The 113,187-nt window shown below is 64.9% G+C and carries 101 protein-coding genes, 6 tRNA genes and 4 pseudogenes (2 of these 111 cut by a window edge); 53 read left to right on the forward strand and 58 right to left on the reverse strand.

The window, feature by feature from the left end; genetic code table 11:
• From proB to RIU96_RS11100, 9 genes are all read right to left on the reverse strand, one after another.
• On the reverse strand, nucleotides 1-621 hold the 5' portion of the coding sequence (gene proB, locus RIU96_RS11060; RefSeq protein WP_258562781.1) for a glutamate 5-kinase. 555 nt of this gene lie to the left of the window's left edge; only the first 621 of its 1,176 coding nucleotides appear in the window; it begins with the start codon at nucleotides 619-621; the stop codon falls past the left edge of the window.
• Between the two features lie 23 nt (nucleotides 622-644).
• Nucleotides 645-2,147 (reverse strand): GTPase ObgE, encoded by a 1,503-nt coding sequence (gene obgE, locus RIU96_RS11065; protein WP_311204990.1) that lies wholly within the window; start codon nucleotides 2,145-2,147, stop codon nucleotides 645-647.
• A gap of 99 nt (nucleotides 2,148-2,246) precedes the next feature.
• Nucleotides 2,247-3,029 carry a hypothetical protein gene (locus tag RIU96_RS11070; protein ID WP_136652830.1) on the reverse strand — a complete coding sequence of 261 codons (783 nt, stop codon included), beginning with the start codon at nucleotides 3,027-3,029 and terminating at the stop codon, nucleotides 2,247-2,249.
• An 86-nt stretch (nucleotides 3,030-3,115) separates the two neighbouring features.
• Nucleotides 3,116-3,460: a 50S ribosomal protein L27 gene (rpmA, locus tag RIU96_RS11075; protein ID WP_136652831.1), complete on the reverse strand. Its 345-nt coding sequence runs from the start codon at nucleotides 3,458-3,460 to the stop codon at nucleotides 3,116-3,118.
• Nucleotides 3,461-3,485: 25 nt separating this feature from the next.
• Nucleotides 3,486-3,791 (reverse strand): 50S ribosomal protein L21, encoded by a 306-nt coding sequence (gene rplU, locus RIU96_RS11080; protein WP_136652832.1) that lies wholly within the window; start codon nucleotides 3,789-3,791, stop codon nucleotides 3,486-3,488.
• A 213-nt stretch (nucleotides 3,792-4,004) separates the two neighbouring features.
• A complete protein-coding gene (locus RIU96_RS11085) occupies nucleotides 4,005-6,755 on the reverse strand; it encodes a translation initiation factor IF-2 N-terminal domain-containing protein (RefSeq protein WP_311204991.1) in 2,751 nt (916 codons plus the stop codon).
• Nucleotides 6,756-6,940: 185 nt separating this feature from the next.
• Nucleotides 6,941-8,644, reverse strand: a complete 1,704-nt coding sequence (locus RIU96_RS11090) for an alkaline phosphatase D family protein (RefSeq protein ID WP_144317954.1) — start codon at nucleotides 8,642-8,644, stop codon at nucleotides 6,941-6,943.
• Between the two features lie 171 nt (nucleotides 8,645-8,815).
• Nucleotides 8,816-9,226 carry a nucleoside-diphosphate kinase gene (gene ndk / locus RIU96_RS11095; protein ID WP_144772769.1) on the reverse strand — a complete coding sequence of 137 codons (411 nt, stop codon included), beginning with the start codon at nucleotides 9,224-9,226 and terminating at the stop codon, nucleotides 8,816-8,818.
• A 24-nt stretch (nucleotides 9,227-9,250) separates the two neighbouring features.
• On the reverse strand, nucleotides 9,251-9,556 hold the full coding sequence (locus RIU96_RS11100; RefSeq protein ID WP_006839772.1) for a hypothetical protein: 306 nt from the start codon (nucleotides 9,554-9,556) through the stop codon (nucleotides 9,251-9,253).
• Nucleotides 9,557-9,692: 136 nt separating this feature from the next.
• On the opposite strand from RIU96_RS11100, the gene RIU96_RS11105 reads away from it, so the two are divergent.
• The 4 genes from RIU96_RS11105 to RIU96_RS11120 all read left to right on the forward strand — a co-directional run bounded on the left by RIU96_RS11105 (nucleotide 9,693) and on the right by RIU96_RS11120 (nucleotide 15,321).
• Nucleotides 9,693-11,210: an AMP-binding protein gene (locus tag RIU96_RS11105; protein WP_181730126.1), complete on the forward strand. Its 1,518-nt coding sequence runs from the start codon at nucleotides 9,693-9,695 to the stop codon at nucleotides 11,208-11,210.
• Between the two features lie 103 nt (nucleotides 11,211-11,313).
• Nucleotides 11,314-12,519: an acyl-CoA dehydrogenase family protein gene (locus tag RIU96_RS11110; protein ID WP_092149837.1), complete on the forward strand. Its 1,206-nt coding sequence runs from the start codon at nucleotides 11,314-11,316 to the stop codon at nucleotides 12,517-12,519.
• Between the two features lie 71 nt (nucleotides 12,520-12,590).
• Nucleotides 12,591-14,105, forward strand: coding sequence for an AMP-binding protein (locus RIU96_RS11115; protein WP_144741077.1), 1,515 nt, complete (start codon nucleotides 12,591-12,593; stop codon nucleotides 14,103-14,105).
• Between the two features lie 31 nt (nucleotides 14,106-14,136).
• Complete coding sequence (locus RIU96_RS11120) at nucleotides 14,137-15,321, forward strand: acyl-CoA dehydrogenase family protein (protein ID WP_092149841.1); 1,185 nt, start codon at nucleotides 14,137-14,139, stop codon at nucleotides 15,319-15,321.
• Nucleotides 15,322-15,418: 97 nt separating this feature from the next.
• On the opposite strand, the gene RIU96_RS11125 is transcribed toward RIU96_RS11120, so the two are convergent.
• The 6 genes from RIU96_RS11125 to RIU96_RS11150 form a co-directional block, all read right to left on the reverse strand.
• On the reverse strand, nucleotides 15,419-17,599 hold the full coding sequence (locus RIU96_RS11125; RefSeq protein ID WP_144741074.1) for a 3-hydroxyacyl-CoA dehydrogenase/enoyl-CoA hydratase family protein: 2,181 nt from the start codon (nucleotides 17,597-17,599) through the stop codon (nucleotides 15,419-15,421).
• 6 nt (nucleotides 17,600-17,605) lie between these two features.
• Nucleotides 17,606-18,757, reverse strand: a complete 1,152-nt coding sequence (locus RIU96_RS11130) for an acetyl-CoA C-acyltransferase (RefSeq protein WP_006839767.1) — start codon at nucleotides 18,755-18,757, stop codon at nucleotides 17,606-17,608.
• A gap of 98 nt (nucleotides 18,758-18,855) precedes the next feature.
• Nucleotides 18,856-19,302, reverse strand: coding sequence for a DUF4233 domain-containing protein (locus RIU96_RS11135; protein WP_006839766.1), 447 nt, complete (start codon nucleotides 19,300-19,302; stop codon nucleotides 18,856-18,858).
• Entirely contained in the window at nucleotides 19,303-20,805 is a 1,503-nt protein-coding gene (locus tag RIU96_RS11140) for a bifunctional tetrahydrofolate synthase/dihydrofolate synthase (RefSeq protein WP_144779265.1), read from the reverse strand.
• Nucleotides 20,806-23,529 carry a valine--tRNA ligase gene (locus RIU96_RS11145; protein WP_311204992.1) on the reverse strand — a complete coding sequence of 908 codons (2,724 nt, stop codon included), beginning with the start codon at nucleotides 23,527-23,529 and terminating at the stop codon, nucleotides 20,806-20,808.
• A gap of 31 nt (nucleotides 23,530-23,560) precedes the next feature.
• Complete coding sequence (locus RIU96_RS11150) at nucleotides 23,561-24,550, reverse strand: malate dehydrogenase (RefSeq protein ID WP_144741065.1); 990 nt, start codon at nucleotides 24,548-24,550, stop codon at nucleotides 23,561-23,563.
• A gap of 208 nt (nucleotides 24,551-24,758) precedes the next feature.
• Here RIU96_RS11150 and RIU96_RS11155 point away from each other — a divergent pair, with 208 nt between their 5' ends.
• On the forward strand, nucleotides 24,759-25,550 hold the full coding sequence (locus tag RIU96_RS11155) for a TetR/AcrR family transcriptional regulator (protein ID WP_144741063.1): 792 nt from the start codon (nucleotides 24,759-24,761) through the stop codon (nucleotides 25,548-25,550).
• Between the two features lie 3 nt (nucleotides 25,551-25,553).
• On the opposite strand, the gene clpX is transcribed toward RIU96_RS11155, so the two are convergent.
• From clpX to RIU96_RS11185, 6 genes are all read right to left on the reverse strand, one after another.
• A complete protein-coding gene (gene clpX, locus RIU96_RS11160) occupies nucleotides 25,554-26,840 on the reverse strand; it encodes an ATP-dependent Clp protease ATP-binding subunit ClpX (protein WP_311204993.1) in 1,287 nt (428 codons plus the stop codon).
• Between the two features lie 96 nt (nucleotides 26,841-26,936).
• On the reverse strand, nucleotides 26,937-28,049 hold the full coding sequence (locus RIU96_RS11165; RefSeq protein ID WP_181730128.1) for a ribonuclease HI: 1,113 nt from the start codon (nucleotides 28,047-28,049) through the stop codon (nucleotides 26,937-26,939).
• 29 nt (nucleotides 28,050-28,078) lie between these two features.
• Complete coding sequence (locus RIU96_RS11170; RefSeq protein WP_006839759.1) at nucleotides 28,079-28,699, reverse strand: ATP-dependent Clp protease proteolytic subunit; 621 nt, start codon at nucleotides 28,697-28,699, stop codon at nucleotides 28,079-28,081.
• A 22-nt stretch (nucleotides 28,700-28,721) separates the two neighbouring features.
• Nucleotides 28,722-29,315 carry an ATP-dependent Clp protease proteolytic subunit gene (locus RIU96_RS11175; RefSeq protein WP_040422464.1) on the reverse strand — a complete coding sequence of 198 codons (594 nt, stop codon included), beginning with the start codon at nucleotides 29,313-29,315 and terminating at the stop codon, nucleotides 28,722-28,724.
• Nucleotides 29,316-29,490: 175 nt separating this feature from the next.
• The gene (gene tig / locus RIU96_RS11180) at nucleotides 29,491-30,879 is read right to left on the reverse strand and encodes a trigger factor (protein WP_311204994.1); all 1,389 of its coding nucleotides are present in this window, start codon (nucleotides 30,877-30,879) and stop codon (nucleotides 29,491-29,493) included.
• Between the two features lie 89 nt (nucleotides 30,880-30,968).
• Nucleotides 30,969-31,042, reverse strand: a tRNA-Pro gene (locus RIU96_RS11185).
• Between the two features lie 441 nt (nucleotides 31,043-31,483).
• Here RIU96_RS11185 and RIU96_RS11190 point away from each other — a divergent pair.
• A complete protein-coding gene (locus RIU96_RS11190; protein WP_144741052.1) occupies nucleotides 31,484-33,550 on the forward strand; it encodes a neutral/alkaline non-lysosomal ceramidase N-terminal domain-containing protein in 2,067 nt (688 codons plus the stop codon).
• 40 nt (nucleotides 33,551-33,590) lie between these two features.
• On the opposite strand, the gene RIU96_RS11195 is transcribed toward RIU96_RS11190, so the two are convergent.
• Nucleotides 33,591-33,665 (reverse strand) — tRNA-Gly (locus tag RIU96_RS11195).
• A gap of 118 nt (nucleotides 33,666-33,783) precedes the next feature.
• Between RIU96_RS11195 and RIU96_RS11200 the strand changes: the two genes are divergently transcribed.
• From RIU96_RS11200 to RIU96_RS11215, 4 genes are all read left to right on the forward strand, one after another.
• On the forward strand, nucleotides 33,784-34,581 hold the full coding sequence (locus tag RIU96_RS11200) for a DUF1542 domain-containing protein (protein ID WP_144689975.1): 798 nt from the start codon (nucleotides 33,784-33,786) through the stop codon (nucleotides 34,579-34,581).
• A 127-nt stretch (nucleotides 34,582-34,708) separates the two neighbouring features.
• Nucleotides 34,709-35,500 (forward strand): electron transfer flavoprotein subunit beta/FixA family protein, encoded by a 792-nt coding sequence (locus tag RIU96_RS11205; protein ID WP_144689973.1) that lies wholly within the window; start codon nucleotides 34,709-34,711, stop codon nucleotides 35,498-35,500.
• Nucleotides 35,497-36,429 carry an electron transfer flavoprotein subunit alpha/FixB family protein gene (locus RIU96_RS11210; RefSeq protein WP_144689970.1) on the forward strand — a complete coding sequence of 311 codons (933 nt, stop codon included), beginning with the start codon at nucleotides 35,497-35,499 and terminating at the stop codon, nucleotides 36,427-36,429. Before RIU96_RS11205 ends, RIU96_RS11210 begins: the two co-directional genes overlap by 4 nt.
• 6 nt (nucleotides 36,430-36,435) lie before the next feature.
• Complete coding sequence (locus RIU96_RS11215) at nucleotides 36,436-37,677, forward strand: cytochrome b/b6 domain-containing protein (RefSeq protein WP_144689967.1); 1,242 nt, start codon at nucleotides 36,436-36,438, stop codon at nucleotides 37,675-37,677.
• Here RIU96_RS11215 and RIU96_RS11220 read toward each other — a convergent pair.
• The 3 genes from RIU96_RS11220 to RIU96_RS11230 are packed head-to-tail and all read right to left on the reverse strand — an operon-like array spanning nucleotide 37,674 to nucleotide 41,535.
• On the reverse strand, nucleotides 37,674-39,431 hold the full coding sequence (locus RIU96_RS11220; RefSeq protein WP_144317932.1) for a glycosyltransferase: 1,758 nt from the start codon (nucleotides 39,429-39,431) through the stop codon (nucleotides 37,674-37,676). The two genes, RIU96_RS11215 and RIU96_RS11220, sit on opposite strands and share 4 nt — an antisense overlap.
• Nucleotides 39,428-40,531 (reverse strand): glycosyltransferase, encoded by a 1,104-nt coding sequence (locus RIU96_RS11225; protein WP_311204995.1) that lies wholly within the window; start codon nucleotides 40,529-40,531, stop codon nucleotides 39,428-39,430. Before RIU96_RS11225 ends, RIU96_RS11220 begins: the two co-directional genes overlap by 4 nt.
• A complete protein-coding gene (locus RIU96_RS11230; RefSeq protein ID WP_311204996.1) occupies nucleotides 40,528-41,535 on the reverse strand; it encodes a glycosyltransferase family protein in 1,008 nt (335 codons plus the stop codon). Before RIU96_RS11230 ends, RIU96_RS11225 begins: the two co-directional genes overlap by 4 nt.
• An 88-nt stretch (nucleotides 41,536-41,623) precedes the next feature.
• On the opposite strand from RIU96_RS11230, the gene RIU96_RS11235 reads away from it, so the two are divergent.
• Genes RIU96_RS11235 through RIU96_RS11245 form a run of 3 tightly spaced genes read left to right on the forward strand, consistent with a single transcriptional unit; the run spans nucleotide 41,624 to nucleotide 44,495 of the window.
• Complete coding sequence (locus RIU96_RS11235) at nucleotides 41,624-42,469, forward strand: WcbI family polysaccharide biosynthesis putative acetyltransferase (RefSeq protein WP_144317929.1); 846 nt, start codon at nucleotides 41,624-41,626, stop codon at nucleotides 42,467-42,469.
• Nucleotides 42,466-43,377 (forward strand): glycosyltransferase family protein, encoded by a 912-nt coding sequence (locus tag RIU96_RS11240; protein ID WP_144317928.1) that lies wholly within the window; start codon nucleotides 42,466-42,468, stop codon nucleotides 43,375-43,377. Before RIU96_RS11235 ends, RIU96_RS11240 begins: the two co-directional genes overlap by 4 nt.
• On the forward strand, nucleotides 43,362-44,495 hold the full coding sequence (locus tag RIU96_RS11245) for a glycosyltransferase family 2 protein (RefSeq protein ID WP_144317927.1): 1,134 nt from the start codon (nucleotides 43,362-43,364) through the stop codon (nucleotides 44,493-44,495). Before RIU96_RS11240 ends, RIU96_RS11245 begins: the two co-directional genes overlap by 16 nt.
• A gap of 3 nt (nucleotides 44,496-44,498) precedes the next feature.
• Here RIU96_RS11245 and RIU96_RS11250 read toward each other — a convergent pair whose 3' ends face one another.
• From RIU96_RS11250 to RIU96_RS11260, 3 genes and pseudogenes are all read right to left on the reverse strand, one after another.
• Complete coding sequence (locus tag RIU96_RS11250) at nucleotides 44,499-44,972, reverse strand: ribose-5-phosphate isomerase (RefSeq protein ID WP_144689964.1); 474 nt, start codon at nucleotides 44,970-44,972, stop codon at nucleotides 44,499-44,501.
• A 10-nt stretch (nucleotides 44,973-44,982) separates the two neighbouring features.
• A pseudogene (locus RIU96_RS11255) lies at nucleotides 44,983-45,825 on the reverse strand (oxidoreductase).
• A gap of 23 nt (nucleotides 45,826-45,848) precedes the next feature.
• Nucleotides 45,849-46,463 carry a DsbA family protein gene (locus RIU96_RS11260; protein WP_144317925.1) on the reverse strand — a complete coding sequence of 205 codons (615 nt, stop codon included), beginning with the start codon at nucleotides 46,461-46,463 and terminating at the stop codon, nucleotides 45,849-45,851.
• Nucleotides 46,464-46,509: 46 nt separating this feature from the next.
• Here RIU96_RS11260 and pepN point away from each other — a divergent pair, with 46 nt between their 5' ends.
• Nucleotides 46,510-48,906, forward strand: a complete 2,397-nt coding sequence (gene pepN / locus RIU96_RS11265) for an aminopeptidase N (RefSeq protein ID WP_144317924.1) — start codon at nucleotides 46,510-46,512, stop codon at nucleotides 48,904-48,906.
• Here the strand turns inward: pepN and RIU96_RS11270 are convergent.
• The gene (locus RIU96_RS11270; protein ID WP_136652856.1) at nucleotides 48,903-49,598 is read right to left on the reverse strand and encodes a GntR family transcriptional regulator; all 696 of its coding nucleotides are present in this window, start codon (nucleotides 49,596-49,598) and stop codon (nucleotides 48,903-48,905) included. The genes pepN and RIU96_RS11270 overlap by 4 nt on opposite strands.
• 76 nt (nucleotides 49,599-49,674) lie before the next feature.
• A complete protein-coding gene (locus tag RIU96_RS11275; protein WP_144779275.1) occupies nucleotides 49,675-50,811 on the reverse strand; it encodes a cystathionine gamma-synthase in 1,137 nt (378 codons plus the stop codon).
• Nucleotides 50,812-50,919: 108 nt separating this feature from the next.
• On the opposite strand from RIU96_RS11275, the gene RIU96_RS11280 reads away from it, so the two are divergent.
• The 4 genes from RIU96_RS11280 to RIU96_RS11295 are packed head-to-tail and all read left to right on the forward strand — an operon-like array spanning nucleotide 50,920 to nucleotide 54,954.
• The gene (locus RIU96_RS11280; protein WP_136652858.1) at nucleotides 50,920-51,987 is read left to right on the forward strand and encodes a mechanosensitive ion channel family protein; all 1,068 of its coding nucleotides are present in this window, start codon (nucleotides 50,920-50,922) and stop codon (nucleotides 51,985-51,987) included.
• Nucleotides 51,953-52,357, forward strand: coding sequence for a globin (locus RIU96_RS11285; protein WP_311204997.1), 405 nt, complete (start codon nucleotides 51,953-51,955; stop codon nucleotides 52,355-52,357). The genes RIU96_RS11280 and RIU96_RS11285 overlap by 35 nt, the downstream gene beginning before the upstream one ends.
• Nucleotides 52,358-52,414: 57 nt before the next feature.
• Nucleotides 52,415-53,629, forward strand: coding sequence for an alanine racemase (locus tag RIU96_RS11290; RefSeq protein WP_144317921.1), 1,215 nt, complete (start codon nucleotides 52,415-52,417; stop codon nucleotides 53,627-53,629).
• The gene (locus RIU96_RS11295) at nucleotides 53,626-54,954 is read left to right on the forward strand and encodes an FAD-linked oxidoreductase, L-gulonolactone oxidase family (protein WP_246062634.1); all 1,329 of its coding nucleotides are present in this window, start codon (nucleotides 53,626-53,628) and stop codon (nucleotides 54,952-54,954) included. Before RIU96_RS11290 ends, RIU96_RS11295 begins: the two co-directional genes overlap by 4 nt.
• Here the strand turns inward: RIU96_RS11295 and RIU96_RS11300 are convergent.
• The 5 genes from RIU96_RS11300 to RIU96_RS11320 form a co-directional block, all read right to left on the reverse strand.
• Nucleotides 54,951-55,583, reverse strand: a complete 633-nt coding sequence (locus RIU96_RS11300; RefSeq protein WP_136652862.1) for a DUF8185 domain-containing protein — start codon at nucleotides 55,581-55,583, stop codon at nucleotides 54,951-54,953. The genes RIU96_RS11295 and RIU96_RS11300 overlap by 4 nt on opposite strands.
• On the reverse strand, nucleotides 55,580-56,008 hold the full coding sequence (locus tag RIU96_RS11305; protein WP_144317919.1) for an acyl-CoA thioesterase: 429 nt from the start codon (nucleotides 56,006-56,008) through the stop codon (nucleotides 55,580-55,582). The genes RIU96_RS11300 and RIU96_RS11305 overlap by 4 nt, the downstream gene beginning before the upstream one ends.
• Nucleotides 56,009-56,053: 45 nt before the next feature.
• Nucleotides 56,054-57,724: an energy-dependent translational throttle protein EttA gene (gene ettA / locus RIU96_RS11310; RefSeq protein WP_144317918.1), complete on the reverse strand. Its 1,671-nt coding sequence runs from the start codon at nucleotides 57,722-57,724 to the stop codon at nucleotides 56,054-56,056.
• Nucleotides 57,725-57,802: 78 nt separating this feature from the next.
• On the reverse strand, nucleotides 57,803-58,375 hold the full coding sequence (locus RIU96_RS11315) for a single-stranded DNA-binding protein (protein WP_246062895.1): 573 nt from the start codon (nucleotides 58,373-58,375) through the stop codon (nucleotides 57,803-57,805).
• Between the two features lie 173 nt (nucleotides 58,376-58,548).
• The gene (locus RIU96_RS11320) at nucleotides 58,549-60,561 is read right to left on the reverse strand and encodes a bifunctional copper resistance protein CopD/cytochrome c oxidase assembly protein (protein ID WP_136652866.1); all 2,013 of its coding nucleotides are present in this window, start codon (nucleotides 60,559-60,561) and stop codon (nucleotides 58,549-58,551) included.
• A gap of 113 nt (nucleotides 60,562-60,674) precedes the next feature.
• Between RIU96_RS11320 and RIU96_RS11325 the strand changes: the two genes are divergently transcribed.
• The 4 genes from RIU96_RS11325 to RIU96_RS11340 all read left to right on the forward strand — a co-directional run bounded on the left by RIU96_RS11325 (nucleotide 60,675) and on the right by RIU96_RS11340 (nucleotide 63,071).
• A tRNA-Arg gene (locus RIU96_RS11325) sits at nucleotides 60,675-60,748 on the forward strand.
• A gap of 186 nt (nucleotides 60,749-60,934) precedes the next feature.
• Nucleotides 60,935-62,305: an MFS transporter gene (locus RIU96_RS11330; RefSeq protein WP_375542961.1), complete on the forward strand. Its 1,371-nt coding sequence runs from the start codon at nucleotides 60,935-60,937 to the stop codon at nucleotides 62,303-62,305.
• Nucleotides 62,306-62,344: 39 nt separating this feature from the next.
• Nucleotides 62,345-62,773, forward strand: a complete 429-nt coding sequence (locus RIU96_RS11335; protein ID WP_136652867.1) for a hypothetical protein — start codon at nucleotides 62,345-62,347, stop codon at nucleotides 62,771-62,773.
• Nucleotides 62,763-63,071 carry a transcriptional regulator gene (locus RIU96_RS11340; protein WP_375543107.1) on the forward strand — a complete coding sequence of 103 codons (309 nt, stop codon included), beginning with the start codon at nucleotides 62,763-62,765 and terminating at the stop codon, nucleotides 63,069-63,071. The genes RIU96_RS11335 and RIU96_RS11340 overlap by 11 nt, the downstream gene beginning before the upstream one ends.
• Before the next feature lie 8 nt (nucleotides 63,072-63,079).
• Here RIU96_RS11340 and RIU96_RS11345 read toward each other — a convergent pair whose 3' ends face one another.
• A complete protein-coding gene (locus RIU96_RS11345) occupies nucleotides 63,080-63,835 on the reverse strand; it encodes an enoyl-CoA hydratase/isomerase family protein (protein ID WP_136652869.1) in 756 nt (251 codons plus the stop codon).
• 240 nt (nucleotides 63,836-64,075) lie between these two features.
• Between RIU96_RS11345 and RIU96_RS11350 the strand changes: the two are divergent.
• From RIU96_RS11350 to RIU96_RS11390, 9 genes and pseudogenes are all read left to right on the forward strand, one after another.
• Nucleotides 64,076-65,198: pseudogene (locus RIU96_RS11350) on the forward strand (IS256 family transposase); the annotation flags it as partial.
• A 237-nt stretch (nucleotides 65,199-65,435) separates the two neighbouring features.
• The gene (locus tag RIU96_RS11355; RefSeq protein ID WP_311204998.1) at nucleotides 65,436-67,469 is read left to right on the forward strand and encodes an oxidoreductase; all 2,034 of its coding nucleotides are present in this window, start codon (nucleotides 65,436-65,438) and stop codon (nucleotides 67,467-67,469) included.
• 170 nt (nucleotides 67,470-67,639) lie between these two features.
• A complete protein-coding gene (locus tag RIU96_RS11360) occupies nucleotides 67,640-67,876 on the forward strand; it encodes a hypothetical protein (protein WP_136652871.1) in 237 nt (78 codons plus the stop codon).
• A gap of 135 nt (nucleotides 67,877-68,011) precedes the next feature.
• On the forward strand, nucleotides 68,012-68,299 hold the full coding sequence (locus tag RIU96_RS11365) for a hypothetical protein (protein WP_311204999.1): 288 nt from the start codon (nucleotides 68,012-68,014) through the stop codon (nucleotides 68,297-68,299).
• A gap of 63 nt (nucleotides 68,300-68,362) precedes the next feature.
• On the forward strand, nucleotides 68,363-68,917 hold the full coding sequence (locus tag RIU96_RS11370; protein ID WP_136652872.1) for a hypothetical protein: 555 nt from the start codon (nucleotides 68,363-68,365) through the stop codon (nucleotides 68,915-68,917).
• The gene (locus RIU96_RS11375) at nucleotides 68,901-69,128 is read left to right on the forward strand and encodes a helix-turn-helix domain-containing protein (protein ID WP_136652873.1); all 228 of its coding nucleotides are present in this window, start codon (nucleotides 68,901-68,903) and stop codon (nucleotides 69,126-69,128) included. The genes RIU96_RS11370 and RIU96_RS11375 overlap by 17 nt, the downstream gene beginning before the upstream one ends.
• Before the next feature lie 13 nt (nucleotides 69,129-69,141).
• On the forward strand, nucleotides 69,142-69,948 hold the full coding sequence (gene cmrA, locus RIU96_RS11380) for a mycolate reductase (protein WP_136652874.1): 807 nt from the start codon (nucleotides 69,142-69,144) through the stop codon (nucleotides 69,946-69,948).
• Complete coding sequence (gene orn / locus RIU96_RS11385) at nucleotides 69,949-70,584, forward strand: oligoribonuclease (RefSeq protein ID WP_136652875.1); 636 nt, start codon at nucleotides 69,949-69,951, stop codon at nucleotides 70,582-70,584.
• A gap of 47 nt (nucleotides 70,585-70,631) precedes the next feature.
• Nucleotides 70,632-70,704, forward strand: a tRNA-His gene (locus RIU96_RS11390).
• A 173-nt stretch (nucleotides 70,705-70,877) separates the two neighbouring features.
• Here the strand turns inward: RIU96_RS11390 and RIU96_RS11395 are convergent.
• The 4 genes from RIU96_RS11395 to RIU96_RS11410 form a co-directional block, all read right to left on the reverse strand.
• Entirely contained in the window at nucleotides 70,878-72,116 is a 1,239-nt protein-coding gene (locus tag RIU96_RS11395) for a hypothetical protein (RefSeq protein WP_186366007.1), read from the reverse strand.
• On the reverse strand, nucleotides 72,109-73,500 hold the full coding sequence (locus tag RIU96_RS11400; RefSeq protein ID WP_186366006.1) for a DEAD/DEAH box helicase: 1,392 nt from the start codon (nucleotides 73,498-73,500) through the stop codon (nucleotides 72,109-72,111). Before RIU96_RS11400 ends, RIU96_RS11395 begins: the two co-directional genes overlap by 8 nt.
• Before the next feature lie 260 nt (nucleotides 73,501-73,760).
• The gene (locus RIU96_RS11405) at nucleotides 73,761-74,858 is read right to left on the reverse strand and encodes a recombinase family protein (RefSeq protein WP_144773349.1); all 1,098 of its coding nucleotides are present in this window, start codon (nucleotides 74,856-74,858) and stop codon (nucleotides 73,761-73,763) included.
• Between the two features lie 317 nt (nucleotides 74,859-75,175).
• Entirely contained in the window at nucleotides 75,176-75,844 is a 669-nt protein-coding gene (locus tag RIU96_RS11410) for an Abi family protein (RefSeq protein WP_011867703.1), read from the reverse strand.
• 73 nt (nucleotides 75,845-75,917) lie between these two features.
• Here RIU96_RS11410 and RIU96_RS11415 point away from each other — a divergent pair, with 73 nt between their 5' ends.
• A complete protein-coding gene (locus RIU96_RS11415; protein ID WP_259788123.1) occupies nucleotides 75,918-76,181 on the forward strand; it encodes a helix-turn-helix domain-containing protein in 264 nt (87 codons plus the stop codon).
• The gene (locus RIU96_RS11420) at nucleotides 76,118-76,729 is read left to right on the forward strand and encodes a class I SAM-dependent methyltransferase (protein ID WP_222422352.1); all 612 of its coding nucleotides are present in this window, start codon (nucleotides 76,118-76,120) and stop codon (nucleotides 76,727-76,729) included. Before RIU96_RS11415 ends, RIU96_RS11420 begins: the two co-directional genes overlap by 64 nt.
• A 422-nt stretch (nucleotides 76,730-77,151) precedes the next feature.
• Here the strand turns inward: RIU96_RS11420 and RIU96_RS11425 are convergent, their stop codons facing one another.
• The gene (locus RIU96_RS11425) at nucleotides 77,152-77,760 is read right to left on the reverse strand and encodes a YdhK family protein (protein ID WP_042622830.1); all 609 of its coding nucleotides are present in this window, start codon (nucleotides 77,758-77,760) and stop codon (nucleotides 77,152-77,154) included.
• A 370-nt stretch (nucleotides 77,761-78,130) separates the two neighbouring features.
• Here RIU96_RS11425 and RIU96_RS11430 point away from each other — a divergent pair, with 370 nt between their 5' ends.
• Nucleotides 78,131-78,541: a four-helix bundle copper-binding protein gene (locus RIU96_RS11430; RefSeq protein WP_040422633.1), complete on the forward strand. Its 411-nt coding sequence runs from the start codon at nucleotides 78,131-78,133 to the stop codon at nucleotides 78,539-78,541.
• Between the two features lie 99 nt (nucleotides 78,542-78,640).
• Nucleotides 78,641-78,874 (forward strand): annotated as a pseudogene (locus RIU96_RS11435) (class I fructose-bisphosphate aldolase); the annotation flags it as partial.
• Between the two features lie 111 nt (nucleotides 78,875-78,985).
• On the opposite strand, the gene RIU96_RS11440 reads toward RIU96_RS11435, so the two are convergent.
• The 6 genes from RIU96_RS11440 to RIU96_RS11465 all read right to left on the reverse strand — a co-directional run bounded on the left by RIU96_RS11440 (nucleotide 78,986) and on the right by RIU96_RS11465 (nucleotide 85,430).
• On the reverse strand, nucleotides 78,986-80,038 hold the full coding sequence (locus RIU96_RS11440) for a type II glyceraldehyde-3-phosphate dehydrogenase (protein WP_144773343.1): 1,053 nt from the start codon (nucleotides 80,036-80,038) through the stop codon (nucleotides 78,986-78,988).
• A gap of 87 nt (nucleotides 80,039-80,125) precedes the next feature.
• Nucleotides 80,126-80,797 carry a DUF305 domain-containing protein gene (locus RIU96_RS11445; protein WP_144773341.1) on the reverse strand — a complete coding sequence of 224 codons (672 nt, stop codon included), beginning with the start codon at nucleotides 80,795-80,797 and terminating at the stop codon, nucleotides 80,126-80,128.
• Nucleotides 80,798-80,849: 52 nt separating this feature from the next.
• Complete coding sequence (locus tag RIU96_RS11450) at nucleotides 80,850-83,069, reverse strand: copper-translocating P-type ATPase (protein WP_311205000.1); 2,220 nt, start codon at nucleotides 83,067-83,069, stop codon at nucleotides 80,850-80,852.
• Nucleotides 83,070-83,119: 50 nt separating this feature from the next.
• Entirely contained in the window at nucleotides 83,120-83,452 is a 333-nt protein-coding gene (locus tag RIU96_RS11455; protein ID WP_144773337.1) for a heavy-metal-associated domain-containing protein, read from the reverse strand.
• A 110-nt stretch (nucleotides 83,453-83,562) separates the two neighbouring features.
• Nucleotides 83,563-84,711: a two-component system sensor histidine kinase CopS gene (locus RIU96_RS11460; protein ID WP_311205001.1), complete on the reverse strand. Its 1,149-nt coding sequence runs from the start codon at nucleotides 84,709-84,711 to the stop codon at nucleotides 83,563-83,565.
• Nucleotides 84,708-85,430, reverse strand: coding sequence for a two-component system response regulator CopR (locus RIU96_RS11465; protein WP_311205002.1), 723 nt, complete (start codon nucleotides 85,428-85,430; stop codon nucleotides 84,708-84,710). Before RIU96_RS11465 ends, RIU96_RS11460 begins: the two co-directional genes overlap by 4 nt.
• Nucleotides 85,431-85,833: 403 nt before the next feature.
• On the opposite strand from RIU96_RS11465, the gene RIU96_RS11470 reads away from it, so the two are divergent.
• The 5 genes from RIU96_RS11470 (at nucleotide 85,834) to RIU96_RS11490 (ending at nucleotide 90,962) form a co-directional block, all read left to right on the forward strand.
• Nucleotides 85,834-86,406, forward strand: a complete 573-nt coding sequence (locus tag RIU96_RS11470; protein ID WP_136648814.1) for a CueP family metal-binding protein — start codon at nucleotides 85,834-85,836, stop codon at nucleotides 86,404-86,406.
• A gap of 71 nt (nucleotides 86,407-86,477) precedes the next feature.
• On the forward strand, nucleotides 86,478-88,010 hold the full coding sequence (locus RIU96_RS11475; RefSeq protein ID WP_311205003.1) for a multicopper oxidase family protein: 1,533 nt from the start codon (nucleotides 86,478-86,480) through the stop codon (nucleotides 88,008-88,010).
• A 149-nt stretch (nucleotides 88,011-88,159) separates the two neighbouring features.
• A complete protein-coding gene (locus tag RIU96_RS11480) occupies nucleotides 88,160-88,774 on the forward strand; it encodes a TlpA family protein disulfide reductase (RefSeq protein ID WP_075722088.1) in 615 nt (204 codons plus the stop codon).
• On the forward strand, nucleotides 88,771-89,586 hold the full coding sequence (locus RIU96_RS11485) for a cytochrome c biogenesis CcdA family protein (RefSeq protein WP_003848401.1): 816 nt from the start codon (nucleotides 88,771-88,773) through the stop codon (nucleotides 89,584-89,586). Before RIU96_RS11480 ends, RIU96_RS11485 begins: the two co-directional genes overlap by 4 nt.
• Nucleotides 89,587-89,754: 168 nt before the next feature.
• Nucleotides 89,755-90,962 (forward strand): IS3 family transposase gene (locus tag RIU96_RS11490; protein WP_375543994.1). Its coding sequence is split into 2 segments (ribosomal slippage): nucleotides 89,755-90,055 and nucleotides 90,055-90,962, totalling 1,209 coding nucleotides; the frame shifts between segments, so codons are not numbered across the junction.
• A gap of 60 nt (nucleotides 90,963-91,022) precedes the next feature.
• Here the strand turns inward: RIU96_RS11490 and RIU96_RS11495 are convergent.
• Complete coding sequence (locus tag RIU96_RS11495; RefSeq protein WP_075722091.1) at nucleotides 91,023-91,775, reverse strand: M23 family metallopeptidase; 753 nt, start codon at nucleotides 91,773-91,775, stop codon at nucleotides 91,023-91,025.
• 186 nt (nucleotides 91,776-91,961) lie between these two features.
• On the opposite strand from RIU96_RS11495, the pseudogene RIU96_RS11500 reads away from it, so the two are divergent.
• Nucleotides 91,962-92,669, forward strand: a pseudogene (locus tag RIU96_RS11500) (IS5 family transposase); the annotation flags it as partial.
• Between the two features lie 243 nt (nucleotides 92,670-92,912).
• Here RIU96_RS11500 and merA read toward each other — a convergent pair.
• A complete protein-coding gene (gene merA / locus RIU96_RS11505; RefSeq protein ID WP_144773853.1) occupies nucleotides 92,913-94,334 on the reverse strand; it encodes a mercury(II) reductase in 1,422 nt (473 codons plus the stop codon).
• 98 nt (nucleotides 94,335-94,432) lie between these two features.
• On the opposite strand from merA, the gene RIU96_RS11510 reads away from it, so the two are divergent.
• Nucleotides 94,433-94,822 carry a heavy metal-responsive transcriptional regulator gene (locus RIU96_RS11510; protein ID WP_003847964.1) on the forward strand — a complete coding sequence of 130 codons (390 nt, stop codon included), beginning with the start codon at nucleotides 94,433-94,435 and terminating at the stop codon, nucleotides 94,820-94,822.
• 104 nt (nucleotides 94,823-94,926) lie between these two features.
• On the opposite strand, the gene RIU96_RS11515 is transcribed toward RIU96_RS11510, so the two are convergent.
• Entirely contained in the window at nucleotides 94,927-95,484 is a 558-nt protein-coding gene (locus RIU96_RS11515) for a hypothetical protein (protein WP_258562804.1), read from the reverse strand.
• 946 nt (nucleotides 95,485-96,430) lie between these two features.
• Here RIU96_RS11515 and RIU96_RS11520 point away from each other — a divergent pair.
• The 3 genes from RIU96_RS11520 to RIU96_RS11530 all read left to right on the forward strand — a co-directional run bounded on the left by RIU96_RS11520 (nucleotide 96,431) and on the right by RIU96_RS11530 (nucleotide 98,487).
• Nucleotides 96,431-96,790 carry a Cd(II)/Pb(II)-sensing metalloregulatory transcriptional regulator CmtR gene (locus tag RIU96_RS11520; protein ID WP_023024707.1) on the forward strand — a complete coding sequence of 120 codons (360 nt, stop codon included), beginning with the start codon at nucleotides 96,431-96,433 and terminating at the stop codon, nucleotides 96,788-96,790.
• On the forward strand, nucleotides 96,791-97,387 hold the full coding sequence (locus tag RIU96_RS11525; RefSeq protein WP_144773843.1) for a cadmium resistance transporter: 597 nt from the start codon (nucleotides 96,791-96,793) through the stop codon (nucleotides 97,385-97,387).
• Between the two features lie 596 nt (nucleotides 97,388-97,983).
• Nucleotides 97,984-98,487: a hypothetical protein gene (locus RIU96_RS11530; RefSeq protein ID WP_258562594.1), complete on the forward strand. Its 504-nt coding sequence runs from the start codon at nucleotides 97,984-97,986 to the stop codon at nucleotides 98,485-98,487.
• 208 nt (nucleotides 98,488-98,695) lie between these two features.
• Here the strand turns inward: RIU96_RS11530 and RIU96_RS11535 are convergent, their stop codons facing one another.
• Together RIU96_RS11535 and RIU96_RS11540 are read right to left on the reverse strand one after the other, a co-directional pair.
• Nucleotides 98,696-100,120 carry a YPDG domain-containing protein gene (locus RIU96_RS11535; protein ID WP_186366028.1) on the reverse strand — a complete coding sequence of 475 codons (1,425 nt, stop codon included), beginning with the start codon at nucleotides 100,118-100,120 and terminating at the stop codon, nucleotides 98,696-98,698.
• A 511-nt stretch (nucleotides 100,121-100,631) separates the two neighbouring features.
• Complete coding sequence (locus tag RIU96_RS11540; protein ID WP_144773847.1) at nucleotides 100,632-101,195, reverse strand: hypothetical protein; 564 nt, start codon at nucleotides 101,193-101,195, stop codon at nucleotides 100,632-100,634.
• A gap of 259 nt (nucleotides 101,196-101,454) precedes the next feature.
• Between RIU96_RS11540 and RIU96_RS11545 the strand changes: the two genes are divergently transcribed.
• On the forward strand, nucleotides 101,455-102,927 hold the full coding sequence (locus RIU96_RS11545) for a hypothetical protein (RefSeq protein WP_186366029.1): 1,473 nt from the start codon (nucleotides 101,455-101,457) through the stop codon (nucleotides 102,925-102,927).
• On the opposite strand, the gene RIU96_RS11550 is transcribed toward RIU96_RS11545, so the two are convergent.
• Nucleotides 102,885-104,063, reverse strand: a complete 1,179-nt coding sequence (locus RIU96_RS11550) for a L,D-transpeptidase (RefSeq protein WP_311197000.1) — start codon at nucleotides 104,061-104,063, stop codon at nucleotides 102,885-102,887. The two genes, RIU96_RS11545 and RIU96_RS11550, sit on opposite strands and share 43 nt — an antisense overlap.
• A gap of 229 nt (nucleotides 104,064-104,292) precedes the next feature.
• On the opposite strand from RIU96_RS11550, the gene RIU96_RS11555 reads away from it, so the two are divergent.
• Nucleotides 104,293-104,365 (forward strand) — tRNA-Lys (locus RIU96_RS11555).
• A 65-nt stretch (nucleotides 104,366-104,430) separates the two neighbouring features.
• The gene (locus tag RIU96_RS11560) at nucleotides 104,431-104,991 is read left to right on the forward strand and encodes a nicotinamidase (RefSeq protein ID WP_136652877.1); all 561 of its coding nucleotides are present in this window, start codon (nucleotides 104,431-104,433) and stop codon (nucleotides 104,989-104,991) included.
• Between the two features lie 2 nt (nucleotides 104,992-104,993).
• On the opposite strand, the gene RIU96_RS11565 is transcribed toward RIU96_RS11560, so the two are convergent.
• Entirely contained in the window at nucleotides 104,994-105,269 is a 276-nt protein-coding gene (locus RIU96_RS11565; protein WP_006839710.1) for a DUF3618 domain-containing protein, read from the reverse strand.
• Between the two features lie 73 nt (nucleotides 105,270-105,342).
• On the opposite strand from RIU96_RS11565, the gene bcp reads away from it, so the two are divergent.
• Nucleotides 105,343-105,816, forward strand: coding sequence for a thioredoxin-dependent thiol peroxidase (bcp, locus tag RIU96_RS11570; protein WP_136652878.1), 474 nt, complete (start codon nucleotides 105,343-105,345; stop codon nucleotides 105,814-105,816).
• 96 nt (nucleotides 105,817-105,912) lie between these two features.
• Here bcp and RIU96_RS11575 read toward each other — a convergent pair whose 3' ends face one another.
• Nucleotides 105,913-106,053, reverse strand: coding sequence for a hypothetical protein (locus RIU96_RS11575; protein WP_153257537.1), 141 nt, complete (start codon nucleotides 106,051-106,053; stop codon nucleotides 105,913-105,915).
• 98 nt (nucleotides 106,054-106,151) lie between these two features.
• Between RIU96_RS11575 and RIU96_RS11580 the strand changes: the two genes are divergently transcribed.
• Genes RIU96_RS11580 through RIU96_RS11590 form a run of 3 tightly spaced genes read left to right on the forward strand, consistent with a single transcriptional unit; the run spans nucleotide 106,152 to nucleotide 108,578 of the window.
• Nucleotides 106,152-107,327 carry an alpha/beta hydrolase gene (locus RIU96_RS11580; protein ID WP_311205004.1) on the forward strand — a complete coding sequence of 392 codons (1,176 nt, stop codon included), beginning with the start codon at nucleotides 106,152-106,154 and terminating at the stop codon, nucleotides 107,325-107,327.
• 39 nt (nucleotides 107,328-107,366) lie between these two features.
• Complete coding sequence (locus RIU96_RS11585) at nucleotides 107,367-107,723, forward strand: hypothetical protein (RefSeq protein ID WP_136652880.1); 357 nt, start codon at nucleotides 107,367-107,369, stop codon at nucleotides 107,721-107,723.
• A gap of 3 nt (nucleotides 107,724-107,726) precedes the next feature.
• On the forward strand, nucleotides 107,727-108,578 hold the full coding sequence (locus tag RIU96_RS11590; protein ID WP_144317911.1) for a hypothetical protein: 852 nt from the start codon (nucleotides 107,727-107,729) through the stop codon (nucleotides 108,576-108,578).
• Here RIU96_RS11590 and RIU96_RS11595 read toward each other — a convergent pair.
• The 3 genes from RIU96_RS11595 to RIU96_RS11605 form a co-directional block, all read right to left on the reverse strand.
• Nucleotides 108,560-108,641: transfer RNA gene (locus RIU96_RS11595), tRNA-Leu, on the reverse strand. The two genes, RIU96_RS11590 and RIU96_RS11595, sit on opposite strands and share 19 nt — an antisense overlap.
• Before the next feature lie 28 nt (nucleotides 108,642-108,669).
• Nucleotides 108,670-110,463, reverse strand: a complete 1,794-nt coding sequence (locus RIU96_RS11600) for a S9 family peptidase (RefSeq protein ID WP_144317910.1) — start codon at nucleotides 110,461-110,463, stop codon at nucleotides 108,670-108,672.
• Nucleotides 110,463-113,042, reverse strand: coding sequence for a carboxylate--amine ligase/circularly permuted type 2 ATP-grasp protein (locus RIU96_RS11605; RefSeq protein ID WP_144317909.1), 2,580 nt, complete (start codon nucleotides 113,040-113,042; stop codon nucleotides 110,463-110,465). Before RIU96_RS11605 ends, RIU96_RS11600 begins: the two co-directional genes overlap by 1 nt.
• A 40-nt stretch (nucleotides 113,043-113,082) precedes the next feature.
• On the opposite strand from RIU96_RS11605, the gene RIU96_RS11610 reads away from it, so the two are divergent.
• Nucleotides 113,083-113,187: the beginning of a hypothetical protein gene (locus RIU96_RS11610; RefSeq protein WP_136652884.1), read on the forward strand. Its footprint extends 339 nt past the window's final position; only the first 105 of its 444 coding nucleotides appear in the window; it begins with the start codon at nucleotides 113,083-113,085; its stop codon lies off the right edge, out of view.

A 113,187-nucleotide genomic window follows, 5' to 3' on the forward strand; every position in this document is an offset into this window, starting at 1 on the left:
GGCAGGGTTGCGGTCGTAGAGGCCGTCGACGTCGGAAAGCAGGTACAAAGCGTCCGCCGAGACCAGCGTGGACACGATGGCGGAGAGCCTGTCGTTGTCGCCGAAGCGCATCTCGGAGGTGGCCACCGTGTCGTTTTCGTTGACGATGGGCACGGTGCCGAGCTGGCGGAGCTTGTCGATGGTGCGCTGCGCGTTGCGTGCGCGGTCGCGCCTGCCGGCGTCGGACTGGGTCAACAGGACCTGGCCGATGGTGCGGCCGTAGCGGGCGAAAGAGCGACCCCAGCTTTGCGCGAGGTGGACCTGGCCCACCGCCGCCGAGGCCTGCTTGGTGGCCAGGTCGCGTGGCCGGGTGCTCAAGCCCAGCGGCGCCATGCCTGCCGCGATCGCGCCCGAGGAGACGACGATGACGTCGCTGCCGGCCGCCATGCGGGCCTGCAGCGCGTCGACGATGCGGTCGATCTGCTCCTGGCTGATGGAGAAATCATCGTTCACAAGCGAACTGGTCCCGATCTTGACCACAACCCGCTTCGCAGTGGCGATGTGGTGGCGCAGCTCCTCCTCCGTTTTCAGCGTTTCTGCTGGGTGGACTGGGGCTGACGCGTGTTCGGTGTCGTTCGTCATGGATACCTAGCCTAGCGCCTGGCCTAGCCCTGCCAACGCTCGCGATCGGCCTCCTGGCCGTCGCCGTAGTCGTACTCGTCGATCAGGCCGCGGCGGGCCTGGGAGGCGCGCTTGCGCTCGGCCGCCGAGGCGCGCTCGGTGCCCGCGAGGCGGGCATCCTGGCCGCGGCCGGCAAGCGTCGGGTCGCCGCCGATGGAGGGCTCCCAGTCGAAGGAAATCTCGCCGATGGTCACGGTGTCGCCCTCGTTGGCCCCGAGCTTGCGCAGCTGGTCCTCCACCCCGGCCTTGTTCAGGCGGTCCGACAGGTAGCCGACCGCCTCGTCGTTCTCGAAGTCGGTTTGGCGGATCCAGCGCATCGCTTTTTCGCCCGTGACAACCCACGCGCCCTCGAACTCGGGATCGGGCTCGACCACGATGCCGTCGGCGGCGTCGACCGCGCGGGGTTTAAGCACCTGCAGGGACCCCGGCTCGGCCTTGACCTTCGGGCGCGACTTTCGCGCGGCGCGCACGATGTCCCACAGCGCCCACTTGAGCTCGTCCAAGCCCTCGCGCGTGGCCGTGGAGATCGTGAAAATCGGCCAGCCGAACCGCTCCTTCAAGTCCTCTTCGAGGAAGTCCGCGAGCTCGCGGGCGTCGGGAATGTCCATCTTGTTCAGCACGATCAGGCGGGGCCGATCACGCAGATCACCAAGGCCGGAATCGGTATCCAGCTCTTCAGCGTAAGAGGCCAGCTCGGCCTCGAGCGCGTCGATATCGGACAGCGGGTCGCGGCCCGGCTCCATAGTGGCGGTGTCGACGATGTGGGCGAGAACGGCGGTGCGCTCGATGTGGCGCAGAAAGTCCAGGCCCAAGCCCTTGCCCTGGCTCGCGCCCGGGATCAGGCCCGGGACATCCGCGATGGTGAACGTGTCGGTGCCCACGTCGACGACGCCCAGGTTCGGCTGCAGGGTGGTAAACGGGTAGTCGGCGATCTTCGGCTTCGCTGCCGAGAGCACCGAAATCAGAGAAGACTTGCCCGCGGAGGGGAAACCTACGAGTCCGACGTCGGCCATGGATTTCAGCTCGAGGACGAGTTCGTGGGCTTCGCCCGGTTCGCCCTTGAGCGCAAACCCGGGGGCCTTGCGCTTCGTGCTGGCCAGCGCCGCGTTGCCCAGGCCGCCGAAGCCTCCCTCGGCCGCGACGAAACGGGTGCCCGGCACCGTCAGGTCGGCGAGGATTTCGCCGTCGACGCTGCGCACGACAGTGCCGACGGGCACCTCCAGGACAAGGTCTTCCCCGCGCGCGCCGTTGCGGTGATCTCCGGCACCGTTGGCGCCGCGCTTTGCCTTCAGGTGGGGCCGGAACTGGAAGTCCAGCAGGGTGTGCACCTGCGAGGAGACCTCGACGATGATGTCGCCGCCGTGCCCGCCGTTGCCCCCGTCGGGCCCGCCGAGGGGCTTGAACTTCTCTCGGTGCACTGACACGCAGCCGTGCCCGCCGTCGCCTGCCTGCAGGTGCAGGTGGGCGCGGTCAACGAACTGAGCCATGGTGCCAGCCTTTCCGTGGTGAAACTTTCGTGTCCTCCCACCTTACGTTCTCCAGCAGGCACAATCCAAAGGCGGCGAGGGCTCGTATACCCTGTGCGGTTAGCTGCTCAGCGGAACCACGTTGCCGCCGGAGATCTTCCGGTAGATGTACACCGTTACCAGCGACGCGAGCGGGATGTAGGCCGCGAGGCCAAGGCCGAGGGTGACAATGGTGATGGCGTAGCCAATGAGCGTGAGCAGCAGCAGCGAGGCAAGAATTTTCCAGAATTCGCGCATCACGTCGCGCCGCGTCGCCGATAGCGCATCGCCCACGCCGTAACCGTCGATGATGTAGACCTGCACGAACGACAAAATAATGGCCACGGGGATGAACGCGATGAGCGCGAGGATTCCCACCAGCGCGATGAGCCAGGAAGAAACCAAAGAGGCCAGGAAGATCACCAGCGCAAAGATCGCGTAGACCACGAGCATGAACCCCAGCACCACGATGAAGGCAAGCAGGGCGCGGCCAATGGGTACGACTTTGAAGACGTTGCCCCACGTCTGCTCCTGGCCGTGCGTTTCGCGCAGCGCGGCCTTGTAGTACAGCGCCGTGAGGTAGATGCTTACGACGAAGAGAACCCCGTAGAAAACGACGAGCGCGGCGATCTGCCCGCCGGTCAGGGCGGACGGGTTATCCACGTCGAGCGGGACCGACAACGTGGTGATCATGGCCACGATCAGCGCGATCAGCGCGACGATGAAGATCAGCGACAGGCCAATCCACATGTGCCAGGTGCGCGAGAAGATGCGCTTGAACCCGTAGCTGATGGGGTCGGTAACGCCCCACGGGGCAGGCTGGTGGTCGTGCGGGTACGAGAGGTTTTCGGAGTTAGTAGTCACGCGTACAGCATGCGCCTGAAAAGGTGATACCGAGATTGGAAAAGCACCCCTGGCTGGTCTCAGCCGGGGGTGCTTCGCAGCGCGTCTTAGGCGGTCGCGGTGACCTCGTCGACGGTGCCTTCCTCGACAACGCCTGCTGCCTCAGCGGCCTCGAGGACCTCGGAGGCAACGCCCTGGCCGTCGGCCGGGACGATGTTGACGATGCGACGGTTGCGCTTGATGCCGAACTGGACTGCACCAGCGGCGAGAGCGAACAGCGTGTCGTCGCCGCCGCGGCCGACGTTGTCGCCCGGGTGGAACTTGGTGCCGCGCTGGCGGACGAGGATCTCGCCGGCCTTGACCTGCTGACCGCCGAAGCGCTTCACGCCGAGGCGCTTCGACTCAGAGTCACGACCGTTCGAGGAGCTGGATGCACCCTTCTTGTGTGCCATTGTTGTATCTCCTTTTTAAGAAGTTCTACTTGATGCCGGTGATCTTGACGGTGGTCTGCGGCTGACGGTGGCCCTGACGAACCTTGTAGCCGGTCTTATTCTTGTACTTGAGGATGTCGATCTTCTTGCCCTTACCGTGCTCGACGATCTCGGCCTCAACGTTTACCTTGGCAAGTGCATCCGGGCCGGAGGTGACGTCTGCTCCATCGACGAGAAGAACCGGGGTGAGTGCAACCTTGTCGCCTGCTTCACCCTCGAGCTTCTCGACCCGGACCAGGTCGCCCTCGGCAACCTTGTACTGCTTGCCGCCGGTCTTGACGATCGCGTACATAGAGGGTTACCCCTTATCTATAACTCGCACGGCTCCGGCATGCATCGGAACCGCTTGGAACAGTGATTTAAGTGCTTTGGGCCTGTTAACCAGGTGTGCCGTGCCTGCATGCGTAGACGGCCAGGCACATAAGCGCCTCTGAACCCAAAACACGGACTGCCAAAGCCTACTACGCCCTCGCCCGCTTCTCCAAACCGCTGGTGCGGCCGAGCGTTACTGCGAGCTGCGTCGCACGGCTCGGCGTCGGCCGCGCCCGCCCGTTGCCTTCTTAACGGGCTTTGGCTTATCGACGCCCTCACCACGCGCCTCCGCTGCCGGCTTCGCGCTCTCGGTGGCAGAGCCCGCGGCGCTGGATGTGCTGCGGCGCACCGCGCGGCGGCGCCCACGCGTGGCACCAGCCTTGCGCACCGGCTGCTCGGGCTTGGTGGGCTCTGCCTTGGCGGGCTCCTTCACAGGCTCCGGCTGCTCCGGCTCCTTCTCCTGGGTCTGCGAAGCTCCCCAGAAGTCGTCCGGGTTCGGCCGGTAGTCCGAGCGCGAGTTGCCGCGCGTGCGGCGCTTGCGGCGCGGGGAGCTCTCGAACTCCTCGACAGCTTGCTCGAAGGACTTTTCGGGCTCCTTGTCTGCTGTGTCCTGAACCGAGGAATCACTGCGCTCGGGGGAAGCGTCGGCCCGGCCGCGCCCGCGGCCTCCGCCGCGTCGGCCGCGGCGCTTGCCTTTCGAGCTCGGCGAGGAGGTTGCGTGAGCGTCGTCGGAATCAGTACCAGTATCTTCCTCATCCGCCCCGGAGATCACCGATGCGGCCAACCGGTCGAGCGCGTCTTCGTCGAGTGCGATCTCACCCGAGCCCTCGCGGGCGGGCTTGTCGTTGTCCGTGTCGTTGGCGCGTCCGCGGGGCGTCGTCACGCGCTCTGCGGATTCATCGACGGGGTCCTCGGTGAGGATGAGGCCGCGGCCCTCGCAGCACTCACACGGCGTGGAGAAGGTTTCCAGCAAGCCGGTGCCGAGTCGCTTGCGGGTCATCTGCACGAGCCCCAGCGAGGTGACCTCGGAGACCTGGTGGCGGGTGCGATCGCGTCCCAGCGCCTCCTTGAGGCGACGCAGGACCAGCTCCTGGTTTTCGGGCAGGATCATGTCAATGAAGTCGACGATGATCATGCCGCCGATGTCGCGCAGCCGCATCTGACGCACGATCTCCTCGGCGGCCTCGAGGTTGTTGCGCGTGACGGTTTCTTCGAGCGACCCGCCGGAGCCGGTGAACTTGCCGGTGTTGACGTCGATGACGGTCATCGCCTCGGTGCGCTCGATGATCAAGGTGCCGCCCGAGGGCAGCCACACCGTGCGCGACAAGGCCTTCTGGATCTGCTCGTCGATGCGGTAGTGCTCGAACGCGTCCTGGCCATCGTGCTCGCGGCGCTCGTAGCGCACGAGGCGGTCGGCGAGGTCGGGAGCGACGGAGTTGACGTAGGCGTGGACGGTGTTCCAGGGCCTGTGGCCGTCGACAACTAGCTCGGAGAAGTCCTCGTTAAACAGGTCGCGCACGACCTTGACCAGCAGGTTCGGCTCCTCGTAGAGGGTAACGGGCTTAGCGCCCTTGGAGGACTTTTCGCGCTGCGCCTGCTCCTGGATCGTCTCCCACTGGTTGTGCAGCCGCGTCACATCGGCGGCGATGGCCTCCTCGGGCACGCCCTCGGCGGCGGTGCGGATGATCGCCCCACCCTTCCCGGGCACGACCTTGGCCAGGATCTCCTTCAGCCGCTTGCGCTCGGGCGCGGGCAGCTTGCGCGAGATCCCGGCGCTGCGCCCGCCGGGCACGTAGACAAGGTAGCGCCCGGCCAGGGAAATCTGCGTGGTCAGGCGCGCACCCTTGTGCCCGACCGGGTCCTTGCTCACCTGCACGACGACCTGGTCGCCGGACTTCAGTGCCTGCTCGATGCGGCGCGAGCGCCCGCCCAGCCCTGCTGCCTTCCAGTCGACCTCGCCGGCGTAGAGCACGCCGTTGCGGCCCTGGCCGATGTCGATGAAGGCCGCCTCCATGCTCGGCAGCACGTTTTGCACGCGGCCGAGGTAGATGTTGCCAATCATCGAGGCGTTCTGATCGGAGGTGACAAAGTGCTCCGCCAGCACGCCGTCTTCGAGCACGCCGACCTGGGTGATGGTTCCGTGTCCGCTGCGCCGCGCGCGCTCGCGCACCACCATGGTGCGCTCGACCGACTCGCGCCGCGCGAGGAACTCGGCCTGCGAGACGATCTTCGAGCGCTTGCGCTCCTCTTCGCGTTTCTCGGTGCGGCGGCGGCGCTGCGCCTCCAGGCGTGAGGAGCCGCGGATTGCCTTCGGCTCGTCGATGACTTCGACCTGGGAGTCATCGTCGCGATCCTCGGCCGCGGCGCTGACGGTCTCGCCCTCATCGCTTGTCGACGCCCTCTTCGCCCGGCGCCTCTCCGCACGCGAGGGCGCCTTGAAGATGGGCACGTACGCCGGAGCCTCCGTCGACTCGGGCGCGGGCGTGACCTCGGGTTCGACATCGGTCAACAACTCGTCGCTGCCCTCGATGTCCTCGGGGTCCAGCAGAGCGTCGCTGTCTGTGGGCTCTTCGCTCTCCGTCGCCACGAGCTCCTTGTCCACCTTCTCCTCGATCTGGCGGATCTCATTTTCCACATCCTTGCGCACGCGCTTGCGGATCTTTTCATCGGCCTCGGCCGCGGCGTCGTCGGAGGCGGCGTCCAGGTGGGCCGGGGCGGGCTCGCTGAGGGCGTCGAGAAGCTTCTCGCTCTCCGCGCGAGACAGCGATGATTGCGCGACCTTGACCAATCCCATCTCGGTCAGCGCGACAATGACCTCCTTCGACGGCACGCCCAGCAACTTGGCGAGCTGGAACACCCGGGTCTTGTCGCTGAGCTGGCTGCGGTCGAACTCGGCCGCCTTGCGTTGCGTGTCTGAGAGTGTGGAATTGTCATCTGTGGCCACGGAGAATCTCCATTCATTGTCCGGGCTGCGCGGGCGGGCACCGGGCGCTGGCGATCTACTTCGTCGCCGCCGCCGCACAGTGCCGCCCCGTCCCGGGATGCGGTTGTAAGCTTTTCAAGCGTCACCGCGCAGATGCGCGCGACGCTTCACCGCCTATTGTGGCACAGCGAACCGGCCAGCGCCCCTTAGACGTAGCCGACGCCGGCGCGCCAGGTGTACGTCGCTGCCACCCCGACCGGGGACTCCGGGTTTTCGTAGTCCGCCACGCGGTAGAACTCCATGCCGACCTCCGTCGGGCGGATGCGCGCGACGGCGTAGCCGTGGGCGTCAAGGTCCACGTGCTTCACAGCCGGGTTGAGCTTGCGCAGGAAATCCTCCGCGAGCAGGGAGACCGGGTTGTTTTCCGGGTGGTAAACCTTGGTGTAGGTGGTCACCGTGTCGCCGACGTTCGCCGCGCTAATCGACGACGTCACCAGCTCACAACCAATCTCCTGTCCGTTGTGCACGATCGAGTTCGCCCACTCGGTGTGAATGTCGCCGGTGAGGAAGAGCACGTTGGCGTCGTCGGCGGCGAGCTCGTCAAAAAGTCGGTTGCGGGCCCAAGCGTAGCCGTCCCACTGGTCCGGGTTCATCGGAATGCCCGCAACCAGGGTGGAGAAGTCCTCGATGAGGCGGTTGACCATGGACGCCTCGGAGCTGGTCTCCGCCATCGCGCCGAGGGTCAGCGGGGCAATCATCACCGAGTTGCCCATCACGTTCCAGGTGGTGTTGGAGTTGCGCACCACGGAAGAGAGCCAGTCGAACTGCTCCGAGCCGAGCATCTCGCGGCCCTCGGCAGTGGCGGCAAAGCGGGAGGGCTCCTCGTCGCGGTAAGTGCGCAGATCCATGATTGTCAGGTTGACCAGGCTGCCGAACTGCAGGTTGCGGTAGATGTGGCCGCCTTCGGACGGGCGCGTGGCGCGCACCGGCAGCCACTCGAAGTAAGCCTGCTGGCCCGCGTTTCGACGCTCCAACCACGGCCCCTCCGTGCCCGCCGTGTGGTTTTCCGCGCCGTCGCGCCACGAGTTGTTGGCCGTCTCGTGGTCATCCCAGATGACAATCCACGGCGCCGCCGCGTGCGCGCGCTGCAGCGCGAGATCCTGCTTGTAGCGGCCGTGACGGGCTCGGTAGTCCGTCAGCGTGATGGTCTCATTGTGCGGGGTGTGCACGCGCGAGGTGCCGCTTTTGCCGACGTAGCCGCCGGTCTCGTACTCGTAGATGTAATCGCCCAGGAACACGACTGCGTCGAACTCGTCGCGCTCGGCGCGCTCGGCCATGTCGCGGTAGGCGGCGAAGTAGCCCGCCTCCCAGTTTGCGCACGAGGCCAGCGCGAAGTTCACCTGATCCACCGTGGCCTCATACGCTGGGGCGGTCTTGGTGCGGCCGACCGCCGAGTACACACCGTTGTAGCTAAACCGGTAGAAGTACACGGTGCCCGGCTGCAAACCGTTGGGGTCGACGTGGACGGTGTGGTCGACGTCCGCCCTCGTGGTCACGCTGCCAGAGCGCACCACGGTGTCGAAATCCGGTGCAGTCGCGACCTCCCAGCCGACGGTCGCGGCCTCGCCAACGCCGGAGCCCGGGGTGGCTTCCGGGCTGACGGTCACGCGCGTCCACAGGATCACCGACACCGGCGTCGGGTCGCCCGAGGCGACACCGTGCATGAAGTGCGAGTATTCGGACTCGGGCGCGCCAGGCAGGACGCGGCCGCTGGCGATCGACGAGCCCTGGGCTGCCGAGGACAGATCCGAGGAGAGCTGCGCGGAGGCGTACGGGGCGGCGGCGACGCTTGCGGCGGCAACGCCGGAGCCGACGATGAAGGAACGGCGGGGGAAAGACTGCGAAGACATAGGCTCATCGTTCAATGGCCCCCGCGCGACCGCAACACGGGTGCGCAGTGTTGGCCAAGACTTCGCCGCGGGTTTACCGCGCGTTCACACCCCCTGTGATATGCAAGGGCGGCAAAACAAAACACGCCGCGCGCGGGTGGCGGCGGCGTGGGGGCGTCGAAAAGCGAAGTGCTACTTGTTCGGGAACCAGATGTCGATCTCGCGCTCGGCGGACTCCACCGAGTCGGAGCCGTGGACGACGTTCTCGGCGACGCTGAGAGCGAAGTCGCCGCGGATCGTGCCCGGGGTGGCCTTCTCCACCGGGTGGGTACCACCGGCGAGCTGGCGCCACGCGGCGATGGCGGACTCACCCTCGACGATGCCGGCCACCAGCGGAGCGGACGTGATGAAGTCCACGAGCTCGCCGAAGAACGGCTTATCAGAGTGCTCGGCGTAGTGCTTCTCCGCGGTCTCGCGGTCCGCGGTGCGCAGGTCGAGCTCGACGAGCTTCAGGCCCTTGCGCTCGATGCGGGTGATGATTTCGCCGACGTGGCCATTGGTAACACCGTCCGGCTTGATAAGGATGAGAGTGCGTTCAGTCATAGTCGCCAACACTACTAAACGCGGTTACAACTCGCGCACGATGCGGGCCGCGTCCTCCGCGGAGGCGTAGCGATGCCACATCTGCACCTGCCGGATCGCCAGCCCGGAGTTACCCTCCGACTTCATCCTGCGGATCGTCTCTTCCTGCTCGGCGTCGAGCTCGACGGGGCCCTGAACGCGGTTGCGGTACGTCTCGCGGAAACCCAGGACTAGGAACACCGCGGCCGCCGCGATCGACGCAAGGGCCGCCGGCCGGGGAAGATCCAGCCAGTTCGCGCCCACGGCGACGAGCGAGAACGCGGCGGCGAGAACAAACCAAAGGGTGCGCATAACACCTGAGCATAACCACCTGCGGCGCCGCCACCCGGGTAGTTTTGCACAGATAAATAAAAATCGCCCCGGGCGGTATAGCGTATGCTACACATTGATAAGCATTGCGACCCACATCACACAACGGGAGGTTTCGTTGATCTACCACAGCCCCTACCCCAGCGTCGAGGTACCGGAGACGAACGTGTTCGACCTGGTCTTCGGCGGCCTGAGCGAGAAGGACGCGGCGCTGCCCGCCATCACCGAGCTGACGACCGGAACCACGGCGACCTACGCCGAGCTGAGGGACTACTCCGAATCGATCGCCGGGGAGCTCACCTCCCGCGGGATCGGGCCCGGCGACGTGGTCACGCTCCAGGTGCCCAACTCCATCAACTTCGCGGCCAGCCTGCTCGGCGTCATGCGCGCCGGGGCCACCGTCAACCCCGTCGGCATGCTGATGAACCAGGCCGACGTGGCGCACATCGTCTCCGCCTCGCACTCCAAGCTGTTCATCGGCCCGACCGACATGGAGCAGATCCCCCAGATCTTCTCCATGGAGCTGCAATCAATCGCGCAGCGCCACCATCCCGCGCCTGACCTGCACATCGACCCTGCATCCGTGGCCGCCGTCCCGTTTTCTTCCGGCACGACCGGCCTGCCGAAGGGTGTGCAGCTGACGCACCGCAATCTGGTGGCCAACATCCTGCAGGTCGACGCGATGATCGACCTCTGCGGCATCCGGCGGGAGGCGAACACCTTAAGCGTGCTGCCGTTCTCCCACATCTACGGGCTCACCGTCTTGCTGCTCAGCCCGCTGTACCGCCGCCACCACATCTTCACCATGCCCAAGTTCGACCTCGGACTCTTCCTCAGCGCCCACGGCACGCACAACATCGAGTTCACCTTCATCGCCCCGCCAATGGCCATCGCGATGGCGAAAGGCCCGGAAATCGACGCGTCCTGGTTCGCCGACTCCAAGCTGATGGTCAGCAGCGCCGCGCCTATCGACGCCCCCATCATGCGCGCGGTTGAGGAGCGACTGGGCACGAAGGTGGTCCAGGGCTGGGGCATGACCGAGGCCGCCCCCCTCGTCGCTCTCAACCTGCACGGCGACGCCGACCACTCGAGCGTGGGCAAGCCCGCGCCCAACACCGAAATCCGCCTCGTGGACATTGACACGCTCGAGGACGTCGAGGAGGGCCAGCAGGGCGAGGTACTCGTGCGCGGACCCCAGGTCATGCTCGGCTATCTCGACAACGAGGAGGCCACGAACAACACCCTCGTGCAGGGCGGGTGGCTGCGCACCGGCGACATCGCGCGCATAGGCGACGACGGTGGCCTGAGGATCATCGACCGCGCCAAGGAAGTGATCAAGTACAAGGGCTACCAGGTCGCCCCAGCCGAACTGGAGGCGCTGCTGCTCACCCACCCGGACGTTAACGACGTCGGCGTGGTGGGAGCGGAGCGAGACGGCCTGGAGATCCCGCGCGCGTTCGTCGTCAAGCGGGTGGGGGCGGATGTGAGCGCCGGGCAGCTCATGGAGTGGGTCGCGGAGCGCGTCACCCCGTACAAGAAGGTGCGCGCGGTGGAGTTCGTCGACGCGATCCCGAAGAACCCGACCGGCAAGATCCTACGCCGCGAACTCCGCCAGGTTCCGTGGCCCGCGGCGTGAGATGCGACACGGAAACCCACGCTACAAATCGGTTGCGCCGCTATGCGATGTGAGTCACAATACTGAGAAAGCACGACTCATCTAATAGCTTTGGAGGGCAATCATGGCCGACACACCCCAGTTCACCGAGTTCCAGGGCATCCCGCTCGACCCCCGCACCGACTACTACCGCATCTTCGATGACGTCGACGGCGCGGACCTCGAATGGTGGAAGAAGGCGCGCGACTTCTGCGAGTTCGCCCGCCCCAGCATCAACGAGGCGTGGGAGAAGGCCGAGTACAACATCCCCGGCGCTGAGGAGGCAGCGCGCCGCGGCCTGATCCGCGACGGCATCGACATCGAGGGCGAGCCGGAGATGAGCATCCGCGCAAAGCGCCTCATCGGTTTCGAGATCTCCCGCCTCGACGCCTCCACCGCCACCGCGCTCGGCGTCCAGGCCGGCCTGGCCATGCAGTCGATCAACCTGCTGGGCTCCGAGGAGCAGAAGAAGAAATACCTCAAGCCGATGTCCCTGATGGAGATCCGCGGCGCGTTCGCGCTCACCGAGCCCGACCACGGCTCCGACTCCATCGCGCTGGAGACCTCCGCCGTACGTGACGGCGACGAGTGGGTCATCAACGGCGAGAAGAAGTGGATCGGCCACGGCTCCGTCGGACACATCACCGTCGTCTACGCCCGCATGGAGGACGGCAACGTGGGCGCCTTCATCGTCGACCAGGACCAGGAGGGCTACGACGCCGAGACCATCACCGGCAAGGCCGCCCTGCGTGGCATCCCGCAGGCGCACATCAAGCTCAACAACGTCCGCGTCTCCGACGACCGCCGCCTGCCCGGCTGCCGCTCCTTCCGCGACACCGCCCAGGTGCTCATGGCCACCCGCATCGGCGTGGCGTGGAGCGCCTTTGGCCTGGCCGTGGACTGCTACGAGAAGGCACTGAAGTACGCCTCCGAGCGCGTCCAGTTCGGCCGCCCCCTGATCAAGAACCAGATCATCCAGCAGCGCCTGTCCGACATGCTCATGGATGTCACCTCGCTCGCCCTGTACTGCAAGCGCCTGCTCGAGCTCGAGGAGGCCGGCACGCTGACCGAGCAGCAGGCCGCCCTGGCCAAGGTCCACGGCACCCGCGCCGCGCGCCGCGTGGCGGCTAACGCCCGCGACATGTTCGGCGGCGTCGGCATCCTGCTCGAGAACGACGTCATGCGCCACATGGCAGACGTGGAAACCCTGCACACCTACGAGGGCACCGACACCATGCAGTCGCTCATCGTGGGCAAGTCCATCACGGGAGTCGGCGCGTTTACCAGCTAGGCCCCGCTGTGCCCGTAAAAGCCTGAATAAGCTCCGCCCCCGAAAATCAACTAGGTAGAAGAACCCACCTCATGGCATACACCAGCCCTTTCGCAGCGATCGACATCCCCGAGGTCGATCTGTTCACACACATCTTCGGTGACCTGACCGAAGAAGAGGGTTCGCTTCCTGCACTCACGGAGCTGACCACCGAAATGACCGTCTCGTACCGCGGGCTGCGGGAGATGGCCGAATCCGACGCCGGCGCCTTGGCCGAGCGCGGCATTGGAAAGGGCGACGTCGTCGCCCTGCAGATCCCCAACTCCATCAACTACGTCGTCGCCCTGCTGGGCATCCTGCGGGCCGGCGCGATCGTCTCGCCGCTCGGCGTGCTGATGAACTCCTCGGACGTCAACAAGCTGATCAAGCTCTCCGGGGCCTCGTACTACATCGGCTTGACCGACATCGAGGGTATGGATCAGATGTGGAGCTACGAGATCCCCGCCGTCGCGGCTGGCGGCCACACCCCGCCCGACGTCGAGGTCTCCGCGGACGACATCATGGCCATCCCGTTCTCCTCCGGCACCACCGGCTTGCCGAAGGGCGTGATGCTCAGCCACCGCAACATCGTCTCCAACATCGAACAGGTCAACCACCTGCTGGTGGAAAACGGCGTGACGGAGCGCACCAACTTCCTCTCCCCGCTGCCGTTTTCCCACATCTACGGCCTGACGGTGCTCCTGCTGTCCCAGCTGAAGAAGCGCCACCACATCTTCACCATGCCGAAGTTCGACCTGCAGACGTTCATCGACGCCCACCCGAAGCACCAGATCGGCTTCACCTTCATCGCCCCGCCGATGGCCGTGGCCCTGGCGAAGAACCCCACCGTGAAGGCGGAGAACTTCGAGGCGGCCAAGATCATGTTGTCCGGCGCCGCGCCGCTGGACTTTGACACCGCCAGCACCGTCGCCTCCAAGCTCGGCATCAAGATCATCCAGGGCTACGGGATGACGGAGACCTCGCCGGTGACCCACTTCGGCATCCACGGCCGTTCCGATCCGGGCTCCATCGGCTTCGCGGCACCTAACACCGAGTTCAAGATCATGGACCTCGAGACCGACACCGAGGTGACCGATGGCGAGATGGGCGAGCTGCTCGTCAGGGGCCCGCAGGTCATGATGGGCTATCTCAACAACAAAGAGGCGACGGACGAGGTGCTCATTGGCGACGGCTGGCTGCGCACCGGAGACGTCGCCCGCGTGAACGAGGAGGGCGTGACCTACATCGTCGACCGCGCCAAGGAAGTGATCAAGTACAAGGGCTACCAGGTCGCGCCTGCCGAGCTCGAAGCCCTGCTGCTCACCCACCCCGACATCGTCGACTCCGGTGTGGTCGGCGTGGTGCGCGACGGCTTGGAAATCCCCCGCGCGTTTGTGGTGCGCGAGGAAGGTTCCACGCTAGCCGCCGAGGAGCTCATGGAGTGGGTGGCCGAGCGGGTCACCCCCTACGAGAAGGTCCGCGCCGTAGAGTTCGTCGACGAGATTCCGAAAAACCCGACCGGTAAGATCGAGCGCAAGAAGCTTCGCGCCGTACCGTTCGAAGCCTAAACCCCTATTGTCATAGAAAGCTGGACTGACAGTGCCCAACCAAACCAACGACCTTCTCTCCCCTAGGGCCGACTACTACCAAGTGTTCGCTGACGTCGACGGCGACGACCTCGAATGGTGGAAGACCGCGCGCGACTACGCGGCCTGGGTCCGCCCGCACATCAACGAGGCGTGGGAGAAGGCCGAATACAACGTCCCGGCCGTGGAGGAGGCCGCACGCCGCGGCCTGATCCGCGACGGTATCGACATCGAGGGGGAGCGGCCGATGTCGATTCGCGCCAACCGCCTCATCACCCTCGAGCTCGCGCGTTGCGACGCCTCGACGACCACAGCCGTCATCGTCCAGGCGGGACTGGCCATGCAGTCGATCAACCTGCTGGGCTCCGAGGAGCAGAAGAAGAAGTACCTCGGCCCCATGTCGCGGATGGAAATCCGCGGCGCGTTCGCGCTCACCGAGCCCGACCACGGCTCCGACTCCATCGCCCTGGAAACCACCGCCACGCGTGACGGCGACGAGTGGGTCATCAACGGCGAGAAGAAGTGGATCGGCCACGGCTCCGTCGGCCACATCGCTGTCGTGTGGGCCCGCATGGACGACGGCGAGGTCGGCGGATTCATCGTCGACCAGGACCAGGAGGGCTACGACGCCGAGACCATCACCGGCAAGGGCTCGTTGCGCGGCATCCCGCAGGCGCACATCAAGCTCAACAACGTCCGCGTCTCCGACGACCGCCGCCTCCCCGGAGCCCGGTCGTTCCGCGACACCGCAGTCGTCCTCGGCGGCACCCGTCTCGGCGTGGCATGGACCGCGCTGGGCATCGCCATCGACTGCTACGAGAAGGCCCTGACGTACGCCACCGAGCGCGTCCAGTTCGGCCGCCCCCTGATCAAGAACCAGATCATCCAGCAGCGCCTGTCCGACATGCTCATGGACGTCACGGCCATGGCCCTGTACTGCAAGCGCCTGCTCGAGCTCGAGGAGGCGGGCGAGCTCAGCGAGAAGCAGGCCGCCTTGGCGAAGGTGCACAACACCCGCGCCGCGCGCCGCGTGGCGGCGAACGCCCGCGACATGTTCGGCGGCGTCGGCATCCTGCTGGAAAACGACGTCATGCGCCACATGGCGGACCTGGAGTCGCTGCACACCTACGAGGGCACCGACACCATCCAATCGCTCATCGTGGGCAAGACCATCACCGGGGTCAGCGCCTACCGCTAACCCTTGAGCGGTGCGCCGCCCACCGGCGGCGCACAGAACAACGGGCCGCACCTTCCATCTGAGATGGAGGATGCGGCCCGTCTGTGTCGGGCGCGAACTAGTTGTTCAGCGGCTTGCGGGTTGTTGCCATGTGGGCGGCCCGGTCGCCGTTTTCCTGGCGAGCGAGCACGCCGGAGGCGGCGTCGACCTGGCGGTCCGCGAGCTCCGCCTCGGTGGCGGTGCCCTCACCGTTGTACACGCTGGCGAGCGCCGCGCCGATGGCGGCATCGGTCTCCGAGCCCTCGGTGTATTCCAGGGTCTCGGTCGTCAGCGGCAGCTCCGCGTCGGCCGGGGCGGTGTAGCGGCTGGCAAGCTCGCGGGCGAGTTCGAGAGCCTGCTCCACCACGTGGTCCGGGCTCATGATCACGCGGTCGTTCTCGCGCCAGAAGTCCACGTTAACCGCTGGAACGGGCTTAACGTTGAGCAATGCGTCATAGGCCACCTTGTGGGCATTCGGAACCCCAAGTTCGAGCAGTCGCTCAAGAAGACGTACGGGACCCGACCATGCCGGGAACAGGCCGACGGAGCGCTCGGGGAAGCCCACGCGGGTCTCGGCGTGGATGACCGATGCGTCGGTGTGGAGCAGAAGCTCCATGCCTCCACCGAGAGCGACGCCGCGCACGGCGCCGACAACCGGGTACGGGGCGCGGCGCAGCGCGTGCAGGCCGTCGATGCCCTGCCGGATGGTGGCCTGGCGTGCTTGCTCATCGCCGTTCGGGCCGGAAATTTCGGCTAGCCGCGGCAGGTTAGCTCCGGCAGAGAAGGCACGCGCCTCGTCGTTGGCGACCACGAGCCCCGTAAGGTCCCACTCGCCGGCGAGGGTGAACAGCTCGGTGACGTCGTCGGTCGAGGAGTTCATCGGGGTCTTGTACACGAACACCCCGATGCCGTCCTCGAGCTTGTACACGGTGGCGCCAGCGTTCTCCGCGATCACCTCAGCGTCCTTGACCAGCTCGGAGACGCGGACCACACCCTCACGCTCGGGCCGTTCGGTGAGGGTGCCGTCGGTGCCGAGGACCTTGCCGTCAACGTAGAACCCGCCGGCAGAGCGGGCGGATTCCAGCAGCGCCGGGACGGTGTCGAACAGCGAGGCGACGTAGTCGTGCCCGATAGCGTCGGCAAGCGCGAAGGGGCCCTTCTTCCAGCCGTAGCCGAGCTCCATGGCGATGTCGATCTGATCGACCGTGGCCGCAATCTCTTCGGCGGTGTCGCAGCAGTACTGCAGTGTAATACGGAAGACCTCACGCGCGTAGTTGCCTTCCGGGGTGCCGGACTCCATGAGCTCCTGCGGATCCTTGGGCACCTCGTAGGTTTGCTTCGGGCGGTAGTCACCCTTCTCGAAGTCGTAGACCTCGTCGCGGCCGCGGTAGAAACCGGACTCGGCGGTGCGGCCGGTGAAACCCTTCTCCAGCAGCTCCTTGAACTGCGGGGAATCGGTCACTCCGTAGTCCTGCATTGCATCGTCGGCAGGCAGGGCGGCCAGCAGTGAGCCCCAGATGTGGGGGGCAACCTGGAGGCCGACGTAGTCGAAGAGCCCGAAAACGCCGGTGCGCGGCACGCCGAAGGGCTTGCCGAAGGCGGTGTCCGCTTGCTCCGGTGCGATGCCCTGGTCAAAGGCGACCTGCGCGCCGACGCCCATCCAGAACGATCCGATGCGGTTGGCGATGAAGCCCGGGGTGTCGCGGCAATCCACTATGACCTTGCCGAGGTCGCGCTCGAGGACCTGGCGCAGTTTGTCGGCGATTTCCGGGCGGGTATCCGGGCCCTGGACGAGCTCGACGAGCCGCATGACTCGCGGCGGGTTGAAGAAGTGGGTGATGGCGAAGTCGCCCTTGAACTCCTCGCTGGACTCGGCCAGCAGGGTCTCCAGCGGGATGGTGGATGTGTTCGAGGTCACCGGGGTGCCGGGGCGGCGGTGCGCGTCCACCTTAGCGAAAGTATCGCGCTTGACGTCGATGTCCTCGAAGACGGCCTCGACGATCCAATCAGCCTCGGCGAGGCGGTCGAGGTGGTCCTCGGTGTTGCCAGGCGTGACGCGCTCGGCATACTCGGGGCGGGTGAACCCGTGGCGCTTGACCTGGGTCTCAATGCCCTTGCGGGCGCGGGCGTCGCGGTCGTCGCCGTCGGCGGGCAGGTCGAGCAGGTGGACCTTGATGCCGCCGCTGGCAAGAAGTGCGGCAATGCCAGCACCCATGGAGCCCGCGCCGAGAACTGCTGCGGTTGTGATGTCAGAAGCCATGTGTGCTTAAACCTCCAGGATGAGAGCGATTCCCTGGCCGCCGCCGATGCAGGCGGTGACAAGGCCAAGTCCGCCGCCGGCGTCCTTCAGGGAGTGGATGAGCTTGGTGATCAAGATGACGCCGGTTGCACCGATCGGGTGGCCGAGCGCGATCGCACCGCCGTTGATGTTGGTCTTGTCGTTGTCGAAGCCGAGCTGGTCGGCGACGGCAATGGCCTGGGCGGCGAAAGCCTCGTTGGACTCGATGAGCTTGATGTCATCGAGCTTCAGGCCCGCCTTGTCCAGGGCACGCGGCACCGCGACGGTCGGGCCGAGGCCCATGTACTTCGGATCGCAGCCTGCCAGCCCCCAGGAGACCACCTTGGCCATCGGCTCCAGGCCAAACTGGGAGAGACCGGACTCGCCGGTCATCACCAGCGCGGCCGCAGCATCGTTGATACCTGAGGCGTTGCCGGGGGTCACCGTGCCCTCCTTGTTGAAGGACGGCCGCAGACCGGCCAGCTTTTCGGCGCTGGTCTGGCGCGGGTGCTCGTCGACGGAGAAGTCGCCCACCGGCACGATCTGCTCGGTGAAGCGGCCGTTGGCGATGGCGTCGGCCGCGCGGTTCTGGGACTGCAGAGCGAACTCGTCCTGGCGCTCACGAGAGATGCCGTACTTGGCGGCGACGTTTTCCGCCGTGATGCCCATGATGCCGTTGCCCATCGGGTCGGTCAGCGCACCGGTGAGCCAATCCACCAGCTTGCCGTCGCCCATCTTGCGGCCCTGGCGCATGCCCTCGACCGAGTACGGAGCTTGGCTCATCACCTCGACACCGCCGACGAGGGCGAGGCGGGAGTCATCAGTCATCAGCTGCTGCGCCGCGCTGATGGCCGCCTGCACGCCGGATCCGCAGAGACGGTTCACGCCGTAGGCGTGGGAGCCCTGCGGCAGGCCGGCCTCGAGCGCGACGGCGCGGGAAGTGTAGAGGTCACGCGGGCCGGTGGTGACCACGTTGGCCCACACCGAGGAGTCGAACTGGTCAGCTGCGACGCCGGAGTCCTCGATCACGGCCTTGGCGACGTGCGCACCCAGGTCGATCGTTGAGATCTTGGACAGCGAACCGCCGAAGGTGCCGATCGGGCTGCGCTTGGCGTTGGTGATGTAAATAGATTCGGACATGCCGCTCCTTTGGAGGTTGAGGCTACTGCGTTACATGTCCTTCCGAGTCTAACGGAAGTAACACCGCCGGGTGGCGACGGTGGTCCCTACACACCCCGCTAGGAATCCTCCGCCGTCCCGAGGTGCTGTGTCACCAAGAATCCGCGCTCCATGCGGGCAATAATATCGGCGCGTAACCGGATGACGAAGAACCACACCACGGCGAACATCACGCCAACTGCCGTGACGGACCAGTGCACGAAAAACCCGAAGACCAGCGGGACCTGAAGCGCCAGGTTGATCCACAGCGCACCGGGCAGGCGCTGCACAAAAGCCATGACCGCGTGGGCGAGCCCGATGACCGTGATGTAAACCCAGTTAAACGTGGTCCAGTGCGCGCCATCATCGACCTTGAGCACCACCAGCAGGATCAAAAAGACGGTCAGCGACTCCATGATCAACGTTCCGGAGAGCACGCCGTTAAGCCCCTTCAAGGGGTCCTTGGCCGGCGCGCGCCCGGGGCCCAGCGGGCTCGTTTGCGGCCGGGACGGCTTCTTGGAGCTCATCTAGGGTTCCTTTCCAAACATGGAGCGGGCCTCGCCCGCCGTAACGACGGACCCGGTAATGACGACACCGGATCCAGATTGCACGCCCACCTCGGCGAGCGCATCCTCGGCAAGTTCGACGGCGAGCTCGTAGGCGTCGGCAAGGCGGGTAACCACGTGCACCCGCTCGTCGCCGTAAATCTCGCGCGCCAGCTCCGCCAGCTCGTAGGCGTCCATCGCGCGCGGCGAGGTATTTTGCGTGATTACCACCTCGGTGAACACGGGCTCAAGGGCGGCGAGGATGCCTGTGGCGTCCTTGTCGCCGAGCACGCCGAGGACACCGATGAGGCGTGTGAAATCGAAGTCGTTGGCAAGGGCGTCGGCAAGCGCGCGGGCCCCGTGCGGATTGTGGGTGGCGTCGATGAACGTTGTCGGGGTGGCGCGCACTCGCTCCAAGCGGCCCGGCGACTCCACTGCCGCGAAACCGCGGCGCACGGTGTCCGCGTCGAGGGGGCGCTCGGAGCTCGCGCCGTGGAACGCCTCAACGGCGGCGAGCGCGACGGCCGCGTTGCGGGCCTGGTGCGGACCGGACAGCGGCAGGAAGATGTTGGTGTATTCGTCGCCGAGGCCCTTGAGCGTGAGGTTCTGGCCGCCAACGGCGACCGTGGCTTCGGCCACCGTGAACTCGCTGCCGAGACGCGCGACGGTCGAGCCGGTGTCCACGGCGGCCTCGAGCACCACGCGCATCGCCTCCGGTTCCTGGTCGGCGATAATCGTGACTGAGTCCGGGTTGGTGATAATCCCGGCCTTCTCCCCCGCGATCTCGGTCAGCGTCTCGCCGAGGTAGTCGGTGTGGTCGAGGCCGATCGGCATGATCACGTTGACGTCGGCCTCGATGACGTTGGTGGCGTCCCAGCGCCCGCCCATGCCGACTTCGACCACGGCGACCTCCACGGGGGCGTCGGCGAACGCGGCGTAGGCTAGGCAGATCAGCGCCTCGAAGTAGCTCAGGCGCTGGCCGCTGTGCTGATCCGCCAGCTCCACGTACGGCGCGACCTGGTCGTAGATGGCAACGAACTGCGCCGGGTGGATGGGGGCGCCGTCGATGCCGATGCGCTCGGTGATCAGCTGCAGGTGGGGGCTCGTCGTGCGGCCGACCCGGTGGCCGAAGGCGCGCAGCAGAGACTCGATCATCCGCGTCGTCGACGTCTTGCCGTTCGTGCCCGCGACGTGGATGGAGCGGAAAGACGTCTGCGGCTCGCCCAGGTAGTCCATCACGAGGCGGACGCGATCGAGCGTCGGGTCAATCTCCGTTTCACCCCACCTTTTGAGCAGCTCGGCCTCCACGCGTCGCAGCTCGGCGATGTCGTGCTCGGTCACCGGGCGGGGTTTCGCCTCCTCGTCGGTGGGTTCGTCGCCTAGGCCACCGAGGTTGAGCTTCAGGCCCGTGTCCTCCAGCGAAATGTCGTAGTCCTGCGGCAGGTCACCCAGATCGGCGAAGTCGCCGGTAGCGTCGTTGACCATTTAGGCCTCCGGCAGGGACTCGAGGCGAGCGCTGATGCGTTCGAACTCTTCCTGCGCGATCTGGCGGCGGGCCTTGATCTTCTCCACGACCTCGACCGGTGCCTTGGCCAAGAAAGACTCGTTGCCCAGCTTCTTGCCGGTGGTCTCGAGCTCCTTTTCGGCCTCAGCGAGCTCTTTGCTCAGCCGCTTGCGCTCGGCGGCGATGTCGACGGTGCCCGAGGTATCCAGCGCCACGTCAAGCGTCGCCTGGCTTAGGCGCACTTCAACGCTTGCCGACGCCTCAAACTCACGCTCAGGAGTCTCCACCTTCGCGATCGAGCGCACCAAATCCTCCTGGCCGGCGAGGTCGGCGCGGGCAAAGTCGAGGCGGGCCGGCACCTTCTGCGAGGGCTTGACCCCCTGGTCGGAGCGGAAGCGGCGCAGCTCGGTGATCAGCTTGACCGCGTCCTGGATGCGGCGGCGAGACTGCGTGTCCCTCTCCGCGCCTCCGTTGGTGTCCTCGGCGGTGGGCCACGGCGCGAGGGAGAGCGACTCCTGCTCGGTCAGCGCGGTCCACAGCACCTCGGTGACAAACGGCATCGTCGGATGCAGCAGGCGCAGCACGACGTCGATCACGCGGCCAAGCACGATCTGTGTGCTGCGACCGCGGGCTCGCTCGGCATCGCTCGCTGACTCTGCGTCGCGCGGGATCTGGGTCTTGGCAATCTCCAGGTACCAGTCGCACAGCTCGTCCCACGCGAAGTGATACAGCTCCTCGTTGGCCTTGGCGAACTGGTAGTCATCCAGGTAGGCGTCGACGGAGGCGCGCACCTCCTCGGCGCGGTCGAGGATCCACCGGTCGGCGTCGGTAAGCTCCGCGCGCGCCGGCAGCGGGCCCACCGCGGCGCCGTTGAGTAGCGCGAACTTGGTGGCGTTGTAGAGCTTGGTGGCGAAGTTGCGGGCCGACTGTGCGTTGTCCTCGCCGATCGGCAGGTCGATGCCGGGGTTCGCGCCGCGCGCCAGGGCGAAGCGCAGGGCGTCGGCGCCGAAGCGCTCCACCCAGTCCATCGGGTCGATGCCGTTGCCCAGCGACTTCGACATCTTGCGACCCTTTTCGTCGCGCACCAGCCCGTGGAGGTAGAGGTCGGTGAACGGAACCTGGGGGCGCCCGTCGTTGCCCGCCGGGAACAGCTCCGGGGTTTGGGTGGCGGCGAACGTGCCGAACATCATCATGCGCGCGACCCAGAAGAACAGGATGTCGTAGGCAGTGACCAGCACGGATGTCGGGTAGAACGCCTCGAGCTCGGGCGTCTTCTCCGGCCAGCCCATGGTGGAAAACGGCCACAGCGCCGAGGAGAACCAGGTGTCCAGCACGTCCGGGTCCTGGGTGTAGCCCGCCGGCGGCTCCTCGTCCGGGCCGACGCACACGATCTCGTCGTTCGGTCCGTAGAAAATCGGGATGCGGTGGCCCCACCACAGCTGGCGCGAGATGGTCCAGTCGTGCATGTTGTCGACCCAGTCGAAGTAGCGCTTCTGCATCGACTCCGGGTGGATCACGGTGTCGCCGGAGCGCACCGCCTCGCCGGCCATGGCGGCAAGCTTGTCCACCTTGACAAACCACTGCAGCGACAGGCGCGGCTCGATCGCCTCGCCGGATCGCTCGGAGTGGCCCACCGAGTGGACGTAGGGGCGGACCTCCTTGACAATGCGGCCCTGGGCGGCCAGCGCCTCGCGCACCGCAACGCGAGCCTCCTCACGGCTCATGCCGTCGAACTCGGTGCCGGTATCGGCGATGCGCCCGGCGGTGTCCATGATGATCGGCATGTCCAGGTCGTGGCGCAGGCCCATTTCGTAGTCGTTCGGGTCGTGCGCCGGGGTGATTTTCACCGCGCCGGTGCCGAGCTCCATATCGACGTAGTCGTCCGCGATCACGGTCAGGGTGAGGTCGTCGCGAAGCGGGTGCTCAAACGTCTGGCCCACGAGGTGCGCGTAGCGCTCGTCGTCGGGGTGGACGGCGATGGCGACGTCGCCAAGCATCGTTTCGACGCGGGTGGTGGACACGACGAGGTGCGGCTCGTCGTCGTTAAGCGAGCCGTAGCGGATGGAGACGAACTCGCCCTCGACGTCCTTGTAGATGACCTCGATGTCGGACACCGCGGTCTCCAGCACTGGGGACCAGTTGACCAGGCGGTAGTCGCGGTAGATCAGGCCGGCGTCGAAAAGCTGTTTGAAAATTGTCTGCACCGCGCGCGACAGCCCCTCGTCGAGGGTGAAGCGCTCGCGCGACCAGTCGACGCTGTCGCCGATCGCGCGCATCTGCGACGCGATGGTTCCGCCGTAGTTTTCCTTCCACTCCCAGACGCGGTCGACGAACGCCTCGCGGCCTAGGGAGTGGCGGTCCTTGCCCTCTTCCTCCTTGAGCTGGGCCTCGACCTTGGTCTGGGTGGCAATCCCGGCGTGGTCCATGCCCGGCAGCCACAGGACCTCGAAGCCCTGCATGCGCTTGCGGCGCACGAGCGCGTCCATCAGCGTGTGGTCCAGGGCGTGGCCCATGTGGAGCTGGCCGGTGACGTTCGGCGGCGGCAGAACGATGGAGTAGGTCGGCTTGCCGGAAGCCGGGTCGGCGGTGAAGTAGCCCTTGTCTACCCAGCCGTCGTAAAGAGCCTGCTCGTGCTCGCGCGGCTCCCACGCTTTGGGCAGCGCGTCGGCGCGGTTTTTGCCTACCAAGTCATCTCGTTCAGTCACGGGCCTTAGTCTAGCCGTGCGTTGCGACGCCCTAAAACAGGCTATCGGCCACGGCGGCCTCGTCGCGCAGCGCGGCGATGTTGCGCTCAATGCGCTCGCGCTGGAACTCGCTCAGCTCAAGGCCCTCGACGACGCTGAAGCGCCCGTTGAGGCCCACGGTGGGAAAGCCGAATACCAAGCCCTCGTCGACGCCGTACTCGCCTGTCGACGGCTGCGCCACCGTGGTCCACTTCCCGCCGGTGCCAGCGACCCAATCGTGCATGTGGTCAACGGCCGCCGACGCCGCCGAGGCCGCCGACGACGAGCCGCGCACCTCAATAATCTCCGCCCCACGCTTGGCGACGCGCCCGATGAACTCGTCGAGGTACCACTGCCGGTCGACGCGGTCGCTGAGACTGTCTCCCCCGGCGCGCAGGTACTCGATGTCGGGGAACTGCGTATCGGAATGGTTGCCCCACACCACCAGGCCATCGAGGTCGCCGACGGGGACATTGAGCTTGGCCGCAAGCTGCGAGGCCGCCCGGTTGTGGTCCAGCCGCATCATCGCGTTGAAGTGCTCACCGGGGATATCGGGCGCGGCCTTGGAGGCGATGTAGGCGTTGGTGTTCGCGGGGTTGCCGACGACGAGCACGCGAACGTCGCTGGCAGCGCCGCTGTTGAGGGCGCGGCCCTGCTCCGTGAAGATGCGCCCGTTCGCCTCCAGCAGGTCTTCGCGGGACTCACCCTTGCCGCGCGGCTTGGCGCCGACCAGGAAGGCGGCGTTGACCCCGTCGAAGGCCTGCTCGGCGTAATCGGTGACGTTGATTGAGCTCAGCAGCGGAAACGCGGAATCGGCCAGCTCCATGGCCACGCCCTCGGCGACGTGCACGGCGTCCGGGATCTCCAGCAGGGTCAGGTTGATCGCGCGCTCGGGCCCCCAGACATCGCCGGAGGCGATTCTCCACAGAAGCGAGTAGGCGATGTTGCCTCCCGCTCCCGAGACGGCGACGTTGACGGGTTGTGTCGTGCTGTTGTGGCTCATGGCGCGTCCTGCCTGATCGTGGTGGTGACTTCCGCGTCCAGTATAGGCTGCTTTTCGACGCCCTCCTCCCCCCCCCATAAAGGTGGCAACGCGGGCGTTTTTGCGTTGTATTCGCCGGGGCTTTTGCACATAGGCAGTCGGTTTCGGGCATCATAGGGGGTGCATTGCAACGATCGCTTGCCCGAAACGCACTTTCAAAGGAGCACCCTTGGCCCACACGCCACGCGCGGATCTCTCCTCGGACCCCTCCGCGGAGCTCGGCGGATTCGCCTCCCGCGCGCCCGGCGGCGAAACCCGAGAGAGCCTCGACCGCGTTGTTGACGTAGCGCTGACGATGTTCGCGAAGGAGGGGTTCGCGAACACGAAGCTTGACGACATCTCCCGCCAATCCGGGATGTCCAAGCGCATGATCCACTACCACTTCGTGGATAAGAAGGCCCTCTACCGGCGCGCTCTGACTCACGCGATGCAGCGCATCACCCCGCCCGCCGACGTGCTCAACCGCTCCCACGCCGTACCCGTGGAGGGGATGCGCAGGTTCATCGACGCGATTTTCTACCGCTTCCAGGACAACACCGATGCCGTGGCACTGATGCTGCGCGAAAACCTCGACCCGGTGCTTGACCAGAGCGAAACGGCCGCGCTCAACGGCCACTCCGACGTTGTCCTGCACATGGAGCGCCTGCTTTTACTCGGGCAGGATTCGGGCGCGTTTCGCCCCGGCATCTCCGCCGAGGACGTGCTGCTGCTCGTCTCCTCGGTCTGTGTGTTTCGGATCAGCAGCCACAAGGCGTCGCTCGCACTCGGCCACATAAAGCTGACCAACCAACGCAACACCGAAGGGCTGCGCCGCATGACCATCGACATGGTGCTCGGGTTTTTGACCTCGAACATCCCCGACTCGGGCTACGCCAGCTATCTGGAGGCCGCCGCCACCCCGGCGCAGCCGAGCACGGCGCCCTCGGATTCCTACGGCATCGAGGAACCCGAGCTGTACTAGCCGCTAGGCGGTTTTTCCTTCTGACTTCGCCTCGGTGACGTACTCCGGGTCCGCCTCCCCGCGCACGACCGCCGCGTTAATGACCACCCGGGTGACGTCCTCGCGATCGGGCAGGTCGAACATGACCGGGACGAGCAGCTCTTCCATGATGGCGCGCAGGCCTCGCGCGCCGGTCTTGCGCTCCGCCGCCCGGTCCGCGATCTCGCCGAGCGCGTCGTCGGTGATCTCCAGCTCCGCGCCGTCGAGAGTAAACAGGCGGGCGTACTGCTTGACCAGCGAGTTCTTCGGCTCCTTGAGCACGCGAACGAGCGCGTCGCGGTCGAGGTCCTCGACGTTGGCGAGGATGGGAAGGCGCCCAATGAACTCGGGGATGAGCCCGAACTTCACAAGGTCTCCGGGCATGACCTTGCCCAGCAGGTTGGCGTCTTCACGCTCGCTCTTTGAGTCGATCTCCGCGCCGAAGCCGATGCCGCGCTTGCCGACGCGCTCGGCAATCACCTTGTCCAACCCAGCGAACGCGCCGGCGACGATGAACAAGATGTTGGTGGTGTCGATCTGGATGAACTCTTGGTTCGGGTGCTTGCGGCCGCCCTGCGGCGGGACGGAGGCGACGGTGCCCTCAAGGATCTTCAACAGGGCTTGCTGGACGCCCTCGCCCGACACATCACGCGTGATCGACGGGTTTTCGGACTTGCGCGAGATCTTGTCGACCTCATCGACGTAGATAATGCCGTGCTGGGCGCGATCGACGTCGAAATCGGCGGCTTGGAGCAGCTTGAGCAGGATGTTTTCCACGTCCTCGCCCACGTAACCGGCCTCGGTCAGGCTGGTGGCGTCCGCGATAGCGAACGGCACGTCGAGCATCCGCGCCAGCGTATGCGCGAGGTAAGTCTTGCCCGAACCCGTCGGCCCGAGAAGCAAGATGTTCGACTTGGCGATCTCGACGTCGTCGTCACGCTTGCGGCTGCTCAGCGAGGCCGGGGACTGCGAGCGGATGCGCTTGTAGTGGTTGTACACGGCAACCGCGAGGGTGCGCTTGGCCGTGTCCTGGCCAATGACGTACTGGTCGAGGAAACCCACGATCTCGGAGGGCTTGGGCAGCTTCTCCGCGTCCGCGTCGTTGGCCCCCTGCGAGCCGGCGAGCTCTTCCTCGATGATTTCGTTGCACAGCTCGATGCACTCGTCACAGATGTAAACACCGCCACCGGCGATGAGCTTCTTCACCTGCTTCTGACTCTTTCCGCAGAAGGAGCACTTGAGCAGGTCAGCGCTTTCTTGCATGTGTGCCATTCGGGTTTTGCTCTCGCTTCGTCTCGGGTATGTGTCCCTTCACTCTAGTAAAGGGGTCAAGTTGGCCGTGCCCAGCCGCGCTTAAGGCCGTGGTAATTACGTGGTTTTCGGCGCTTGGCCGCGCCCTCTGCGCCCCCGGCGGCGTCTCTTGCGTCGCCGCGGCGCCCCGCCCTCCGTTGCCTCCGCCAGCGAGGACGCGATCCCCTTCTTCAACGCGGCTTCGGAGGCCTCCTGGGGGTGCACTGAGGCGCGCATCGCCAGGTACGCGATCTGGTCCGCGGCCTTGTTCAGCGGGTCGCCAGAGTGACCGAGGACCCGCTTGAGGGTGAGGTCCAGCGACTCAGACGCCTCGCGCCACGCTTCGTAGTAGTCGCGGCGCACGTTGCCGCGAATGCCACCACGGCGGCGCCCGTCGGTTCCCCGCTTGTGCATCCCGTGGGCCGCGGCTAGAGCTCCGGCGGAGTCGCTCTCGATCGTCGCGCTTCGCGCACCGACGCGCACGGCGTAGCGCAGCGCCTTGGTCAGCGCCACCAGCTCGAGGTCGTCGATGCTCGCGGTGGTGGATTTCGTCTCCACCTCGTAATCGCCCGTCGACGCGACGAAGCAGACGCTACCCGTGGAGTGCGTGTCCGACGACGCGTCGCACGAGATAGTGACCGCATCGACGTCGCGCGCCTCGGTGCGCGAGTAGCTTGGCAGCCACTGAGTTTCCGGCGCGGCCTCTTGAGCCGCTTTTCGACGCCTGCGCCGCTCACCTTCAGGCACGCGTATCGACGTCGCCTTGCGCCGGCGCTGCATCAAGCTTGTCGCGCGTCGGACGGCCCTGTTCTGCGGCGAAAACGACCCCGAGACATCAAAGCCGGCCTTTTGCAGCAGCGAGCGCAGCGCGATCTGACGCTTGCCCGTGACCACCCACACGTCGCGCGCTGAGACGTTCAGTTTTGCCAGCTCGGCCTCGAGCGCCTCGATCGCCAACGGGTCGGGGTCGCGCTCGGCAACCCCGTCCTCGCAGACGCTGCGCCGGTTCTTGCCACCGTCGATCGCGATGATCCAGCCCTTGCGCTCCGCGTCGTTGCCGGACTTCCACGGCTCCTCCCACATGGCGATGGCCACGTGCACGCGGCGCGACACCTGTTCTGCGGTTACTTCACGGGTGGCGTAGGTGCGCGAGGATGACCCGCCCAGGGTTCCTAGCGATATTTTCTCCATGTTCCCCACGTCAGCGGGCCCTCGTACTCCTAACGGTTGAGCTTGCGGTAGTCGAAGACCTGGTCGATGATGCCGTACTCCACGGCTTCGTCGGCGGTGAGGATCTTGTCGCGGTCGGTGTCTTTGCGGATCTGCTCGGCACTGCGCCCGGTGTGCTCAGCCAAGGTCGACTCCATCAATCGACGCATGCGCTCGATCTCCGCGGCCTGGATTTCCAGATCCGAAACCTGGCCTTGCGTGCCCTGGGTCGCGGGCTGGTGGATGAGCACGCGCGAGTTGGGAAGGGCTGCGCGCTTGCCGGGGGCGCCGGCGGCGAGGATCACGGCGGCGGCCGATGCCGCCTGACCCAGGCAGACAGTCTGCACGTCGGGGCGCACGTACTGCATGGTGTCGTAGATAGCCATCAGCGCGGTGAAGGATCCACCCGGAGAGTTGATGTACATGGTGATGTCGCGATCCGGGTCCTGCGATTCGAGCACGAGCAGCTGCGCCATCACATCGTTGGCGGAGGTGTCGTCTACCTGGGTGCCGAGAAACACGATGCGCTCTTCGAAGAGCTTGCCGTAAGGGTCGATCTGCTTCGTGCCGAAGGAGGTTTCCTCCAAAAACTGCGGCAGAACGTAGCGGGAGGTGGGCATCTGGAAATTCATGGTAAAAGTCTCCTTGTTCTGCTTAGTTGCCGACGGTTCCGTCGGTGGCCTGGCGTGCGTCCGAAATAACGTGGTCGACGATGCCGTATTCCTTGGCTTCCTGAGCGGTGAACCAGCGGTCTCGGTCGGAGTCCTTGGTGATCTGCTCAAACGTCTGGCCGGTGTGCTCGGCGATGAGCTCGGCCATCTCGCGCTTCGTCGCTGCGAACTGCTCGGCCTGGATCGCGATGTCCGCGGCCGTGCCGCCGACGCCCGCCGAGGGCTGGTGCATCATGATGCGCGCGTGCGGCAGGGCGTAGCGCTTGCCCTTGGTGCCTCCCGAAAGCAGGAACTGGCCCATGGAAGCCGCCAGGCCCATCCCGTAGGTCGCAATGTCGCAGGGCGAGTACTTCATGGTGTCGTAAATGGCCATGCCTGCGGTGACGGATCCGCCCGGGGAATTGATGTAGAGGGAGATGTCGCGGGTCGGATCCTCGGCAGACAGAAGCAGGATCTGGGCGCAAAGCTTGTTGGCGATCTCGTCGTCGACCTGCTGGCCGAGAAAAATAATGCGCTCGCGCAGCAGGCGCTCGTAGACGGAGTCGCCGAGGTTCATTCCGGGTTGCGGAGAAGTCATTTTGGCTCCTTAGGCGTAAAAAGTGTTCAGCGGTCAATGCCACCACACTACTAGCCGGTTTCGGCTTGTGAAGCGGTGTTCGCTACGGGCGTACGCAGTGCTTGTTGAGCGCTTTCGCTGACAAGGAAACCCCCCGCCAGGAAGCGGAGGGTCTCACACGGTTGCGTGCGGCGGCTTAGGACTCGGAGGACTCAGTGGACTCGTTGGCCTCGGACGCGGTGCTTTCCTCAGCGGACTCGTCCTCGATCTCGCCGAAGTACTCGTTCGGGTCGACAGAGTTGCCCTCGGAGTCGGTCACGGTCGTACGCGAGATCGCGGCGGCAAGCGCCTTGCCGCGACGCACGTCGGAGAAGAGGTTGGCAATCTGGCCGGACTGCTGCAGCTGGGCGACGAACTGGTTCGGGTCCATGCCGTAGGACTGCGCGGTGAACAGGATGTGGTCGGTCAGCTCCTGCTGGGAGACCTCCGGTTGCTCCTGCTCTGCAAGGGCATCGAGGAAGAGCTGGGTGCGGACGGACTCTTCGGCCTGCTCGCGGGTCTTGGCGTCGAACTCCTCGCGGGTCGTGCCCTGGGCCTCAAGAAGCTGGGCGAGCGCGTTCTCGTCGTGCGCCATCTGGCCCAGGAGCTGGTGCAGCTGGTTGTGCGCCTGCTCCTCCACAATGGACTCCGGCAGGGCGAACTCGGACTGCGCCAGGGCCGCCTTGAGCACCTCGTCGCGGATCTCCGCGGCCTGCTCGGCCTTCTTCGTCTCCTCGAGCTGGGTCTTGGTGGACTCGCGCAACTCCTCGACGGTGTCAAACTCGGAAGCCATCTGCGCGAACTCGTCGTCAAGCTCCGGCAGGATGCGCTCCTTGGTCTGCTGCACGTGGACCTTGACGGCTGCTTCCTCGCCCTTGTGCTCGCCGTACTCGATGGTTGCGGTGAACTCGGCATCCTCGCCGGCCTTCAGGCCCTTGACTGCCTTGTCGAGGCCCTCGATGAGGTCGTCGGAGCCAACCTCGTAGGACAGGCCCTCGGTGGAAGCCTCGTCGATGGTCTCGCCGTCGATCTCGGCGGTCAGGTCGATGACGGCGAAGTCACCCTTCTTCAGCTTGCGGGTGGTGTCCTTCAGCTCGCCGAAGCGGGCGCGCAGGTTGTCGAGCTCCGCGTTCACGGCGTCGTCGTCAACGCTGAGCGCCTCGACGTTGACGGAGATGGCAGAGAAGTCCGGCACCGTGATCTCCGGGCGCACGTCAACCTCGGCGGTGAACTCGACCACGTCGTTGTCCTCGATCTTGGTGATGTCAATCTGCGGCTGACCCAGCGGGGTGAGCTCGTGCTCTTCTATCGCCTGCTCGTAGCGCGAGGGGAGCATGTCGTTGACAACCTGCTCGAGGAGGGGACCGCGCCCAAATCGGGCGTCGATAAGCTGGCGCGGAGCCTTGCCGCGACGGAAACCGGGGATCGTGACCTGCTGGGCGATCGCCTTGTACGCCTGGTCGATCTCGGTGCCGAGCTCATCGAACGGAACGTTCACGGTCAGCTTGACGCGGGTGTCGCTGAGCTTATCGACGGTTGTTTTCACGGATGTCTCCTGTAGTGGTTCTAAGTTACGTAGTCTTTTGAAAATACCTGCCACGGCCAGTCATCTGCCCGGCGGCTGATTGGCCATTGTCGGGGCGACAGGATTTGAACCTGCGACCCCCTGCTCCCAAAGCAGGTGCGCTACCAAGCTGCGCCACGCCCCGTATCCGACTACTGCAAGCCGTCTGGCCCACGGTTTCACGATTGTAGCGTGAGCGATTTCCCGCGCTCGCCATTGGGCCGGTTTTGGGCTCTGCCGCCGGCTCAGGTTGGGATCACGGAGCCGCTGGAGTCGCGAAGGTCCGCGCCTGCGCACTTGTCGCAAGGGCCGAACCGAGCCGCCGAGAAGCTGCGTCCGAGGCACCTTGCCCGAAATCGGGATTCTTCCGTTTGGCCCTAAAAATGTTTTGCAAACCTACGTGTCCGAACCGAGAATTTGCAAAGATCTTTGTAGACCTTCGTCAGCGTGAGAAAACGGTGCACATCCTCATCTCAGGGTGTGGGCACTACCCAACCGCGTAGGCGTTCGCCACTGGATCTATGTGGATCGGTTCGTCGGAGTCAACCGCATAACTCAAGGTAACCGGCAGGAAAGGATTGTCACCATGAGCACCGAGAAACCCGTAGCGCGAACGGTGAGTCGCCGCACCTTCCTTGGTTCAGCGGCAGCAACCGTCGCGTTCGCCGCTGTGACGTCGGGCCCTGCCCACCCCGCCGCCAACGCTTCCGCGCCCAACGCGGCAGATGGGACGGGCGCCGCCGGGGTCGCCATGAACGTGGGCCGGGGCATGGCGGACATCACCGGCGAACCCCTCGGCGCCGGGATGAACGGCTATGCGGTGCCGAAGCAGATCTCGTCTGGTCTCCACCAGCGCCAGTTCGCCCGCGCGTTCGTCTTCGACGACGGAAACGGGGGCCGCGTGGCCCACGTGACCGTCGATATGGGGCTGATGTTCCAGGCAATTCATCTGGAAGTAATCCGCCGCTTGCAGGCGCGATTCGGGAACCGCTACCACGACGGCAACGTGCTCATCGCGGCGACACACACTCACGTCGCGCCCGGAGGCAGCTCGGGGCACCTTTTGGTGGACATCACCACGTTCGGGTTCCGGCCGGTCACGTTCGAGGCCTACGTCGCCGGCATCGTTTCGGCCGTCGAGCGCGCCGACGCGGACGTCCAGCCAAGCACCGTCTCGCTAACGCGAGGCCAGGTTCACGATGCGGGAGTGAACAGGTCCAAGGCCGCATTCGACCGCAACCCCGAGGAAGACAAGGCCGTGAACCCGGACGGCGTCGACCGGGAGTCGGCGACGTTGCACGTGCTTCGCGACGGCCGGTCGGTTGGTTTCATCAACTGGTACGGAATTCACCCCACCACGTTCGGCCCGGAGCACACCCTCATTTCGGGCGATAACAAGGGCTACGCCGCCTGGCTCGCAGAGCACCGCGCGGGCGTCGATCACTGCGACCCGGCCAGCGCGCCGTTCGTCGCCGCCTTCGCAACCTCCACCCCAGGCGACGTCACGCCCAACCACGGGCTGCACCCGCACAGCGGGCCGGGGGGCGAGGACGAGTACGCGTCGGCGAGGATTCTGGGGCTGCGCCAGCTCGATGGGGTTAGTGGTCGTCCGATCGAGCTTGCAGGGGGTGGGATTGATTCGCGGCACCGCTGGGTGAACATGCGCAACGTTTCGGTCGACGGAAGGTGGACCACCGACGGCCGCCCAGGAAAAACCGGGCCCGCCATCTTGGGGGCGGCGTTTGCCGCATCCTCGCAGGAAGACGGCGGTGGCGAACCCCTGCTCGGGTTCAACGAGGGTGAGCGCGGCGGCACCCCGTGGGTGCAACAAGTGAACAAGGTTGTCGTGCCACCCTCGGTAGCTGAAGTTCATGCGCCGAAAGAGATGCTCCTGCCCGTGGGCTACATCGACGGGCTCGTGCAGCAGACCGACCTTTTCCTTGTCCACCGCATCGGCGGCGTCGTCATCGCGTCGTTGCCCTTCGAACCGACGGTGACCGCCGGTCTGCGCATCCGCCGGGCTGTGGCGGAAGCCCTCGACGTGCCCTTCGACGCGGTGATCGCGCAAGGCTACGTCAACGGCTACTCCCACTACTTGACTACTCCCGAGGAGTACGAAACCCAGAACTACGAGGGTGGCGCGACGCTCTTCGGGCGGCACGGGCTGCCCGCGGTCGTCCAGACATTCGACCATTTGTCGTCCGCGATGGCCCACGGCATCCCCGTCGATCCCGGAGCCCCAGAGAAGGACCTCATGGGACTGATTCCTCACTCCCCGACGGGTAACCCCTTGGTTGATCTCGCGCCACTCGGCACGACGTTCGGTGACGTCATCTCCGGCCCCACGGGCCCGGTTGCGGCTGGGTCAACGGTCTCCGTCACGTTCGTCGGCGCCAATCCAAACTCCGACCTGCGCCATGAGCGTGGCTTCTTCTTCGTCGAAACGGCAGACGGTCGACGGGTTGCTGACGATTCGCACGAAGACACCGTTATTGAATGGGCCAGCAACTTCGGCCAGGTGAACACGACGATTACGTGGCACACTGCCGCGGCGGGTCCGGGCGAGTACGTGATCAGGTACTTCGGGTCGTCGCGCAGCCTGACTGGAAACTTGACTCCCTTTGAGGGAACAGCGCAGGTGACGGTGCAGTAGCAGTATCACGCGGGCCCGGCCCGTGGTGCTGTTGTGAAAGTGGAGGGAATGACGGGAATCGAACCCGCGTCTTCAGCTTGGAAGGCTGAGGTATTAGCCACTATACGACATTCCCTTGCGGTAACGCGGGTCATAGTTTAACGCACGGCACCGCTGCCACCAAAAGGGGAACTAATCTCGCGCCGCGGTCGTTTTACATGGGTGGAAGCTACATTCTAAAGAGAGGCTAACTCGTGGAACTGCTACTCCTGCTCGCCGTCGTCGGCGGCGCCGTCTACCTAATCAGCACTCGCGTGGGTGGTGGATCGCGCAAGCAACTTGAGCAAGAGCAGCTTGACGACGCCCTCGCCGACGCCAAGCGCTGGACCGACCGCCTCGGCTCCCAGGTGCTCAACCTGCCCGGCAGCGACACCGCCTCCTCCCAGGCCATGGCGGATGCCTCCGAGCGTTTCACCGCCGCTTCCGCCGCGCTTGCCGATGCCCGCACCGTCAAGCAGGCGCACCTCGCTCGCGAATCCGCCCTCGAGGGCCTGCACTACGTCAACGCCGCCCGCGAGATCATGGGCATGCCCCCTGGCCCGCCGCTGCCGGAGCTCGAGGGCCAGCGCCGCGCCGGCCGCGTGACCGAGCAGCGCACCGTGACGCAGGAAGACGGTACCGAGGTCATCGCCTCCCCCAACGCCTCCGAGCAGACACCGCACTACTACCCCGGCGGGTCCGTGGCGGGCCGCCCGGTGCCGGCTGGTTGGTACTCGAGTGCGTGGTGGGCTCCGGCGATGATGACCGGTATGTGGGCCGCGAGCTCGATGATGTTCTACTCGGCGATGTTCGCCGGCATGGCCGGCACCCCGTCGCCTGCGGAGTTCGAGGCCGGTGACGCCGGTGCGGACGTCGGCGGCAACATGGGTGACGCGGGCGACGTCGGAGCGGACGCAGGCGACGCCGGTGGCGATTTCGGTGGGGATTTTGGTGGCGACGGCGGTTTCTTTGGCGGCGACGGCGGCTTCGACTTCGGCGGTTTCGACTTCTAGTCCCCGCCGGGGCCACACCCCCAAGCGCTACGGTGAAGGCAGCACTGCCCGATGGGGGCGTAGCGTGGGCGACGCACTAGACTCTCCGGCAGCATTGCTTTGACCATCTAGCTGGTAAGGAGTCGCGATGCGCATCGCCGTATTGCTGAAAGAAGTTCCCGACACCTACAGCGACCGCACCATGAACCTCGAGACGGGCCTGACGGACCGCACGGGGGATGTTGTCGCCGACGAGGTCGGTGAGCGCGCCGTCGAGGCCGCCCTGCGTATCGCGGAGGCGGCTGGCGACAGCACCGTCGACATCCTCAGCGTCGGCCCGGAGAGCTCCGTCGGGTCGATCCGTAAGGGGATCGCGATGGGCGCCGCCGAGGCCTACCTCGTTTCCGACGAGAAGCTGATCGGCGCGGACCTGACGCTCACGGCAGAGGTGCTCGCGGCTCTGGTGAAGAAGAACGGCTACGACCTCGTCGTTACCGGCGCCACCTCGTCCGATGGCGCCAGCGGCGTCATCGCGGCGATGGTCGGCGAGCTGCTCGCCGTGCCTGCCCTGACCAATCTGACAGACCTGACGGTCGAAGGCACCACGGTCACCGCCACCCAGGCCAGCGACGGCGCCGTGGTCGAGCTGACCTGCGAGCTGCCCGCCGTCGCCGCGGTGTCGGATGAGTTCCCGGACGCGCGCTTCCCCAACTTCAAGGGCCTGATGGCCGCGAAGAAGAAGGAGATCAACGCGGTGACTCTCGACGAGCTCGGCGTCGACCCGGAAGACTGGACGCACCCCCGCGCCATCGTGGTCGACATCGCGCAGCGCCCCGCCCGCGAGCGCGGCGAGATCATCAACGGCAATTCCGAGGCGGCGGCCAAGCTGGTCGACTTCCTCGAATCGAAAAATCTCACCACCCGAGAGGCACGCGCATGACGGACATTCTCGTCGTTATCAACCCCACTCACGACGGTTCCCTCGACCTCGCAGCCGCGGAGCTCATCGGCGCTGCCAGCGAGATCGGTACCCCGGTGGCGCTGACCGTCACCGCGGACCACGCCGAGGAGCTGGCGGCCCTGGGCGCGAGCCGCGTGCTCATCGCGCCGTCGGCCTCGCTTGTCGACGCCACCGTGGCCGCGTTCGACCTGCTCTACCCGGGTGCCGTGGTGTTTAGCCACACCGTGCGCGGGCGCGAGACCGCCGCCCGCTTCGCGGCGCGCAGCCGCAAGGCGCTGCTCACCGACGTCGTCGGCCTGCGCCGCGACGCCGAGGGCGTTGTGGCCGATCACTCCAACTTTGGTGGGGCCTACACCGCCGTGGGCGCGGCGACGCATTCGGCGCCGGTGGTGACGTTGCGACCTGGGGCCGTCGAGAAGCGGGCGGAGCCTGCGACACCTGAGGTGGAGACGCTTGAGGTAGCGGCCGGGGAGGTGCGCGGCGCCACGGTGGTCAAGGTGACCCCCATCGAGCGCACGAGCCCGCGGCCCGACCTCGTCACCGCCGACAAGGTCGTCGCCGGCGGAGTCTCACTCGGCTCCGAGGAGTCATTCGAGGAGCTCGTCGGCGGGCTTGCCGATGCCCTCGGCGCCGCCGTCGGCGCCACCCGCTCCGCCGTTGACGAGGGCCAGGTGCCGTACGAGGCGCAGATCGGCCAGACCGGCGTGCTGGTGTCACCGAAGCTCTACATCGGCATCGGCATCTCAGGCGCGATCCAGCACCTCGTGGGCATGCAGACCTCCGACACGATCGTGGCCATCAACAACGATCCCGACGCCCCGATTTTCGAGATCGCGGACTTCGGCATCGTCGGCGACATCTTCGACATCGTGCCCCAGATCATCTCCGAGCTCGACTCCAGGAAGTAGGAACCGATGCAGACACCACTGCGCCGTGGCCTCCCCCGGGTCGTCGGTGGCGAGCCCTGGCCCCCCGCCGGGGCGGTCATTGACCTCGACGTGCCCGAAAGCCCCGCGCCCGCCGCGGCACAACCCGCACACGACGAGCCCGCCGAGGGACTCAGCGCGGTCCCTGTGCGCCGCGGCCTGCCGCGCGTGCCGGGCGGCGAGGCGTACCCGCCGGTCAGCGAAACCTACATTGCGCTGCCACCGGCGGCGCTGCGCGAAAGAGAGCCGGCACCGGAATCGGAACCGGTGGCCCCGGCACCGGAGCCCAAACCAGTAGCCCGCGCGACCGAACCGGTCGGCGCGGAAAAGCCCGTTGCCTCGCGCAGCTGGACGCGCTGGCTTACCCCGGCCATCGCGCTCGGCTTCGCGTTTGCGCTCGCCGTGTTGCTCGCGCGCTACATCTTGGGCACCGACGCCGGCGCGCAGTTTATTCAGCGTTACGACGGCCGCCAGCCGCTGCCCGTGGGCACCCCCGTGGGCCTGCCCGCCTGGCTGAACTGGGCGCACTTCTTCAACATGCTGCTGATGGTGCTGATCATCAAAACGGGCCTATCCGTGCGCAACGAGCGCAAGCCCGCCGCCTACTGGGCGCCGAAGAACAACCCGCGGGCGAAGATCTCGCTCACGCTATGGCTGCACCTCACCCTCGACATCGCCTGGGTGGCGCTCGGCGCGGTGTTCTACGTGCTGCTCTTCGCCACCGGCCAATGGGCGCGCATCGTGCCGACGAGCTGGGACACGTTCCCCAACGCGGTTTCGGCGGGCCTGCAGTACCTCACCCTGAACTGGCCGGAGGACAACGGATGGGTGTACTACAACGCGCTGCAGGAGCTGACCTACTTCGCGGTCGTGTTCATTGCCGCGCCGCTGGCGATCATCTCCGGTGCGCGGATGAGCCCGTGGTGGCCGAAGGGCTGGTCGCTGGTGTCGATGAAGGCAGCGCGCTCGATCCACTTCCCCACCATGATTTTCTTCGTGGTGTTCATCATCACCCACGTGGGGCTTGTGTTCCTGACCGGCATGCGCCGCAACCTGAACGCGATGTTCGCCGCGCGTGGCGACGTCGACCCGGCCACCTACGCCACCGACTGGACCGGCACCCTGGTCTTCCTCGGGGCGTTGGTCGTTATCGCGGCGGCGTGGTTCGCCGCGCGCCCGCTGGTGGTCGCGCCGGCTGCCCGGCTGACGGGAACCGTCTCGCAGCGCTAGGGGGTAGCGGTGCGCTGCCAGGTGCCGTCGACAAGCTCGATGGCACCTTCGGCCGCGAACTGATCCAGCCAGCCCTGCATCGGGAACTCGCCCCACTTGGAGTGGAAGTAAGCGGCGTTGGCCAGGATGTCGTCGAGGTGCTCCCACGGCGGCGAGGACACCGGGTGGTGCTGGTGGTAGGCGTGGGCGCCGCCGCCCCAGTACAGCTCGATGCCGCTGCGCTCTAAGTTGCGGGCGAAATCCGTGTCCTCCCCGCCGTAGCCGGAGAAGCCCGGGTCGAACCCGCCGAACGTTTCCTCGATGCGCTGCCACGTCTCGGCGCGCAGAGCGAACGACAGCGACCAAAACAGGTTGTAGTCGCTGGCCTTGACCACCTCCCCCGGCGCGGGGTTCGGCCTCGCCGGGTGCGGGTCGGGGTTGATGGTGCGCAGCTCGCCGGGCGCCATATACGTCACCGGGCCAGCCACCACCGCGCCCGGGTGGGTGGCAAGCGCCTCGACGTAGCCGCCCACCAGATCCCCGGAGGCGACGCAGTCCGCGTCAAGGAAGATCAGGATCTCCGCGCCGCGCTCGATCGCGGTGCGGGCGGCCAAGTTGCGCGCGGCGGCGAGGTTGCGCTGCCCGGCAACCACCGTTGACTTCGGCACCGCCTTGCGCAACGCGTGCGCGTCGGCGAGCGCGACGGTAATGTGCTCGGTGCCCTCGGGGGTGAGGTTGACCTGGTGGGTCAGGTGCGCGGCGCGGTTGGCGTCGGCAAGCGAGACAATCGCGATGCGTTGCGACGCTTGCCCGGCCACCCGCGCGATCACCTCTGCCGCCCGGCGCGCCGCGCCCTCGGTCTCCCAGCGCGACCAGTCGGGCTTAAGCGCGGCGGCGCGGCGCAGCAGCTCCGGCCACGTATCGGGGGCGGGGAAGGTTTCGGCGACGAGGGCTAGCCCGGCGCGCTGGACCTGGCGGGCGTTGAGCTTCTGCTCGATAAACGGTCGCGGTTGGGGCAGCAAAATCGCCGGAGTGTGCGTCACCGCGAGGTCCGCAATCGAGTTCTGGCCCCCGGCGCTGACCACGACGCCGGCGGCGCTGAGGATCTCCGTGGGGTCGTCGACGCGGTTGTCGCCCTCCAGATAGGTGAAGCGGTATCCCTCGCACGCCGCCTCCACGCCCGCCCAATCACTAGGCTCCCACGTCGCGCCGCCCTTGCCCGCCATGACCACCACGTGGGTGGAGTCGCGGTGCACTTGCTCGCGCATGTGCAGCCGCGAGATCCCGCCGACGGCGTGCACGCGACTTGCGTGGGCGTGTAAATGATCCGGCAGCTCCACCCACGACGGCCACGCCGCGATGATCGCGTCGGCTTGGGTATAGGCGATCTGGTGCGGGGCGTCGTCGCGAAGCCCGGGCATGGCCAGGGTGATCACGGGAACGCCCAGAAGCCGCACGAGCGCCCCGACCTCGACGGAGACGTCCACGTAGAAGGCCTTGGGGTTGTTGTCCGCGATCCACTGCGCGATCTGCGCCATGCGGCTTTGCAGGTCGCGGTTGCCGTACGGCGCGTAGTGCAGCGTCCCTCCGGCCGTCATCGCACGGCCGTGGGGGCGCTTGCGGTTGTCCATTGCGTCGTCGGCAAGCACGACGTCGGCGCTGTCGGCGGTGGACAGGATCACCGCGCGTTCGCCGAGCAGCGCCAACTGTTTCTGGATCTCCCTGCAGCGCTGCAGGTGACCGGAGCCGTGGTGGTGGGCGTAGATCCCGATCACTTCACCATCACCTCCCGGTAGAGATCCGTGTAGCGGCGCGCCGTTTGGATCAGGGAGTGGTTGTCCACCACCCATTCGCGCACCGTGGGCCGCTTGATGTGCAGCGCCGAGTGGATCGCCTTGGCCAGTGACACCACGTCGTCCGGCTGCGCCAGTGCCGCGGGCGCCTTGGCAAGCAGCTCACCGAGCCCACCGCGGGCGAACGCGGCGACGGGCGTGCCGCACGCCATCGACTCGAAAGCGACCAGGCCGAACGGCTCCTCCCAGCGTGGGGTGACCACGGTGACCGCGCAGCTTCCCACCAGCGCGCGCAGCCCCGCGTGGGAGAGCTCACCCAGCCAACGGATGGATTCGCCGTTGAGCCGCGGCGCGATCTCCTCCTGGAAGTAGCGGTGGTCGCCCTTGCGCCCCGCGAGCAGCAGGGGCAGGCCCAGCAACCGGCAGGCGTCGATAGCTAAATGCGGGCCCTTTTCCGGCACCAGGCGGCCGAACCAGACCGCCGCTGCCCCGCCGGGTCCCGGCGTCCACTCGGAGACGTTGACCCCGTTCGGGATCACGGTAATCGGCGAGGGCGTGCGCCAGTTGCCCGCCGTCGCGTGGCTCACGGCCGCGAACTCACCCGCGTCGGCGCCCGCGCGGTCGATCACATCCTGCAGCTCGTCGAGCACCGGGGTGTGCAGCGTGGTCACCATGGGCAGGGCCTCGGGCGAAGCGGGCGAGGGGAACATCCACGGGCTCAGCGAGTTGTTGTGCACCACGTCGTAACCGCGCCGCACCAGCAGCTTGCGCAGCCCGATGAACGCGCGGTCCTCCCGCTCACGCTCACCCGCGGGGTAGCCCGTATCCGTCGCCAGCTCCGGGCTCGCGCCCCAGTCCACGCCGGGCAGCTCGAACTCGGGGCAGTTGCCGTCGGAGCCGCGCGCGGCGAAGAAATGGACCTCGTGGCCCTCCATGCGCAGCGCCTTGACCATCGTGTGGCAAAATGCCTCGAGCCCACCCGCGTAGGGCTCGCGGATGGGGTATCGCGCGGGCGCGACGAACGCGATCTTCAACCCCGGCGCGCGGCTCACCGTCGCTTCACTCGGCATCACGATCGTCATCGGCGCTGCACCTCCTCTCCTGCACTTTTCGTGGTGTTAAAACTATCCAGAACGCTTCGGTATATCTCGGCGTGCGTGGCGCGCACCCGGCGCAATTGATCCACCCTATCGCCCAAATACGGCACAGTGCCACGGGCGAGGAGGCGGGTGGCTGCCTGAGCCGCGCTGGCCCCGTCCGCGCTGCGGTAGACCTCCACCGCCTCGGCGCGGTCCACCTGGTCGGCGTAGCAGCCCGTATCGGGCACGACCACGCCCGTGCCGACATCGCGGCACATCTCCAACCAGCCGGAATGCGTGCCGCGGGTGTACGGCAGCACGCAGGCGGTCAACGCCGCTACCTCGCGGTGCAGCGCCGCGTCATCGAAAGGCCCGTGCACCACCAGATCGACCTTGCCCGCCAGCTCCGCGCGCAGCTGCGCGGTGGCGGGCTCGTCGTGGACAAACACGCGCAGCGCAACGTCGCGGCTCAGATCCAGGTAAAACTGCGGGTCGCGCACGACGTTGGAGCGCAGGGACTTGAGAAACACGCCAACAACAGGTTCACGGCGCACTGTGGGTGGCTCGGCCACAATGGCGGGGTGGGGCGCGACGGTGACGTTGCGCGCGCGGAAGGCGTCGTCAAGCGTGCGCGCCGCGCACTCGGTGAGCGTGATCACCGCGCTCGCCGCACCGACGAGGGTGCGCAGCCGCTGGTGGTGCTCGGTTTGGTCCGCAAGGTGCGGGTTGTCGATGTCGTGGGCCGTGACGACGAGCGGGATGGGCAGCGTCTCAACCAACTGCTCAATCTGCTCGGGCGAGCGGTGCTCAAAGCCGAAGTGGATGTGCACCAGGTCCGCGGCGGGCGGGGTGCGCCAAAACTCGGCCTCGAGCGCCGGGTGCGGCCACCAGTTGCCGTCGATGTCCGGATCAGGCAAGTACTCAACACCGGCAGGGCGAATTGCCTGCGTGTAGGGATGTTGGGCGGGAATGGACAAAACCCGCACGGTGCGTACGTGCTTGCTCACTCCATCAATATAAACAACCGTGCATCTAAACGATCGGATGCGTCCAGCTAAAAATTTCACCCGCCCCGCGGTTGGTATCTTAGGGGCCATGCCCACCCTCACCGTCGTCGGAAACTGCCAAGCGGAATCGACCCGCAAGCTGCTCATGAGCTGCGGAAAGTTCGACTCCGAGCGCATCGCACCCGTGCACGAGCTCGAAGCCAACGACATGGGGTGGTTCGGCGATCTCATCGCGCGTACCGACGTCCTTGTCACCCAGCCGATCCGGGACAACTACCGCGGCCTCCCCGTCGGCACGTCCGAGCTTGTCCGCCAGCTTCCCGCGCGCGCTCGCCACGTGGTGGTGCCCGTGCTGCGTTTCGACGCCCTCATGCCCTACCAGGCGATTATCCGCGACCCCGACCACCCCTCGCTGAACCCGCCGGTGGTGCCTTATCACGACCTGCGCATCCTCGCCGCCGCCGCGCGCGGGCTGGACAGCCCCGTGGACGCCTCTCCCCCGCCGCCGGCGCTGCGCCGCGCGGCCGCGATGTCGATTGCGGAGATCCGCTCGCGCGAGCAGCGCCACGGCTCGGTGGTGATCTCGGACTATTTGGAGACGACCCCGGTGTGGCACACCGTCAACCACCCGAGCAACGCCACGCTCGTCTCCCTCGCCGAGCGCATCCTCGCCGCACTCGGCATCAGCGGCGGTATTAACGCCCCCGACTACGAAATGCTCGGCGAGCTCGACGCGCCCGTCGCACCCGAGGCGGCCACAGCCCTGGGCGTGAGCGTCACCGGCCGCGCGCAGTGGACCCGGCGCGGCGGCGAGGTCATCGACGATTCAGAGATCGCAGCGCAGCAGCTGGAGTTCTACCGCGCCCGCCCGGCGCTCGTCGCCCACGGGATGACGCGCCACGCGCAGCGGATCAGCAACCTGGGGCTAGCATGAAGCACCTCATCGTCGGACCGGATGGTCACGGCGTTACCGCCTACGCGCTGCAGCTCGCCGCCGCGCTCGGCGTCGACGAGCGAGACATCATCCGCGAGAACACGTTTGACTGCGCCCCTCTTCCCGACGCCCCCATCCACGTCACCTTCACCGACCACCTCTTCGGCACCCAGCCGCTCGCGGCGGTCGAGGCGCTGCTGGGCCGCGTGGGCGAGCGCGCCCTGTCGGTGTCCTTCCACGACATCCCGCAGCCCGAGGAGGGCGCGGAGCGTTTCTCCCGCCGCGCCGAGGCGTACCGGCGCCTGCGCGACGCCGCCACGGTCAGCGTGGTCAACTCCCAGCACGAGGCGCAGTTTTTCGAGCATGCCCCCGCGGTGATCCGCCTGCCCATCCCGCAGGTTGCCTCCCACTTCGACCCCGTCCCGAACACCGTGGGCATCCTCGGTTTCCTCTACCCCGGCAAGGGCCACGAGGACCTCATCGCCGCCCTCGCGGGCACCGATTACCACCTGCGCTTCCTCGGGGCGGTGTCGCAGGGCCACGAGCAGTGGGCGCGTGGCTTGCGCACGGCCTATCCCCACGTGGAGATCACGGGCTGGCTCAGCGCGGACGAGCTCGCCGCCGAGATGGGCCGGGTTGCGGTGCCCGTGTGCGCGCACCGGCACTTCTCCGCCTCCGGGTCTCTCATGACCTGGCTGGGCGCGGGCCGCAACGTGCTGGCCAGCGACTCACCCTACACGCGCGAGATCGACGCCTGGCTGCCCGGGCGCATCACTTTGGTGCGCGACGGCGCGTGGCGCGAGGCGGTGGAGCGGTTCACCCCGCGCGTGATGGATCCACCGAGCTACGACTGGGGCGACGTCGCCTTGGTATGGGAAAGGCAGTGGGCGGCATGTGGCCTGACGTAAGCGTCATCATCCCCTACTACGACAACCCAGCTGGCCTGCGCGCCGTGCTCGCAGCTCTTCGCGCGCAGGACTACCCGGCGCGGGTGGAGATCATCGTCGCCGACGACGGCTCGCCAACCCCGCCCGAGCAGGAGCCCTCGCTTGTCGACGCCCTGACCGACGTCATCACCTTGCGCCAGGACGACCTGGGCTTCCGCGCCGCCGCCGCGCGCAACCTGGGCGCGTCCGTGGCAACCGGCGAGGTCTACGCGTTTCTCGACGGCGACACCATTCCCCAGCCCGGTTACCTCACCGCAGCGGTGGCCCACGTGCAGCGCAACCGCCGGGCAGTGGTCGTGGGCACGCGGCTGACCGGCCCAGATCTCGCCGAACCGGGCTGGCTGACCCAGGCCTGGGCTGATACCGACGACCTGGCGCGGGCCGATTCCACGAGCTGGCGCTACATCATCTCGGCCGTGCTGACCTGCTCGGCGAACTTCTTCCACCACATCGGCGGGTTTGACGCGGGATTTGTCGGCTACGGCGGCGAGGACTGGGAGTTCGGCTGGCGCGCCTGGAACGCTGGCGCCGAGTTCGTGCACGAGCCAGGCGCGCTCGCGCACCACCCCGAGGCCGATTTCGGCGCCCGGCACTGCGACGAAGATGAGGAGGTGCGGGTGAAAAACGCGGAGACACTCGCCCTCGCCGGGCGCATCACCCACCCCATCGCCCGGCCGGCGGGTGTCGTCTTCGGCACCGCGGACGTGGCGGTGGTGGTCCCCGATTTTGCCGACCCCGGCGCGCTTGAGGTGGTGATTTCCTCCTGGCTGCGTGTCGACGCCCGCGTCTACGCCCCGGCGCGCCCCGCGCTGTTCCGCGCGGATCCCCGGGTGCACACGGGCCGCCCCGCGGGCGAGCGGCTGCGCGTCACGCTCGCCTCCCCGTGGGCGCTGGCGGACGCGGAGGCGTTTTACCGCCGCGCGACGGACAGGTTCTTCGTCCTGCCCGACGGCACCGAGGTCGCCTCCGCCCGGGCGCTGAGCCTCACCTCTCCGCGCACTCGAACCTCCGGGGCGTGGCTGGGGCTGAGCCCGGTTGAGGGCCCGCAGCGCCTCGAGCGGATCTTCGCGGGCTGGTAGGGCCTACTCCTGCGGCAGGGCCGGGGCGACGCCGGTGTCCTCGTACTCGGCGAGGATGTCAATGCGGCGCTGGTGTCGCTCCTCGTTCGACCACTCCTGGCCGATGAAGGCGTCGACAATCGCGAGCGCCTCCTCCTCGGTGTGCATGCGCCCGCCGATGCCGATGAGCTGGGCGTTGTTGTGCTCGCGAGCCAGGCGCGCGGTCTCCGTGGACCACGCCAGGGCGCAGCGCGCGCCCTTGACCTTGTTCGCGGCGATCTGCTCGCCGTTGCCGGAGCCGCCGAGCACGATGCCCAGCGAACCCGGGTCCGCGACCGTGCGCTCGGCGGCGGCGATGCAGAACGCGGGATAGTCGTCGGCGGCGTCGTAGACGTGCGCGCCGCAGTCGATTACCTCGTGGCCCGCGGCCTCGAGGTGCTCCTTGATCTGGTTCTTGCGCTCGAAACCGGCGTGGTCTGCTCCAAGATAAATACGCATGGCACCTACCTTAGGCCCCCGGCTCACCCAGCGCGAAGCGCACTCCGGTGAGCTCTTCGGAGACCCCCCACAGGCGGCGGGCGGTCGCTTCATCCTAGGCGGCCTGCGACCTGCTCACGAGCGTCGGGTACCCCCTCATCTGCGAGAACCCGTCCGAGCCGACGAAGCTGTCGCCGGGAATGTCCTCCACCGCGGCATACAGCGCGTTTGCAGCGCGCCCATCTCGGCGGACTGAGCGACCGTGCGGTTGGCAAACCGCATCACGGCGTCCATGAGCCGCTTCTCCGAGTGGCCCTGCAGGTTGGTGTCGCTGTAGCCGGGGTGGGCGGCGACGGCGACCACGCGGGAGCCGGCGTCGTCCAGCTTGCGGTTGAGCTCCGAGGTAAACAGTAGGTTCGCCAGCCTCGACGTCCAAGTCTGCCTGGCGGTGAGCCATGGATGAGAGCGTGACCACCTTGCCGGTAATCGAGGGCAGCAGAAGGTTGGTCAGCGCGAAATGGCCGAGGTGGTTGGTGCCAATCTTAAGCTCAAAGCCGTCGGCCGTGGTGGCGAACGGCACGTACATGATGCCGGCATTGTTGATCAGGACGTAGATAGGCCCGCGCTCGGCCGTGGATTCAGCAAAGCGGCGCACGGAGGAGAGATCCGCCAAGTCGAGGTGCTCGACGTCAACGGAGCCACTAATACGGGCGGCGGCCTCGCGGCCCTTGTCCTCGTTACGAACCGCGAGGGTGACGTCCGCACCCGCGCGGGCGAGCTCGCGGGCCGTGACAAAACCGAGACCGCTGTTGGCCCCGGTGATCACGAAGCGCTGCCCGGAAACCCCGGCGATGCGCTGGGCGTCCCAGCGCATCGGATGCCCGTTGCGGCACGGGCTTAGACCTGCGGGCTTTCGGTGCGGGAGCGCTTGAGCTCGAAGAAGTACGGGAACGCCGAGAGCGTGACGGAGGCATCGAAAAGCTTGCCTGCCTCCTCGCCCGTGGGCACGCGGGTGATCACGGGGCCGAAGAAAGCAGTGTCGCCGAGCTTGAGCACCGGGGTGCCCACGTCGTCGCCGACGGCGTCCATCGCCGAGGCGTGGTAGCCGCGCAGCAGGTCGTCGGCGTCGGTGGTATCAGCCACCTCGGCGCAGGTGCCGGGCACGCCGACCTCGTCCAGAGCCGCGGCGATAATGTCGTTGTAGGCGCCGTCGCCCTGCTTGCCGCCCTGGCCTTCGGTGTGGATCTTCGTGCCCATTGCGGTGTAGAGCTCGTCGATCTTCTCCGGGTGCTCCTGCTTCACCTTGGCGAAGACGCGCGCCGGACCCCAGGCTGCCTCCATCGCGGCGAGGTAGTCCTCGGGGAGGTCGCGGCCGTCGTTAAGCACGGCGAGCGACATGGGGACCCACTCGACCTCGATGTCGCGGACCTTTTCCACCTCCTTAATCCAGCGGGAGGTTTGCCAGCAGAACGGGCAGGTTGTGTCGAACCAGAAAGTTACGTGCTCAGTCATGGCCCCCAGCGTAGCGAAACTACAGATATGGGTAGCGTGGATCTCTATGAAGACCAATCTTTCGCGTATCGACGCCCAGGCCCGCGCCGCGCTCATCGCGGACGTGCACTACGACATCCACCTCGACATCACGGGCGAGGACATCTTCACCTCCACCACCACGGTGAGATTTACCTCCACGCAGGGTGAGACGTTCTTTGATCTCGTCGCCGACTCGTTTTCCGCCAGCCTCGACGGCGCGGAGCTTAACGGGCGAGACATGGTCCTTGAGGCCGGCTCCCACGAGCTGGTGGTCACCGCCACCTCCGCCTACAGCCGCACGGGCGAGGGCCTGCACAAGTTCACCGACCCGGCCGACGGCAAGGACTACCTCTACACCCAGTTCGAGCCGGCCTACGCGATGAAGGTGTTCGCGTGCTTTGACCAGCCCGACATCAAGGCCACATACGCCATTTCGGTGACCGCGCCCGAGCGCTACGTCGTGGTGCTCAACGAAAAGGCCACCCGCAGTGGCAACACCTGGTCGTGCGAGATCACCTACCCGCTGTCGACCTACCTGGTGGCCGTGTGCGCCGGCGAGTACGAGTCCGTCCACGACACCTTCTCCGACGAGCACAAGAACATCGAGCTGGGCCTTTACGCGCGCGCCAGCCTGATTGAGCACCTCGACGCCGAGCGCCTGTTCCGCCAGACAAAAGACGGGTTTAGCTACTTCCACGAGAACTTCGCGGTGCCCTACCCCTTTGGCAAGTACGACCAGATCTTCTGCCCCGAGTACAACATGGGCGCGATGGAAAACGCCGGTGCGGTGACCTTCCGCGACGAGTACATCTTCACTTCCGAGCCGACCCCGCACAAGGTCGAGCGCCGCAACGACACGATCTTGCACGAGATGGCGCACATGTGGTTCGGCGACCTGGTGACCATGCAGTGGTGGGACGACCTGTGGCTCAACGAGTCGTTCGCCACCTGGGCCTCGGCGATTGCGCAGACGGAGATCGGCGAGTACCCGAACGCGTGGGTCACCTTCGCCGCCATCGAGAAGGCCTGGGCGTACTCCCAGGACCAGCTGCCGTCCACGCACCCGATCGCCGCGGACGCGCCTGACATTGAGACCGCCGAGCAGAACTTCGACGGCATCACCTACGCCAAGGGCGCCTCCGTGCTCAAGCAGCTGCAGGCCTACGTCGGCCGCGACGAGTTCTTCGCCGGGGTGCGCGAACACTTCCGCAACCACGCGTTCGACAACGCGACTTTCGCTGACCTGCTCGGTGCCCTCGAGGCGGCCAGCGGGCGCGACCTGTCTCAGTGGTCGCAGCAGTGGCTGCGCACCACCGGCGTGTCGCGGCTCTACCCGGAGATCACCGACGATTCCTTTACGGTGGTGCAGGAATCCGACGTGCAGCGCAGCCACCGCATTGGCGTCGGCCTGTACTCGCTTATCGACGGCCGCGTCACCCGCACCCACGACACCGAGATCTTCATCGAGGGCGAGCGCACTGAGGTCCCCGAGTTTGCCGGCGTGAAGCACGACCTGGCGCTGGTCAACGACCGCGACCTCACCTACTGCCTGATGGGCTTGACCGAGGAGCACATGAGCTTCGTGCTCGAGCACCTCGGCGCGATCGAGGATCCGATGGCGCGCACGCTGTGCTGGTCGGCGGCGTGGGAGGCGACGCGCGACGGGCGCCTGCCGGCGCGTGAGTTTATCAAGCTCGTGGCCTCCCACGTTGCCACGGAGGACCAGCCGACCGTGCAGGAGCGCCTGCTGGGCCAGGCCGTGACCGCGGCCACACTCTACGTTGCGCCCGACTACCGCGACGAGGCCACCGCGCAGCTGAACGACGCCCTGCGCGGCACCGAGCCGGCCCTGATCTTCGACCGCGCCCTTGCTCGCCTCCCGCTTGACGACGCCTCCGCCACGCACCTCTCCCAACTGCTCGACAACTCCGACAACAAGGAGCTGCGCTGGCTGGCGCTGACAGCCCTCATCGCCCACGGCACCCGCAGCGTCGACGACGCCGAGGCGGTCAACGATCCCTCGTCCGAGGGCGCGGTGTCGAAGCTGCGCGCGCGGGCGGTCGCTAACAAGCGCTGGGCGTGGGAGGAAATCACCCGCTCCGATCGCTCCAACCTGGAGATCCGCTACCTCATCGACGGTTTGACGTTCAACGACGAGGGCCTGGAGGGACTTAGCGACAAGTATTTCCGCATCGCGCCTGAGCTGTGGGATCGCCTCTCGAACGAGATGGCGCAGCGCACGTTGGAGGGCATCTACCCGATGTGGGACATTTCCGAGGACGCGGTCGCCAAGGCCGACGCACTGCTGGCCCGCGAGGACCTCACCGCGGGGCTGCGCCGCGTGCTCTCCGAGGGCCGCGACCGCGCGGCGCGCGCTCTGCGCGTGCAGGCCGTGGACGCCGCCGCGGCCACCCGCAGCTAGGCCGACGCTGGCGCCGAGGCGACGCGCAGCAGCGCCGCGTCGGGGCGCAGCAGGATGGTGACGTACGCCGCGAGCTCGCCGTCGACGTGGACGCGGCGGGCGATGCGCTGCAGCGGCGCGCTGTGGCTGAGCTTGAGCTGCTCGCATTCCTTTTCGGATGCGACGGAGGGGGTGATCACGTCCTCGAAGCTGACGCCGCGCGGCGCCGAGGTGCGCAGGCTGCTGTCGCTAACGTGCGCCTCGCAGCCTGGGCGAACGCACACCGACTCTAAGATGGCGGGGGTTTCGTTCGTGAGGTGTAGAAATTCTCGGGTCTGGATGGGGCCGAGATCTTCCTCGCCGAAGGCGCGCACCGCGGCGCGCGGCGGGGCCTTTTCCCCGGCGAACAGGGTCTCGGTCTGGACCTCGACCCCGGCTTGCTCGAGCTGGGCGATGAAGCCGCGGTCTGCGCACAGGTCAATCATTGGCGGTAAAGCCCGAGCGAAAGTGCCTCCAGTGCGACCGCGGCGGCGCGCGATGATCCCCTCTGCTTGGAGCAAGTCAAGCGAGTGGCGCACCGTCATGCGCGCCACGCCGAACTCCTCGACGAGCTCGCGTTCCGACGGCAGCTTGTCGCCGGGGTTAAGCTCCCGGGCTTCAATGCGGCGGCGGAGTTCCTCCGCGATAATGATGTACATGGGCCTTCGCGCCATCAGACCTCCCTCAACTCAGAGCACGCGATACGCATAAATTCTAATGCATAAAACGTGTGTACGAAGCCTTTGTGGCTTAAAGGTTCGCAAGCGCCTGCTCGATGTCGGCGAGAAGATCCGCCTCGTCTTCAATGCCGACGGAGATGCGCACGAGCTCGCGCGGGACGGCTAGCGCCGAGCCTTCGACAGCCAGGTGCGTCATCGTCGCCGGGTGCTCAACCAGGCTCTCCACCCCGCCGAGGGATTCCGCGAGGCAGAACAGCTTGGTGGAGCGGCAGAACGTATGGGCCTGCTGCTCGGTATGGAAAATCACCGATACCATGCCGCCGAAGCGCTTCATCTGGCGCACCGCGGTGTCGTGGTTGGGGTGCGATTCAAGCCCCGGGTAACACACGCGCGCGACCGTGTCGTGGCCCTCGAGGAAGCCCGCCACCGCCTCAGCGTTGTCGCAGTGCCGGTCCATGCGCACCGCGAGAGTCTTCAAGCCGCGGGCGGTGAGGTAGGTGTCAAAGGGAGACGGGATAGCGCCGACCCAGCCGAAGAAGAAGCGCAGCTGCTCCTCCATCTCGGCGCCGTTGGCGCAAACCACGCCGCCGATCACGTCGGAGTGCCCGCCGATGTACTTGGTGGTGGAGTGGACCACGATGTCCGCGCCGAGCTCGAAGGGCTTCTGCAGGTAGGGCGACGCGAAGGTGTTGTCCACCACGAGAGCAGCGTCACCCTTGATCTGCGCAATCGCGCGGATATCGGCGATATCGAGCAGCGGGTTGGTGGGGCTTTCCACCCAGATCGCCTTCGTGTTGTCCTGGATCGCCGCCGCCACCGCCTGGGCGTCAGTCATGTTCACCACGGAGTTGGACACGCCCCACAGCGTGAACACCTGCTGGATCAGGCGGTAGGTGCCGCCGTAGGCGTCGCTGCCGATGATGATGTGGTCGCCGGGTTTGAGCAATACGCGCAGCACGCTGTCAATCGCGGCCATGCCGGAAGCAAACGCGACGGCGAACTCGGAGCCCTCGAGCGCCGCGACCGTGTCCTCCAGCGCGCTGATCGTCGGGTTTCCCACTCGCGTGTACTCGTACCCATTGCGCGTCACCGCCAGGTCGTCCTGGGCGAACGTGGTCGAGGCGTAGATCGGGGTGTTGATCGGCCCGTACAGGGAGTCGGGGTCGTAACCCGCATGGATAGCATCGGTAGAAAAACCGGAGGGCACTGGGATTGTCCTTTCCTCGGCGAAGCAAAGTCTTGACCGAGTCTAGCCCACCTCTAGACCAAGCTGTCCATTTCCGGCGATTAATATGCAGGTACAATCGCAAAACGCATGACTGTTTACGAAAAATTTTCTAATTCCGCATCCTTCATCCTCGCCAGCGGCGCCGAAAACCCCGCCGTGTCCGAGGCCGTTGACTCCGTAAGCAACTGGTGGCAAGACCCCACCACGCGCGAAAACCTCATCGAGCGCCCGCTCAAGATTGCACTCATTCTGGCCATCGCGTTCGTCGTCCACTTCGTGGTCGCCAGGCTGATCACCCGCGCCGCTGACCGCGGTATCCACCGCCCCGGCGGCACGCTCGGCCTGCGCCGCAGCGTTACCGAACAGGACACACCGCAGGCCAGGGCGCAGGAAGAGCGTCGACAAGCACGCATCCGCACACTGTCCAACGTCGGCCGCTCAGCGGCGGCAATCGTGATCTGGGTGTGGGCGGCGCTGGCGGTTCTCAGCGAGATCGGCGTGAATGTCGCCCCGCTGATCGCCTCCGCCGGTGTCCTCGGTGTTGCGATCGGTTTCGGTGCCCAGTCGCTGGTCAAGGACTTCCTCTCCGGCATCTTCATGCTGCTGGAAAACCAGTACGGCGTCGGCGACACGATAAGCGTCAACGGTGTTGAGGGCACGGTTGAAGAGATGACCTTGCGCGTGACCACGCTGCGCGACATTGATGGCGTGTTGTGGTACATCCGCAACGGCGACATCAACCAGATCGGCAACCAGTCCGACACCTACTCGGTGGCCCGCCTCGAGATCCCCGTCTCACTCACCGCCGAGCCGAAACGCGCAGCAGAGGTAATCGAAGAGTCGTCGCGCGAGGCCGCCAACGCCTCCGCGATTCGCGCGAGCGTGATCTCCGAACCCGAGCTGCTTGGTGTGAGCAACTTCGCCACCGACCACATGACCTACCGCGTCACCGTCAACACCATGCCAGGCGACCAGTGGAGCGTCGCGCGGTCCATGTACGAAGACATCCTCCAGGCGCTCCAGGATGCCGGCATCACGCTGCCAGGCACGCAGCCCGTCGTGATCAAGTACCATCCGGACAACCGCAGAACAGACAACGGTGACAAGGAGTTAGCCAACCATGGACATTTCCCGTCCGGGTCTACACAGCGATAAAACGCTCTACGAGCTTTTGGGCGAGGACTTCTTCCACAGACTCGTCCATGGCTTCTACACCCGCGTCAAAAGCGACGACCTCATCGGCCCGATGTACCCCGACGACGACTGGGACGGCGCCGAGGACCGCCTGCGCTGGTTCCTCGTGCAGTACTGGGGCGGGCCGCACACATTCAACGAGCGGCGCGGGCGCCCCATGCTGCGCAAGCGCCACTTCCCCTTCCCCATCGGCCAGGCGGAGGCCGAGCGCTGGCTCGAGCTAATGGAAGGCAGCCTCAACGAGTTCGGCCCAGATGAGCTGAGTGACGAGCACCGCGAGATGCTGTGGAACCACATGCAGCGCGTCGCGTACATGATGATTAACCGCTAGTCGTACTTTTTTGCCAAACCTCTAGTGGGCGGGCGCCGCGCTTTCTACGATGTGCGTATGCCAACCGCATCGACGAGCCCCGCTTCTCACCTCATCGAGCTTCTACCGCGCCTGATCAGCTCCGGCGAGATAGCCGCCCCCTGCGCGGTGGTCGACACCCGCGCGTTCGACCACAACGCCGCGCGGATGCGCGAGCGCGCCGCCGGCCTGCCGATTCGCGTCGCCTCGAAGTCGCTGCGCAGCGTCGCCGCGTTACGACGAGCCCTGAACCACGAAGGCTACCGCGGCATCCTCGCCTACACCCTGCCCGAGGCAATCAACCTCGTGCGCGAAGGTTTCACAGACATTGTCGTCGCCTACCCCAGCGTGCACACCGCGGCGCTGGCGCAGCTCGCCGCCGATGAGGCGCTGCGCCGCGAGATCACCATCATGGTCGACTCCGTCGACCACCTCGACCTCGCGGTGGCTGCCGCCGCCGGCGCCGGGCCCGTGCGCGTGTGCATGGACATCGACTGCACCCTGCGCGTCCCCGGCATCCCCGGCTTCGCGCTTGGCCCGCGCCGCTCCCCGATCCGCACCCCCGAGCAGGCCCGCGACCTCGCCGCCGAGGTGCTGCACCGGCCCGCCCTCAGACTCGTAGGCGTGATGGGGTACGAAGGCCAGGTCGCCTCCGTCGCCGACGCCGAATCGGGTGCGGCCGGCGCGGTCAAGCGCCTGCTCCGCACCACCTCGATGGCGCAGCTCGTGCCGCGGCGCGCGGACTGCGTCGCCGCCGTGCGCGAGCTCGCCGACTTAGAGTTCGTCAACGGCGGGGGCACCGGCTCGCTCGATGTCAGTGCCGTCGACGACTCGCTGACGGAGCTCGCTGCCGGCTCCGGGTTTTACACTCCGGTTATTTTCGACAACTTCTCCGACATCGACCACGTCCCGGCGGCGTTTTTCGTCTGCCAGGTCTCTCGCCTGCCCGCGCCGGGCTGGGCCACCGTCAATTCCGGCGGCTGGATCGCCTCCGGCCCGCCCGGCGCCGACCGGGTGCCCGTGCCCGTCTACCCGCCGGGGCTGGGCTACTCCGCTACCGAGGGCGCGGGCGAGGTGCAGACCCCGCTGCACGGCAGCGCGGCGCGCGAGCTGCGCATCGGCGATCCGGTCTGGTTCCGCCACGCGAAGGCCGGCGAGATGACAGAGCACGTCGACCGCATGATCGCGGTTGATGCGGATGGCACCCACCACGAGTGGGACACCTACAGAAGACAAGGATGGACCCTGCGATGAGCCGAACACTAAAGAATGGGAAGTTCCGAAACTGGGCTGGGTCGGTGACCACGCACCCCGATCGCGTCCACTACCCCGCCACGATCGATGAGGTCGCGGCCATCGTAAGCAGCCTGCCCGCGGGCCGCAGCATCCGGCCCGTCGGCGGCGGCCACTCCTTTACCCCCGTCGCCGCCGGCGAGCAGGACATGATGAGCCTGGACAACCTCTCCGGCGTCGTGAAAGTCGACCGCGCCCGCAAGCGCGTGCGCTTCCTCGCCGGCACCCGCCTGCACCACGTCCCGCAGCTCCTCGCCCCCTTCGGCCTCGCACTGGCCAACCAGGGAGACATCGACACCCAATCGATCGCGGGCGCGATCTCCACCTCGACCCACGGCACCGGCATCGGTTACACAGGTTTCGCCGGCACGGTCACCGCATTATCGCTTATCGACGCCTCAGGCAACCTCCACTCCTTTGCCTTCGACGACGACCCCGATGCGCTTCGCCTGGTCACGGTGTCGCTGGGCGCGCTCGGCATAATCGTGGAGGTGGAGATGCAGTGCGTGGACTCCTTTGACCTGCTCGCCGTCGAGGGCGCCGAGGACTTCACCGAGGTCCTCGACACCTGGGAGGAGCGCACCCGCGCCGTCGACCACTACGAGGCCTTCTGGTTCCCGCACACCGACCGCGCGATGGTCAAGAGCAACACCAGCCTCGAGCCAACGGCCCCCGCACCGGACGGTGAGCCCCGCCCGCGCACCTGGCTGACCCGCGCCTTTGAGGAGGAGGTCATCGGCAACGGCGTGTTCGCCGCCTCGCTGGCGTTCACCCGCCGCGTGCCCGCGGCCATCCCGCGGCTCAACGCGATCTCCGTCGCCGCGATGGGCGCGACCACCTACCGCTCGCGCGCCCACGAGGTTTTCGCCTCGCCGCGGCGCGTGCGCTTCCACGAGATGGAGTTCGCCGTGCCGCTTGCCGACGGCCCCGGGATCGTGCGCGAGCTGCAACGAGAAATCGATGACCGCGGCTGGCTGATCCCCTTCCCCTTCGAGCTGCGCTCCACCGCCGCCGACGAGGTCGCCCTGTCGAGCTCGACGGGCCGGGAGTCGATGTACATCGCGATCCACGTGCCCAAGGCGATGAACCCGGCGAACTATTTCCCGCGCTTCGAGGAGATCCTGCGCGCCGCCGGCGGGCGCCCGCACTGGGGCAAGATGCACACGATGGGGCGGGCGGACTTCTCCGAGATCTACCCGCGCTTCGATGAGTTCTGCGCCCTGCGCGAAGCGATGGACCCGAACTGGGTGTTTGGCTCCGCGCACCTGCGCCACCTCTTCGGCTAGACGAACAGTCCCAGCGAGGCGGAGTGGTAGACGGTGCCGAAGGGGGCGTCGACACGCACCCAGCGCCCCGCCGTGGAGATCCGCAGGTGACGGGGAACCTCGACGGGTGCGGCGAAGCCGGGGATGAGCCCGAGAGCGGTACACGTGAATATCATGCGCATCGGGATTTCCACCGGGGACCCGGAGTCGGCGTCGGCGGTGAGCACGGTCTGGTTCAGCAGTGAGGCGGGAGGGCCGAGCGGGCCGGAGAACTGCCGCGCGAGCGCGCGGCCTTCGTCCGCGAGGTGGCGCACAACGGTGACGGGGACGACATCGCGCTCGCTGAAACCTTCGCGCGGGGGCAGGGCTCCTGGCCAATTGGGGTCGCGCGCTGTGCCCACGCGGGCCACCTCCGCCTGCAGGGCGTTGAGCAGGTCGCTCGCGGCCACGGCCGCGCCGTCGCGGGACGCCACACCGACGATGCGCCGGGAGGCGACGCAGTCGAACGGGGTGGTGACGAAGACGTCGACGTGGTCGTCGTCACGCTGGGCAAACCGCGCTGTCGCTGAGGCGTCGAGCCCCACGGCCCGGCCGACCAGCGAGATCAAGCCCGGGCGGCCGTCGGTGACAGTGAGCGACTCGACGCTCACTCGCCTTCCTTGGCGGCGCCGGAGGTCAGAATCCCCATCTCCTTCTCGGTGATCGCGCGGGGGGTTGCGGTCTTCACGTCGACCACAACGAGGACGCTGGTGACGGAGCAGCACACGTTGCCGTGCCGGTCGATGATGTCCTGGCGCGTGGTAAACGAGGTGTTACCCACCTTGATCACCTCGGTGCGCACGAGGATCTCCGTGGTGTCCGGCATGACGGGGCGGGTGAAGTCGGCCTCAATGTGGCGCACGAACACCTGGAACGAGCCCGAGGTGCCGAAGAACTCCGTCGCAAACGCCAGGCGCGCCTCCTGGGCGTACTCGATGTAGACGGCGTTGTTGACGTGGCCGTAGCGGTCGAAGTCGCCCCAGCGAACCGGCAGGCGGAACTCGTGGGTCTTGGTCGTGGAAGTGGTCTCAGTCATACGTCCTCCTCGTCTCGCGGCTCTTTTTTGAAGAGCCGGTGGTTCTTAGCGGGTCAGCCTGCGGTGGGTGACGCGCGAAGGCTTCGCGGCCTCCTCACCGAGGCGCTCGACCTTGTTCTTCTCATAGTCGCCGAAGTTGCCCTCGAACCAGAACCACTTGCCTTCCTCGATGTTGCCCTCCCACGCGAGGATGTGGGTGCAGGTACGGTCCAGGAACCAGCGGTCGTGCGAGATGACCACTGCGCAGCCCGGGAACTTCTGCAGCGCGTTCTCCAGCGAGCTGAGGGTTTCCACGTCGAGGTCGTTGGTCGGCTCATCGAGCAGGATCAGGTTGCCGCCCTGCTTCAGCGTCAGCGCCAGGTTGAGGCGGTTGCGCTCACCACCCGAGAGCACCTTCGACGGCTTCTGCTGATCCGGGCCCTTGAACCCGAATGCGGACAGGTAGGCGCGCGAGGGCATCTCGTTTTGGCCGACGTGGATGTAATCCAGGCCATCGGAGACAACCTCCCACACCGTCTTTTCCGGGTCGATGTTAGCGCGGTTCTGGTCCACGTAGGACAGCTGGACCGTCTCGCCCACCTGGACCTGGCCGGCGTCCGGCTGCTCGAGCCCGACGATGGTCTTGAACAGCGTGGTCTTGCCCACGCCGTTCGGGCCGATCACGCCGACGATGCCGTTGCGCGGCAAGGTAAAAGACAGGTCGTCGATGAGGATGCGCCCATCGAAGCCCTTCTCCAGGTTGGTGACCTCGACGACCTTGTTGCCCAGTCGCGGCGGGGTCGGAATCTGGATTTCTTCGAAGTCGAGCTTGCGATACTGCTCGGCCTCGGCAGCCATCTCCTCGTAGCGCTCCAGGCGAGCCTTGTTCTTCGCCTGGCGGGCCTTCGGCGAGGAGCGCACCCAGTCCAGCTCGTTCTTCAGGCGCTTCTGCAGCTTCTGGTCCTTCTTGCCGCTGACCTCGAGGCGCTCCGCCTTCTTCTCCAGGTAGGTGGAGTAGTTGCCCTCGTAGGGGTAGAGCTTGCCGCGGTCGACCTCGCAGATCCACTCGGCGACGTTATCCAGGAAGTAGCGGTCGTGTGTGATCGCCAAGACGGCACCCTTGTAGTCCTGCAGGTGGCGCTCCAGCCACAACACGCTCTCGGCGTCGAGGTGGTTGGTGGGCTCGTCGAGAAGCAGCAGGTCCGGCTCGGAGAGCAGCAGCTTGGCCAGGGCGACGCGGCGGCGCTCGCCACCGGAGAGGTGGGTCACGGGCGCGTCGGACGGCGGGCAGCGCAGAGCCTCCATGGCCTGCTCAATCTTGGAGTCGACCTCCCACGCGTCGGCGGCGTCGAGGGCTTCCTGTAGCTTGCCCATTTCCTCCATCAACTCGTCGGTGTAGTTGGTGGCCATCTCCTCGGCGATTTCCTCGAAGCGCTGCTTCTTCTCGAAGATGTCGCCGAGGCCCTCCTCGACGTTTTCGCGCACCGTCTTGTCCTCATTCAGGGGCGGCTCCTGCAGCAGGATGCCCACGGTTGCGCCCGGGTCGAGGAAGGCCTCGCCGTTGTTCGGCTGGTCCATGCCGGCCATGATCTTGAGCAGCGACGACTTACCGGCGCCGTTGGGCCCGACGACACCAATTTTTGCGCCGGGGTAGAAGGCCATGGTGACGTTGTCGAGAATGACCTTGTCACCGATGGCCCTGCGAACGTTCTTCATCGTGTAGATGAACTCAGCCACTTAGTTTTTCCCCTTATGTGCCCTGTTGATGGAAACAATTCTCCACTTAGGGTACATCACGGGGCGGAATCGGCCCCGCTAGAAGGGAGCCTCCTCGCCGTCGACAGCCGCGTCGGCGAAGCTCAGCCCGGAGTCGCTGCGCACCGGGCTGCCCTGGCCAACGAGGTCCTCGGCGCTGCTGCGCGTCGGCGTCGTCTCCGGGGCGAGGTCCTCGCCGGTCTTCAGCGCCACCGGTGCCATGCCCTCCGGCGTGTTCGACTGGTTGGTCGTCTTCTGCGAGGACACCTGGTAGTTGCCCAGATCGAAAGCAACCTTGGAGGCCTTGAGCAAAATCTTCTGCCGCGTGGCCGGTTTGCCGTCCTCGTCGAACTGCGTGGGATCGGTCCAGGAGTCCGTGATCAGGGACCCGATTAGAAGCACGGGCGCGCCCTTGAATAGAGAGGCCTTGGCGTTGATGGCGAGCTGTCCCCAGCACTCCACGTCGAGGTAGAGCGTGTCGGTCTCTTGCCAGATCGGGCGCTGGTTCTTGTCGAGCTCATCGGTGCGGAAGCGCCGGGACGAGGCGACGCGGAATTTGGTCAGGTACTTGTTGCTGTCGAAGTGCAGCATCTCTGGTTCGAAGATCAGGTTCCCGGAAACGGTAATGTGCATCTGGCTCACGAGAGAGCCCCCTTTTTTTTCTCGTTGGTGGCGTGTGCTGACGCGCGGCGTTTAACCCCGCGGTAGGTGCATGCTTGCACGCTGGGGCGACGCGGTGGTGGGGTCGTCGACAAGCCTGTGGATAACCCGGGGGTTATCCACAGATTTCGCGGCGTGTTCGCCGTTTACTTGCGCCCACCGCCGCTTTGGGTATATTGCGCGAGCATCTCGTTGTAGCGGCGCCATTCCTCGTCATCCGTCTCCTCGGCGCGCCGGTCCAGCTCGCGGGTCTCGGTCTTATCCTCGCGCCACCACAGGTAAAACAGAACGGCGAACACGACGGTCAGCGGGAACGACCCCGACGCCCAGGCGATGCCGCCGCCGGCCTTCTGGTCTGCGAGCAGGTCCGGATCCCACGGCAGGTTCAGCGAGTTGTAGAAGTCTTCGCCCATGATCACGCCCAGCTGCATGAGGTAAACACCCATGAACAGGTGGATCGGCATGGACACCCACAGCCACGCAAGCCGCACCTTCGCGCTGGCGCGCCCCTCGATGTGGTCTGGTCCGATGAGCTCCCAGAAGTAGAAGTACCCGGAGAGCAGGAACACCCCGTTCATGATCACGTGGCCCGCGTGCTCGGAGATCATCAGCTCGTAGAGCGGGATGGAGATGTAAAGGATGTAGAAGAAGAAGACGAACTGCGCCAGCGACACCGGCGGCCACGTAATCACGCGCAGAAACCGCGAGCGCTGGAAGGATTCCACCCACATGCGCGGGTTGAACTCTCCGGCCGGGTACGCGGCCGCAACCAGGGTCAGCGGCGCGCCGAGCACGAGCAGAACGGGCACGGCCATGGACAGGATCATGTGCACGATCATGTGCGCGGAGTACGACGCCGGCATGTGCATGCCCACGCCCGAGGACAGGGTGACCACGATCGTGGCGCAGCCGAGGAGCCACCACGCGGTGCGCGTGTGGCGCCAGCCGTCCACGCGGCGGACAAGGTGCAGGTAGTAGAGCGCGAGCAGCAGCGCGATGACGCTGTAGAGCAGCTCGAAGCGCCACTGGCCCAACCAGTTAGTCACGGTCAGCGGCTCGTTGAGGTTGTAGCCCATCTGCAGCTCCATCTCGCTTAGATCGATGGTGCGCGGCGGGGGCGGCGGCGTGCGCCCGAGGGTGACGGCGACGCCGGTCACGGCGGCCATGACGAGCACCTCCACTGCGGCGAGGCGCGTGAACGCGCCACGGTCTGTGCCCAGGCGCGGGATGGTGATCGAGCGGTGCGCGTAGCCGAGCAGCCCCAGCACCAACAGTGCGACTGTCTTGGCGATGAGCACAAGCCCGTAGTTGTACTGCAGCAGGTCCTCGGGCCGCACGCGTATCGACGCATTAATCAAGCCCGAGATCAGCATGACCAAGAAGGAAAACAGCGCCACCTGCGAGTAGCGGCGCGCGGCGCTTTCCAGGTGCGGCCCCAGCCGACGCCCGTAGGCGACGAGCGCCATGAGCGCGCCGATCCACAGCAGCATGAACACCAGGTGCCAGAGGAAGGAGTTCGTGCCGTAGTCGTGGTCGCCGCCGGTGGCGGAGTGGCCCGTCAAACCCAGCGGCATAATCGTGACCAGAGAGCCGATCAGCAGCGCAACCTGCGCCCACCAGGAGTGGGCGGTTAGGGCGACGACGCCGACGACACCGGCGATGGCGGCCACGCCGAGCCACACCTGCGCATCGGCGACCTGCTCGAGCGCAGTCGCCCACGCCGACGGCGCGAACAGGACCTGGCTCAGCGGGGTGCCGGAGACGTCGGAAAGCACGAGCGGAATCATGAGCAGCGCAATCAAGCACACGCTTAACGACGCCCACCCCGCCGTGCGCGCCGCAATCACCCCGTCGACGCTGAGCCGGGCGCCGTTGAGGTCCTCGCCAGTGCGCCGCGGCGGGATGAGAAATGCCGAGAAGAGGAACGACCCCGCGGCCAGGGCGGCGCACATCCACGCCGTGGCGCGCAGGGCGGGTAGGCCGAAGATGGTCACGATTCCGGGGTCCGGGATGCCGAGCGCGGCGAGCGAGTCGTTGGAAAATAAAGTCGCCACCGTTCCAGCCACGAGCGCAGCGACAAGCAGCGCCGCCCCGTAGAAGGGCCACGCGACCTTGACCGCCGCCGTTGACTGCCTCGTGTGCGACCCGTTGTGTGACATACCTTCACACCATACTTTCGATGGAGGTCGCGGCATAACCGGAAGCGGGACACACCGGCGCGCTGCGCTATACTCTTTAACTCGCACGCTGGGGCACACCCGGGCCGTGCGCTGCCCCCATAGCTCAGTGGATTAGAGCATCCGGTTTCTACCCGGCTGGTCGCGGGTTCGAGTCCTGCTGGGGGCGCTTTTGTCCTCAGTCGCGACATGCTTGACCAACCGGCGCTTGGAAATTATTTTCGTGGGCCGGTTTTTGCTTGTCGAAGAGCTGCCCCGCCGCACCCCAACCCCCCAAACGCGCGATACGTATTCCACGGAGTAAAATCCACATCCCATAAAACGAGAGGAACCGAATAGTGAAGGGATTGGGATTGTGAGTTCAACCGTCGGCACGCACGCGTCCACACCCGCGGTGCCCCAGCAGGCAAGCGCGGCGGAGCGCGCGAAAGTGCGCCTGGCCTCGACCATTGGCACCACCATTGAGTTCTACGACTTCTACGCCTACGCCACCGCAGCCGTTGCCGTATTTCCCTTTTTGTTCTTCCCCAAAGCCGAAAGCGACACCGTCGCACTACTGCAGTCCTTCGCCACCTTCGGCCTCGCGTTCATCGCCCGGCCCCTCGGCTCGATCGTCTTCGGCCACTTCGGCGACCGCGTCGGGCGTAAAGCAACCCTCGTCTTTGCACTTCTCACCATGGGCATCGCAACCTTCATCATCGGCCTTCTGCCCACGTACGCACAAGTGGGCATCTGGGCCCCGGCGCTGCTCGCGCTGATGCGCTTCTGCCAAGGCCTCGGGCTCGGCGGCGAGTGGTCGGGGGCGGCGCTCCTGTCCACCGAAACCGCCGCGAAGGGTCGCCGCGCCTGGGCCGCGATGTGGCCGCAGCTGGGTGCACCGTTCGGATTCCTGCTCGCCAACGGGTTCTTCCTCGTGCTGGTCACCTGGCTGGGCCACACCAGCGGGGACCTTGAAGGCGCGTTCATGTCGTGGGGCTGGCGCATTCCCTTCCTCATGTCCGCGGTCATGGTCGCCGTGGGGCTGTGGGTTCGCCTGAGCATCGAGGAAACCCCGGTGTTCCAGCACGTACTGGCTAATGACAAGAAGGTCTCCTCCCCCATCGCCGAGGTGTTCTCCACCGCGTGGCGCCCGCTGATCCAGGGCACGCTCGTGATGGTGGGGTGCTACACCCTGTTCTACCTCGTGACCACGTGGTTTCTGTCCTACGGCATTGGCTCGGCCGCCGAAGGGGTTGGCCTGGGTATCCCCTACGTCGACTTCCTCAAGCTCCAGCTCGTCTGCATCTTCGGCTTCATGCTCGGCATCCCGGTTGCCTGCCGCCTGGCAGACACCTACGGCCGGCGCCCCGTGCTTGGCCTGACCTCCGTGGCCATCATCATCTACGGCCTGAGCTTTGGCTGGCTGCTCAACCCGGAGAGCTTCACCATGGTCTCCCTCGGGGTGTTCCTGTTTCTCGGAATGGTCCTGATGGGGATGATTTTCGGGCCGATGTCCGCCATCCTGCCGGAGCTCTTCCCGTCCAACGTTCGCTACACGGGATCGGGCGTTTCCTATAACGTCTCGTCCATCCTCGGCGCTGCCATCGCTCCCTTTATCGCCACTGCGCTCAACGCCTCCTATGGCCCACAGGCCGTGGGTATCTACCTCGCCGTGGTGACCGTGATTTCGCTCGCCGCCATCGTGTGGGCGCCCGAAACGGTGAACAAGGAAATGCACGAGATTTAGGCCTTTACCCGAAGCGCCACCCGTCCTATACTTTCCACTATGGAAAGTAACGATGTGAAAGAGGCGCTTCAGGCCGTCGAGGAGGTAGAACGCTCGGTCGAGCGCCGTTCGGGCCAGCGCCGGGTGCCCCTGTGGGTGGGCTTCGCGGTCTCCCTCCTGCTGGGCGCTTCCATGGGTCTGGTGGTCTACGGCAGCCTCTGGGGGTATGCGCTCTTTGTGGCCTGGGCAGTCCTGCTGATCGCCATCGCGTACACCGACAGCAGGAATCGCGGGGTTCGCCCGACGCTGAAGCAGGAGGTCAAGCCCGAACCTCAGGTTTCCCGCAGCGCTTTGGTTGGCCCTTTTCTATTCTTCGCCCTCATCTTGCTGCCCAAGGGGTCAGTGACCTGGGCGATCGTCGCAGGGGTGGTTTCCACCGCAGCGTTTTCCGTTTTGTACTGGTGGGAGTGGAGTGGCCGTGCAGCTTGATCCCGTCATCCACCCCGTGGGCCGGCTGAAAATCTGCGCCGCGCTATCCGCCGCCGGAGCCACCGAAGGCGACGTGCGCTACGAGATGCGTTTCGCCCACCTGCGCGAGGTCACCGGGCTTTCCGATACCACCTTGTCCAAGCAGCTTTCCGCCCTCGAAGAACACGGGTACATCACCCGCTTCCGCGAATACGGCTCCACCCGCGCCAAGGACACCGTGTGGGTCACGCTCACGCGCAAGGGCAAGGAGGCCTTCGACGGCCATGTCGCGGCGCTGCGCGAGATCGCGGCGCATTAAAAGGCGCTTTACCTGCCAGTGCTGTTTTTGGACAGTGCTGCCTGCAGGTTGTCCACGCTGACATGCTGGGCGTTCCACAACACCGCGTTTTTCATGCTCTGGTTGTGGTCAAGGCCGTCGACAAGCGTGCGCTTCGTGCCTGCAAGCGCCTTCGGCGGTAGCGCCGCGAGCGCCTCGCCCAGCTCTTCGGCGCGCGCCAAGAGCGCATCTGGGCTGTCCAGCACCTCAGTGACAAGCCCCCAGGATTCGGCGGTGCGGGCGTCGATAGGCTCGCCGGTGAGCGCCAAATGGGCTGCGCGGCCGCGGCCAATGATGTGCGGGAGCCGCTGCAGCCCGCCGAGGTCCGCGGTGATTCCAAGCTTGACTTCCGGCAGGCTGAAGCGGGCATCGGAGCTGCACAGGCGGATGTCCGCGGCCGCGATGAGCTCGAGGCCCGCGCCGATGCACCACCCGTTGACGGCGGCGATCACGGGGATGGGCAGCGCGGCCACCCCTTCCGTCACGGCGTGCATCCGGTCGACAACAGCGGCGAACTTTTCGGGGTTGCCCAGCGCCGGCACAATCTGCTCGGCACTTTCTTTGATGTCGAGGCCGGCGCTGAACACGGCTTCACCGCGCAGCACGAGCACACGGGCATCGCTCAGGCTGGCCAGCACCTGCGGGACTTCCTCCCAAAACGCCTGGCCCATCGCGCCCATTTTGGAGGTGATGGTCAGCGTCGCCACAGCTGCGTTGCGCTCGAGCTTTACCGTCGTTGTATCCACGCCCCTACCCTACAGTTTCTGGCACCTAACTACGTCGCTTTTCAGGCGCACGGCGTCCGGCGTGCGGGTTCACTCTGAAACGGGCTTGGCCACCCCCGCCGACGGTTGCGATGCTCCCATTATCAGTGTCCGTTAGCGTGGTGTATCTGTAGCTGCCGGTGACGACCTCATGAATGCACGAGGCGACCACCGCAGTACCTTTCGAATCCGTAACCACACTTCCTCGAAAGGGAAACCACGATGGCCGCTGGCCCCCATTCTATCGACCCGACCACCTATCTCGACGAACTCCTCGCCCAAGCCTCCCCGGACCTGATGCGCGAGATGCTCCAGCGCTTCATCAACCAGATCCTCTCCACCCAGGCCGACCAGATTTGTGGCGCCGGCTACGCCACCGTCAGTGACAACCGCACCAACGTCCGCAACGGCTACCGCCACCGCGACCTCGACACCAGAGTCGGCACCGTCGACGTCGCCGTGCCGAAACTACGCACCGGTTCCTTCTTCCCGGACTGGCTGCCGCAACGACGCACCCGAGCAGAACGGGCCCTGACCACCGTGATCGCCACCTGCTACCTGAAGGGCGTGTCGACGCGCCGGATGAACGACCTCGTCGCCACCCTGGGGATCAACAACCTCTCAAAATCGCAGGTCTCCGAGATGGCCAAAGATCTTGATCAGATGGTGGAGGACTTCCGCACCCGACCCCTGGATACCGACCCCTACCTCTACGTTGCGTGTGACGCGCTGACCATGAAGGTCCGTGAAGGCGGCCGCGTGGTCAAGACTTCCGTCCTGCTGGCCACCGGCGTCAATGCCGAAGGGTATCGGGAGTTGTTGGGCATGCAGGTCGCCACATCCGAGTCTGTGGCCTCGTGGACCGGGTTCTTCCGCGACCTCAAGGCCCGCGGCTTAAACGACGTCTACCTGGTCACCAGTGACGCGCATCTGGGTATCCAGCACGCGATCGGCGAGGTGCTGCCGAACGCGTCCTGGCAGCGGTGCCGGACGCACTTCGCGAAGAACCTCTCCGGTCTGGTGCCGAAGACGCAGTGGCCAACATTGTCGGCGATGTTCCAGACGATCTTCCATCAACCCGACACCCGGGCTGTATGGGATCAGGCCCGGGAGGTGGTGGCGTTTTGTGAGCAGAAGTTCCCCCATGTCGCGCACTCACCTCGAGGAAGCGCTCGACGAGCTGCTGGCGTTGATGAACACGCCAAGGACGGTGTGGACGAAGGTGCGGTCGAACAACCCCACCGAGCGGCTGAATCGGGAGATCCGCCGGCGCACCGACGTCGTGGGGATCTTCCCCAACCGCGACGCGGTGATCCGCCTGGTTGGTGCCGTGTTGGCGGAGCAGCATGAGTGAGAAGGATCCAGCAGAAGCGCTACATGTCGTTGACGAACCTGGAGCAGACGAAGGCGATGATGGCTGCCGCCGTCATCGATGCCGGCGACACCGTTCAGGAGGTCACATGAGCCAGTCTCACCATCGGGCTCGTGCCGGTCCCTGAGATCGTCATGCTGCCTGTTTTATCGAAAGGCAGATACACCACTCCCGTGGACTTGACCCCCGCCGACTGTTAAACTGCCCACCATGACAAGCCCCTACCTCCACCTGTTTGAGCCCCTTGACCTCGGATTTACCACCCTAAAAAACAGGGTGATCATGGGATCGATGCACACCGGCCTCGAAGAGGTGGAGCACGGTTTCGATCGCCTCGCAGCCTTCTACGCCGAGCGCGCACGCGGCGGCGCGGGCCTCATTGTCACCGGCGGCATCGCGCCTAACGACGCCGGGCGCACCGTCCACCACGGCGCGCGGATGGCCACAGAGGAAGAGGCGCAGCAACATCGCCGGATCACGGACGCCGTGCACGCCGAGGGCGGCAGGATTGCAATGCAGATTCTGCACGTCGGGCGCTACGCCTACCACGACAAGATGGTCGGCCCGAGCCCAATCCAGGCGCCGATCGCGCCGTTCGTCCCGCACGAGCTGAGCGACGCGGAGGTCGAGCAGACCATCGAGGACTTCGTCCGCGCCGCCACCCTGGCCCGCTCCGCAGGCTACGACGGCGTGGAGATCATGGGCTCCGAGGGCTACCTGATCAACCAGTTCATCGCGCGTCACACCAACAAGCGCACGGATCGCTGGGGCGGGTCTTACGAAAACCGCGTCCGCTTCGCCCGCGAGATCGTGCGCCGCGTCCGCGAGGCCGTGGGGGCCGAGTTCATCATCATCTACCGGCTTTCCATGCTGGACCTGGTGCCGGACGGGTCGACGCTGGACGAGGTCATCCAGCTCGCGGCGTGGATCGAGGAAGACGGCGCCGATATTTTGAACACCGGCATCGGCTGGCACGAGGCGCGCGTGCCCACGATCGCCACCTCGGTGCCGCGCGGTGCGTGGGCGTGGGTGACGCGGGAGCTGATGAAGGCCCGCAAGCAAGGCGCTTTCCACCTCCCCCTGGTGACCTCGAACCGAATCAACACCCCCGGCAAGGCGGAGGAGCTGCTCGCACAGGGCTACGCCGACATGGTCTCCATGGCTCGGCCGTTCCTCGCGGACGCGGAGTTTGTGAGCAAGGCCGCCGCCGGCAAGGCCGACATGATCAACACCTGCATCGCCTGCAACCAGGCGTGCCTAGACCACACCTTCTCCATGAAGGTGGCGACGTGCCTGGTCAACCCGCGTGCGGGCCACGAGACCGAGCTGGTGATCGCCCCGACCGAGTCACCAAAGCGCATCGCGGTCGTAGGCGCTGGACCAGCCGGGCTGTCGTGCGCCGTCACCGCCGCGCAGAGAGGCCACGCCGTCACGCTTTTCGACGCCTCCCCCAATGTCGGCGGCCAGCTCAACGTCGCCAGGCGGATTCCCGGCAAGCAGGAGTTCGACGAGACCGTCCGCTACTTCACCAACATGCTTGCAGCCGAGGGCGTGGACGTGCGCCTGAATACCCGCGTGAGCGCCGACGACCTTGAGGGCTACGACGAGGTCGTCGTCGCAACCGGCGTGACCCCGCGGGTACCGGACATCGAGGGCCTTGATCACCCAAAGGTGTTGAGCTATCTAGAGGTCCTGCGAGAGCGCGCGGAGGTGGGCGAGACGGTCGCGATTTTGGGCGCGGGCGGCATCGGCTTCGACGTCGCGAGCTTCCTCACTGAGCCCGAGCGCGACACTAGCCGGGACCCGGAGGCCTTCTTCGACGCGTGGGGCGTGGACACGGACTACACCACCCCCGGCGGGCTGAAGGCGCCCGAACGCACCCGCCCGGCACGGCGTGTGGCGCTCATGCAGCGCAAGACCTCCAAGGTCGGCGAGAACCTGGGCCGCACAACCGGCTGGATTCACCGCGCCGAGTTAATGCACCGCGGGGTGGAGATGCTACCCGGCGTGACGTATCACCGCATTGACGACGCCGGCCTGCACATCACCGTCGACGGCGAGGAGCGCACGCTGGATGTGGACAACGTCGTGATCTGTACTGGCCAGGAGTCGCTTCGCGAGCCCTACGACGAGCTGCTCGCCCGCGGCGTCAAGGCCCACCTGATTGGTGGCGCGGACGTCGCCGCGGAGCTGGATGCCAAGCGCGCGATCGACCAGGGCACCCGGTTGGCTGCGTCGCTGTGACGGCGGCGTGGGCGAGGCGTCGCTAAGCTTGAAGCTCATAACCCATTGAAGGAGGCTTGGACATGACCGAGAAGAACACCCCGAATAACGAAGACAGCATCAACGACCTCATCGATCCGGACGCCGACGCGCAGTTCCAGGAGGAAGTCTCCACTGAGGAGGAGAAGTAGATGGCTCAGGATTCTGACCGCAGCCAGTCGTCGGAGAAGGAGAAGCTTCTCGACGCCGCCGTGACGCGCATCGGCAACTCCCCGACGAACTTCAACTCCGTCGACGACTTCGAGAACGCGGAGAACGAGACCGCGACCACTGACGAGGGCCACCTCGACGAGCACCCCAACACGGAAGCGCGCACCGGGCAGGTTGAGGAAGGCCTCGACGACGGTAACAACCGCTCGCAGTTGTAACTGAGCGGCCCGCAGGTTGATGCAGCTCGCGCGCGTGAAGCGCTCGACGCCTTAGAGAGCATTCGCCGCCGGGCCACCCGCCGCCCCTCATCGTGGGCATGGGTGGTGCCGGCGGCGCTGTGTTTCGGTCTGGCCGTGTTCCTGGCTATGCAGCGCAGCGTGTGGGCCCTAGTGCCCGCCCTCCAGGCGCTGGCGCTGGCTATTGGCCTCGAGGTGACCCGGTGTCGCAGGCCGGCGCGGGCGGCTTTAAAGCAGCCGGTCCGGCCGGATCCGCCCTTTAGTTGGCGCCTCGTGGCGTTGCACTTGGCGGCTTATGCACTTGTCCTCGCTGTGCCTAAGGGCAACGTGCTGGTCTCGGCGGTGGTGGGCTGTGTGGCGACGGCGGCCACGCTGGCGGCGGGCTGGACGTCGAGGCCGCGCTGAATTTTCCTTCTCCCCCTTGCACGCATATCGATTGTCGATACACTCTTTCTGTCAAGAGGCATCATGGCCCAAACCGCCCACTCCGCAACCCCAGCCACCAAGAGCTTTAAAGAAGCGCTCATCACCGTCGCCTTCGTCGTCATCCTCTGGTGCATCCCGGAGATCTACCAGATGTTTTCTAACGGGATTGTCATCACCCGCCTCTCTCCCGCGCTGTCCGACGGGTTAGCCGTGGCGGCACTTCCGCGCGCTACTGTCATCGCCTACGTCGTTGCCTTCGTGCTCAAATACGCCTCGCTCATCGCCATCGCCGCATTCCTCACCAGGGCGTTTGCCTCAATGCTTCGTGGCACGCTGTTTTCCACCACCGTGACCAAGTCGCTGCGCTTCGCCAGCTACGGGATTGTCGTCTGGATCATCGCGCGCCTCGGCATCGAAGGCCTGGCCAACAACCACGCGGCCTCCGTCCTCGGAGTCGATTCGTGGTGGAACACCGGATCGGGCACACCCCTGTCTGACCTCAGCCCCGCGATCATCCTCATGGCTACGCTCATCGCATTCGAAGCTGTTCTCCAGCGTGGCAAGGCTCTCGAAGAGGAGGTTGACGGCCTTGTCTAAGACACCCCGCGTCGTCTGCCGCCTCGACACCCTCATCGAGGCCAAAGGAATCACGGGTGCCGCGCTCGCCGAACAGGTCGGCATCACCCCGGTCAACCTCTCCGTGCTGCGCAACAACCGGGCGAAGGCGGTTCGCTTCACCACCCTCAGCGCCCTGTGCGAAGCCCTCGACTGCCAGCCCGGCGACATCTTCGAGGTCGTCTACGACTAGTACTGTGGGCAGCATGACTTTCCCTGCCCCTTCCATCGACTCCTATGCGCTGGTCACCGGCGCGTCGCAAGGCATCGGCGAAGCCATCGCCCGCTACCTTGCCTCCGCCGGCTACAACCTCATCCTTGTCGCGCGCCGTGAGGACGTGCTCATGCAGCTTGCCGATGCCCTCTCGGCCCGCCACGGCGTCAACTGCGACGTCTTCGCCGCCGACCTCTCAAAGGAACGCGACGTCACGGCCCTTATCGAGCACATCCATAACCGCACGGTAACCATCTGCGTCAACTCCGCCGGTATCGCCTCCTTCGGCCCGTTCATGAAGGCCGATTGGGACTACGAGGTCAACCAGTACAACCTCAACGCCACCGCGGTGTTCCGCATCACCAAGGCTGTCCTGGACCAGATGGTGCCGCGCGGCGAGGGCGCGCTGTGCAACGTCGGTTCGGCTGCTGGAAACATGCCTATCCCCAACAACTCCACCTACGTCTTTACCAAGGCGGGCGTGAACACGTTCACCGAGTCCCTGCACTACGAGCTCAAAAGCACCGGCGTGCACTGCACCCTTTTGGCCCCCGGCCCCGTTCGCGAGGCCGTCGTTCCGGACGAGGAAAAGACAATTGTTGACAAGGTTGTGCCCGATTTCCTTTGGACCACCTACGAGTCTTGCGCGAAAGACACCCTGGCCGCCATGCGCCGCAACAAGCGCCGCGTCGTGCCCGGACCACTGTCGAAGGCGATGGACGTCGTGTCCACCTATACCCCGCGCGGCTGGCTCTCTCCGCTGATGGGACGCTTCTACGAGCAGATGGGAGAGGCATAAATGTCACACGAGATCGCCAATAAAAACGATCGCATTGTCTGGATCGACCTTGAGATGACCGGGCTCGACCCCGACAAGCACGTCATCGTGGAGGTCGCCGCGCTTGTCACCGACGCCGAGCTCAACATCCTGGGCGAGGGTATCGATATCGTCGTCCACGCCACGCAGGCGCAGCTCGCCGAGATGGACGAGGTCGTCGTCGCCATGCACACCGACAACGGGCTGCTCCCCGAGATCACCGCATCGACGGTCAGCCTCGCAGACGCCGAAGATGCGGTGCTGGGACTCGTCGCTAAGCACTGCGATCCCGCCCACCCCGCGCCGCTTGCCGGCAACTCGATCGCCACCGACCGCTCGTTCATCCGCGCGCACATGCCGCGTCTCGACGCCGCCCTGCACTACCGCATGATCGACGTCTCCACCGTCAAGGAGCTCGCCCGGCGCTGGTTCCCCAAGGCATACTTCAACCAACCCGACAAGGGCATGTCGCACCGCGCGCTGGCGGATATTGTCGAATCGATCCGCGAATTGGACTACTACCGGCGTAGCGTTTTCGTTGAGGCGCCGGGGCCCGACTCGCAGGAAGCAACCGAGGCGTCCACCGCCGCGCGCGACGCCTACCAGCGGTTTTTGTAATAACCGGGGCGCATACTAATGTAGAATCCGCTGCAAAAACAGCGATGGTGGCTGTAGTTCAGCTGGTAGAGCACCAGGTTGTGATCCTGGGTGTCGCGGGTTCGAGTCCCGTCAGCCACCCCCAAGAAGTATCCTTACCTGCACAAACAGGTAAGGGTACTTTTCATGTCTGAGCCAATTCAGCTTCAAACTACGCTTAAGCGTTCAGGCTCATGCCAAGTAGCACAACTACATCGACGGCACGGATGACTACCTCTCCCCCGAAGGGGCCCAGCCCCGCAGACCGTCCACGGCTACACCGACCTGAGCAGCCGCCTGTGCGCTTCCCTCCCCCACCAACGACCATCACCCCACCCGAGACAAGGAAGATCGGTCAGCACGCCCCACAGACCGCGTGGGCGCACTGACCGATAACACCGAGAAGAGCTCGACCGGGTCCGCTCTGTGGCTCCAGTCGCCAAGAGGTCAGCCAGGGAGTCGGCGGTGGCGATGTCGTCCTCGAAGGCGATGAGATAGCCCCACGACTGGCCTACGTAGTCCGGTTTGCCGGCAAGCAGGCGAATGGCCTTCTCGGCGGCGTCCTTTTTGCGCTGGACAGTTTCGTCGTCGCGTCCCCGCTTCGACTTACCCTCGATGATCCAGTGGGTGCCGTCGGTGGCCAGGACCACGAAATCCGGGTGGTAGTCATTCTGTGGTGTGTAGGCGACGACAGCGCCTTCGTGCGGGTAGAGACGCTTCCACCACACCACGTCCGGGTCGAAGTTGAGGATCTCCGCCAGGCGGTACTCACCGGAGAAGGAGTCGAAGGCAGCGGCCTCGAACAATCCCTTAGTCCAGGGGCCGTAGTACTCACGCTCCCGGAAGCCAGTGGTCGACTTCGTCGAGTTCTGGGTCGCCGTCAGACGCTCGAGAACTTTCCTTCCGAAATCAAGGGTGAAGGAGTCATCGATCGGCAGCTCAACCGGGGTGATGGTCGTCCTGGTCTTGGCCTGGCTGGCGGCCTTCTTCATCTCGGCGACGACGAGGCCACGCAGTTCCTCGGCGGCGGAGAACTTCGCCTTCTCCGTCCATGCCTCGATGCCCGCGTGCTCCATGAACGTCGGGACGATACGGTGGGTGAGCTGATTGCGGTTCTCCGGGTCTGTGGACACGATCCCTGTGGTCAGCACACGGCGGATGAGTTCGGTGCGCACCTCCGCCTCCGACTGTCGCAGGCTCTCCACCGCCACCCGGTCAGCGTCCTGAGCGGTAATTGCCACTTCGCCGGCCTGGTCGGCGTCAGCAACGATCTTTGTGCGCTCCAGATACTCGGAGGTGTTCCGGGTGCGTTTGGCCGCGGCCGCGACTGCCTCGGTCGAGATATCGGCTAGCTCGAAGGGAGCAATAGTCTTCTCCATCGCCGTCGCCGGGAACAGGAAGGTAGTGCCCGCGAACTCAGGATTGATGGAGATCGTCACCTGCTCGAAGAGGTCAGCGTCGTCCACAATGTCCTCGTCGTCGGTCAGGCCCCGGGCACCGAGAGCGTCAGCCACCGACCGGCCCGGCGAGTTCGCGGCGGCGACCCCCGATGCCTGTTCCTCGCCGTTGACCGGGCCAGGGGACCTGCGGCCCTGTGCCCGCCTGCGGGTTGGGGTCATGCCCGGTACCCGGCCGGGGCAGGATGTCCTCAGGGGACACCCGTTCCTCAGAGTCGATGCCGAACTCGCGCAGGACGTTTTCGGTCTTGAGCAGGGAGACAAACGATTTGTGCGAGATGATGTCGAGCTCATCGATGGCCCCCACCCCGGTCAGCTCACCAAACGGCAGTCGCAGGCCCCGGCCCATGACCTGCTGGGTCAGCACCTCCGTTCCCATGGCCCGCAGGGTGCACATCACAGCAATGCGCTTGGTGTCCCAGCCTTCACGCAGCTTATTGACCGAGACAATCACCCGCACCGGGGAATGCTCGGCATCCAGGTAGCGCAGGAGGTTCTGGGTGGCGGCGTCATCGTGCTCATTGTCGACCTGCAGGACAGCCAGGTCACTGCCGGTGAAGGTGGCGGTGCGCAGGCGGGCGGCAGTCTCGCTGGCATGGGCGACATCGGAGCAGACGACAAACAGCAGCGGTTTGGTCGCCTTGGCGTCCGGGTGAGCCGCACGCCACCAGGCGTAGGCCTTCTCCTTCAAAGCCAGTAGGCTCATCGCGTCCTGAAGCTGACGCTCCTCGGAGTCGTAGCCGGAGTTGCGGTAGACCAGCACCGGCTGTTTGACGTAGCCGTCGCTGATCGCCCGCCACAGCGGATAGCGGTAGACAATGTCGTCCTTTTTTCCCGGTGAGGCGGTCAGGCCCACGGTCGCCTGTGGCAGCAGCTCCTCCAGCGCCGAGCGGTAGACCTTGGCGGTGGAGCCGAACAGGTGCGCCTCGTCGACGATGACCACCAGGTCGTCCAGGGAGCGCAGGTGATCCATCAGCGAGCCGTACTCCTCCTGCCAGCGCCAGGTCTTGCGCCGCTGCGCCTCCTGACCGGTGGCCTGGGACTTGCCGCCGTCCTTGGGCGGGAACAGCTGCTGGACGTTGAAGACGTAGAGCATGGACGCCCACATCTGCGCGCGCCCGTAGGTGAGGACGAGGTCCTCCCCGGGCTTAAGATGCCTGTTGAACGCCGTCATCCTTCTTTGGCACCATGCGTCATGACGAGCGTCGAAGTTCTCTTGGGCGGCCTTCGAGTACTGGACCGGCAGGGGGTCATTCTTGAGATCGGTGATGAACTCGTACAAGGAGGCGTGGGTTTCCTTCTTGCAGGCATCCGGGTCCGGATGTTCATTGATGCCATGCATTACTCGGCCCAGGTAGCCGTAGGCCTTATCCGATACTTGTTCCACTCCCTCTGGGGAGATGAAGTCCTCGACGATTGCAGAGCCCAAGTGAGTTCTCAAGAGGCTGTTAAGTCGTTGCGTTTCATACACACCCGTCACGGTAAACGCATGTATATTCCTGGGACCTCTCCGGGTGCCTTAGGCATCAACAACTCGGCTAATGGCAACGCATGGAGGAAGGACCCAGACAGAGCGACCAGATGGTTGGGGAGGTTGAACATGATGCAGTATTCCGGACGCATGGGAGGAAGTAGACGAGACTGGGCCGGGGTGTCAGCGGCGTCGACCGGTAGAGCAATGGAGATTATTTTCGGTGATCACTACTCCGGTGCACTCTCCGGCAGCGATGCAGTGACCGATAGCGCTCTATAGAGGGTGGCGCGGCTGACCCCCAGGTCTCTGGCGATGGCGACCTTGGCTTCACCGGAGTCGGCCCGCCGACGGGCCTCCTCCACCTTTTCCAGCGTCAGGGCGCGTTTGCGGCCCTTATACTTGCCGGCCTTCTTCGCCAGGGCGATGCCCTCGGACTGGCGCTCGCGGATAATGGCCCTCTCAAACTCCGCGAACGACCCGAGGATCCCCAGCATGAGGGTGGCTCGCGGATCGGTGGAGTCCTGGGAGAAGGTCAGGCTTTCCTTGACGAAGTGGACGGAGGCCCCCTTAGCGGTGATCTTGTCGATGATCATGCGCAGGTCCACCAGGGACCGGGCGAGCCGGTCAATGGACGCCACGATCAGTGCATCGTGCTCGCGCAGATAATCGATGCAGTTCTCCAGTCCCGGGCGCTGGGCGCGTGAGCGGGCGGAGAGCTTGTCGAGGAACTCCTTGTCCACGGGGCCGATCATCTCGCGCTGGCGGGCAAGGTTCTGGTCCGCACTCGAGACACGGATATAGGAGAACCGCTGACCCACAGGATGTGCGGCCTGGAGTTCGGGGACCGATGGAGCCGCGGCGGAATACCCGGGAGCAGGGGCTGTTTCTCGCTTCTGAGAGTCCGGCTGCTTGTCGTCGGCAGGGGAGGGCTGGTGCCAGGACGGGATCATCCAGCCGGCCCGGGTGCCGCCATCAAAGATGATGGAGCTGGTCGCCACGTCCTGGACCGGAGTCCACTTCTTATCTCCGAGATAGACCCTCGCCTTGGTGACGGTCGAGGAAACTCGCTGGATGTCGAGTCGGGCCCTAGGCTCGCCGGCGCTGTTGACATGGGTTGCGTGCTTGGGGCTGGCGGCATGCTGGGCGAAACGCTGCCCATCATCGAGAAGAATCCGCTCGCTAGGCACCTCCTCGCTGACCGCGGCCCAGGAACGTCCGTAGTCGGTGGAACGGAGGATCCGGGTGTTGATCTTGCCCCGGCGGATGAGCTGGACCTTGTCCTCCGGGCGGCCGAATTCATCGAGCAGCGTCGCAACCCTGACCATGGTCACCCCTCAGTGTCTCGTTGAAGCCAATGGCGTTAATGAGAAGTGTATCAAAATGCGGGTTTAGGGCTTGGTGATACAGGGAAAACTTCGGCGGCCACTGCGTCTCACTGGGGTGTACCCTACATGTCGCGTTTAATCTGAGAAACCTTTCATCATTCTGGGTAGGTCTCTCTGGAGAAATCAATATCGAACGCTCATCCCAAGTGCAGACACCATCTGTCACCTAAATGTGCACCAGTTCCGAAGGACCTTCGCCCTCGTCGGACGGGAGCTCCTTCGTGCTATCAATTTCTCTACCCGATATGGAGGCCAGTTTACGGCCTAGTGTTCCTCAGATCAGTGATTCTGGAATGGGTAGAAATCCACGCTGACGCTGCTGGATCGATCCACGTGGTTAAAAGGATGATAGCTTTCTGTGCTCGATCAAGGCGATTATTTTCTCTCTGTCTGTTCTGCTTAATAATTGGCTCGTGATGGGCGCATCGGTTGCGCAGTTTATAGACCTCATCAACCTCACGCTTGAAATCGGTCAGGGAAGGTACAAAGATTCCGTCCCCTTTAGAAGCCGGCGTAGCCACAAGAGACTTTTTGACCAAGGGCCAGATCGTCGACGCGTATGTATTGGTAAAAAGATACGCCCAGAAATCAAAGCTCAGCTCAGCAATAACTCGCCCGGGTGGCGGTGCTTGCCCTTTGGTAATCCCAGCACGCCGTTCTGCTTTATTAATAGACTTCTTAGCTTGCTGGTCAAAGGGAATAGCGGGATGGATGTACCAACGCTGTCCATATTTTGAGGAAACCACAGTATGAACACAGTTACGCAATAACACCTCTACATGTTGAATATCCTCTAGGAAAGCCTTAGTCACATGGGTATTCCACAGGTAGAGAGCTTCGGGATCGGAGTGGAAGCTGTAGGTTTTCATACGTTCGGATGAAAACCACGCTTCAAGATCGGTTGCCTCAATATTCTTGGATGACATACTGACTAGTGTTACACTTAAAAACGAAGGCCCCGGAATGATCCCTGCGTTTTAGACGTATATCACCGGGGTTATTGATTTTTACGGTGCTGTTGCAAAGCGGGGCGGAGCCGGTGAATCCAAAGTCGCCATCGCCAAGGACCTCGGTGTCAGCCGCGCCACCCTTTACCGTGCACTAGGTCGTGTTACGAAAGTCGTTTCAGCCAGTACCGGATCACCGCCAGCTGAACTGATCTCAGACTGCCCCGTAGATACGAGGAAGCCATGCCCCGGATGTCGACCGCAGAAGCGTTGTTCTGCCGCAGTGCACTGTGGCATTTTCTGGCCCCGAGGATGATTCCCTGGGCGGCTCAGGACTGCTCCCTCGCTGGACGCGTTCTGGAGATCGGCGGTGGCAGCGGAGCGATGGCTGAAGCAATCATCCACTCCCACGGGCAGGTGAACCTCACAACGACCGACGTCGATCCGGCCATGGTCCAGGCCGCGCAGCGATCCCTCGCAGGACTGCCCATTGAGGCACGTCAGGCTGATGCCACTGCCCTGCCCTTTGCAGACGAGTCCTTCGACATGGTGGTGAGCTTTCTCATGCTCCATCACGTGGTCGAGTGGGAGCAGGCGGTGGCTGAGGTGGCTCGGGTCCTGCGCCCAGGCGGGTTGTTCGTGGGATATGACCTGCTCTCCTCGCGCGTCGCGGGCTGGCTTCACCGGGTCGATGGCTCCCCGCACCGCCTCATCGAGGCCGATGCCTTCGAATCCGCCCTGGAACAAGCTGGTCTGGACCCACTCCGCCTTCGCTCCACTGGCGGGGGTCTGGTCCTGCGGTTCGTAGTACACAAGTCGAGTATCACCGACCACAACCCGAGTAACTCTGGGCACGGTACGTAGCTGCTTCGCGAAGATAAGCTCCAACCAATGAGACCAGGTCATCCCCGGTGACGATGACCGGTGCGGGATTTGGTGTGGGGCTCATTTCGCATCCTGATGGCTATGACCGGTTCACCCGGCAGACAAGCGGGCCACGATGTACCGTCTCTGCCCACTCAGAGGACATCCGCCACGCCGTCTAGAGCGGCCGTCACCAAGGGAACATCCCCGTCACGGGCAGCCACCACCGGTGGGATGCTCCTGACTCGTCCGCGACGTCGTCCGTCAGGGATGGAACGACCACGTCTACCGACTGGCCCGACAGGTGCTCACCCAGGACGAGGACTAACTCGTCCTAGGGCAGAAACCAAAGAGGTAAGCACCCAGGAACCTCAACCAGATGGTGGAGGAGCCCGAGGTGCTGAGGTTGCGGTTGGTGGGTCTTACTCTGCCGGGGCGATCTCGCTTTCGGTGACCCACTTGTGATTGGTCATGGTCATCCCGTCGACGGTGAGATCAACCATGTAGACCGTCTCATCCGTGGAATAGTCGATGGTGGCCTCCACACCCTTCATTCCCGACATGTGCTCGGCATCCAAGACGACCTCGGACCCCTCCGGCAGGGGGGCCTGGCCCGGATCGACAAGCTCCTCGTGGACCACCCACCGGTGGTCGGTGACCGGGTCCCCGCCGTCGGTGGGGGTGTAGCTGACCGAGTAGGTCGTGGTGTCAAACGCACCGGCGATCGTCGCCTCAGCACCCTCCATGCCCGGCATGTGGTCCGCGGTGAGGACGACCTCGGTGTCCACCGGGTAGGTGGGATTTTCCTCTGCTGCGATCCCTGCCGGGGGTTGCCCACCATCAGCCGGATGGTCATGGCCCTCTGCACCCATCTGATCGTTCATGCCAGTCTCCTCGGAGGACTGTGTGGCCGTCTCCGAGGTGGTGGTGGTCGTGGTCTCGGGGGCATCGGATGCAGTGTCGTCCGTGCAGGCGGCCAGGGCCAGGGAGGAGGTCAGGGCGAGGGCGGCGAGGGCAATGGTGCGCTTCATGATAATGCTTTCTAGGTTTCTTGGTTGGTGCAGGAGCTGAGACTCAGCGAGGGATGGTGCTTCAAGTGCGTCGTGGTTTATCACTCCTCCTGCTCGATAGGTGCCACTGGGTGGAGGCTGTGGGTAGGGCAGCGTCCGGCTCTTGGGAGCCTGTGGCCGACCCACTCGGCGTAGCTACGGCCGAGCATTCGCCACGTTACTTAGGGAGTTTCTAGCGGCTGGTAGCCACTAGGTGGAGGTTGGGGTTCTTCATGAAATCTTCATGGTCCAGCCCTGGATTCCGGCCAGTCGGGCCTCTAGGGTCGAGGGTGTGGGCCGGTCGGCTCGACCGGCCCGCCTTTCCGAACCGAATTGAGATATGGAGCACGACATGACCCATCACGTACACGCCATGCTGGAGACCCACCCGAAGGACCTAGGCCAGATCGACAAGGACAAACTGGCCGAATGCATCACCGCCTGCTTCGAGTGCGCCCAGACCTGCACCGCCTGCGCGGATGCCTGCCTGGGTGAGGACATGGTCGCGGAGCTGACCACCTGCATCCGCCTCAACCTCGACTGTGCTGACATCTGTACGGCCACCGGCCGGATGCTCTCCCGGCCCACCGACTGGAATGTCACCCTTATCCGCTCCGTCCTGGAGGCTTGTCGTACTGCCTGCCAGGCCTGTGGAGAAGAATGCGCCCGCCACGCTGAGATGCACGAGCACTGCACGGTCTGCGCCGAGGCCTGCCGCCGGTGCGAGCAGGCCTGTACTGAGCTGCTCGCCACCTTGGACTAACCCCGACCCACGACCACGCCGGGTACCGGGAGCAACTGGACGCGGCGGGCGCCGACGTCGTCCTGGGTAGTGTCGGCCAGTTGGATCTGGGTGTATCAAACTGATGACTTCTACCGCGAGCTCGTGGAACATCGGCGGGTGATCCGGGTGCTGGCACTATCAGGCGGCTACTCCCGCGCGGAAGCTAACGCTCGCCTGGCACGCAACCCCGGAATAATCGCCAGTTTCTCCCGCGCCCTGACCGAAGGGCTCACCGTCACCCAGGACGACCGCGAATTCGACGCTGTTCTGGATGAAACAATCGGCACTATCGCGGAAGCCTCACGCACCTGACTACGCCTTCCGAGAAGGCGCGGTGCGCCTGATCAACTGCTTATACAGCGGTGCCCGACCCGGACATGAGCGATCTGGGTCGGGCACCGCCGTGGGTGTCTCCTGCTGGAATCAGCCGTTGGGCAGAGGTGAGAAAAAGTCCGCGCGCACCCCCAGGGCACGGTCGGTGCGCTGGATGGACTCATCACCGTCTTCCACGGTGCCAGCCAGGGCACGGATTGCGTCGATGTTCTCGGGGACGACGATGGCCTGGTTGTCGACCGTGTACGTCCAGAACAACTCATTGCCCTGCACGGTCAGGATATCTTCCCAGATGGCGACCTCATACATATCGCCCCGTGGACGGCCTAGATCTCGCATCAATTCGACGGTGCTGTTGACCGCCACGATTCCATCGGAGCGCCGCACGAAAGCGATCCGCGGCATCGCCTTCAACGCTTCGAGAACCTCTTCTGTGTCTGCCGGGCGGGTTAGGTCGATGGTCCAGAAATGCAGGTGGTTGTGGGTGTGCGCTCCCTTGGCCGCCATGGTCACCACATCCAGGTCGGGGACCACCGACTGGGCGTCTGGGCCTTGATGGCTGGGAATACGACCTTCGGGAACTATGGTGTTCATGATCCCCGAGTGGTCGGATTCCCACGGATCGGTGGCCCGGCGGACAAGCACTCCCCGCGCTTTGGACAGCAATCCAGCGTCCTGGAGTGCGATAAGGGTGCGGACAGTGCCGGTGGTGTTGCAGGAAACCACGCGGGTGGTGTCTCGTCCAAGCGTGGAACTGTAGTTGGCGTGGGCAACGAAGGAGTGGCCGGTGAGACTGTGCTTCTCCCCGCCCTGGAACACGGACTTGACTCCATGGGTGCGATAGAGGTCGAGGTTGCCGGCCCCGATGGTGGACGGGGTGCAGTCCACCACGACATCCGCGTTGTCGAGCAAGTCCGGTAGTTTCCCGGCGATGGGATATCCGGCAGCGCTCATCTCTTGGTGGGCTTCTTCGGTGGAGGCATAGACCGGGATGCCCTGCGTGATGGCGGTGGCGACCCGGTAATCGGTGGTGACGTCGCTGACCCCGAGGAGTTCCATGTCCTCCTGGGCTCTCACCGCGTCGGCTACACGTTTACCGATGACACCGTACCCGTTTACTGCAACCTTGATTTTATTCGGCATGTTGATTGTCCTTCCCGGAAATCCTGGTTTGGCCCGATGGTCGTATGGTCGTGTTTCTCATCTGGGGTGGTCGGGGAATGTCCTTGTTCAGAGCTCGTTGAGCATCTGCTCCATCTCGGCGATCTCGGCCTCCTGGTCTTCAATGACCTGCTCAGCCAGAGCGATGGCCTGCGGGTTCTGGCCATCAGTGACCTCATCGCGGGCCATATCGACCGCGCCCTCATGGTGGGCGGTCATCTGCTCAAGGTAGAGCCGGGCAGCCTCGGTGCCCTGGGCGTCCTCGAGGGCTGTCATGTCCTCCTCGCTCATCATTCCACTCATCCCGCCATGGTCCATCTCACCCATATCACCCATATCACCGGTGACCGGATCTTCTTCCCAGGTCTCGAGCATGGTATTCATCCGGTCGATCTCCGGGCCCTGGGCATCGATAACACCCTGGGCGAACTCGATGACCTCGGCCGGGATATCGTCCTTGGCCAGGAGGATTTCACTCATCTCCACGGCCTGTTGGTGATGCGGGATCATCATCTGCGCGAACATGATGTCCGCGTCATTGTGCTCGGCGGAGACCTCTCCGGCCGCCCCCGTCTCTGTCTCAGGATCCGTGGTGGCCCCGGTCGTTTCGGTGGTGTCGGGGGCGGACGTAGTGGCGATGGTCGTGGTGTCGGTGTTTTCTCCCTCAGTGTTATCTGCGCAGGCGGACAAAACCAGGGCGGAGGTCAAGGCGAGAGCGGCGATGGTGATGGTGCGCTTCATGGGGGTTCCCTTTCGGAGGCTGTATATGAGGGAGTCGATGAAGGATTGAAAGTCAGCGGACGGGGTCTGCAGAGCTCACAGCAGCCTTCTCCTCCTTCCCGTCGGTCGGAGCCAGGTGAGCCGGGTCCAGGTCAATCCGGCGTAGCAGCTGGGCGTTGAGGGCGACGATGATCGTGGACAGGGACATCAAGATCGCGCCCACGGCCGGGGACAGCACGAACCCGATCGAGGCGAGCACACCGGCGGCCAGGGGAACGGCGAGGATGTTGTAGCCAGAGGCCCAGACCAGGTTCTGGACCATCTTGCGGTAGCTGGCATGGGAGAGCTCGATCATCGACAGCACGGCCCGCGGGTCATCACTGGCTAGGACCACCCCGGCAGATTCCATCGCCACATCTGTACCCGCGCCAATCGCAATACCGACCTCGGCCCGGGCCAGGGCCGGGGCGTCATTGACACCGTCGCCGACCATGGCCACGCTCAGACCGCGCTCCTGCAGCTGGGTGACCTTGGTGTCCTTGTCCTGCGGCAGAACCTCGGCGAAGACCTCATCGATCCCCAGATCCTTGCCCACTGCCTGGGCGACCTGGGTGTCGTCACCGGTGATCATCGCCACCTTCACCCCGCGGGCCTGCAGGGCGCGCACCGCCGCGCGGGATTCGGGGCGGATCTTGTCCTCGACGGCCACGGCACCGATGATCTCACCGTCGCGGACGACGTGGAGCACTCCGGCGCCTCGCTGCGCCCAGGAACCGGTGATGTCGGTGAGCTCACCCGGGATGGTCAGACTGAATTCGCGCAACATGTTCGGCCCACCCACGAGGATTTGGGTGCCATCGACAGTGGCCCGGATCCCGCGGCCGGAGGCGGCGGTGAAACCGGTTGCACGCAGTGGGCGGCGTGAGGCCTCCGGGTGTGCGGCCGCGGCAGCCACGATCGCCCGGGCCACGGGATGCTCGCTATCGGCCTCGGCGGCGGCGGCCAGGGACAGCAGCTCGCCCTCGGTAATGCCGTCGGCAGCCATGATGTCGGTGACGGCGTGTGCGCCTTCGGTCAGGGTGCCGGTCTTATCAAACAAGACCACGTCGATGGTGCGCATGTGCTCCAAGGCCAACCGGTCCTTGATGAGCACCCCGGATTTCGCGGCCCGCTCGGTGGAGATCGCGATGACCAGGGGGATGGCCAGGCCCAGGGCGTGCGGACAGGCGATAATCAGCACGGTCACCGCGCGGACCACGGCATCATCGGGGCTGCCGATGATGGTCCAGACCACGGCGGTGATCAGGGCCGCGATCAGGGCGAACCAGAACAGGAAGGCTGCGGCTCGATCGGCCAGGGCCTGGGCCCGGGAGGAGGAGGCCTGGGCATCGGCGACCATGCGCTGGATGCCTGCCAGAGCGGTGTCCCCACCGGTGGCCTCCACCCGGACCCGGACGGTGTTGTCGGTGGCCACGGTGCCGGCCACCACGGTCTCACCGGTATCCCGGAAGACGGGGCGGGATTCACCGGTGATCATGGCCTCATCGAATTCGGCCGCTCCGTCGATGATGGTCCCGTCGGCCGGGACGCGGGCACCGGCTCGGACCAGCACGACATCGTCGACGGCCAGCTCTGAGATCGCTACGGTGCGGGTGGTCCCGTCGACGACCTTCTCGGCCTCATCGGGCAGGAGCTCTGCCAGCGCGTCAAGCGCGGAGGAGGCTCCACCAAGAGCGCGCATCTCCAGCCAGTGGCCCAGCAGCATGATGGTCACCAGCAGGGCCAGTTCCCACCAGAAATCTAGGTGGAACCCGCCCAGCCCCAGGGTGGTGACCCAGGAGGCGATAAACGCCACGGTGATCGCCATGGCGATCAGGAGCATCATGGCCGGTTGGCGGGATTTCAGCTCGGTCATTGCGCCCTTGAGGAAGGGGGTGCCGCCGTAGAGGAAGATGATCGTGCCCAGGACCGGAGGAATCCAGTAGGCTCCCGGAATCTCCGGAATATTATATCCCAGCAGGTCGGCGAACATCGGGCTGAAGAACACCACCGGAACCGACAGGATCAGCGACCACCAGAAGCGGTCCCGGAACATCGCGGCGCTGTGGCCGGCGTGTTCACCGTGACCGTGGACCTGGTGTTCTTCATCGACAGCGGAATGCGGATGATCGTGCGGCATGGCCTGGTCGTGGGTGGCGGCATCCGCATGGTGCTCGTGACCGGCATGATCCGGGTGGTGGGTGTGGTCTGTTTCCGGAGCGGGGTGATCACCGTGGTGGTGGGGAGTGCTCATGAGGTTCCTTCCGCTCAACCCGGTCGGGGTCGAGATGATGGGCGAATCGATCAGGACAAGACGGTGTAGCCGGTCTCCTCAATCGCCCGGTGGACGGTTTCCAGGGGCACGGAACCCGTGACCGTGACGATGGAGACCCCACCGGCGATGAGGTCGACCTGGACGTCGTCGACCTGGGGCAGAGCGCTCACCGCCTCGGTGACGTTGCCGGCGCAGTGTCCGCAGGTCATGCCTGTGACCTGGTAGGTGGTGGGACCTTCAGGTGTTGCGCCGGTTGCCGCGGCCACGGCCGGGGCGGAGACGGTCGCGGACGGCGTAGAGGGCGCGCAGCATCCACAACCGTCGGAGGCCAGCGGCAGCAAGGGGGAAGTCGGGGTGGTCATCGGATCGCTCCTGTGGGATCGGGGGATCAGGCGGGGTTTCCCCTCCCATCATATACCCCTATGGGGTATTGTCCAGGGGTTGATACGGATCGCTGCCGAGGTCATCAGAATTATTGTCCCCGGGAGTGGGGGTCACTGAGCATCAGGGACACGTTTTCCTGGTGCAGGGGAAGACGGATGGTGAAGACCGATCCGGCACCGGGGCCAGGAGAGGTGGCGGTGAGAGTGCCGCCGTGGGCCTCGATCAATGCCTTGGAGATGGTCAGACCGATACCGGCCCCGCCGTTGTCCCGGCTGCGGGCGGCATCCCCCCGGTAGAAGCGTTCGAAGATGTGTCCGAGCTGGCCAGGTGGGATGCCCTCGCCGTCATCGGCGACGTGGATGAGCGCGGTGGACGCCCCCTGTCGGTCGACGCTGATCCGGACCTGCCCGCCGGCCGGGGTGTGCCGTAGCGCGTTCGACAGGAGATTGCTCATCACCTGGCCGAAGCGTTGCCGGTCCACGAGCACCCGGGCGGTGTCCGTAATGGTCTCGACCTGTAAAACGACGCCTTTGTCAGCATAAGCTTCCCCCGCGGCAGCAGCGGCGGTATGGAGCAGATCCCCGAGCCCTTCCTCCGCCATGTCCAAATCGATCCGGTGTTCCTGGGCCCGGGAGACATCGTCGATGTCTTCCATCAACCGGGTCAGGCGGGTGAGTTGGTCAGCCATGATCGTGTGGGTGGCATTATTCCAGTCCACGACCCCGTCCTGGAGACCATCGAGGTAGACCGTGAGCACCGATAAGGGGGTGCCCATTTCGTGGGCCAGATCAGAGAGCATCTGGCGGCGGACCTGTTCGGTGTGTTCCAGCCGGTCGGCCATGGTGTTGAAGGAATGCGCCAGGGTGGTGACCTCGGGGCCTGCTTCTCCGACGGACACGCGGATACGATAGTTGCCGGCCGTCAGGCTGGTAGCGGCGCGGGTGAGATCCTGCAGGGGGGTGCGCAGGCGACGCGATAACCACAGGCTGGCCAGCAGGGCGCTGATCAAGGCGGTGGGCAGGGCGACGGCCAGGGTGATCAGGTTGGCGTCCCGGTAGGCCTGCTCGGCATGGAACAGCTCCAGCGAGGGGTCCTCCCGGCCGGCCATCAACATATGATCATGGAACAGGGTCGGGCCCACCATCGTGGCCACGGCCGCGGCAACCAGCAGGCTAATCACCACGACCAACACCTGGGCGGTCAGGAAGCGGAAGGTCAGGCCGGGTCCGTGATTCATGGCTGCCCCACCCGGTAGCCCACGCCACGCACGGTGTCGATAAACCCCCGGCCCCGGGTGTCGGTGCCGAGCTTGCGACGCAAGTTGCCGATGTGGACATCGACGATGCGTTCATCGCCGACCCAGGTGGTGTCCCAGACCTCGGTGACCAGGTCGTGGCGGGTCAGCACCTGGCCGGGGCGCAGGGCCAGGGCAACCAGCAGCTCGAACTCCGTGCGGGTGAGCTCCACGGTCGTCTCCCCCACCCGCACCTGATGGGCGACGGGGTCAAGGATGAGGTCACCAACGATCAAAGGGGTGGTCACCTGCGGTGGGGTGGTGCTGGTGCGCGGGCGGCGCAGCACCGCATGCACCCGGGTCACCAGTTCCCGGATGCTAAAAGGTTTGGTGATGTAGTCATCCGCCCCCAGGGTCAAACCGCTGATCTTGTCGTCCTCGCTGCCACGCGCGGTGAGCATGAGGATGTAGCAGTCCGAGAAGGTGCGGATCCGTCGGCACACCTCCAGGCCGTGGAGTTCGGGCAGCCCCAGATCCAGCACCACAACATCGGGGGAAAAGCGACGGGCCTCGTCCACGGCCTGGGTGCCGGTGTGCGCCTGGCGGGTATCGAAGCCGGCCCGGATGAGGTAGGAGGCCACCATCTGAGCCAGGGGTTGTTCATCATCGACGACCAGCACCCGCCCCGGGGGCGTGGCGGTGGTCGGTGTGCGGTCAGCCATAGACCCCAGTATCGCTCCGGCCAGGGGGAATACCACCCTCGCTCAGTGCCCGGCGGGGAAAACTTCATCGAATCTTCAAACATCACCCTTCGACCGCCGTCACCCCTGTGCCCCACCCCGGGCCGGCGACATCGCCTCCCCTGGTCGGTTCAGCAGGCGCCACCAGGGATTTCACTGCCTGCACCGCATACCCGGGGCGGGTGGAAGGACATCGCTCACGGCTGTGGGGTGGTGTCCCGGTGGTGACCCAGCCCACCGAATTCACCCCCTTTTCGCCCTGTTATAAGACTGTGAGCAGGGTTTTTGGATTCTAGTCCGTCAGGCACCCGTGCTAGATAAAGGTATGGCATCGACCTTGAGGCGGTGTCTTCTTATGGCCTTACCACGATCCAAGGAGATTGACGTGAAACGAGCAGCGATCGCAGCCGCCCTCGCCCTCGCCCTCACGGGGTGTTCGGCCGCCGACCCGGAACCCACCGCCGATGGGACGGTGTCCCAGGACACATTCCTGACTGCCCATGGCCTGGCCGCCATGGACGCGGTGGAGATCATTGATCACCTCGACCGGCAGAAGGTCACTGAGCGTCCCACGGATCTGGTCGCCTCAGTGCGTGCCGATGAACTGCTGCTCTCGAGCGATGACCAGGAAGTCGTGGTCGATCTTCCCGACAATCAGACGTATGTCTCGATCGCACCCTATCTCACCTCCACCCACGACTGCTTCTACCACAGCCTCACGACCTGCCTGGGGGAACTCGACAATGAGGATATCCAGGTCACGATTACCGATGAGGCGACCGGTGAGGTGCTGGTGGACGAGGCGACAACCACCTTCGACAACGGGTTTATTGGCTTCTGGCTTCCCGATGATGCCACCGGCCTGATTGAGGTCAGCTACCAGGGGCGTACCGGCACCACGGAGTTTTCCACCGCCGACGACGGTGCCACCTGTGTCACAGACCTGCGCCTGACGTGATGGCTCAGCAGGGTCCTCACCTGCGCCTGTCTCCCGCGTCACTGAAATCTTGCACCAAGGAAGGTTAAATCATGACGAACGCGTTTTCCCGACGACAGTTTCTGCTCGGCGGGCTCGTCCTCGCCAGCACCGGGGCCGTGGCCGCCTGCACCAGCGACCCTGGACCCGCTGCCTCGGCACCAGGTCCCTCCCTTCGCCCCACCCCCACCCCCACTGCGCTCGGTGAGCCGACGGTGCGCCGAACACTGACCGCCCGGCCCCTCTCCCTGGATATCGGCGGCATCGAAGCCAAGACGTGGGGATACGTCTCTGACACCGGGGATGCGGCCATTGAGGCCACCGCCGGCGACGTCCTCCAGGTCGATATCACCAATGAACTGCCTGAGAGCACCTCCATCCACTGGCATGGCATCGCACTCCACAACGCAGCCGACGGTGTGCCCGGCATGACCCAGGACCCCATTGAACCTGGCGAGTCTTTCTCCTATGTTTTTGAAGTCCCCCACGGTGGCACCTACTTCTACCATTCCCACACCGGCCTGCAGCTTGATCGCGGCCTCCACGCCCCACTGATCATCCGTGACCCGCAAGACGCTGAGGACCAGGACGTCGAGTGGACCATCGTGCTCGACGACTGGCTGGACGGCATCGACGGCAGCAGTCCCGAAGATCAGCTGACTATGTTGACGGGGATGGACATGGGTGGCCACGGAAACATGGATATGGGTGGCCACGGCGGGATGGATATGGGTGGCCACGGCGGGATGGATATGGGTGGTGAGGGGGGCATGATGGCCCACGGCACGCCCGATCCGGCTCTGGGCGGAGATGCCGGTGATGTCATGTATCCGCACTACCTCATCAACGGACGCATTCCCCGGGCGCACCGAACGTTTACTGCCCGACCGGGGGATAAAGCCCGCCTGAGGTTCATCAACGCGGGCGCTGACACCATCTTCAAGGTGGCTCTCGGTGGCCACCGCATGACCGTCACCCACGTCGACGGTTTCCCGGTCCTTCCCCACGACATCGAGTCGTTCTACCTCTCGATGGGTGAGCGTGTCGACGTGGAGGTGGTACTCGGTGATGGTGTCTTTCCCCTGACCGCCCTGGCCGCCGGCAAGGACGACCGGGCGTTTGCCGTCATCCGGACCGCCGCGGGCCAGACCCCCGCACCAGAGACTACCTTCCCCGAACTCACTGCCCCCGGTACCTTCTTGACGTCCTTTGAGCCGGCGGAACGAGCCCTGCTCCCGGCCGGTGACGTGGATAAGGAAACAGAGGTCAAATTAACCGGCCAGATGATGCCCTACCAGTGGGGACTGCGCATCGACGGTGCTGATTCCCCGGGCACAGTCCAAGAAGGCCAACGCCTGCGGATGCGGATGCACAACCCCACGGCCATGCCCCATCCGATGCACCTGCACGGGCATACCTGGGCTCTTCCCGGAAGTAGCGGCCTGCGCAAGGACACTGTCCTCATTCTCCCCGGCGAAACGGTGGACGCGGACTTGATCGCCGACAACCCCGGTGAGTGGGCGTTTCACTGCCACAACGCTTATCACCAGGAAACCGGGATGATGAGTTCCCTGCGGTACGCCTAACCCCACAGCAGGGTTGAGTGCCGAGGTGGGCAGAGTCGCTGCAGACCACCCACCGGGCAGCACGATGACCTTCCTCGGTGTTGTGGTCTTCCGGGACAACCAGAACACCGTCTTCTTCCCCACCGCCCCGGAATAAGGAGATCTAATCCATGCCGAGCACACCCCGCAGAGCCGCCACAGCGGTTGCCGCGGTGCTCACCGCCGTGACCCTGACGGCCTGTTCCTCAGGCGACGGCGCCCGAAACGCCGTCGCCGTCGGGGGCACCTTCCAGTTCCACTCACCAGGAGGCCAAACCGAGATTATCTACGCAGAGGAGGAACGTGCCCCGCTGCCGGACTTCTCCGGCCCGTCGCTGATGGAGGAGGGTGAGGAGATCAGCCTGTCTGATTTTGAAGGCGAGGTCGTCGTCCTCAACGCTTGGGGCCAGTGGTGTGCACCGTGTCGGGCGGAAGTCGATGACCTGCAGCTTGTCCAGGAGACTCTCGACCCCCTCGGTGGCACGGTGCTGGGCATCAACGTCCGTGACTACAACCAGACCATCGCCCAGGACTTCAAACTCGACAACGGTGTGACCTACCCGTCAATCTACGACCCGCCGTTTCGTACCGCCGCGGACCTGGGAGGGGTACCGACCTCGGTCATCCCGACCACGATCATCCTGGACAAGCAGCACCGCCCCGCAGCGGTGTTCCTCCGGGAGGTCGACGCCGAGGACGTCCTCGACGTCGCCCTCCCACTGGCTAAGGAGGCACCAGCACCATGACCGTTGATGTGATGGCACAGCTGGCGATCGGCCAGCAGTTCGCTGACGTTGCGGCCACCGGGCCGCTGCTGATCGGCATCCTCGCTGCTGCTGCCGCTGGCCTCGTCTCGTTTGCCTCCCCGTGTGTGGTCCCGCTGGTCCCTGGTTATATGTCGTATCTGGCCAGTGTGGTCGGCGGCGAGGTCAGCTATGACTCCGAACACGGCTCCGTGGTGACCAAAAAACGCCAGTGGGCCGTGGCCGGTGCCGCCGGGTTGTTCATCCTTGGCTTCACGGTCGTCTTCGTGTTGGCCACGGTCACCGTCTTCGGGGCGATCAGCATGCTCACGCTCAATGCCGAGGCCCTGATGCGCATCGGTGGGGTGACCACCATCCTCATGGGGCTGACGTTCATGGGCATGGTCCCTGCCCTGCAGCGTGATACCCGCATGGCTCCGAAGAAGTGGTCCACCTGGCTGGGAGCCCCACTGTTAGGCGGGGTCTTCGCTCTGGGATGGACCCCGTGCCTGGGGCCCACGCTCGCGGCGATCATCTCTGTCTCGGCTGGCACCGAGGGTATGACCGCCGTGCGTGGGGTCATCCTCATCCTCGGCTACTGCCTGGGCCTGGGACTGCCGTTTTTGCTCATGGCCTTCGGCTCGGCGCGCGCAATGCGCACCGTCGGCTGGCTGCGCCGCCACTCACGCAAGATCCAGATGTTCGGCGGGGTGCTCATGGTCGCCGTCGGCATTGCCCTGGCCAGCGGGGCGTGGGCGTACTTCATCAACTGGGTACGCCAGTGGACCGTCGAATATGGCGCCACCTTGATCTAACACCTGACCGGTCACCCCACCGGTCACACCGACTTAATCCCCATCCCTGCAGCCGTTACCGCCCGGTGCCGGCTGGGGTCTGGAAGAGGAACACTCAGGACCTGACCCCTGTTTGGTAGACACCCGACAACCCGGCACCCTGCCGGGGAGGAAAGGTAACCTGCCACCATGCCGATCAAGACCTACACCGAGGAGTTCCGCCGCGACGCGGTCGCCCTCTACGAGAACTCCCCCGGCGTATCGATCAACGCCCTCGCCACCGAACTCGGCGTCAACCGCAACACCCTCCAGATCTGGGTCCGCAAATACGGCACCGGAGCCCGCACCAGCAGCTCGGATTCTTCCTCCAGCTCTGACACACCGACCGTGGTGACCGAAGCGGAACGCATCCGCCAGCTGGAACGAGAAGTACGCAGACTCCGGGAGGAACGCGATATTCTGCGCAAGGCCGCGAAATATTTTGCGGAAGAGACGAACTGGTGATCCGCTTCCGGTTTGTTGATGACGCCAAAAGCAGCCATTCGGTTAAGCGGTTATGCGAGGTCCTGAAACTCAACCGGTCCTCGTATTACAAGTGGAAGAAGACCTCCACCACCAGAAAGAAGCGCCTGCTCAGCGACGCGGTACTCGGCGCCCGGGTCAAGACCGTGTTCACAAAAGAACGCGGTTGCTACGGCGCCAAACGCATCACAGCCGAACTCAACGACAACTCGACTACAGCCCCGGTCAATCACAAGAAGATCGCACGGATCATGCGCTCGCTGAAGCTGTTCGGCTACTCGAAGAAACGCAAGGTAACCACCACGGTGTCCGAGGGAAAGAAGCCGGTGTTCCCCGATCTCGTGGGAAGGAAGTTCACCGCCCCGGCACCGAACCGGGTCTACGTCGGTGACATCACCTACCTGCCGATTGCCGACGGGTCGAATATGTACCTCGCCACCGTCATCGACTGTTATTCCCGCCGGCTGGCCGGCTTCGCGATCGCCGACCACATGCGCACTTCCCTGGTTCAGGACGCCGTGGTGATGGCGAAGGGCCAGCGTGGGAGCCTGGAAAACGCTGTTTTTCACTCGGACCACGGCAGTGTGTACACCTCGCACGCGTTCCAGGAGACGTGTACGCAGCTGGGGATCCGGCAGTCGATGGGCGGGATCGGTAGCAGTGCTGACAACGCCTTGGCGGAGTCCTTCAACGCCGCATTGAAGCGTGAGGTCCTCCAGGACGCGAAGGTATTTTCCAGTCAGCTTGTCTGTCGCCGGGATGTTTTCCGCTGGTGTACCCGTTACAACACGACTCGTCGGCATTCCTGGTGCAGATATCTCGCTCCAGCGGTGTTCGAGGAGCGTTGCCCTGTTATGCTCAAGTCTGCTTCCTGATTAAATCCCCTGTGTCTACTTTCCAGGGGTCGGGCCCCGGTCCTGGTGAGTGCGGGAAGGTTAGAAGGTGACGCCGTGCTCGGCGAACCAGGGCAACGGGTCGACCGCCCCGCTGCCAGTCGGGTAAAGCTCGAAGTGCAGGTGAGAGCCGGTGGAAACCCCCTGGTTGCCCATGCCAGCGATCCTCTGACCAGCGGTGACGCGTTCCCCAACGGTCACGTCGAGAGTCTCCATATGACCGTAGACGGCAATCGAGCCATCATCGTGCTGGATGCGGATCCACTGCCCGAAACCGGAGGCCGGGCCGGAGTCGATGACAGTGCCGCCCATCGCCGCGAGGATCGGGGTGCCCACGACGTTGGCGATGTCGATACCCGCGTGGAGGGTTCCCCAGCGCACGCCGAAACCGGAGGTGAAGGTGCCTTCAGCGGGCTTGACCACCGAGGGCGCGCGGGCAGCGCGCTCGTTCTCGGCCCGCTCGGCGTTGTACTGGATGGCCTTGTCCAGCTGCTCGTCGATGTTGGCGACCGGCTTGAATTCGGAGATAGCGAGAATCTGCGGTGCGGCCTGCGTCCCACTCGAGGACAGGGCCGTGTCGTTGGTGGCCAAATCCACCTCGACGGTGGCAGCCTCCGGGGAGACCGGAGCCTCGACCTCGGCCGGGGCTTGCAAGGTGGCGGCCGTGGCGCCACCGACGCCGGCGGATGAGACCGTGCCGGCGGCTACAGCCACGAGGGCGAGACGCCCCTTGGTCTGCGAGGTGGTGATCGTGCGGTGTCTTCCTCCGGATGACCGCGAAGCCTTCAGGCGCATGACTCTTCTTCCGTCGTTGTCCGTTGTCCCGCCCTGAGCAATTCCAGCGATATGTCCGTTGGAGATCAGACCGTTACCGTTCCGTTATCTAACGGAGGTAACACTAACGCCTGAACTTCTCCGATGTCCACCTTGCGGCCCCTTTAGTGATCTTCTCCACACTGTCCCCAGCTCCCACCGGCGTGCGCTGGGGAACCCTCCACGCGGGTCTACGCCCTGTTTCGTGCCTGGCAACTATCCGGCACCTGGGCACAGATCGAAGCCGCCCTTCAGTCCCGAGCCGATGGCCAGGGACAACTCGGATGGGACATCTCCGTGGACTCGACTACCAGCCGGGCGCATATCCACGCCGCCGGAGCGCGGCGAGATTCCTCCGACCGCCTCGACGGCGAACCGGACAACCATGCCCTCGGCCGGTCTCGGGGCGGGTTCTCCACCAAGATTCATCTGGCCTGTGACCAGCATCTACAGGCGGTGTCGTTCACGCTGACCGCCGGGCAGGCCGGTGACAGTCCGCAGCTGACCGAAGTCCTGGACCGGATTCGGGTGGCCCGCCCCGGGCCCGGTCGGCCCCGCAGTCTGCCGGATCGGGTGCTGGCGGACAAGGCCTACTCCTCACAGGCGAACCGGTCGTACCTGCGGTGCCGGAAGATCACCACCACGATCCCGGTCAAAAAGGACCAGGCCGACAACCGTCAGGCCAAAGGGTCTGCCGGTGGGCGGCCACCGGCCTTCGACTCTGAGGCGTATAAGGGTCGCAACGTCGTCGAACGCTGCTTCAACGCGCTCAAACACAACCGCGGGGTGGCCACCCGATACGACAAACTCGCCGTCCGGTTCGAGGCAGTCATCCGGGTCGCGAACATTGACCGCTGGCTCAAACGACTTTCATAACAGGTCCTAGTGCCCATGAGGACTGACCGGATGGTGTTCAGAAGTCGTCGTCACACCCCTGGTCACCAGGGCCGATCTGTGCCAACACCTTCTGACACTGACACCTGCCGGGCACCCGTCCCCCTGGGGTGTGCCCTATCGAATCATCTTTATCTCAAAACCGACAGGAGCCACCAAGGGGGAGGGGTGCTCATCGTCTGCACCTCTTCAGGATGAGATCTCCCCGATTGCCTGCGTTGCCGTTCATGCGCAGCACGACAGCAGCGACGGGTCGGTGGTGAAGGCCTTCGCGGCGATCCGGATGCCCTCGGCCATGGTTAGGTAGGGGGCCCAGGCGTCGGCGACCTCGGCGACGGTCCTGCCGAGCACGTGGACGCCTGCGGCGGCGAGCTCCCCGGCGTCCTTGGCGACGGCGGTCAGGCCGAGGATCTCGTTCGTCTCGGCGTTCACGACGATCTTGATGAACCCGCGGGTGTCGCGGTTCACCAAGGCGCGGGGCACGTGGTGCAGGGGCAGGACGCGGCAGTCGCAGCGGATCCCCGCGGCGAGGACGTCCTTCTCGGTCATCCCGACCGCGCCGATCGCGGGCCCGGTGAACGTCACCCGCGGCAGGCGGGCGTAGTCGACGGACCGGTCGGCGTCGGCGAACGCGTTCTCGGCGACGAGGGTGCCGTGGTGGGCGGCGACGTAGACGAACTCGGGGTGCCCGGTCACGTCGCCCGCGGCCCAGATCCGCGGGTTCGAGGACTGCAGCCGGTCGGAGACGACCACCTCGCCGGAGTCTCCGGTCTTCACCCCGACCGCATCGAGGTTCAGGCCATCGGTGACGGGACGGCGTCCGAGGGCGACCAGGACCTGGTCGGCGCGGAACTCCTGCGAGCCGCCGGACACGGCGGCGGTCACGACGGCCTCGCCTCCCGTGCCGCGAGAGACCCGGGTGGGCACTGCGCGGCTGACGACGCGGATGCCCTCGTCGGCGAACACCTCCTGGAGCGCCTTCGACACCTCCGGCTCCTCCTTCGAGGCGAGCCGGGACCGCACGAGCAGCGTGACCTGCGAGCCGAGGCGGGCGAACAGCTGCGCCTGCTCCAGGGCGACGTAGCCGCCGCCGAGCACCAGCAGCGACTCGGGGACCTCCGTCAGCTCCATCGCCGTGGTCGAGGTCAGGTATCCGGTCTCCTCCAGGCCGTCGATCGGCGGTGCCCACGGGCGAGAACCAGTCGCGACCAGGTAGTGGTGGGCCTCGATGGTCTCGACGCTTCTGTCGGCTCCGGCAACATCGAGAACCGGCGCATCAGGGGTGCCCACGAACGAGGCGTCGCCGCGGAGGACCTGCCAGCCGTAGGAGTCGGCGACGTCGGCGTACTTCTCGCCGCGCAGCGACTCCACCAACGCTTGCTTCCCAGCGATCAGCGCGGGCATGTCGACGGGATCCGCCGTCGACGCGATCCCGGGGAACCGGGTTGCGGCGTCGACGGCGACGTGCCGCGCGCCGGCCGCGGCGATGAGCGCCTTCGACGGGACGCAGCCCGTGTTCACGCAGGTGCCGCCGAGCGTCCCGCGCTCGATCATCACCACCGACTTTCCGAGCGTGCTGGCGCGGATCGCAGCGGCGAACGCGCCGCCTCCCGATCCGATGATGGCGAGATCGTACTTCGTAGGCATCGCTGCTCCTGTCAACTCTTGGCTTTCTGCTCTGTCTCAGCCATACTGGACCTTCCAGTGCAGGGGAAGGTCAAGCGCGGCCACGGAGGGAGACAGCAATGCGGATCGGAGAACTCGCCGAGAGGGCGGGCACTACCGCGAAGACCCTTCGCTTCTACGAGGAACAGGGCCTTCTGCCCCCGACCGAGCGCACGCCGTCCGGATACCGCGACTACGCGCCCGAGACGGTCGCTCGGATCGACTTCGTCCACCGCGGCCAGGCCGCGGGCCTCACCCTCGCCCAGATCCGCCAGATCCTCGACATCCGCGACGGCGGCCAGGCGCCCTGCGAGCACGTGCGCGACCTGCTTGACGTGCGCCTCGCTGAGATCGAGCAGCAGATCGCGCAGCTCTCCGTGCTGCGCGACACTATCGCGGACCTCAGACAGGACGCCGCACACCCGGACCCTGAAACGTGCAGCACCGATCAAGTGTGTAGGTACTTGTAATCCAATTGGGCACACCTCCTTAGCAACCACGCTATGCGAGAGTTGCAGCTCGACGAGAGCCAGGATGACAGGATTAACCGCCAGGAGCTATCTATAAATAGGGACTATTTCTTACCTGGAAGTAACATTTTGGCGGTTGAGGATAATACCTTTGGTGCATTTTGAGCCAAAAGCTTCTTGGCCTCTGGACTGACAGTTGCCACCACAGCACTCGCAACCAAAACTGAGCCTATAAGAATTGTTTCTTTACTTACCTGCAGTGATTGCAGATTAAATCTTTTGTTGTTGACGTCATGCTCCATGAGCTTGTCGTCAAGGCGTTCTAACCGATCGAGGGCATCTCGGCGACTTTCTTCTGATGAATTAGGGTCGTCAATGACTTGCGTAAGTATGCTTTTCGTCTTATCAAAACTGTCATAAAGCCTATCTGAGCTGTATTTATTGCTAGATAGGGCCTGTTGGAAAGAATCGGCCATTGCTTGAGACACTTTCGCCATAGTGTCTGGCGCAGCAGCAAAGAGGGTAGGTAGGACAATTTCGCCTACCTGGCCGTTTTGAATCAACTTGACTAGTTCAAGGACTTTTTCGCTGCTTATATTTCGGAGATCCTCGATGCTAAGGGCACGCTTTAAATCGTCGATAGAATCAATGTGTTCAGCCATAACTCCGCCTTTTATTTGCTGTTGACATCTACCTTAATGGGGCGAACGGACAAAGCTAAACGTAAAAATCGAAGTATTCCACTTTATGAGAAGACAAAGTGTTCTGATTCGTTTGACAGAGATAGGCTCTGGAGCCTTGCAGTCAGTCACTGATTGCACTACATCCGAGCTTTTAGAAAGCCTCGCGGGCGACAATACGAAGATGCTGACGACATTATGAACGCTGGGGTTTGAATAAGTTCTGGAATAGAGAAGAACGCATAGCCCCAAATAATAAGTAGCCTTGCGCTACAAGCTTTTCTTCAAAGAGGTTATTAATCACTGCCTAACGGCAGGGGAACCGTATATTGCTTACGGCTTGATACATTTATTTCTGCGATGCCCGTCGTCCCCGCGGAAGAGTGATTCCAGCTTCTTTTAATGCTCTAGAGACAGTAGGGCGGGACACATTAAACTCTTTCATTGCTTCTGCTGAACTTGGCCAAGTTCCTGTATCTATGAATGTGCTCTCGAAGTAGTTAGCGATGTCTCGTTTGCTAACTCTTCCTTTGGCTGCGCGTCGTGAATTCGCAGATTGGAGATTCTGCCTTGCTGTCTGAGCGTATTCTCCGTCTCCATCGGTTTTCCAGCGTTGTGCAGCTTTCTGGCCACCTTTGCGTCCCATGGTGGCTAGTGCTTTGCGCTCACTGCTTGTGGCGCGTCCGGGAGCGCTGGAACCGAGGCTTGTGTTGGTTTTGGATTGGGTGACATAGCCGCGTACGCGTCGTGCCATGGTCTGGCGGTCCCGCATGGGTGGCATCTCGCTATCTCTGCCTGCCGCACCGTATTGTTGTGCAACGATTTCGACACAGACAGTACCGAAGGGCGCTGGTGTCCCACACATCACCGTCGAGCCGACGCTCGACCCTCGTTGCAACAGTTCAGCAGCCGCTGTATAGTTCAGCGCATGCTGACTATTGCTTCGCGCTTGGACGTGATGAACCGATTGGGTCGAGCGATGGCCGATCCCACCCGATCCCGTATTCTCCTGACCCTGCTGGGCGGCCCAGCCTACCCGGCCGCCCTCGCCCGGGAGCTGGAACTGACGCGGTCAAATGTGTCGAACCACCTCACTTGCCTACGGGACTGCGGAATTGTGGTCGCCGAACCGCAGGGGCGGAAGACCCGCTACGAGATCGTCGACGCCCATCTTGTCCAGGCGTTGAACTCACTGCTGGATACCACTCTGGCTGCCGACGAGAATGCCCCGTGTATTGACTCGGCATGTGACGTGCCCGGGTGCGCCACCGGAGAGGGGAACAGGTAAGTGGTAACTGGTCTCCTGGGGGCGGTTGGTCTGTTTATCGCCACCAATATCGACGACATCATCGTGCTCTCGCTGTTCTTCGCCCGTGGGGCCGGCCAAGCAGGGACCACACTTCGGATCCTGGCCGGGCAGTACCTTGGTTTCGCGGGCATCCTCGCAGCCACGATTCTGGTCACCCTAGGGGCGGATGCTTTCCTGCCCACCGAGGCGATCCCCTACTTCGGGCTGATCCCCCTGACCCTGGGGCTGTGGGCGGCCTGGCAAGCCTGGCGGGGAGACGATGACGACGACGATGACGCGAAAGTCAGCGGAAAGAACGTAAGCGTCTTGACCGTCGCCGGGGTGACCTTTGCCAACGGTGGCGACAATATCGGCGTCTATGTCCCGTTTTTTCTCAACGTGGATACCGCCACCGTTATCATCTACTGCGTTGTCTTTCTGATTCTGGTGGCGGGCCTGGTCCTGTTGGCGAAGTTCGTGGCCACCCGTCCGCCTATCGCGGAGATTCTCGAACGCTGGGAGCATGTGTTGTTCCCTATCGTCTTGATCGGCCTGGGTATCTTCATCCTCGTCAGCGGCGGCGCCTTCGGCCTTTAATAAACTCATCCCCCGTGCTCCTAGGGCCTCTCTAGGTTTCCTTACCGGCATCAACTGAACCGCCCATGAAGTTGTGAAAAGCCGCTGCCGCAGGGACTCGACCACGTTAGCGCGACAGAAATTCTAAAACTGCCCTATTGGGGTGTACCCTAAAAAGCTCCGCAACCTTCGAATTATTTCATTGTCCGGACTTTAGCTGCCCGTGAATCCCGAAATTCCGCACAGCAATTTATGCCTTTGATGTACCTGCCTACAGTCCGGCGAAGGTGGGGGCACCCGACCGCACCATTAGAGAGACCCATCAATCACTGTTTGTGCTAATTTCATCCTATGAATAGGATAAATCTGGGGCGATTTAGGGCGCCCTCCAGGGAGCCGTCAGTTTCTGTCGCGGATGTTCAACGAGTGCGCCGCCAGCGACGCCTAGCTCAAACGGAGCAGGAGTACAGCACGGTACGGTCGCACATGCGTGACCTTGCCAGTGATCTGAAATCGAAGCCTACGATAGACGCGAAGCTTATAAAGATTTATGGAATCGTCGTTATCGTTTTCGGCCTCATCATTGGCGGATTTCTCTTTTATGCCACTTTTCTTATATGGCCATCCTTCGTGGAAAACCTGAAGGAATCATGGTGAGTAAAAATACTTCAGAAGAGAAGAGTGGCGAGCTAAGTTCGCGTGGCGCCCTCTTTTTGTTTATTGGCTCGCTGGTACTCCTGTTTGGTTTAGAGCTCTATGGGGTTTACTTACTAATCCTGGCCTTTGTGGTGACGTTTGGCTCCCTCATCACCGGAATCTTCCTAATACTTCGTTCCTACTCCTCCGGCGATCAAGAGACTCAAGCCGTAACCATGGAGATTGAAGCGATGGCAAACGACGCCTCCTTCGATATCAGCGAACAGATCATTTTCTGGGACAAGATCAAGTACACCAAGGGCGTTGGAACCCAGCTAGAGGGGCGCGACGAGGAGATCTCGGACATTCATCGTCGGCTCGTGAATGTGCGGGAAGAAATCGCTGCCGCCGAAACCCCCCAGCATCGCCTTGAAGCGGTCCTAACGGCAGATTCGGTGCTAGCGACTGCTCGTCTACTTCACTAAAAACCCTGTTTGACGACACCGTAGCTAGATAAAGCAGACTGTGATCCCGCTCGAATCAGCAAAGCACCAACGTCCCAGTGGGCCATACCCATGCAGGACCAATAGAAAAGACCGACCCTTCACACGAAATCGCGTAAAGGGCCAGCCAGAATCTCTGCGGATGTCGTCCTATACCAGCTAACGAAGTACTCCCACCGCAGTAGGGAAGTTAGCTAGATCCGAAGGAGCTGCCACCAGCCTCCAGACGATTAGGGACAACCGGCTGATCGCCCTCGTCATCCTCCTTGCCCTTGGGTGCCTCGTCATCCTCCTTGTCCTCGGGTGCTGGGGTGGCGGTGACCTTGGCGGTGGCCGGTTCGGTGGTGCCATCCGGGTAGGTGACCGTCAGAACAATCTCGACGGTGCCATCAGCATCGTTGGGGGCGGTAGCCGTCAGCCCCCCGTCGGCGGTGACCTTGAAGGTCCAACCCGCAGCGTTCAGGGCGATGTTATCGCCCAGGGTGATCCGGGTGCCGGCCGGCAGGTCCGTCTCGGTGGGCGATGCGGTGACCGATTCTCCACCGGTGACATCCACACCACCGTAGGTGACCTCATGAAGTTCGACTAGAGCTATCGGGACCACCGTGATGGTGATCGAGGTGGGTTCGGTGGTGCCATCCGGGTAAGTCACTGTCAGGGGCAGTTGTGCCCCGGTGGTGGCGGTGCGGGGTGCAGTGATGAAGAATCCAATACCGGTATCGCCCTCGATGGTCCAGCCATCTTCCTGGAGAGATTCGAGTTCTTGACTAGGGACCAGGGTGACGGTGGTATCGACAGGATGCTCGATGTTGTTCGGCTGGGCATAGAAAGTAGCTCCAGCGTCGATAGTGACGGTATCAAAAGCGATATCGTAGGCATCGGCGTGAGGTTTGAATGCCCACGCCTTAGCCCACGTAGTGTCCTGCGAGCCATCCGGATAAGTTACAGAAAGTGGGATTTCGACAGAACCTTCTACTCCCTCAGGAGCTGCAACGGTCAATTCGCCAGAAGCTGAATCGACTTCGATGACCCAACCCTCCGCGCGGCGGTCGTGCACTTCTTGATAACCCGTCATCGCAAACCTAGTTCCGGTGGGGACAGGATATCCTCGATGGTTCGTCGAGGGGTTTGCAGAAGCTACGGTCCCTGCCCTGACCTCAAGGCTGGGGTAATGGATGTCATACACATGAGTATCTTCGGGCGTCACAGACACGTTACTGACGAAAATCTCCGAGGAACCATCGGGGTAATATGCAGCGACACGAACGGGCACAGTGCTCACGCCTGGATTGGGAGTGTGCAGGCTATTAAACCACACATGTAACTCACCGTCGCTCGACCGCATGGCAACCATGACGGCACCGTGCGAGATGAAGTCCAGGCTTCCCGAATCAACCAAGGAGAATTTGGTCCCGGAGGGAAGTGCCCCATCAGATCGCACAGGAAAAAAGTGTGACGGGACAGCCCTATAAGTCTCCTGGTCATACCCCGGCTGATACCGCTCAGCCATCGTCTGCTCAGAGGCGATCACTGCGGGCGCAATTACTGCAGTGGTCGCCGCACCGCCACTTACGACGACTGCTGTCAGCAGTGACAGCATTTTCTTGGAAATCATGAGTGAAAAGCTCCTGGTAAAAGGGTCTTGGAAAGTTGCTGTAAAGAACCTGGCAACAGTATGAACACTATCCTTCCGCACTAAGACGGGAATCACTTACCCTGGCAAATACTCGATTTTCCTCCCCGGGATCCCGGACCTGTCAAGGAGCAAGAGGGGCAATCTCACTCAGCCGCTTCTTTAAGGCATGCCCCAAAAAGGTCGACTGGGGAAGGTGGGACAAATTTGGACCCGTAGCAATGTCTTCCGTCTCTAGCCATTTGAGGTGGATTGTAGAATCTCCTTGACGCCTTTCATTCCCTAGTAATAGGCCCTACCCCGAGTGGAGTTATTTTTGGTTGACACAGACCCAACTTGCGAAGGTGATGACGTTGACCTTTCCGGTTCCTACATTGCGGAGACCTGGAAGATGGGGTCGCTGAGTGACTACTTAATCCACGATAACGCCCGTTTGGAAAAGTTGGTACGGGAATCACTAGGTCAGGCGTTCGATACAAGTGCATGGTCGGGCTTAACGAAGGCCCCGGCGTTCGACGTGACCAGCCTGATGGGCATGAAGACCCCGGCACTCGACGTGACCAGCCTGATGGGCATGAAAACAGAGGGAATTGGGCGGCGGTATGAGCGGCAAACGGAACAAACTCATGTCCCTGGGTGCCGCCGCGAGGACGAGCGGGACCCCGAGAATCACCCAGAGGTCCAGTATTGGCATGGCCCGAAAGACGTCCTGGGTTTCACTGCCCACAGCACGCGCGAAGACGGCCACGTGGGCACCGACCACGACAGCGGCGCCGCCCGCAACCAGCGCCCGATAAGCCACGCGGGTAGCAGCGAGCAGCACGGCGATCACAACACCAACGATCACCAGCGCGATGAGCAGCGGGTGCTGCGCCAAAGGCCCGAGGATGAGCAGGCCGAGGCAGAAACCACCGGCAAGGCCCGCTGTTGCGGGGAGCCACGGGCGCGAGGGGGCGGCGTCGATACGCGAGCCCAAGAACCAAAGGGCGCCGAAGATAAGCGCTGACGGCAGCCACGACAGAGCGGCCAGCAGCACGACGTTACCCACCCAGACCATGTCCGCTCCTTTTCCCCTGCGCTTAGAGGGGTTGCTTTTGCCTGCAAGGCTAGGGCGCAAAGGTGCCCTCCGCCGCGCGCGGGAAGAAACTCGGTACTTTCGTAGATTCTCCAGCGGCACACAGAACGCTTTGCGCTGTTCACGCCCACCTACCTCACTTGCTGGCAAGTGCCGCTCGGCCCGAATCCTGAGTCGATGCACACACTCGCGCTAAATATAAAGGCATGCGCGAGCCAGCCTGCTTGTTAGCATCCACACCATGCACAAACACCTTTTGCGCGCCACTGCCAGCCTGTGCGCTGCCGCCGCCCTGAGCCTCGCCACGCTGGCTCCCGCCCACGCCGCCGCCCCGACCGGCACGCGCCTGATGCACCGCGACATCTCCTCCACCGACTCGGTGCCGTGGGCCGGGCCGCGCGACCCTCGCCTGTCGGCGTGGTCCGTGCCGGGGGCGTCATGCTCGACGCTGTTCCAGGGCTCTGACGGCATGGTCGTCGGCTTGTGCACCAAGTACGTCGGTGTCCAAAACGGGCTCAACGTCATCGTCCCCTCGGTCGCGCTGTTCGACCCCCACTCCGCCCAACTGCTCGCCTCCCACGAGCTGCACAAAGACGGCCTCCTCGGGGGCGTCTACGGCTACCTCGACGAGGCTGACCGCGTCGTCATCGCCGAGGGTCACGACATCGTGCGCATCGGCTACAACCACACCGATCGTGGCTGGGCGCTGACGGAAGATTCGCGCACCTCCCTGCCCGACTTGGGCACGGACGCCGCACTGGCCGGGGTGACCCCCGACGGGCAGGGCCGCGTGTGGTTTGCCACGAAAGACTCCGTCGTGGGTGTCGTCGAGCTTGACGGTGGCGTGAAAGTGGCGTCGTTAAGCGGGCAAGGCGAAGCCCGCGAGCTCATCGCCAACGGGCTGACCGGCCGGCCGAACGGGGCGAGCGTGCTCACCGACCACGCGCTCTACGAGGTCAGCCTCGGCGCCGACGGCGAAATCACCACCGCGTGGCGGCACCCCTACGACCGGGGCTCGGGCCGCAAACCCGGCCAGCTGTCCTGGGGCTCGGGAACCACGCCGACGGTGTTTGGCGATCACGGCGAGTGGATCGCCATCGTCGATAACGCGGACAACTCCCCCAACCTGCTCGTCCTCGACGCCGCGACCGGCGAGAACGTGTGTACGTTGCCCGCGTTCGCCACCAGCGGCCCCGGCACCGAAAACAGCATCATGGCGCGCGGCACCACCCTGTGGATCCCCTCGACCTACGGCTTTGACTACCCGCCCTTCGCCGTCGACGGGCCGAGCGTGCCTAACGACGCCCCTTACACCGGCGGCCTGACCAAGGTCGACGTCGTCGCCAACCCGGCAGACGGATTCGACTGTGTCCGCGCCTGGGAAACCAACGCGCGCATCGCCACGCTTCCCGTGCTCACCACCGCCGACTCCACCATCTGGGCGCTGACCACAGCGCGTGCCGACGGTAGCGCGGAGCACGAGGTCAGCGTGCTGGGCATCGACGCCGACACCGGCGCCGAAACGCACCGCGTCCCCATCGGGGTGCAGCCCTTCGACGCGCCGCTGCAACTCACCGGCATGGTCACCCCGCAGGGCGAGCTGTGGCAGGCCACCGCCACGCGACTTTTGCGCATCGGCGCGGATACAAGCGCGGGCGACGCTGCGAGCTCCTACCCGTCGGGATTAAGCTCGTCCCAGCTCAAGTTCCAGTAGCCGAGTCCGTCCCAGCCAGCCAGCGTGTCCCCGCCGGTGTTAACCACCTTGACGGGGTCGCCTCGCTTGACGGTGGCCTGGTACCACTGCGCGTCCTCCGGGCTGGCGTTGATGCAGCCGTGGGACTGGTTGTACGAGCCGAGCGCACCGAGGGCCCAGGGCGCGGAGTGCACGTAGATCCCGGAATACGACAACTGGGTCGCGTACTTGACCGGGGTCTTGTACCCGCCGGCGTCAAGGCTTAAGCCGTAGGTGGTGGAATCCATCACCATGGATTCGTTCTTGTCGCCGACGACGTACGTGCCGTTGGGGGTCTCCCAGCGGCCCGGGCGGCCCAGCGAGACCGGGAAGGAACGCACGACCTCGCCGTTGCGCGTCACGGTCAGGGTCTTGGTGGCGTTATCTACCGTGGTCAGCACCTCGTCGCCGACGGTAAACGACATCTCCGACTTATCGGCGCCGTACACCCCGCCGCCGAGGTCGACACCGTAGATGTCCGCCGTGACGGTGACCTGCGTGCCCGGCTCCCAGAAGTCCTTCGGGCGCCAGATGGCCACGTTGTCGCTCTGCCAGTAGAACCCACCCTCGGTGTCGTTGGAGGTGGTGACCTTGATCGCCTCTTGGGCCTTCTCCTTGTCCCCCGGGGCGTAGCTGAAGTGAATCGGGATGGCCTGGCCCACGCCCACCTCCGCACCCTCCTGCAGCGCGAAGTACACCGACGACTGGGCGGCAGGCGCGACGGTGGTGAACGTGCGCTCGAAGCTTGTCCCGTCGCGGTCGGTGCCCTTGAGTGTGTAGGTGCGCCCGTAGCCCAGCGGCTCCGCGGTGGACCACTGCGTCATGTCGGAGTTGAACTCGTACTTGACCACCTTGCCCGACTCGTTAGTCATCTGCGCGGAGCGGATGCCCGCCTCCGCCTCCACGGTCACCGGCTCAACCGGCGAAACCTTCGTCGCACCGTCCCCAACGGACACCACGGGCGGCGCAAACGATTCCGTGGTCTCCGTGGCTGTCTGCTCGCTGGAATCACTGGCGGATTCCACCTCGCCGATGGTGCAGGCGCTCACGGTCACACCCAGGGCAAGGGCCAATCCGATAGCGGTGGTGCTTTTCAGGGCTCGTGGCAAAGTCTTCAATGCTCGTTCCTACTTTCCCGCCCGACTCACGTCATGCACGTCGTGATGCGTCAATCTTTTCGCCCCTTAGCCTATCCCCATTAGGCACCGGGGCGAAACCAAACACACCCGGCAGGCCAAACCGCGCCTGACCTGCCGATTTCACCCCATATAACCCTAGATGCTATATTTTTCTTCGTTGCAATAACGGCAGCCGCGCTAAGAACCAGGTTCTTCGCAGGCCAAGTTTGCGCCATTAGCTCAATTGGTAGAGCAACTGACTCTTAATCAGTGGGTTCGGGGTTCGATTCCCTGATGGCGCACAACATCACCCCCGCCGGGAGGAAATCCGCGCGGGGGTTTTCCGCACGCGGTGTATCGTTGCGTTATGAAAACAGCACTGCTCATCGTCGATGTTCAGAACGATTTTTGCCCCGGCGGCAGCCTCGCCACCGCGCGTGGCGACGACGTCGCTACCGCGATCGCGCAGCTTATCTCCGGCGACCACGGCTACGCCCACGTCGTGGCGACCCAAGACTGGCACATTGATCCAGGCGCGCACTTCTCCTCCGAGCCGGACTTTGTGGATTCATGGCCGGTGCACTGCGTCGCGGGCTCCGACGGCGCGGCGCTGCGCGCGCCCCTGGATCCGGCACACATTGAGGCCTTCTTCCGCAAGGGTCAGTACCGCGCCGCGTACTCGGGTTTCGAAGGCGCCACCGAGGACGGCACCGCGCTTGGCGAATGGCTCAACCGCGCCGGAATCAGCGCGGTTGATGTGTGCGGCATTGCCACGGACCACTGCGTCAGGGCGACAGTCCTAGACGCTTTACGGGAGGGCTTCGACGTTCGAGTCTCGAAAGAGCTGTGCTCGCCTGTCGACGAGGCCCGCGCCACACGGGCCCTCGATGAGATGCGCGCTGCGGGCGCGCAGGTTAAAGCTGGTTAGCGCTAGCGACGAGCCAGCAGGCGCTGCAGCTCCTTGAGCTCCTTCTTGCGCTTGCGGCCGTTGAGGGCCTTAATGCCGATCAGCACAGCAACACCGACGCCGATGCCGACGAGGACCTTCTGCACGGTCTCATCCTGGAAGAAGTTCTTAGCCTGATCCTTCGCGTTGTCAGCGAGCGTCGACGGGTTCGCGCGGTGCGCAATCTCGTCGAGGGTGCTTGCGAGCTGGTCGCGGGTGCGCTCGATGTCGCGCTCGATGTCATCAATATCTCGTGCCACGGTGATGTACTCCTCAGGTCTGCGAACTCTTAGTAAAGGTTTCCAAACCTACATTAGTGTAAAACCGTAAGGCATGACCGAAAATACCCGCTTACACGTTGGAGATCCCGCCCCCGCTTTCAGCCTGACCAACGACCGTGGCCAGACTGTCGCCCTGTCGGATTACGCCGGCCGCAAGGTTTTGGTGTACTTCTACCCTCGCGCGAACACGCCGGGCTGTACGGCAGAGGCGTGTGACTTCTCCGAAAAGCTCAGCGACTTCGAAAACGCCGGCGTCGACGTCATCGGAATCAGCCCGGATGCGCCCGAGGCCTTGGCAAAGTTCCGTGCCGACCATGACCTGACCATCGAGCTGCTCTCCGATCCCGAGAAGACGGTGATGAGCGAGTGGGGCGCGTACGGGGAGAAGCAGAATTACGGCAAAACGGTCGTGGGCGTCATCCGCTCGACCTTCCTCGTCGGCGCCGACGGCACGATCGAGCAGCTGCAGTACAACGTTCGCGCCTCGGGCCACGTCGAGCGGATTCTGCGCGATTGGCCGGTGTAGCCACAACACTGGCGTCGCAAAAACGAAATCAACGCACGTCCCGCTTGCGCTGGCGTGCGTTGTTTTCGTGCCACCCCACGCAGCAGGGTTGACGCGCTACAGCAGGCCGAACGTCGATGAGGCCAGAGCGGAAATCGGTGCGCTGAGCTGTGCGAGCGGGCCGAAGACGCTTGTGACGGCATCGATAATCGGATCCCAGATCTCGGGGTCAAAGGGTGTAGCGATCCGTGAGGACATGTAACACCACTCCTTTCTTTTGTGAAATAGTTTCAAGTCTCAACTATGCTATCTAACCCATAAACCATTTGTTACAAAAGTTAGTCGATAGGAAAACCGTGACACCGACATCAGCCGCTTCCCGCCGAGCCCGCTTCACGGCCCGCTTCACGGCCCGCTTCACGGCCGCTGTGTGCACCGCCGCGCTCGGCGCAACGCTGCCCGCGGTGGCATCTGCGCAAATGCCCAACCCGCTGTCCTCCATGTCGTCGACAGGCTCGTCGACGGGCGGCTCGTCGGGCGAGGATGCGCCCCTGGTTACCCGCGAGCAGCCGACCGTGCAGCCAGCGCAGATCTTCACCGAGCCGTCCCGCGAGCTCACCGCTGAAGAGCTGTGGGCGATTGGTAACCGCGGTGTCGAGTACGCCGAGGCCTACTCGCCGGTGATGGGACGCCGGGAGAGCATGCTGATTGCGCGGCCAAAAGATCCCGCTCTGCGCGACAACGCACCGACGATCTACCTGCTCAACGGCCTTGACGCTGGCACCGGCTGGTTCGCCTACACGGACGCGGCGGAGTTCTACACCTCCCGCGGCGTCAACGTCGTCATGATTACCTCCGGCGCGTTTTCCTACTACACCAACTGGATCCAGGGCCCTGACCAGTGGGACACTTTCCTCGCCCGCGAGCTCCCGGCCGGGGTGGAGCAGTACCTCGGTGCGAACGGCAAGCGCGCTGTGATGGGCGTGTCCATGTCCGCTACCTCGGCACTGTCCCTCGCCCAGAACAACCCGGGCATCTACGACGGCGTGGCCTCGATCTCCGGCTGCGCCTCGACGACCAGCCCACTGGGCAAGATCGCCGCCGACGCCGTGTTCGCCTCGGCCCACATCCCGCTGACCTTCGAGGATGTGTGGGGCGACCCGAATGGCGAGTACGCGCGCTCCTACGATCCGATGCTGAACCTGAGGAAGCTCTCGCCTGAGTTCCAGGGCAAGGATTTGGACCTCTTCATCTCCTCGCCGAGTGGCCTGGCGGGAATGGAGTCGCTGACCACGGGCAACATCGTGGACCCGGGCAACAAGGATCTCGCCTTCAACTTCGTCACCATCGGCGGGCGCATCGACCTGGCCTCCAACATCTGCACCCACGTGCTGCACCAGCGCCTGAACGCGCGTGGCATCGATCACGACGCGCGCTTCTACCCGCAGGGCACCCACAACTGGAACTCCTTCCACTGGGCCGTGGCCGATTCCTGGCCCACCCTCAGCCGCGGTTTGGGTAAGCAGGCGTAGCGTTAGCCACTGCCTGCCATAGCCCCTAAGGTGGGCGCTATGGCAGACACTGAGACGACCAATCCCGAGCGTTCTGGCTGGCAGTATTCCAGCTTCGCCTTGGCGTTCGCCGCTCTGATCGTCGTGCCCGCGCTGCTCGCGCTGAGCCTTCAGGCTCGCGCCACCACAACGACGCTTCTGGTCTACCTCCCAGTGGCGTCGTTCGCGCTTGGGCTTATCGACGCCACGTGGTTCCGCTTCACCTGGTCCTTCCCGTTCACCGCCGCCGCGATGTTCTGGGTGTCCACCTTGTTGATGTACAACCCCGGCACGTGGATCTACGCCGTCGGCGTGCTCCTGGTCTGCGCCCTCGGGGGAGCCCTCGGCGGCGCGCTGACCGCCAAGGGTGAGCGCTAAGCCATGGAAGTGTGGACACTGAACCACCCGGAACGCGGCCCGATCACCCTGGAGCGCGGCTACGACGCCGAGTTCGCCGAGCTCTACCCCGACTGGCCCGCCACGCCTGAGGACGCGGCGCGGGAGTTTCGGACCACTTCAGCTACGGCGTCGATACGCGAGCGGCTCGGGGATCTGCGCGCCAACCCGCCGGCGCGACTACAGGTGTGGGTGGGCTCGCGCGTTGTGGCGCGCTACTCCACGATCTCCTCGGGGCGCATCCCGCTGGCGTCGCCAAGCATGAAAATGCGCTCGAGCTTCGGCGTTGCGGATCGCTCGAAACCCCATCTGTCGATTGAGGCGAACTTCTTCGACGACGTGCTCAGCGTCGATTACCGCGAGGGCCCGACTGTGGTTGAGTTCGACCCGCCGGAGGGAAGCCGCGGGCACAAACGCCGCACCCAGATGGAGTCCAGCGCGGTCAAACGGGTCGCGTATCCCCTGGCACAGGGCCTGGGCAAAGGCGGCTGGGCGCTGGCCGTGATCATCCTTGGCCCGCTCGTGGGCCGAATCCTCCAATGGCTGCTGCAGTTCCTGCCCGACGTCGAGATCACCCTGCCCTCGATCTACCTACCGGTGCCGACCCTGCCGCAGATCTACCTGCCCACCCCCACCATCGAGTGGCCAGAGATCAACCTGCCCGAGGCACCCGCGTGGCTGGTTTTCCTCATGGAGTACTCCAGGATCTGGATCCCCATCGTGATTGGCCTAGTCATCGGCATTGTCGCCGTGCGCAACCACAGGAAGTCCGAGCGCGAAAAGCAGCACTGGCACAGCGCCCACCCCGAGGCCGAAAGTGCGCCCGGGGAGACTTGAACTCCCACGTCCGAAGACACTGGAACCTAAATCCAGCGCGTCTGCCAATTCCGCCACGGGCGCGTGCAAACCATCATGTTACATGGCCCGACTAGCTCGACGGAATCATGCCGTGGGTGCCAAGGAAGTCGAGCATCTCCTCCGCGATCCGGGCTCGGTTCTGGCGTTTGAGGAACTCGTGGCCCTCGTCGTCAAACATCAGCAGGCGCGTCGGGATCCCCCGGGCGTCGAGAGCCTCCTTCATTTGGTGCGACTCGCTCGGCGGGACGTTGTTGTCGTGGGCGCCGTGGATGAACATCACTGGGGCGGCGACGTTGTCGGCGTCGTTAAGCGGCGAGAAGCACTTGAGAAGCTGCGCGTCGTGGAACGGGTAGCCGTACTTCGGGTACGCGGCGCTAGCGATCCACGGCTCGGTATCGCGGTAAAAGGTTTGGATGTCGCTCATGCCGCAGGCGGCGATCCCGCAGCGAAACAACTCCGGAAACGCCGTCATGCCCTGCAGCGTGAGGAACCCGCCGTAGGAACGACCCGCGACCGCCACGCGCTCGGGGTCCGCCAAACCCGCGGCGACGAGGAAGCGCACCGTGTCGGCCAGGTCGCTAATACCACGGAAGCGGCCGTAGCGGTTGTCCGCGTTGACGTAGCTGCGCCCGTAGCCGGAGGAGCCGCGCACGTTCGGGGTAAACACGCTGATCCCGGCGCGGATAACCGCCGTGAGCACGTCATGGTACTCCGGGCGCGACTGGCCCTCCGGCCCGCCGTGCAGGTGGATGAGCATGGGCCTCTTCTCATCCGGGTCATCGCTGCGGTACAGCCAACCGGAAAGCTCGAGGCCATCGCGCGCGGTGTAGCTGACGTGGTCGGGCGTGTTCTCGCTGATCTGCGCCCCGCGCATAGACTCGCCGAGCGCATCCTTCGGGGAAAAAACCTTCACCTGGGGACTGACGTCGGGGCCCTGCACCGTCAGCGCCAACAGTGAGCCGTCCTCGGTCAGCGACGGCGACGAGGCCACCATGCCCGGAAGCTGGATTGAGCGCCGCGCCGACACACGAAGGCTGCGCGACAACGCCATGACCTCAAGCTGGGAAACGCCGTTGCGGCACCACAACACGGCCGCGACGCGCTTGTTGCGGCTGAACACGAGTTGTTCCACGTCGGCGTCGCCGTACTCGGCGATCACCGTCATCTCCGGCTGGCGGTCGCGGAAATCAATGCGCATGACCCGGCGCCGGTTGGCACCCCAGTCGCCGTGGATCACCAGCGACGGCGGCCCTTCGTCGCCCTCGCCCAGTGGGAGCACCACGCCCTCGTCGACGGTGGAGCCCGGGTCCGGCGGTAGAATGGGCTGCCACGTCCCGTCGGGGTGGATCAGCAGCAGCTCCCGGTTACCGCGGGGGCCGACGCACATCAGCGAGTAGCCCCCCTCACAATCCACAAGCATCGCGTCGGCGCGGCGATCGAGCAACTTGGTCGTGCCGCTAAAGGGGTCCACCAGTCGCGCTTCAGTGATGCCGTCGTCCTGCAACGCGGCCACCGCGAGGTACTCGTTGTCCCATTCAACGATGCGAACCCGCAGGTCGCTCGGGGTGTTCACACCCTTGGCGGAGGAGTCGGAAGGGTCGGTCGTGACCAGCCAGATCTCGGAGTACTCCGATCCTTTCGGCGCGGCCTCGCAGGCCAGCCACTTGCCATCGGGCGAGTGCAGGACGCGTGTGACGGGGCCGTCGACTGGGATGTTGACGGGGCGCTCTTTGCCCACGCTGCCATCGGGCAGGATGGTGGCCTGGACCGCGTAGGGGTAGGCGTCGTCACGCGCGATGAACGCGATTTCCGAGCCGTCCGGGCTAAGCGATGGCCCGTAGGTAAAGCGAACGTCTTCGCGCACTATGTTTGCCCTTCCGTCACAATCCAGGTGTCCTTGCCGCCGCCGCCGCGCGAGGAGTTGACCACCAGCGAGCCCGCCGGGGCGACACGCGTGAGCCCCGCCGGCGCCGTATGCACGGTAACACCTGAACCGCTGGCGCGCAGGTGAGTAAACACACGCAGGTCCACGTGCCGCGGCTGCATCGCCGCCCCGTCGAAGGTGGGCAGGGTGGACAGGCCCACGACCTCCTGGGCCACGAACTGTTCGGGCTTGACCAGGAGCTCTTGACGACGCTCCTGGAGCTCCTCGTCGCCCGCCTCCGGGCCGATCGTGATGCCGGCGCCACCGTAGCCGTCGATCGGCTTGACCACGAGCTGGTCAAGGCGCTCCAGCACGCGGTCGCGGTGCTCGCGGATCGCACACAGGTAGGTCGGCACCGACGCCAGGATCGGCTTCTCGCCGAGGTAGTACTCGATCATCTGCGGAACATAGGCGTAGACGGCTTTGTCGTCGCCGACGCCGTTACCCAGCGCGTTAGCCACGGTGACGTTGCCCGCGGTGATCGCGCGCAGGATCTTGTAGCGCAGCTCTGCGCCGTCGGCCCCGCGCGAGGATAAGAACATATCCTCGTCCATGCGCAGGTACATTACGTCGATGCGGCGGCGCCCGCGGGGGCCGACCTCCCACGCCACATTGTCCTCGATCAGCAGGTTCTGCGGCAAGACAAGGTCAATGCCGGAAACCTCCGCGATCTTGACCTGCTCGAAGTAGCTCGGGTCATCCTTGCCGCGGGTAACCACGACGATGCGAGGGTCGTCCTGGGGGTGCGGCGGCAGCGCCGCGGCAAGCGTCTCGCCCATCATCGCGTAGCCCTCGGTGGGATCGTTCAGCGGCTGCGGCGCGGTGGCGAACAGCTCCGGGTAGTTGCGCTCCATCATCTTCCTCGCCTCCACCCCGAAAGCGATGCCGGAGGGCTGGCGCACGTTGTCTTCCAGGATCTGCCAGCCGGCCTCCGAGAAGATCAGGTCCGAACCCGACACGTGGTTGCGCACGGTGTCGCGCCACGCGGCGCGCCCCGTTGAGCGGTAGCCGGGGGACTTTTCCAAAATGTCGAGCCCGACGATCCCGTCACGGACGATGTCCTGGTCGCAGTAGATGTCGTTGAGGAATAAGTTGAGCGCCTTGGCGCGCTGCTCCACGCCGGCGGTGAGGTGGTCCCACTCGCGCGCAGTGATGATGCGCGGGACCATGTCCATCGGAAACGCCTGTTGGGTGTCCATACCCGTTGCCCGGAACGTCACACCCGCGGCGCTTAGGTCGCGATCCGCCATGGTTTGCTGCTTGCGCAGCTCCACCGCGCCGAGCTCGCGGGCGGTGGTGAGCACGCCTGCGTAAACGTCTCGGTCGGCGCCACTGGGCTCGACGGCCTCGTCGATGTAGCCGCTTTGGACCCACGTCGTCGGGCGGTACGCCCCAAACAGCGAGCCCTCCGTGCCCTTGTACTCGGTGAGCCAGCCGACGGTTTCGGACATGAGCTGATCCACCACGTCGTCAAGACGCCCGCGGCTACGGTAGGCGCGGCGCTGGCGGTACGCGCTGGTGCCGGTGCGGATGATGCCCTCGACGAAGCGCGTGACCATCTCGAGGTCGCCGCTGGCGCGCAGCTCGTCGGTAAGCAGCTCGACCGTGGAGCGCAGCACCTCGGCCGCAGGTCGCGGCGTGTACGTCTCGGGGCAGATCAGGCTGCCTTCGAGCCCGGAGCGCGAGGCACGCCACATCATCGAGCGGTGCAGGGTCGGATTCAGCGGCGGCGTCGGCGTGGAGGCGTCGACAAGCGCTGCCTCGCGAACAACCATCGCGCGAAACAGCGCCGCGATGGTGGAAATCGCGTCCACCGAGGGGCAGGAATCGCACACGCGCAGCTCGAGCAGGGGCTTGCTTATCGACGGCGCCAGGCTGTAGTACATCATCGCCTCATCCGCGATCACGCCCGCCTTGATGAGGGTGTCCACCAGCTCGTCGTACTCTTTCGCGTTGCTCACCGGGGCAAACGGCCCGCTCGTCGGCCAGCGCTGCCCGGTGAGATCGCGCGAGCTGGCGTAGCCGGTGTCGCTGCCCTCGACGCTAAACGGCGACGATGCCGACAGCGCCAGCAGCAAAGGAAGGTGCCGGCTCACGCCCGGCGACACCGCCACAGCCTGGTCGCGGTCACGCACCTCGACGTGGATCTGCGCGCTACAAATAAGCTGCTCATGGGCCAAGAGCGCGTAGTCGGCGCTCATCTCCATGTAGCGGCTGCGCGGGGTAATCGCCAGGCTCGCGCGGTGCGCCAGGGGCATCGTGCCGGCCGCGGCGATCCCCAGCCCCAGCGGCTCCGCGACCGAGCTCACCTTCGCGCGCCCTTGGAGGAGTTCATCGCGTAACGACGTCACGTCGCCGTGCGACCCACTCGCGACCTGGATCATCGAATTTTGAAGCGACGGTGTGAAGGCCTCCCCCTCCAGCTGACTTAACAGGACGTCCGCTTTCGGCGCGAGCCGTCGCGTTTCCTTGTCTACGAGCTGGAGTTCCTCGAGAACCCTCATTTTTCGCGTTTCCATGAACACATAGTACGGCAACAGTCGATTGTCGAACTTTCGGATGATGTTGGTAGACTCGCGTGGTGTGAGTGAACCAGCCGAGCCCCGCCAGCGCTCCCGTATTCGGGTCCGCGCGTGGCACATCGTGCTGCTCATCGTCGCGGTG

The organism is Corynebacterium sp. Z-1, assembly GCF_031844665.1.
Classification (GTDB): domain Bacteria; phylum Actinomycetota; class Actinomycetes; order Mycobacteriales; family Mycobacteriaceae; genus Corynebacterium; species Corynebacterium sanguinis.

What these genes read in the sequence shown, in the direction of transcription:
- RIU96_RS11165 (WP_181730128.1), bottom strand. Translation starts at nt 28,049, where the DNA reads ATGGAGAAAATATCGCTAGGAACCCTGGGCGGGTCATCCTCGCGCACC.
- RIU96_RS11250 (WP_144689964.1), bottom strand. Translation starts at nt 44,972, where the DNA reads ATGCGTATTTATCTTGGAGCAGACCACGCCGGTTTCGAGCGCAAGAAC.
- RIU96_RS11440 (WP_144773343.1), bottom strand. Translation starts at nt 80,038, where the DNA reads ATGCCGAATAAAATCAAGGTTGCAGTAAACGGGTACGGTGTCATCGGT.
- RIU96_RS11115 (WP_144741077.1), top strand. Translation starts at nt 12,591, where the DNA reads ATGGCATACACCAGCCCTTTCGCAGCGATCGACATCCCCGAGGTCGAT.
- orn (WP_136652875.1), top strand. Translation starts at nt 69,949, where the DNA reads ATGTCACACGAGATCGCCAATAAAAACGATCGCATTGTCTGGATCGAC.
- pepN (WP_144317924.1), top strand. Translation starts at nt 46,510, where the DNA reads ATGAAGACCAATCTTTCGCGTATCGACGCCCAGGCCCGCGCCGCGCTC.
- RIU96_RS11585 (WP_136652880.1), top strand. Translation starts at nt 107,367, where the DNA reads ATGGCAGACACTGAGACGACCAATCCCGAGCGTTCTGGCTGGCAGTAT.
- RIU96_RS11215 (WP_144689967.1), top strand. Translation starts at nt 36,436, where the DNA reads ATGCAGACACCACTGCGCCGTGGCCTCCCCCGGGTCGTCGGTGGCGAG.
- RIU96_RS11305 (WP_144317919.1), bottom strand. Translation starts at nt 56,008, where the DNA reads ATGACTGAGACCACTTCCACGACCAAGACCCACGAGTTCCGCCTGCCG.
- RIU96_RS11425 (WP_042622830.1), bottom strand. Translation starts at nt 77,760, where the DNA reads ATGAAGCGCACCATTGCCCTCGCCGCCCTCGCCCTGACCTCCTCCCTG.
- RIU96_RS11135 (WP_006839766.1), bottom strand. Translation starts at nt 19,302, where the DNA reads ATGAGCTCCAAGAAGCCGTCCCGGCCGCAAACGAGCCCGCTGGGCCCC.
- RIU96_RS11495 (WP_075722091.1), bottom strand. Translation starts at nt 91,775, where the DNA reads ATGCGCCTGAAGGCTTCGCGGTCATCCGGAGGAAGACACCGCACGATC.
- RIU96_RS11575 (WP_153257537.1), bottom strand. Translation starts at nt 106,053, where the DNA reads ATGTCCTCACGGATCGCTACACCCTTTGACCCCGAGATCTGGGATCCG.
- RIU96_RS11520 (WP_023024707.1), top strand. Translation starts at nt 96,431, where the DNA reads ATGCTGACTATTGCTTCGCGCTTGGACGTGATGAACCGATTGGGTCGA.
- RIU96_RS11125 (WP_144741074.1), bottom strand. Translation starts at nt 17,599, where the DNA reads ATGGCTTCTGACATCACAACCGCAGCAGTTCTCGGCGCGGGCTCCATG.
- RIU96_RS11110 (WP_092149837.1), top strand. Translation starts at nt 11,314, where the DNA reads ATGGCCGACACACCCCAGTTCACCGAGTTCCAGGGCATCCCGCTCGAC.
- RIU96_RS11590 (WP_144317911.1), top strand. Translation starts at nt 107,727, where the DNA reads ATGGAAGTGTGGACACTGAACCACCCGGAACGCGGCCCGATCACCCTG.
- bcp (WP_136652878.1), top strand. Translation starts at nt 105,343, where the DNA reads ATGACCGAAAATACCCGCTTACACGTTGGAGATCCCGCCCCCGCTTTC.
- rplU (WP_136652832.1), bottom strand. Translation starts at nt 3,791, where the DNA reads ATGTACGCGATCGTCAAGACCGGCGGCAAGCAGTACAAGGTTGCCGAG.
- RIU96_RS11170 (WP_006839759.1), bottom strand. Translation starts at nt 28,699, where the DNA reads ATGAATTTCCAGATGCCCACCTCCCGCTACGTTCTGCCGCAGTTTTTG.
- merA (WP_144773853.1), bottom strand. Translation starts at nt 94,334, where the DNA reads ATGCCTACGAAGTACGATCTCGCCATCATCGGATCGGGAGGCGGCGCG.
- RIU96_RS11560 (WP_136652877.1), top strand. Translation starts at nt 104,431, where the DNA reads ATGAAAACAGCACTGCTCATCGTCGATGTTCAGAACGATTTTTGCCCC.
- RIU96_RS11190 (WP_144741052.1), top strand. Translation starts at nt 31,484, where the DNA reads ATGAGCACCGAGAAACCCGTAGCGCGAACGGTGAGTCGCCGCACCTTC.
- obgE (WP_311204990.1), bottom strand. Translation starts at nt 2,147, where the DNA reads ATGGCTCAGTTCGTTGACCGCGCCCACCTGCACCTGCAGGCAGGCGAC.
- RIU96_RS11530 (WP_258562594.1), top strand. Translation starts at nt 97,984, where the DNA reads ATGGCCATCCTTCGTGGAAAACCTGAAGGAATCATGGTGAGTAAAAAT.
- RIU96_RS11320 (WP_136652866.1), bottom strand. Translation starts at nt 60,561, where the DNA reads ATGTCACACAACGGGTCGCACACGAGGCAGTCAACGGCGGCGGTCAAG.
- RIU96_RS11150 (WP_144741065.1), bottom strand. Translation starts at nt 24,550, where the DNA reads ATGAGCCACAACAGCACGACACAACCCGTCAACGTCGCCGTCTCGGGA.
- RIU96_RS11335 (WP_136652867.1), top strand. Translation starts at nt 62,345, where the DNA reads ATGGAAAGTAACGATGTGAAAGAGGCGCTTCAGGCCGTCGAGGAGGTA.
- RIU96_RS11445 (WP_144773341.1), bottom strand. Translation starts at nt 80,797, where the DNA reads ATGAAGCGCACCATCACCATCGCCGCTCTCGCCTTGACCTCCGCCCTG.
- RIU96_RS11405 (WP_144773349.1), bottom strand. Translation starts at nt 74,858, where the DNA reads ATGGTCAGGGTTGCGACGCTGCTCGATGAATTCGGCCGCCCGGAGGAC.
- RIU96_RS11240 (WP_144317928.1), top strand. Translation starts at nt 42,466, where the DNA reads ATGAAGCACCTCATCGTCGGACCGGATGGTCACGGCGTTACCGCCTAC.
- RIU96_RS11090 (WP_144317954.1), bottom strand. Translation starts at nt 8,644, where the DNA reads ATGTCTTCGCAGTCTTTCCCCCGCCGTTCCTTCATCGTCGGCTCCGGC.
- RIU96_RS11480 (WP_075722088.1), top strand. Translation starts at nt 88,160, where the DNA reads ATGCCGAGCACACCCCGCAGAGCCGCCACAGCGGTTGCCGCGGTGCTC.
- RIU96_RS11290 (WP_144317921.1), top strand. Translation starts at nt 52,415, where the DNA reads ATGCCAACCGCATCGACGAGCCCCGCTTCTCACCTCATCGAGCTTCTA.
- RIU96_RS11370 (WP_136652872.1), top strand. Translation starts at nt 68,363, where the DNA reads ATGGCCCAAACCGCCCACTCCGCAACCCCAGCCACCAAGAGCTTTAAA.
- RIU96_RS11260 (WP_144317925.1), bottom strand. Translation starts at nt 46,463, where the DNA reads ATGACTGAGCACGTAACTTTCTGGTTCGACACAACCTGCCCGTTCTGC.
- RIU96_RS11210 (WP_144689970.1), top strand. Translation starts at nt 35,497, where the DNA reads ATGACGGACATTCTCGTCGTTATCAACCCCACTCACGACGGTTCCCTC.
- RIU96_RS11100 (WP_006839772.1), bottom strand. Translation starts at nt 9,556, where the DNA reads ATGCGCACCCTTTGGTTTGTTCTCGCCGCCGCGTTCTCGCTCGTCGCC.
- RIU96_RS11510 (WP_003847964.1), top strand. Translation starts at nt 94,433, where the DNA reads ATGCGGATCGGAGAACTCGCCGAGAGGGCGGGCACTACCGCGAAGACC.
- RIU96_RS11535 (WP_186366028.1), bottom strand. Translation starts at nt 100,120, where the DNA reads ATGATTTCCAAGAAAATGCTGTCACTGCTGACAGCAGTCGTCGTAAGT.
- RIU96_RS11460 (WP_311205001.1), bottom strand. Translation starts at nt 84,711, where the DNA reads ATGAATCACGGACCCGGCCTGACCTTCCGCTTCCTGACCGCCCAGGTG.
- RIU96_RS11430 (WP_040422633.1), top strand. Translation starts at nt 78,131, where the DNA reads ATGACCCATCACGTACACGCCATGCTGGAGACCCACCCGAAGGACCTA.
- RIU96_RS11420 (WP_222422352.1), top strand. Translation starts at nt 76,118, where the DNA reads ATGTCGACCGCAGAAGCGTTGTTCTGCCGCAGTGCACTGTGGCATTTT.
- RIU96_RS11225 (WP_311204995.1), bottom strand. Translation starts at nt 40,531, where the DNA reads ATGACGATCGTGATGCCGAGTGAAGCGACGGTGAGCCGCGCGCCGGGG.
- RIU96_RS11295 (WP_246062634.1), top strand. Translation starts at nt 53,626, where the DNA reads ATGAGCCGAACACTAAAGAATGGGAAGTTCCGAAACTGGGCTGGGTCG.
- RIU96_RS11315 (WP_246062895.1), bottom strand. Translation starts at nt 58,375, where the DNA reads ATGCACATTACCGTTTCCGGGAACCTGATCTTCGAACCAGAGATGCTG.
- RIU96_RS11355 (WP_311204998.1), top strand. Translation starts at nt 65,436, where the DNA reads ATGACAAGCCCCTACCTCCACCTGTTTGAGCCCCTTGACCTCGGATTT.
- clpX (WP_311204993.1), bottom strand. Translation starts at nt 26,840, where the DNA reads ATGGCACACATGCAAGAAAGCGCTGACCTGCTCAAGTGCTCCTTCTGC.
- RIU96_RS11235 (WP_144317929.1), top strand. Translation starts at nt 41,624, where the DNA reads ATGCCCACCCTCACCGTCGTCGGAAACTGCCAAGCGGAATCGACCCGC.
- RIU96_RS11540 (WP_144773847.1), bottom strand. Translation starts at nt 101,195, where the DNA reads ATGGTCTGGGTGGGTAACGTCGTGCTGCTGGCCGCTCTGTCGTGGCTG.
- rpmA (WP_136652831.1), bottom strand. Translation starts at nt 3,460, where the DNA reads ATGGCACACAAGAAGGGTGCATCCAGCTCCTCGAACGGTCGTGACTCT.
- cmrA (WP_136652874.1), top strand. Translation starts at nt 69,142, where the DNA reads ATGACTTTCCCTGCCCCTTCCATCGACTCCTATGCGCTGGTCACCGGC.
- RIU96_RS11285 (WP_311204997.1), top strand. Translation starts at nt 51,953, where the DNA reads ATGGACATTTCCCGTCCGGGTCTACACAGCGATAAAACGCTCTACGAG.
- RIU96_RS11450 (WP_311205000.1), bottom strand. Translation starts at nt 83,069, where the DNA reads ATGAGCACTCCCCACCACCACGGTGATCACCCCGCTCCGGAAACAGAC.
- RIU96_RS11175 (WP_040422464.1), bottom strand. Translation starts at nt 29,315, where the DNA reads ATGACTTCTCCGCAACCCGGAATGAACCTCGGCGACTCCGTCTACGAG.
- RIU96_RS11270 (WP_136652856.1), bottom strand. Translation starts at nt 49,598, where the DNA reads ATGGCGCGAAGGCCCATGTACATCATTATCGCGGAGGAACTCCGCCGC.
- RIU96_RS11485 (WP_003848401.1), top strand. Translation starts at nt 88,771, where the DNA reads ATGACCGTTGATGTGATGGCACAGCTGGCGATCGGCCAGCAGTTCGCT.
- RIU96_RS11455 (WP_144773337.1), bottom strand. Translation starts at nt 83,452, where the DNA reads ATGACCACCCCGACTTCCCCCTTGCTGCCGCTGGCCTCCGACGGTTGT.
- RIU96_RS11410 (WP_011867703.1), bottom strand. Translation starts at nt 75,844, where the DNA reads ATGTCATCCAAGAATATTGAGGCAACCGATCTTGAAGCGTGGTTTTCA.
- RIU96_RS11245 (WP_144317927.1), top strand. Translation starts at nt 43,362, where the DNA reads ATGTGGCCTGACGTAAGCGTCATCATCCCCTACTACGACAACCCAGCT.
- ndk (WP_144772769.1), bottom strand. Translation starts at nt 9,226, where the DNA reads ATGACTGAACGCACTCTCATCCTTATCAAGCCGGACGGTGTTACCAAT.
- RIU96_RS11205 (WP_144689973.1), top strand. Translation starts at nt 34,709, where the DNA reads ATGCGCATCGCCGTATTGCTGAAAGAAGTTCCCGACACCTACAGCGAC.
- RIU96_RS11605 (WP_144317909.1), bottom strand. Translation starts at nt 113,042, where the DNA reads ATGGAAACGCGAAAAATGAGGGTTCTCGAGGAACTCCAGCTCGTAGAC.
- RIU96_RS11475 (WP_311205003.1), top strand. Translation starts at nt 86,478, where the DNA reads ATGACGAACGCGTTTTCCCGACGACAGTTTCTGCTCGGCGGGCTCGTC.
- RIU96_RS11130 (WP_006839767.1), bottom strand. Translation starts at nt 18,757, where the DNA reads ATGTCCGAATCTATTTACATCACCAACGCCAAGCGCAGCCCGATCGGC.
- RIU96_RS11545 (WP_186366029.1), top strand. Translation starts at nt 101,455, where the DNA reads ATGCACAAACACCTTTTGCGCGCCACTGCCAGCCTGTGCGCTGCCGCC.
- RIU96_RS11140 (WP_144779265.1), bottom strand. Translation starts at nt 20,805, where the DNA reads ATGGTCAACGACGCTACCGGCGACTTCGCCGATCTGGGTGACCTGCCG.
- RIU96_RS11465 (WP_311205002.1), bottom strand. Translation starts at nt 85,430, where the DNA reads ATGGCTGACCGCACACCGACCACCGCCACGCCCCCGGGGCGGGTGCTG.
- RIU96_RS11280 (WP_136652858.1), top strand. Translation starts at nt 50,920, where the DNA reads ATGACTGTTTACGAAAAATTTTCTAATTCCGCATCCTTCATCCTCGCC.
- RIU96_RS11515 (WP_258562804.1), bottom strand. Translation starts at nt 95,484, where the DNA reads ATGGCTGAACACATTGATTCTATCGACGATTTAAAGCGTGCCCTTAGC.
- RIU96_RS11360 (WP_136652871.1), top strand. Translation starts at nt 67,640, where the DNA reads ATGGCTCAGGATTCTGACCGCAGCCAGTCGTCGGAGAAGGAGAAGCTT.